Origin of the sequence: Rhodococcus sp. Q1, from assembly GCF_004153645.1 — a bacterium.
GTDB classification, from domain to species: Bacteria; Actinomycetota; Actinomycetes; order Mycobacteriales; family Mycobacteriaceae; genus Rhodococcus; species Rhodococcus gordoniae.
In genome coordinates, this window is sequence record NZ_SDMJ01000006.1 from 57,672 (window position 1) to 173,014 (window position 115,343).

The window sequence follows — 115,343 nt, forward strand, 5'->3', positions numbered from 1 at the left end:
CCGTGCTGCTCGGCGGAGCAGACGTACGCGAACTGACCACCGATTCGATCCGCGCGACGGTCGGTCTCGTCACCCAGGACGGACACCTCTTCCACGACACGGTCCGCGCCAATCTGCTGCTCGCCCGCCCGGAGGCCGGCGAGGACGAACTGTGGCACGCCCTGCGGCGTGCCCGTCTCGACAGACTGATCGAGTCGCTGCCGAACGGACTCGACACCGTGGTCGGAGAACGCGGCTACCGTCTTTCCGGAGGCGAGCGTCAGCGGCTCACCATCGCCCGGTTGCTGCTCGCCCATCCGCGCGTGGTGATCCTGGACGAGGCCACCGCCCATCTCGATTCGACCTCGGAGGCCGCTGTGCAGGAAGCGCTGACCGAGGCACTCGCAGGTCGCACATCGGTGGTCATCGCGCACCGACTGTCGACCATCCGCGCCGCCGACGAGATCCTGGTCGTCGAGGACGGACGCATCGTCGAGCGTGGGAGCCACGACGATCTGCTGTCGGCCGGTGGCCGCTACGCGGAGCTGTATCGCACGCAGTTCGCCGATTCGCGACCGACGATGTCGGCCGCGGCACCGATGCCCGACGCCTGAGCGCCGGGACGTCGACGGTGCCACCGCCGACGTCCCGGCCGAGCGGATCGGCAGGCGGTCTCAGTCGCGGTAGCCGCCGCGACCACCACGGTCGTTGCGGTCGCTGCGGTGCGTGAAGTCGCCGGAGCGGCTGCGGCCCTCGCCGTATTCACGCCGGCCCTCGCCGTACTCGCGTTTGCCCCCGCGATCGCGTTTTCCGTGATCGCGGCGGTCTCCCCCGCGCCGGTCGTCACCGCGCCGGTCGTCGCGTCCGCGATACGAGCTCGGACGTCCGGACGGCGCGCCGGAGTCGGGCTGCAGCTGGATGAGAACGCCCGAGATGCGGGTGGAGCGCAGCGCATCGAGGGTCTGCGGCGACAGATCCTTCGGCAGCTCGACGAGGCTGTGATCGGCACGGATGCTGATGTGCCCGAAATCGCCGCGGCGCAGTCCGCCCTCGTTGGCGATGGCACCGACGATCGCACCGGGCTGCACGCGGTGGCGCTTGCCCACGGCGATGCGGTAGGTGGTCATCTCCTGGCCGTCGCGACCGACCTTCGGCCCGTCGTCGAAGCGACGCGGCGGACGCTCGCGCGGTTCGCGATCGCGGCGCGGCGGAGCGACCGGCTCGGGCTCGGCCTCCATGAGGAACGACTCGCCGTCGCGCGACAGGACCGCCAGGGCGGCCGCGATGTCGGCGAGCGGCACGTCGTGCTCACGCTCGTAGTCCTCGACGAACGTGCGGAACAGCTGCAGGTGATCGGAGGCGAGCGCCTCGGTGATCGAGTCGTTGAACTTCGACACGCGCTGGGCGTTGACGTCCTCGACCGTGGGCAGTTGCATCTCGGCGAGCGGCTGACGGGTGGCCCGCTCGATCGCCTTGAGCAGGTGCCGCTCGCGCGGAGCGACGAACAGCAGCGCGTCGCCGGAACGGCCGGCGCGGCCCGTGCGGCCGATACGGTGCACGTACGACTCGGTGTCGTGCGGGATGTCGTAGTTGACGACGTGGCTGATGCGCTCGACGTCGAGACCACGGGCGGCGACGTCGGTGGCGACGAGGATGTCGAGCGTGCCGTTCTTGAGCTGGTTGATCGTGCGCTCGCGCTGGGCCTGCACGATATCGCCGTTGATCGCGGCCGCGGAGAAACCGCGTGCCCGCAACCGCTCGGCCAGATCCTCGGTGGCCTGCTTCGTGCGCACGAAGATGATCATCGCCTCGAAGGTCTCGACCTCGAGGACGCGGGTCAGCGCGTCGAGCTTGCGCTGGTGGGAGACGAGCACCCACCGCTGGGAGATGTTCGCCGACGTCGTCGTCTTCGACTTGACGGTGATCTCCTGCGGATCCTTGAGGTACTGCTTCGACAGCCGGCGGATCGCGCCCGGCATGGTCGCGGAGAACAGCGCGACCTGCTTGGTGTCGGGGGTGTCGGCGAGGATGCGCTCGACGTCCTCCTGGAAGCCCATGGTGAGCATCTCGTCGGCCTCGTCGAGGACGAGGAACTCGAGCTCGGAGATGTCGAGGGTGCCCTTGGCGAGGTGATCGATCACACGTCCGGGAGTACCGACGATGACCTGGGCGCCGCGGCGGAGGCCGGACAGCTGTACACCGTATGCCTGGCCACCGTAGATGGGCAGGACGGACAGGCCCGGGATGTGGACGGAGTACTTACCGAAAGCCTCCGCGACCTGCAGCGCGAGCTCTCGGGTGGGCGCCAGCACCAGCGCCTGGGGCCGCTTCACGGAGGTGTCGATACGCGAGAGGATCGGCACCGCGAAGGCGGCGGTCTTGCCGGTGCCGGTCTGAGCGAGACCGACGACGTCCCGTCCCTCCAGCAGCGGTGGGATGGTCGCCGCCTGGATCGGCGACGGGGACTCGTAACCCACATCTGAAAGAGCTTGCAGCACACGGGCATCGATGTCGAGATCGGCAAACGTGAGAGCTGCGGTCTCCTGGTCGGGGGCGTCTTGAATTTCACTCATTTGACCAGCAGTTTATCGGATGGACCCACCACTTCGCGCCCGGACCCTGCTACGACCTGGGCGCGAGCGCGCGAATGATGACACGCCCCACGCCGCCCCTGGTCCCCGGGGCACGTCACACTGGGCATGTCATCGGTCCCCGACCCGAAGGATTCCACAGTGACGGCATCCCCCTCCGCGCACGCGTCGACGACACCTCCGTCCGTCTCCGATTCCGGCATTCCGACGCACTGGTACAACATCGTCGGCGATCTCGAGGTGCCGCCACCGCCGCATCTGCACCCCGGGACCCGCGAACCGATCACCGCCGACGATCTCGCGCCGCTGTTCGCCTCGGGCCTGATCGAGCAGGAACTGTCGACCGAGACCGACATCGGGATCCCGGAGGCCGTGCGCGAGGTCTACGCCGGCTACCGCACCACTCCCCTGTTCCGCGCCCGCTCGTTCGAGAAGGCCCTCGGCACCCCGGCCCGCATCTACGTCAAGTACGAGGGCGTGAGCCCGGTGGGCAGCCACAAGGTGAATTCGGCGGTCGCCCAGGCGTACTACAACTCGCTCGACGGCGTCACCCGCCTGACGACGGAAACCGGTGCCGGGCAATGGGGTTCGGCCCTGTCGTTCGCATGCGCGAAGTTCGGCATCGATCTCGAGGTGTGGCAGGTCCGCGCCTCCTACGATTCGAAGCCCTACCGCCGATTCCTCATCGAGACCTACGGCGGCACAGTGCATCCCAGCCCGTCCGACCTGACGGAGGCCGGTCGCGCCGTCCTCGCCGAGCACCCGGACACCCCCGGCTCGCTCGGCATCGCGGTGTCGGAGGCCGTGGAGGTCGCGGTGAAGGATGCCGCCGCCCGCTACACACTCGGCAGCGTGCTCAACCACGTGGTGCTGCACCAGACCGTCATCGGCCTCGAGGCCGTGGAACAGCTGCGGGCCGCGGGCGAGGACCAGGCCGATGTGGTCTTCGGTTGTGCGGGCGGCGGTTCGAACCTCGCCGGCCTGTCGTTCCCGTTCCTGCGCGAGGTCATCCACGAGCGGGCGACGACGCGTGTCGTCGCCGTCGAGCCCGCGGCGTGTCCGTCGATCACCCGCGGCGAGTACCGCTACGACCACGGCGACATCGCGGGCCTGACGCCGCTGCTGAAGATGCACACCCTCGGCCAGGACTTCATCCCGGACCCGATCCACGCCGGCGGGCTGCGGTACCACGGCATGGCGCCGCTGCTCAGCCACACCGTCGAACTGGGCTACGTGCAGGGACAGTCCGTGGCGCAGACCGACGCCTTCTCGGCGGCGGTGCTCTTCGCCCGGAACGAGGGCATCGTGCCGGCGCCGGAGTCGTCGCACGCGATCGCGGCGGCCGCGGAGTACGCGCGGGGCCTCACCGAACCCGAGGTGATCGTGATCGGCCTGTCCGGCCACGGCCAGCTCGATCTGCCCGCCTACCACTCGTACCTGTCGGGCGAGCTCGACCGAGATCTCCTCGGTCCGTCCGGGCGATGAATGCTCGCCCGCTCGGACGGACCGTCCCATACTGGAGGCGTGGGGTACGCCACGCGCGAGGAGGCGGGCCGGCGACTCGCCCGGTCGGCCGGGCACCTGCGCGACGCCGACCCGGTGGTACTCGCACTACCTCGCGGCGGCATTCCCGTCGCCCGTGAACTCGCCGCAGCCCTCGATGCGCCCCTGGACGTCCTCGTGGTGCGCAAACTGGGCGTGCCCTGGCATCCCGAACTCGCGATGGGCGCGATCGCCGAAGGACCGGGTCGCGGAACCGCCGGGGAATCGACCGCGCAGGACGCCGTCTTCCGCGTCCTCAACGACGACGTGATCCGGCGCGGGCGGATCGCCCCCGAGTCCGTGGCCGCCGTCGAGCGGCGCGAGCTGACCGAACTGGCTCGACGTGCCGATGTTCTGCGTGCCGGTCGCACCCGGGTGCCGCTGGAGGGCCGCACGGCGATCGTCGTCGACGACGGCATCGCCACAGGTGCGACGGCCGCGGTGGCATGTCTCGCCGCGCGCGCCTCCGGAGCGACCCGGGTCGTCCTCGCGGTGCCGGTGGCCTCTCCCGACGCACTGCGCCGGGCGGGCCGGACGGCCGACGAGGTGATCTGCCCGTGGACGCCGGTGGACACCGACAGCGTCGGCGCCGCCTACGACGACTTCCATCAGCTCGGCGACGACGAAGCGGTCCTTCTTCTCCGAAATACTGATACTTCCGGTACCGGGAAATCCGACGAGACGATCCGATAGTGGTAATCCTCGTTACCGGCGGGTAGCATTGTTACCTGGATCACTGCTTATCGGACTGTAAAAAGGGGGCAAAGCGGTCCGAGGGTAATGCATTTCCCAACGGCGTGTGATGCAATGCACACCGACAGTACCTAACGATGGAGGGGTCACAGTGAGTGAGATTGCCGTGCCACAGTCGTTCTCGATCCCCGAGAACACGTCGATGGCCGACAGCGTCTTCCGGCACGAGAAGGAGTCGCCGGAGTTCGTGCCGTTCGAGCGACTGGTCGACGGCAAGTGGGTTCCCGTCACCGCCCGCCAGTTCGCATCCGAGGTGCGCGCCGTGGCGAAGGGCCTGATCGCGTCGGGTATCGAGCTCGGCGACCGCGTCGCGGTCCTGTCGGCGACCCGCTACGAATGGGTCCTGCTCGACTACGCCATCTGGACTGCGGGCGGTGCCACCGTGGCGATCTACGAGACGTCGTCGGCGGACCAGGCCCAGTGGATCCTCGAGGACTCCGGGACCAAGCTGCTCATCGTCGAGAACTCGGCTCACGTCGACACCGTGCGCGAGGTCGCCGAGAACGCTCCGACCGTGCGCGAGGTACTGCAGATCGAGCCCGCTCCGGGCGGCAAGGGCGCGGTCGACGAGCTCGTCGCACGCGGTGCGGCGGTCACCGACGAGCAGGTCGAGGAACGACGTAACCAGGTCACGGCCGAATCCGCTGCGACCCTCATCTACACCTCCGGTACCACGGGCCGGCCGAAGGGCGTCCAGCTCAAGCACCGCCACTTCGCCTCGGAGTCCGCGGCCTGCGGCCTGGCCCTGCCCGACTCGATGCACGAGGGCCAGCGCACCCTGCTGTTCATCCCGATGGCACACGTCTTCGCGCGCCTGATCTCGTTCGCGGCATTCGACAGCAAGGTCACCGTCGGTCATACCTCCGACCTGACGACGCTGCTCGACCAGTTCGCGGTCTTCAAGCCGAACTTCATCCTCTCGGTGCCCCGCGTGTTCGAGAAGGTCTACAACTCGGCCAAGCAGAAGGCCTACGACGGCGGCAAGGGCAAGATCTTCGAGAAGGCCTCCGACGTCGCGATCGAATACAGCAAGGCCCTCGAGAACGGCGGCCCCGGGCTGGGCCTGAAGATCAAGCACTCCGTGTTCGACAAGCTCGTCTACGGCAAGCTCAAGGCAGCGCTCGGCGGCAACGTCACCAAGGCCGTGTCGGGCGGCGCTGCGCTCGGTGCACGTCTCGGCCACTTCTTCCGCGGTGTCGGCGTCACCATCTACGAGGGTTACGGCCTGACGGAGACCACCGGCGGCATCATCATGAACACCCCGGCCGCCCAGAAGATCGGCACCGTCGGCACGCCGTTCAACGGGTGCGCGGCGAAGATCGCCGAGGACGGCGAGTTGCTGCTCAAAGGCCCCCAGGTGTTCGACGGCTACTGGCAGAACGACAAGGCCACCGAGGAGGCCATCCGCGACGGCTGGTTCCACACCGGCGACATCGGCGCGATCGACCAGGACGGCTTCATCTCGATCACCGGCCGCAAGAAGGAACTCATCGTCACCGCGGGCGGCAAGAACGTCGCTCCGGCCGTCCTCGAGGATTCGTTGCGTGCCCACCCACTGATCAGCCAGGTCATCGTGGTCGGCGACTCCAAGCCGTTCATCGGCGCGCTGATCACCCTCGATCCGGAGGCGCTGCCGGGCTGGCTCGAGCGACACGGTCTGCCGGCGGAGACCACGGTCGCCGATCTGATCAAGAACCCCGACCTGATCGCCGAGATCGACGAGGCGGTTGCCGAGACCAACAAGAAGGTCTCGAAGGCAGAGGCGATCCGCAAGTACCGCATCCTCGAGACCGATTTCAGCATCGAGAGCGGCGAGCTGACCCCGACGCTCAAGCTCAAGAGGAACATCATCCACGACAAGCACGGCGCCGAGATCGCAGCGATCTACAACTGAGGTTCCACACCGTCGACCGGGCCCCTCGTCACCGCGAGGGGCCCGGTCGTTTCTCGGGGAATCGGGGAATCCGGCCGGCCAGGTCGCCCACGAACGCGGCAACATCCGAGGTCACCCTGCGATGCACGGGTTCGTGCAACAGGTCGTGCCCGGCATCGGGATATTCGCACCACTGTGCCCGGGGCACCGACGACGCCCACTCGCGTACCGGGTCGACGGGGGCCAGCCGGTCGTCGACGCCGTGGACCAGCAGGACCGGCAGGTCGTGCGCGCGGAGCGCTTCGGCCGTCTCCGGCAGGGCCGCGGTGCGCGGCGTACCGCACAGCACGACGCCCGCGAGACGGGTACCACCGGAGGGATCGGCATCCAGCGCCGTCAGGACCGTCGCCGCCCCGAGCGAATGGCCCATCGCCACCAGCGGCAGACCGGACTCGGCGGCGAGGCCGGTGAGCACGCCGAAGTCCTCGGCGTGGAACTCGACGTTGCCCGGTGAGCCGGGTTCTCCTTCGGAGAGCCCGTGTCCGACGAGGTCGAGTCCCCACCACGCGATGCCGTGGGCGGCGAGGCCGGAGGCGAAACGGTGGTAGTGCCCGGTGTGCTGCCCGAAGCCGTGCGCGAACACGACACCGGCTCTCGCGTCGTCGACGGTCCGGCACCGCCAGTGGACCCGGCCGACCGACCCGGGGAAGAACGTCAACGGCATGAACTCATTGTGGCCGGAGACGGAAGGTCACCAGCAGCCGCCCTCACCACGGTAGGTGGGAACCTCGGTGCGTCCGTTCTCGTCGACGAGGTACACCCGGTCGAACCTCTCGCACAGTTCTCCCGCCTTCGCGTGGCGGAACCACACCCGTCCCCCGACGGGGATCGAGGCGGCAGCGCGACCGCGCACCGGGGTCTGCACCTCGCCGGCGCCTTCCGTCCCCAGCAGCTTCAGTCCCGCAGGACGGACGGGGCGCGGCACCCGCGAGGCGCCGGTGGGGCCGGACGCGATGTACCCGCCGCCGAACAACGTCGTGATCGACGGTGACGGTTTCCGCACGGCAGGTAGCGCGAAGAACATCGACGGGTTCGGAGTGAACGCCCGGTAGCCGTCGAACAGGGTGGGCACGTACAGGCCCGAACCCGCGGTGGCCTCGGTGACGACACCATCGGCGGTGGTCACCTCGAGCGAACCGGTTCCGCCACCGTTGACCAGTTCGAGGTCTCCTACGACCGCACGCACGGCCTCCACCACAGCACCGCGGCGCGAGGAGAGTTCCCGCGCCGACAGTCCCTTGACGAGCCGTACCGGCAGCGACGAGTCGGGCAGGCCCGCGATCTGGGCCTCGTAGAACATCACTCCGACGACATCGAATCCGGCGGCGTCGGCGCGACGAGCCAGGCCGGCGACTGTCTCCGGGTCGCGCAGCGGAGAACGGCGCACACCGAGATGGAGCGGACCCACCCGCAACGACGCATCGACGTCCAGGCAGACCTTCGCCCGGAAAGTGTTCTTCCCCAAGGCCGTACGGATGATGTCGAGGTGCTCGACCGAATCGACCATGAGCGTGATCGCCTGCACCGCGTCCGGCGACACCGCGAACTTCCCGAGCGCCGCCCGGTCGACCGTGGGGTAGCCCATCAGGATGTCGCGCGCTCCGTGCTCGACGAGCCACAGCGCCTCCCGGAGCGAGTACGCCATGATGCCGCGAAAACCGCCGCGGGTGGTCAGTTCCGGGCCGAGGACCTCGGCGAGGACGGCACGACAGCGCACCGACTTGCTCGCGACCCGCACGGGCACACCGTTCGCGCGGCGGATCAGGTCGTCGGCGTTGCGCCGCAGGGTGGGCAGGTCGACGGCGGCGAACGGCGGGTCGAGGTCGGCCGTGGCAGCCTGCACCCGGTCGAGGACGTCGTCGGGGGCGGAAGCAGCACGGAGCACGGGCGGTCCCTTCGGTGCGATCGGGTCGGGGGTCGGGGTCAGGAACGTTCTACGGCACGGCTCGCGATGATGTCGGCGATGATTCCCAGTTCGGCTGCCGTCGAGTCGCCGTCGCGATCCACGAGCCAGCGGAGCACGACTCCGTCGAGCAGCGCCAGTGACAGCCGCGCGACCGTCGCGGTGGGCAGCGACCATTCGACGCCGCACTGCTCGGCGCAACTGTCGAGGAACTGGTGGGCCTGCTCGTCCATCAGCCGGTACTGCTGCACGGCGATGTCCCCGCTGACGGGACTTCCGTCGGTGCGGTGCCGGAGGGAGTAGGTCGTGATCTCGTAGGTGAGGGTCTGCAATCCCGGCGTGGACTCGATCGCCGACCACATCGCCCGGAGACCGGTGTGGAGCATCGAACGCAGACAGTCGACACCGCCGGTCTGCTGCCCGCCCGCCGGTACGCCGAACGCGGCCTGCATGGCCCCGGCGAGTTCGCCGATGACGGCGTTCGCCATCGCCACGACGAGGGCTTCCTTGCTGTCGAAACAGTAATGGACGACGCCCAGTGACACTCCGGCCTTCTCGGCGACGGCACGGACCGTGACGGCTCCGACTCCCCCGCCCTCTGCCAGTTCCAGTGCCGCGGCCACGAGTTGGGTGCGGCGCTCGTCGGCAGGCAACCGATTCGACATGCCCCCGATCGTAGAGGGCGGGAACTGTTTCCGACCAGGTGTTGACTTGGACGGTTGTCCAGGTCGAAGATGGGGCATGTCCACCTGGCACAACTGGGCTCGCACCGCGAGTGCGACGCCCCGTCGTTTCGAGACCCCCGACACCGTCGACGACCTCGCGCGCATCGTCGGCCGCGCCTCCGACCAGGGCGAACACGTCAAGGCCGTGGGTGCCGGGCACTCGTTCACCGGTGCGGCCGTCACCGACGGCACGCTGATCTCACTCGACCGGATGTCGGGCCTCGTCTCGGTGGAGCGGTCGCCGGCCGGCGCACGTGCGACGGTGCGGGCGGGGACGCGACTGCGCGATCTGAGCGACCTGCTGTGGGCACAGGACCTCGCCGTCCCCAACCTCGGCGACATCGACGTCCAGTCCGTCGCCGGCGCGATCTCCACCGGCACCCACGGCACCGGTACGGCCTTCCGAGGACTCGCGGCAGCCGTGTGCCGTGCGACGATCGTGCTGGCCGACGGCCGGATCGTCGACTGCTCCCCCGAACACGAAGCCGGCCTGTTCGAGGCCGCGCGTCTCGGACTCGGCGCACTCGGCGTCCTCGCGACCGTCACGCTCGATTGCGTTCCCGCCTTCCGCCTCCGGGCAGAGGAAGCACCCTCGTCGCTCCGGGCGACGCTCGACGCCCTGGACGAACTACGTGACGGCGTAGACCATTTCGAGTTCTACTGGTTTCCGCATACGGACGGCGTGCTCGTCAAACGCAACACCCGTCTCCCCGGCGCGGAACCGGTACAGCCGGTCGGGCGGGTGCGCACCCTCCTCGACGACGAACTGCTCTCCAACGGGGCGTTCGCGCTCTTCCAGCAGATCGGAACGCGTGCTCCCGCCACCATCCCGGCCCTGAACCGGGTGGCGTCGCGGGTGCTCTCGCCGCGCACGTTCGTCGATCGCAGCTACCGGGTGTTCGCCTCCGAACGGCGGGTGCGGTTCCGGGAGATGGAGTACGCGATACCCGTCGATCTCCTCCCGGAGGTTCTGCGCGAGATCGATGCGTGGTTGCAGCGCAACGATGTTCGCATCGGATTCCCGGTGGAGGTGCGGTTCTCGCGGGCCGACGACGTGTGGTTGTCCACCGCGCACGGCCGCGACACCGCGTACGTGGCCGTGCACCAGTACCACCGGCGCGATCACGGACCCTATTTCGACGGTGTCGAGCCGATCCTGCGCGCCGCACAGGGACGTCCGCACTGGGGCAAGCTTCATTCCCTGACCGCCGGCGATCTGCGCTCACTCTACCCCCGGTTCGACGACTTCCTCGCCGTACGCGACCGCGTCGATCCGCACCGCACCTTCACCAACCCGTATCTGCACCGGGTCCTGGGCGAATGACCTCCGGCGGACTCAGAGGAAGGCGGCATCCCACGAATTGCGCTGCAGCACATCCCGTTCGGCATCGCTGAGACCGAGCTGGTCCTTCAGACCCGCGAGGTTGTCGTCGACGTAACCGCCGAAATAGGCGGGATCGTCCGAGTGCACGCTCACCGACAGACCGGCCTCGAGCATCCGGCGCAGCGGATGCTCGGCGAGGGTGTCCACCACGCGGAGGCGGACATTCGAGAAGGGGCAGACCGTGATCGGGATGCTCTCGTCGACCAGGCGCGCGACGAGTTCGGGATCCTCGAGGGAGCGGATGCCGTGGTCGATGCGTTCGGCACCGAGCAGGTCGAGTGCCTGCCGGACGTATTCCGGGGGTCCCTCCTCCCCCGCATGCGCCGTGATGTGCAGCCCTTCGGCCCGCGCCCGCGCGAAGACGTCCTCGAACAGCGAGGGTGGGTGGCCGACCTCTGCCGAGTCCAGGCCGAGCCCGATGATCGGCGCGCCGAGACGCAGCAGTTCACCGAACACCTCGTGCGCTTCGGGCACCGGACGATCGCGCACGATCGACGCGATCATCGCCGCATCGATCCCGAATTCCCGGCGAGCACCGGCGACCGCGTCGGCGAGCCCGGCCACGACCTCGGGCAGCGCGACACCGCGCGAGGTGTGGGCCTGGGGATCGAAGAAGAACTCCGCGCGGGTGACACCCGCCCGCGCCGCACGTGCGAAATAGGCGCGGGCGAGGTCGGCGAAGTCCTGCGCGGTAAGCAGGACCTCCATGTTCGCGTAGTAGAGGTCGAGGAACGACTGCAGATCGGTGAACTCGTACCGACTGCGGAGGTCGTCGAGATCCCGATACGGCAGAGCGACGCGGTTCCGCTCGGCGAGGGCGAGGATCAGCTCGGGTTCGAGCGTGCCCTCGATGTGCACGTGCAATTCGGCGAAACCGTCGGTCACCTGATTCTCACCATCTCTCGTTCCGTCGCCCTCGCGAGTCCGACCGCTCAGCGACCCTTCCACACGGGAGGCCGCTTCTCGGCGAAGGCCGTGGCACCTTCACGCGCGTCCTCCGAGGAGAACACGGGCGCCATGATCTCCATCTGCTTCGCGAACGCCTCTTCGCGCGACCAGTCGGCCGAGCGGACGATGATCTCCTTGGTCGCCGCCACGGCGAGCGGTCCGTTCGCCGTGATGCGCTCGGCCAGCTCGAGTGCGCCCTCGAGTGCCCCGCCGGGTTCGGTGAGGCGATTGACGAAACCGTAGCCGTAGCCTTCCTCGGCGGTGAACGCATCCCCGGTGAGCGCGAGCTCGAGTGCCTTCTGGTAGGGGATGCGCGACGGCAGGCGCAGCAGGCCACCACCACCGGCGACCAGGCCGCGCTTGACCTCCGGGATGCCGAACTTCGCGTCCTTCGCCGCGACGACGAGGTCGGTGGCCAGGACGAGTTCGGTTCCACCGGCGAGCGCGAACCCCTCGACCGCCGAGATCAGCGGCTTGCGCGGAGGCGCTTCCGTGAACCCGAGGCCCTTGCCCGGTACGACCACGTTCTCGCCCGCGACGAACGCCTTGAGGTCCATACCTGCACAGAAGGTGCCACCGGCACCGGTGAGTATCCCCACCGACAGGGAGTCGTCGCCGTCGAGTTCGTCGACCGCCTCGGCGAGGGCGTGACTCACCGCGGCGTTGACGGCATTGCGTGCGTCGGGCCGGTCGATGGTGATGACGAGAACACGATCGCGTCGTTCGAGCAGGACTACATCGGACATGGACATACCTCTCCACTACGGAAAATGCCGGATCATCCGGTTACAGGCTGTATACCGGACGAGAACGTGTTCCAGTAGTCACGACACCCGGACGGCGAGCTGATCGACGAAGCCCTCGTCGTCGATGCGCACCTGATCTCCCGTGCGGAACCAGCCGTCCTCCCTGAACGCGTCGGCCGTCGCGCACGGTTCGCGCCAGTACCGCCGGGCCACGCTCGGCCCGCGACAGAGCAGTTCGCCGACGCCGTTCTCGGCGTCGGGTCCGAGCAGCGCGACCTCGATCCCGCCGAACGGCACTCCGATGCTGCGAGGATGACGGGAGCGATGCTCCGAGGGCAGCAGCAGACCGATCCCGCCCGTCTCGGCGACCCCCCAACCCCGCACGCACCGCGAAGTGGGGAAGGCCGCGCGCAGATGCCGCCACGGTGCGCGGATCACCCGGGACCCCGAGACCATCACGGTGCCTCCGAACGCGAGCGTGGGCAGCAACTGGACGCTGCATCCGACCGCCGTGGACAGCGGAGCCGTCAGCACGGTCCGGACGCCGTCGCCGACGAGGTCCATCGCGTGTGCGACGGCTTCGATCGTCGACAGCACGTTGGTGTTGGTCAATTCGACGCCACGCAGGGCACCACCGGCGGCGCGCACGTAGTAGAGCACCGCGAGTTCGTCCGGCGAGGCCCCGCCGTCGAGGAAGGCGACGCCGTCGGGAAGGTCCGAATCCAGGGTCAGCACTGCACCGCTGTGGACTTCGATCTCCGCCGCCTCCTCCGCGCTGCAACTCGGGGCGGGGAGCACAGGGACGCCGCCGGCGAGGACCACTCCGAGGAAACTGACGAGCCAGCGGATGCTGTTCGCCTGGTTCACCACCACGCGGTCGGCGGGACCGACACCCTGGTCGAGGAGGCCACCGGCGACGCGGGCGGCGGCGGCCCACAGTTCGCGGTAGGTGAGCGCGCGGCCGCAGCGGTCGACCACGGCGACCCGGTTGGCGAAACGCAGCGCACTCCGGTCGAGCAACTCCGCAAGGCACGGCTCGAGGCCGTCGTACTGCAGGATGCCGCTCGCGCAGCGAATGATCCGATCGTCCCGGAGCCAACGACTGCCTGCAGGAATCTCCACTACGGCCACCGACATGCCACCTCCCACCCGGCGTGCGTGCCTGCACTATATGGCGCGGATCACAGCCGTGTGAGGAAACTGCGGGTCACGGACACCTGTCAGCCGTACTGCGGACTGTCGTCAGGCCGTTGCCGGCGCCGAACTGCCCTCCGGGGCACGCTGTTCCTTCTGACTCGCGGGGCGGTCGAAGGCCAGCACGGCCACGAGTCCGACGATCAGGACACCGGCGGGGAGCCACAGCGATTCCGCCATCGCGGCGGCGAACGGCACACGCAGCGGCTCCGGCAGGACGGACGTCTGCATCTCCGACGCACCCCCGCCCCCGCCGACGCCGTTCGCCGACAGCCGGGTCGCCATCATCGCGCCCAGAGCGGCACTGCCTATCACCGCACCCACCTGACGCGTCGTGTTGTACACACCGGAGCCCGCGCCCGCTCGACTCGGCGCGAGCCCGTTCGTCGCGGTGGCCGACAGCGGAGACCAGATCCCCGCGTTCGCGATACCGATCAGAGCGATCGGCAGCAGCAACTGCCAGATCTCCGCGTCGGGGGTCATCACCGAGGCGAGCCATCCCAGCCCGACGACGAGCAGCGAGAATCCGGTGCCTGCGATCGATCGCGGGTGGAGGCGGTCGACGAGTCTGCCCACGAGCGGCGCGAGCACGCCGCTGAACACCGCCATCGGCACCATGAGCAGCGCCGCACCGGTGGGACTCAGTCCACGCACCGACTGGGCGTAGAACATGATGGGCAGCATGACGCCGGTGATGGCGAAACCCATCGTCGCGATGCCGATGTTCGCGAGACCGAAGTTGCGGTCGTGGAACAGGGACAGCGGCACGAGCGGTTCCCCCCGGTTGCGTGACTGCTGCGCGACGAACACGGTGAGCAACGCGATGCCCGCGACGATCAGCACCCACACCCGGGCGGTCCACTCGAACGAGTTTCCCTCCTGGATGCCGAACACGAGACAGAACAGACCGGCGCCGCTGAGCAGCATCCCGAGCACGTCGAACCGGTGCGGACTCGTCGGCAGCACGGGCACGTACCGCACGGCCAGCGCGAACCCGACGATTCCCACGGGCACGTTCACGAAGAAGATCCACTCCCAGCCGAGGCCGTCGATCAGGACACCGCCGACCAAGGGGCCGACCAGCGTCGCGACACCGGCCACTGCGCCCCACAGTCCCATCGCGGTCCCGCGCCGCTCACGCGGAAAGATCCGCGTGACCACGGCCATGGTCTGCGGCGACATGAGCGCCGCGCCGAAACCCTGGAAGACCCTCGCGACGATGAGCATCTCGATCGTCGACGAGACACCGCACCACAGGGACGCGATCGTGAACAGCACCAGCCCGGCGAGATAGACCCGTCGCTGCCCCAGGCGGTCGCCGAGGCGGCCCGTCACGAGGAGCGGCACCGCGTACGCGAGCAGATACGCGCTCGTGACCCACACGACGGCGGCGATGTCGGCCCCGAAGGTCCGCATGATCGCCGGGTTGGCGACGGCGACGATGGTGCTGTCCACCAGGATCATGAAAAAACCCAGGCACAGTGCCCCCAACGCCGCCCAGCGGGCACCGTCCGACATCTCCGCCACCACCTCGGACCCGCGTCGGCGCGTGTCGACCTCGCTGTTCTCCCTCACCGGACCTCTCCCCTCGTCGGCGGTCTACGGTAGCGGGGTGGACCCGCACATCTCGAGCATCGCCGCCCTCGCGTGGTGTCGTGCGCTGGGCCTGCCCGACGGTGCCCTCGCCGAACCCGCCTGCGTCACACGGGTCGACGACTCGGTCCGCGATGTGCGGGTGCTGGCCGTGGGGCGCGCCACGGCGATCGTGGGTCCCGATACCGCGGTCTCCCGTCTCGCAGCCGAACCCGACCCCGCCGAACTCGACGCACCGAACGCCGAAGTCGTCGTCTCCGGCCACGCGGGTCGCACGGAGATCCTCGGTCTGTGTACCGACTGGATCGACGCGACACGCGTCGACAACCCGCTCGTCTCGGACGATCCCGGGGACCTCGCCGAACTGCTGCGGTGCTGCCCGCCCGACGACGTCACCGAGGCCGAACTGTCGCCGGGCGGGCCGTCGCGTGTGTTCGTGCTGCTCGACGACGACCACCGCCCCCTGGCTGCCGCCGCCTACAGCGAACTCGGCTCACTGCTGGCCGACGTGCGGGTGCTGACGACACCCGCCGCGCGTCGCCGGGGTCTCGCCTCGACCGTCGCAACGCTGGCGACCCACGATGCGCTCGACGCGGGACTCGTGCCGCTCGCCCGCATGCGCCGCGACAACCGCGGTGCCCGGACCGTCGCGGCGGTGTCGGGATACGACATCTGGGGAACCCTCGTGTCGGTTCGGGTACCACCCGGACGATGAGGACAGTGCGGAAGGATGCGCAGGTGACCGAGAACAAGTACGTCGAGCCGGGTGCGGAGTTCACCCGCGACACCAACTACATCCCCACCCGCATCACCGCCGACGGGCGCGACGGCTATCCCGTCGAGGCCGGGCGGTACCGGCTCGTCGCCGCCCGCGCCTGCCCGTGGGCCAACCGCACCCTGATCGTGCGGCGACTGCTCGGTCTCGAGGACGCCCTGTCGCTGGGATTGTGCGGCCCGACTCACGACGAGCGCAGCTGGACGTTCGATCTCGACCCGGGCGGGGTCGATCCCGTCCTCCGGATCCCGCGACTGCAGGACGCCTATTTCGCCCGCTACCCGGGATACGACCGCGGGATCACCGTCCCGGCAGTCGTCGACGTCCCCACCGGGCAGGTCGTGACGAACGACTATCCGCAGATCACCCTCGACTTCTCCACCGAGTGGACGCAATTCCACCGTGAGGGCGCCCCGGATCTGTATCCGGAGAATCTGCGGGACGAGATCGACGAAGTGGCCGAACTCGTCTACCGGGACGTCAACAACGGCGTGTACCGGTGCGGTTTCGCCGGCTCGCAGGAGTCCTACGACAGAGCCTTCGACCGCCTGTTCGCCCGACTCGACTGGCTCGAGGAACGCCTCGGAGCACGGCGTTATCTCGTGGGCGAGAGCATCACCGAGGCCGACGTGCGCCTGTTCACCACGCTCGTCCGGTTCGATCCCGTCTACTACGGGCACTTCAAGTGCAACCGGAACCGGCTGGTGGACTTCCCGGCACTGTGGGCATACGCGCGCGACCTGTTCCAGACCCCCGGTTTCGGCGACACCGTCGACTTCGTGCAGATCAAGCAGCACTACTACCTCGTGCACACCGACGTGAATCCGACCGGCATCGTGCCGAAGGGGCCGGGCCTGTCGAACTGGCTCGACCCGCACGGTCGTGAGGCTCTCGGCGGGCGGCCGTTCGGTGACGGCACGCCGCCGCCTCCGCCGCGCCCGAGCGAGGTGGTCCCCGACGGGCACGGCGCCATCGCCCGCTGATCCCTGCGACGGTTCCTACGGCCGGCGCGGCCGATAGGTGCCGAGGCTCCAGTACACCCCGTGAGGGTCGCGGCAGGTGAACCCGTGCGAGCCGTAGTCCTCGTCGCGGAGTTCGACGGTCACGGTCGCGCGAACGGCCGTGTCGTCGGCCTGCGCCGAGGCGAGCACCCTCTCGTACAGGGCGTCGACGGTGGCGTCGTCGGGAAGCACGAGATAGGCGGTACCCGTGTCGGCGTGCTGGTCGAGCGGAGACCCGCGACCGGTCGATCCGAGCATGACGCCTCCGCCGTACGGCCAGAGCAGGGCTGCGTGGTCGACGCGCTCGCCCTCCCCGTAGACCTCCGTCCCGGCGAACCCGAGGGTGTCCACGAGGAAGCGGATCGCGCCCCGGGCGTCGGTGTAGGCGAAGCACGGCCACACCGAGTCGACGGTGGGTGTGACGGTGGCCGACTGCTGCGGGGAATTCGTTGTGTTCGTCATGCCGTCCAGTGTCGGCGCCGCCACCTCAGTCGTCTTGGACGAATGGGAACACTTCATCCTCGAGCCACCGCGACGGCGGCACGCCGGCCAGGTCGCGCCAGTCGCGGGCGAGGTGTGCTTGATCGTAGAAGCCGCAGACGACGGCGATGTCCGCCAGACGCCGGGTCGGATCGGCACGCAGCATCTTCCGGGACCGGTCGAACCGCGCTACCCGGGCCACCTCTTTCGGCGACAGCCCGAACTCGGCGGTGCACCGATTCGTGAGGTGGCGTCTGCTCCATCCGAGTTCGTCCGCGACGGCACGGACCGGACGGGCAGGATCGGACACCAGCACGTGCCAGGCGTGCGCGAGGTGCCCGTCCGGACCCGTCGACCGGGCAGAGATCAGGCGCCGCGTGAGCACCCGGTCGAGGACGGCGAACCGCTCGTCCCAGGACACGCACGCGGAGATCCGGTCGAACAACTCTCGCCCGTCGGCACCGATGACGTCCTCGAGGTCGACGGCCCACGAGCCGAGTGCGGCAGCGGGCACACCCAGCAGCGCGCGGGCACCCGCCGGGGTGAGGGACAGTTGCATTCCGTGCTGGCGCCCGTCGTGGACGATGGGCACGGGGCGCGTCGACAGACCTCCGGCGAGAGCATCGAAACGCTCCGGGGACCGCCCGTCGCCCCGGGAGAGTTCGACCGGCTCGGAGATCGTGAGGATTACGGTGACCTCCGGAGAGGGCATACCCAGGTGGGTCCCCGGCGGGAAACCGTCGAGCCGATACCCCTCGTACGACCGTACGTAGGGTGTCAGCACGGGCGCCGGACGCCGCCTGGCGCCGTCCGACACCCCGACTGCGGACCCGGTCATGGCACCAGCGTAATGAGAGCAGTCCGGAAGACAAGAGCACCGGAGAACAGGGGCACGATGAGCAGCAAACCAGGCATCGCAGAGGCCTTCATCGTCAAGATGCTGGACAACGGCGCGAAGCTGCAGGGACCTGCGGTGGCGAAGTACGTCGATCTCATGCGTCGCGCACATCCCGACGAGTCCCCGGCGCAGATCATCGAGCGGCTCGAGAAGCAGTTCCTGCTCAGCGTCACGGGCAGCGGGTCGGCGGCAGGCGCGACCGCGGCCTTCCCCGGCGTCGGGACACTCGCGGCCATCGGCGCGGTGGGCGCCGAGACGGCCTTCTTCTTCGAGGCGTCCGCACTGCTCACCCTGGCCATCGCATCGGTGCACGGGATCGAACCCCACAACCACGAACAGCGCCGTGCGCTGGTGCTCGCCGTCTCCCTCGGTGATGCCGGCCGGGAGATCGTCGCGACCGCGACCGGCGCGTCGCTGCGCAACTGGCCCAAGGCACTGACCACCGGCACGGGTGGCACCCAGCTGAAGACGCTGAACAATTCGTTGGTCAAGAAGTTCATCCGCCGGTACGTCGCGAAGCGGAGTCCGTTGCTGATCGGCAAGCTCGTGCCCGCGGGTATCGGTGCCGCCATCGGTGGTGTGGGTAACCGCGCGCTGGGCAAGCGCACGATCCAGCACGCGCGCGACGCCTTCGGCCCTCCCCCGCCCGCGTGGCCCATCGCCCGTCCCGTCCTCCCCGTGAACGGAGAGGCACCGGTCCTCGACGCCGGGGTTCCGGTATCGAAGGACTGACGGTGTCCGCCGACGGGAAGGTGTACGTCCGGGAGTCCGGTGCGGGAGCGCGCACCGTCGTACTGCTGCACGGCTTCTCCGACCACGGTGGTACATGGTGCAAGGTCGCACCGGCGATCGCCGAGCGTCACCGGGTGCTCACGGTCGACCTGCCCGGTTTCGGGCGCAGCGCGCAGCACTGGGAGACACCGGTGCTCGACCACTACGTCGACATCGTGGCCGAACTCGTCGACGACGTGCCCGAGCCGGTGTCGCTGGTCGGGAACTCGCTCGGTGCGGTGACGGCGCTGGTGTTCGCCTCCGTCCACCCGTCCCGCGTCGATCGTGTGGTGCTCGCCGACATGCCGGGGCTCGCCGGGATCCCCCGGTGGTGGACACGCGGCGCACGCATGCCGGTCGAGCTGTCGCGCACGTTGCTGCGTCCGCTGCCCGTCGCGGTGATGCAGCAGGTCATGGGCACCCTGTACGGGCGTGCGGCGGTGCATCGACGGGGCACCTTCGACCGGGCCGTGCGCACGGCGTTCGCGGCGAACTACGCGACGCGCGAGCAGGTCGACACCCTGCTGACGGTCGGCCGGCACGCCATCGGCGAACTCGGCCGGCTGCCGATCCCGGAGATGGTGCACGCCCTCGATATGCCGGCCCTGTTGGTGTGGGGTGCGCGCGACCGGCTGACACCCGCTCACGCCGCGCGGCGCGTGCAGGCCGGCGGCAGGAGACGAGTCGTGATCATCCCCGATGCCGGGCACTGCCCCCAGCTCGACGCCCCGCGCGAATTCCTCGACGCCGTCCTGCCCTTCCTCGGATGACCCGTAAGCTCACGGCGACCGCGGCACGAGCCGCACCCACATCTCGACGACGCGGGGGTCCGTATCCGTGACAGCACCGTCAGCGCAACCGCCGTACGGCACACCCGATCCCCGGGTGCCCTCGGGGGCGCCCGGCGCGGGGATCGCCGTCCACGGCCTGAGCAAGGCGTTCGGCGACCACGCGGCCGTGTCGAATCTGTGGTTCACGGTTCCGCCCGGGTCGATCACAGGTTTCCTCGGTCCCAACGGATCGGGTAAGACCACCACACTCGGCATGATGCTCGGTCTCATCCGGCCGAGTGCCGGCAACGCCGTCGTCGACGGCGTGCCGTTCACGGCCCTGCAGCAGCCGGCGCAGGTCGTCGGTGCCGTGCTGGACGCGCGCAGCGCCCACCCCAAGCACCGGGCGCTGACGCACCTGCAGATCTACTGCGCCGCGATCGGTGTGCCCGACGAGCGGGCGCAGCAGAAGCTCGACCTCGTCGGCCTCGGATCGGTCGCGCGACGCCGCATCGGCGAGTTCTCCCTCGGCATGCGGCAGCGACTCGCCCTGGCGACGGCGCTGCTCGGGCAACCGCGTTATCTGGTGCTCGACGAACCGGCGAACGGACTCGACCCGGAGGGCATGGCCTGGCTGCGTGACTTCCTCCGCGCCTTCGCCGGCAACGGTGGGACCGTGCTGATCTCGAGTCACATCCTGCGGGAGGTCGAACAGATGGCCGATCGTCTCGTGGTCATCGCGAACGGGCACCTGGTCGCGGAGACCTCGATGACGGACCTGCGCGACACCTACCGCTCGCGGGTGTTCGTCGCGTCCTCCGACCCCGCCCGCCTCGCGACGGCGCTCGCCGCAGCGGGGCACACCGATGCCCAGGTGCAGCAGGACGGACGGCTCGCGGTGGTCGGTGCTGCTCCCGACCGCATCGCCGAGATCGCCGGAACCGCGGAGGTGACATTGTTCGGCACGAGTGTCGAGCACGTCGATCTCGAGCAGGTGTACCTGGCGATGACGGCGGGTCGCTACGCGGCCGCTCCGGTTGCGCAGTACCCGGGGCACGGACCCCACCGACCCCAGGCCCAGCAGTACCCGCAGGCCCAGCAGTACCCGCAGTCGCAGTGGGGACAGCCGAACCGACCGCCGACCGGACAAGGAGGCCCCACCGCATGACCGCGCTTCTCACCGCCGAGTTCCGCAAGGTCCTGAGCCTGCGCTACTGGTGGATCCTCGGCATCGCACCGCTGATGGTGGGCCTGTTCTGCGGGGCGCTGACACTGCCGGTCGCGCGGCAACTCGAATACGGCTTCGGCGACGGTGTCGCCGAAGCCGTCGCCGCCGCGGTCGGCATCTCCCTCGCCCTGTCGCTGGTCTTCCTGTTCGCCGCGATCTTCGGCGCGGTGGCGACCGGCAGCGAGTTCGCGCACCGCACGATCATGACGACCTTCCTCACCACGAGCGGCCGCGATCGGGTCGTCGGTGTGAAGCTCGCGACCGTTGCCGTGATCGGATTGCTGTACTGCATCGTCACGGAACTCGCGGCGGCCGCGACGCTCGTGCTGTTCGGAGGCGGCTTCGAGGGCGCCGACCTCGGATCGGTCGTCCAGGTGCTGGGCATCGGCCTGTTCTGCGCGCTGATGTGGTCGCTCATCGGAGCCGGGCTCGGCCTGCTCACACGGTCCACGACGGGCAGTGTGCTCGCGATCTGCGCATGGGTGCCGTTCGGTGAACTGATCGTCTCGCTCGTCCTGCACGGTCTCGGTCTCGGGGCACTCGCGTCGTACCTGCCGGCACAGGCCACCTGGTACGTGCTGTTCTCGGCGGTGTCGATGCCCGAGGACGTGACGCTGGAGATGACGTGGCCGCTGGCACCGCTGGTCCTGGTCCTCTGGACCGTGATGCTGGGCGGTCTCGGCTGGTGGCGGACCCGAACCGCCGACATCGTCTGACGCACCTCCCTGCGCAGCGACCGTCTGCGACCGGCTCCGACCCGGTCTGTCGTCGCGCGGCGCTAATGTCGGTTCGATGGCACACGACCCGATTCCGCGCACACCGGGATGGATTTCCCGGCTCGTCGCCGAATGCCTGAAACACCGCAGAACAGCCGTGGGGGCGCTGGCCGTCACCGTGGTCGCCGCCCTGATCGACATCACCTTTCCGCTGCTGACGAAAGTCGCGGTCGACAGCGCGACCGGACAGGGCGAGGTGCCCGCCGACGACCTGCGTCTGATCGGTCTCGCCGCGGGGGCGATCGCGGCCGGCGCGGTGATCCGGTTCGGCTGCCAGTACGGGCGGCGCATGCTCGCCGGACGCCTGTCGCTCGACGTGCAGCACGACCTGCGGTTGCGTCTGCTCGGCTCGCTCCAACGTCTCGACGGCCACGGTCAGGACCGCATCCGCACCGGTCAGGTGGTTTCGCGGTCCATCACCGACCTGCAGCTCGTCCAGGGTCTGCTCGCGATGGTGCCGATGTCGGCGGGAGCGCTGCTGCAGTTCGTGCTCGCGCTGGTGATCATGATGTCGCTCTCGCCCCTGCTCACGCTGGTCGCGGTGGTCACGGTCCCGATCATCGGCGGCCTCGTCCGGGTGGTGCGCCCGAAGCTGTTCGCCGCGACGTGGTCGGCGCAACAGCGCGCGGCCGATCTCGCCCAGCACGTCGAGGAGACCGTCACCGGGGTGCGGGTCGTGAAGGGATTCGGCCAGGAGTCCCGCGCCGTCGACCAGCTCGAGGAGCACGGTCGCCGGTTGTACGCGGAGCGTCTGCGCGCGGCCCGGATCAATGCGTGGTTCTCGGCACCGCTGGGTGCCATCCCGCAGTTCGGGCTCGTCGCCACGATCGCGCTCGGCGGCTGGCTCGCCCTCGACGGTGGGATCACCGTGGGTACCTTCGTGGCGTTCACCGCCTATGTGGCGACGATGACGGCGACGACCCGCACGCTGTCGCAGGTCGTGATCATGGCGCAGTTGTCCCGCGCCGCCGTGGAGCGGGTGTACGAGGTGATCGACACCGAACCCGACGTCGCCGATCCCCCGCATCCCGTCGCGCTGCCCGACGGTCCGCTCGGGGTGCACCTGAAGGATGTGACGTTCGGTTTCGACGACGACCGGGACGTGCTGCGCGGGCTCGACCTGGAGATCGCACCCGGCGAGACCGTCGCGATCGTCGGTCCGGCGGGCTCGGGCAAGACCGTTCTCTCGCTGCTGCTCCCCCGTTTCTACGCGCCACGCCACGGGTCGGTGTGCCTGACCGCCGACGGGCACGACATCGACGTCGCCACCCTCCGCGCCGACGACCTGCGCGGTGCGGTCGGTCTCGTCTTCGACGAGCCGTTCCTGTTCTCCGACTCGGTCGCGTCCAACATCGCGCTCGGCCGGCCCGACGCGTCGGACGACGAGATCCGGGCCGCTGCGGCAGCGGCGCGCGCCGACGACTTCGTCGACGCGCTGCCCGAGGGCTACGACACCGTCGTCGGCGAACGCGGCCTGACGCTCTCCGGTGGGCAGCGACAGCGCGTCGCGCTGGCACGGGCCCTGCTCGTCGATCCGCGGGTGCTGATCCTCGACGACGCCACCTCCGCGGTCGACGCCGAGACGGAGGCCGCGATCTACGGCGCGCTGCGGGCCGGCCGGCGACGCACGACGCTCGTGCTCGCCCATCGGCGATCGACGCTCGCGCTCGCAGACCGGGTCGCCGTGCTCGACGACGGGCGCATCGTCGACATCGGGACGGTCGACGAACTCGACGAACGCAGTCCCGTCTTCCGGCGTCTGCTCTCGACCGACGAGGACGTCGTGCCGGATGCGGAGCGTCCGGTGGCGGCCGGCGAGTTGTGGCCGGAGGGCCACGAGGACGAGCCGTCCGGCGCCGTCGTCGACACGGCGGCCCCCGGTGGTGGTCGTGGCGGACCGGGGGGCGGTGGTCGCGGCGGACCGATGCCGGGGGCGCTCGGCGCGGTGGCCCCGACACCGGAACTGCGCGCCGCGGTCGCGGCCCTCCCCCCCGCCACCGAGACCCCGGGGAGCGATCCGGCCCTGCAGTCCGACTCCCTGCGCCTGCCCGACCCGCAGTTCCGGTTGTGGACGACGCTGCGCCCGGTGCGTGCCCTGCTCGCGCTCGTCGTGCTGTGCCTGGCGGTGGAGTCGCTGACGAGCATCGCGTTCCCGTCGCTCGTGCGGTTCGCCGTCGACCGCGGGGTGACCCCGGGCGAGCCGTCGCGGTTGTGGCAGGCGACCGCCGCGGGTGTGGTCCTCGCGCTGCTCGGCTGGATCGCGGTCGCGATCCTCACCGTGCTCACCGCGCGCGCGGGCGAGCGGGTGCTGTTCGGGCTGCGCGTGCGCTCGTATGCACACCTGCAGCGACTCGGACTCGACTATTACGAACGCGAACTGTCGGGCCGGATCATGACCCGGATGACGACCGATGTGGACGCGTTGTCGCAGTTCATCCAGACCGGCCTGTCCACCGCGGTGGTGGCGGTGCTGACGCTCACCGGCATCTCGGTCGCGTTGATCGCGACCGATCTGTCCCTGGCCCTGGTGGTGCTGGCGGTGCTGCCCGTCCTGGTGGTCGCGACCTTGTGGTTCCGGAAGATCTCCGGGACGGCATACGCGCAGTCCCGCGAACGCATATCCGTGGTGAACGCGGATTTCCAGGAGAACGTCACGGGTCTGCGCGCCGCGCAGGCCTACCGCCGGGAGGAGACCGCCGCCCGTCGTTTCGCCGAGCGCGCGGAGGCCTATCGGCGCAGCCGCCTGCGCTCGCAACGGGCGATCTCGCTGTACTTCCCGTTCATCACCTTCCTGTCCGACCTCGCGCTCGCCGCAGTCGTCTTCGTCGGGGCGCGCGAGGTGGCGTCGGGTGCGGTCGGCCCGGGTGTGCTGATCGCGTTCGTGCTGTACCTGAACCTGCTGTTCGCACCCATCCAGCAGTTGTCGCAGGTCTTCGACGGCTACCAGCAGGCGAGGGTGGGTCTGCACCGGATCGGCGACCTCCTGCGGACCGAGAGTTCGCTCGAGTCGGCGCAGGAGGGCACGGTGGCCGTCACCGGGCACCTCCGCGGCGACGTCCACCTGAGGGAGGTCGGTTTCCGGTACCGCGAGGCCGAACGCGAAGCCCTGAGCGGGGTGGACCTGAGGATCCCGGCCGGGTCGACGGTCGCTCTGGTGGGCCGGACCGGCGCCGGGAAGTCGACGGTCGTCAAGTTGCTCGCGAGGTTCTACGACCCCACTTCGGGCTCGGTGCGGGTGGACGAGACCGATCTGCGCCGGTACCGCCTGCGCGACTATCGCGGCCGGCTCGGCGTCGTTCCGCAGGAGGCGCACCTGTTCACGGGCACGGTGGCGACCAACATCGCGTACGGCCGGCCCGACGCATCACGCGAGGAGATCGAGGCTGCCGCGCGGGCCGTCGGGGCGCTCGACATGGTCGCGGGGCTCTCCGGCGGCATGAATCATCCGGTGGGTGAGCGCGGGCAGGGTCTGTCGGCGGGCCAGCGGCAACTCATCGCGCTCGCGCGCGCAGAACTGGTGGACCCCGACCTGCTGCTGCTCGACGAGGCCACCGCGACCCTCGATCCCGCCACCGAGAAGGCGGTGCTCGAGGCGGGTGCGCGGGTGGCGCGTTCGCGAACGGCCGTAGTGGTGGCGCACCGTCTCGCGACCGCCGCTCGCGCCGATCTCGTGGTCGTCATCGACGACGGCCGTATCGTCGAGTGCGGGCCCCACGACGAACTGCGCCGAGCGGGAGGTCTGTACACCACTTTGTGGCAACTCGCTACCGGTGGTCTCGTTCCGGAGGAGCCCGAGGCCTTGCTCACATCTGCAACGGAAGGATCGAACATGAGATCGTCCTCACGTTTGTAACGGGGTGCGCGCTGCGCCGATGCACCTTTGAGGGAATAATCGGCTCTCGAGAACCGTCATCGATGGAGACCCCATCGCACCAGATTGTGAGCTAGCCCACCGACATGAGCGGTCAGTTCGGATCGTCACATGCCACGGGCTAGCCTCATATTCACAGGCGCTCCGATCGGGTACCGAAGAAAGAAACGAGGCGAACAACTGCCGTGAGCAGCAGCTCTACATCACAGTTCGGACAGAACCAGTGGTTGGTTGACGAGATGTACCAGCGCTTCCAGGACGACCCGTCGTCCGTGGACGCGAGTTGGCACGAATTTCTGACCGACTATTCGCCGGAAGCTGCGGTGGCCGGAGGTACCAACGGCTCCGACACCGCCACGACCGAGAAGCCCGCGCCGAGCACCGCATCTGCGCCGAGTTCCTCCGCTTCGGCCCCCACCGAGCCCGCACCGAAGGCCCAGGCCGCGCCGGCGAAGCCCGCACCGAAGGCCGAGACCAAGCCTGCAACCCAGCCGAAGGCCCAGGCCGCGCCGGCGAAGCCGGCCCCGAAGCCGGCAGCTGCCCCGTCGGCCCCGGCCGCCGAGGAGAAGAAGGTTCTGCGCGGCGCCGCTGCTGCCGTTGCGAAGAACATGAACGCCTCGCTGTCGATCCCGACGGCCACCAGTGTTCGCGCGGTCCCCGCGAAGTTGATGTTCGACAACCGCATCGTCATCAACAACCATCTCGCCCGCACCCGGGGCGGCAAGGTCTCGTTCACCCACATCCTCGGTTACGCGATCGTCCAGGCGGTCAAGGCGTTCCCGAACATGAACAACCACTTCGCCGAGATCGACGGCAAGCCGAACCTGGTCGTGCCGCAGCACACCAACCTCGGTCTCGCCATCGACCTGCCGGGCAAGAACGGCCAGCGTTCGCTCGTGGTGGCCGCCATCAAGAACTGCGAGACGATGAACTTCGCGCAGTTCTATTCGGCCTACGAGGACATCGTGCGCCGCGCCCGCGACGGCAAGCTCACCGGCGACGACTTCTCGGGTGTCACGATCTCGCTGACCAACCCGGGCGGCATCGGCACCGTGCACTCGGTTCCGCGTCTGATGCAGGGCCAGGGCGCGATCATCGGCGCCGGTGCGATGGAGTACCCCGCCGAGTTCCAGGGCGCGTCCGACGAGCGGATCGCCGAGATGGGGATCGGCAAGCTGCTGACGCTCACCTCCACCTACGACCACCGCGTGATCCAGGGCGCGGAGTCGGGTGAGTTCCTGAAGAAGATCCACGAGCTGCTCATCAGCGACGACTTCTACGACGGCGTCTTCCACACCCTGCACATCCCCTACGAGCCGGTCCGCTGGCGCAAGGACGTGCCGGAAGGCCTCGTCGACAAGCACACCCGTGTGCTCGAGCTCATCGCCGCCTACCGCAGCCGCGGCCACCTCATGGCCGACACCGATCCGTTGCAGTTCGTGCGCGACAAGTTCCGCTCGCATCCCGACCTCGACGTCACGACCCACGACCTGACACTGTGGGATCTCGATCGCGAGTTCAACGTCGGCGGCTTCCACGGCCGCCAGAAGATGAAGCTGCGCGACGTGCTGTCGGTGCTGCGCGACGCGTACTGCCGCCACGTCGGTGTCGAGTACACCCACATCCTCGAGCCCGAGCAGCAGCAGTGGCTGCAGGAGCGCGTCGAGGCGCACCACGTCAAGCCGACGGTCGCCCAGCAGAAGTACATCCTGAGCCGCCTCAACGCCGCCGAGGCGTTCGAGACGTTCCTGCAGACCAAGTACGTCGGTCAGAAGCGCTTCTCGCTCGAGGGAGCCGAGTCGGTCATCCCGATGATGGACGCGATCATCGACCAGGCCGCCGAGCACACGCTCGACGAGGTCGCCATCGCGATGCCGCACCGTGGCCGCCTGAACGTGCTCGCCAACATCGTCGGCAAGCCGTACTCGCAGATCTTCTCCGAGTTCGAGGGCAACCTGAACCCGGCCGCAGCTCACGGTTCCGGCGACGTGAAGTACCACCTCGGCGCCGAGGGCACCTACATCCAGATGTTCGGCGACAACGACATCAAGGTCTCGCTCACCGCGAACCCCTCGCACCTCGAGGCGGTCAACCCGGTGCTCGAGGGCCTCGTCCGCGCCAAGCAGGACATCCTCGACAAGGGCGAGGACGGCTTCACCGTCCTGCCGCTGCTGCTGCACGGCGACGCTGCGTTCGCCGGTCAGGGTGTCGTGGCGGAGACCCTCAACCTCGCACTGCTGCGCGGCTACCGCACCGGCGGCACCGTGCACATCGTCGTCAACAACCAGGTGGGCTTCACCACCGCGCCGGAGCACTCGCGTTCGTCCGAGTACTGCACCGACGTGGCGAAGATGATCGGTGCGCCGATCTTCCACGTCAACGGCGACGATCCCGAGGCCTGCGTGTGGGTCGCGAAGCTCGCCGTGGACTTCCGCGAGAAGTTCCACAAGGACGTCGTCATCGACATGATCTGCTACCGCCGTCGCGGTCACAACGAGGGCGACGACCCGTCGATGACCCAGCCCGCGATGTACGACGTGATCGACACCAAGCGCAGCGTCCGCAAGAGCTACACCGAGGCACTGATCGGCCGCGGCGACATCTCGCTCAAGGAAGCGGAAGACGCCCTGCGCGACTACCAGGGACAGCTCGAACGCGTCTTCAACGAAGTCCGCGAACTCGAGAAGTACCAGCCGGAGCCGTCGGAGTCGGTCGAGCTCGACCAGACCCCGCCCAAGCGTCTCGACACCTCCGTCGACCGTTCGGTGCTCGAGCGGATCGGCGACGCCTTCGCCGAGGCACCCGAGGGCTTCACCGTCCACCCGCGCGTCAAGCCGGTGCTCGAGAAGCGTCGCGAGATGTCGCGCAACGGCAAGATCGACTGGGCGTTCGCCGAGTTGCTCGCGTTCGGTTCGCTGGCCGAGGAAGGCGCCCTGGTGCGTCTGGCCGGTCAGGACTCGCGTCGCGGCACGTTCACGCAGCGCCACTCGGTCATCATCGACCGCAAGACCGGCGACGAGTACAGCCCGCTGGCTTCGCTGGCCACCCAGGCCGGCAACGGCGGTCGCTTCATGGTCTACGACTCGGCGCTGACCGAGTTCGCGGGTCTGGGCTTCGAGTACGGCTACTCGGTGGGCAACCCCGACGCGCTCGTGCTGTGGGAGGCGCAGTTCGGCGACTTCGTCAACGGTGCGCAGTCCATCATCGACGAGTTCATCTCGTCCGGTGAGGCCAAGTGGGGGCAGCTCTCCGACGTCGTGCTGCTGCTGCCGCACGGCCACGAGGGCCAGGGTCCCGACCACACCTCGGGTCGCATCGAGCGCTGGTTGCAGCTGTGCGCCGAGGGCTCGATGACGGTCGCGGTTCCGTCGACCCCGGCGAGCTACTTCCACCTGCTGCGTCGTCACCACCTCGACGGCATCCGGCGCCCGCTGGTGGTGTTCACGCCGAAGTCGATGCTGCGCAACAAGGCCGCGGTCAGCAACGTCGAGGACTTCACGCAGGGCAAGTTCCGTTCGCTGCTCGAAGAGGTTCCCTACGAGGAGGGCACGGCCGACCGGTCGAAGGCCACCCGCGTGCTGCTGACCTCCGGCAAGATCTACTGGGAGCTGCTGGCGAAGAAGCAGAAGGAAGGTCGTGACGACGTCGCGATCGTGCGCATCGAGCAGCTGTACCCGGTGCCGCGTCGTCGCATCGCCGAGACCCTCGAGCAGTACCCGAACGCGTCCGAGTTCTTCTGGGTGCAGGAGGAGCCGGCGAATCAGGGTGCGTGGCCGTTCCTCGGCCTCGCCCTGCCGGAACTGCTGCCCGAGAAGCTCAGCGGGATCAAGCGCGTGTCGCGTCGTGCGATGTCGGCACCGTCGTCCGGTTCGAGCAAGGTCCACGCTGTCGAGCAGCAGGAGATCCTCGAGAAGGCCTTCGGTCGCTAGAAGCCCCGTTTCGGACCCTTCGGGCCCGTGACGGTTCTCATGTGAGCCGGGTCGGTCGTCCCCTTCAGGGGCGATCGACCCGGCTCACGCCTTTTCCGGGGTGTTTCGGCCCGGACGTGACGGGCACCCTTCCGGAGACCCCCGATCGCGTCCTGCGAGGAGCTACCGATGGCGAACCGGACCGTGGCCGACTACCTGTTGCACCGCCTGCGCGAATGGGGGGTGGACCACGTCTTCGGCTATCCCGGGGACGGCATCAACGGGATTCTCGCCGCCTGGACCCGCACCGGCAACGATCCGGTCTTCGTGCAGTCGCGGCACGAGGAGATGAGTGCCTTCGAGGCGGTCGGCTACGCGAAGTTCACGGGCAGGCCCGGGGTGTGCATGGCCACCTCGGGCCCCGGCGCGATCCACCTGCTCAACGGGCTCTACGACGCGAAACTCGACCACGTGCCGGTGGTGGCGATCGTGGGCCAGACCGACCGCTCGGCGATGGGCGGGTCGTACCAGCAGGAAGTGGACCTGCACACGCTGTACAAGGATGTGGCGTCGGCCTTCGTGGAGACGGTGACGGTGCCCGAGCAGTTGCCCAACGTCCTCGACCGGGCGATGCGCACCGCCATCGCGTACCGCACGCCGACGGCGGTGATCATCCACGGCGACGTGCAGGAACTCGACTACGCCCCGCCCGGCCACGAGTTCAAGATGGTGCCGTCGAGCATCGGTTTCGACCGGCCCCGCGTCGCGCCGGACGACGACGCGATCGCACGTGCCGCCGACGTACTCAACGCGGGGAACAAGGTCGCGATGCTCGTCGGCAGCGGTGCTCGCGGCGCCCGGGCGCAACTCGAGCAGGTTGCGGATCTGCTCGGCGCGGGAGTGGCGAAGGCCCTGTTGGGCAAGGACGTGCTGCCCGACGACCTGCCGTGGGTCACCGGATCGATCGGACTGCTGGGAACCCGCCCCACCCACGAGATGATGACGGAGTGCGACACGCTGCTCATCGTCGGCTCGAGTCTCCCCTACAGCCAGTTCCTTCCGGAATACGAGCAGGCACGCAGCGTGCAGATCGACATCGACGCGCGCATGATCGGGATGCGCTATCCGAACGAGGTCAACCTCGTTGCCGATGCCGAGGCGGCGCTCGACGCGCTCATCCCCCTGCTCCGGCGTAAAGAGGACCGTTCGTGGCGCGAAGGCATCGAGCAGAACGTGCAGCGCTGGTGGCAGATCATGGGGCAGCAGGCCGAGGTGGAGACGGAGTTCGTCAACCCGCTGCGGATGTTCGCCGAGGCCTCACCGCGGCTGCCCGACAACGCGATCGTCACCGCCGATTCGGGTTCGGCCGCCAACTGGTATGCGCGCCAACTGCGGTTCCGCGGCGACATGCGCGGTTCGCTGTCGGGCACCCTCGCGACGATGGGACCGGCCGTGCCGTACGGAATCGGCGCGAAGTTCGGGCACCCCGACCGTCCGGTGATCGCCTTCGCCGGCGACGGTGCGATGCAGATGAACGGCATGGCCGAACTGATCACCATCCAGCGGTACCGGCAGCAGTGGGCGGATCCGCGGCTCGTCGTCGCGATCATCCACAACAATGATCTCAACCAGGTGACCTGGGAAATGCGTGCGATGGGCGGGGCACCGAAATTCGCGGAGTCCCAGTCGCTTCCGGACGTCGACTACGCCGCCTTCGCGCGCAGCCTCGGGCTGGGCGGCGAAACCGTGAAGTCCTCGGACGAGATGGGCCCGGCCTGGGATCGCGCCCTGGCTGCGGATCGTCCGACGGTGCTCGACGTGTACACCGATCCGGACATGCCGCCGATCCCGCCGCACGCGACGTGGGAACAGTTCACCGACGTCGCCAAGGCCGTCCTGTCCGGTGACGAGAACCGTTGGGGATTCGTGAAACAGGGCGTCAAGACGAAGCTGCAGGAGTACCTTCCCGGGCACGACCGCTGAGATCGCCCCCGGCGTGATCCTGGAGCGAATGTGCCGCCAGGGCCACGCCGGACAGCGCAGCGATGGCCAGCTCGACGAACTCGTCGCGGGTGAGTTCGGGGTCGCGCAGCCACGCGATGGTCGTGTCCTCGACGAAGGCCACCCACCCACGGACCGCGAGTCGCACGGCGGGGGCCGGTTCGATCCCGATGGCGGGCAGGTGCGCGACGGTCCGCTCGACCATCGCCGTGCGGGTGTCCTCGAACGCCGCGCGCATGTCGGGATCGCCGCTGGTGGCGCCGCGCAGGATCGACACGTACATGTCGCGGCGCCGGGTGACGTAGTCGACGTACGCGACGAGCGTGCCCCGCAGCATCTCGACGGGTTCGAGGTCCTCGTCCGGCGCGGTGTACTCGACGAGGTCCCGGCCGACACACCGCACGAGTTCGACGTGAAAGTCGTGCTTCGAGGCGAAGTAGTGGAACAGCAGGCCCTTCGAGACCCCGGCCCGGTCGGCGACCTCCTCCACGGAGATCTGCTCGAGCGGCCGCTCGGCGAGCAACTCGAGCCCCTGTCCGATCAGCTGGGCCCGGCGTTGCGCGGGACCGAGGCGGGTCCGGCGGGGTTCGGGACTGTCTTCTGCCACGCCCCCCATGCAAACACCGTTATTGAATTATGGTCAACAAGTGTTGACCAGGTCACTGGAACGCTCTAGCCTCAAGTACATGAGTCTTCCGGTTACAGATACCGTCGCCGACGCGAAGATCCGTCAGGTCGACACGCTGATCATCGGCAGCGGGTTCGCCGGGCTCGGTGCGGCCATCCGACTGTCGCAGGCAGGCAAGGACTTCCTCGTACTCGAACGCGCGTCCGAGGTGGGCGGCACCTGGCGCGACAACACCTACCCCGGCGCCGCGTGCGACGTGCCGTCGAATCTCTACTCCTACTCCTTCGCCCTCAACCCGGGCTGGACGCGCTCGTTCTCGCCGCAACCGGAGATCCAGGAGTACATCCGCTCCGTCGCCGACCGGTACGACGTCCGGCGCCGCACCGTCTTCGGATGCGACGTGCAGTCGGCCCGCTGGAACACCGCGACGCACCGCTGGGACGTGTCCACCACACGCGGGCGGTACAGCGCCAAGGTCATGATCTCCGCGGTGGGCGCACTGTGCGAGCCGTCGCTGCCCGACATCGAGGGCATCGCCGGCTTCGAAGGCGAGATCTTCCATTCGGCCCGGTGGAACCACGACGCCGATCTCGCCGGCAAGCGGGTCGCTGTCATCGGCACCGGAGCCTCCGCCATCCAGATCGTGCCGGCCATCGCGGGCACCGTCGGACACCTCGACGTCTACCAGCGCACGGCACCGTGGATCCTTCCCCGCTTCGACCGCGAGTACACCGCGCCCGAGCGATTCGCCTTCCGGTACGTCCCCGGCTTCCAGCGCCTCTCGCGTGCCCTGCAGTACACCGCCCGTGAGACCCAGGTCGTGGGCCTGGCCAAGGCACAGGCCTTCATGAAGCCGCTCGAACTCGCCGCGCGCCTCCAGGTCCGCCGGCAGATCCGCGACAAGGAACTGCGACGGAAGGTCACGCCGAACTACGGCATCGGCTGCAAGCGCATGCTGATCTCGAACAACTACTATCCCGCGCTCGACCGGCCGAACGTCGATCTCGTCACCGACGGCATCGCCCGCGTCACCCCGCGCGGCATCGTCACGAAAGACGGCACCGAACGCGAGGTCGATGCGATCGTCGTCGCGACCGGCTTCCACGTCACCGATTCCCCGACCTTCGCCGGTATCTTCGGCAAGGACGGCCGTTCACTGGCCGAGGTCTTCGACGAGACCGGCATGCAGGGGTACAAGGGCAGCTCGGTCGCCGGTTTCCCCAACCTGTTCTTCCTCGTCGGCCCGAACACCGGACTCGGCCACACCTCGATGGTGTACATGATCGAGTCGCAGCTCGGCTATGTCGTCGACGCGATCCGCACGATCGACCGCAATCGCATCGGCACGGTCGAGGTCCGCGAGGACGTGCAGGACGAGTACAACCGCGAGCTGCAGCGCGCGATGCGCTCGAGCGTGTGGAACAACGGCGGGTGTGCGAGCTGGTATCTCGACAAGCACGGCAACAACACCACGCTGTGGCCGGGATTCACCTTCGAATTCCGTCGCATCACAAGGCGATTCGACCTCGACGCGTACCGCAGCGTTGCCGGGTCGGATCTCCCCGTCGCCACCGACCGTCCCGCGCAGGAGCGCACGTCCCGAGAGGCAGCAGTTCGATGAGTGATGTCGCAGGCCGGGTCGTGGTCGTCACGGGAGCGGGTTCCGGGATCGGGCGGGCCCTCGTGCTCGCCCTCGCCGCCGAGGGCGCCCGACTGGCGATCTCGGACGTCGACACCGCCGGACTCGAGGAGACCGCCCGTCGCGCACGGGATCTCGGCGCCGAGGTGAAGGCCGACCATCTCGACGTCACCCAGCGGGAGAAGGTCCTCGAGTACGCCGAGCAGGTCGCCGCCCACTTCGGTGCGGTCCACCAGGTGTACAACAACGCGGGCATCGCCTATCACGGCGACCTCGAGCGCACCGAGTTCAAGGACATCGAGCGCGTGATGGACGTCGACTTCTGGGGAGTCGTCAACGGCACCAAGGCTTTCCTGCCGTACCTCATCGCGTCCGGTGACGGCCACCTGATCAACGTCTCGAGCCTGTTCGGCCTGCTGAGCATCCCGGGCCAGGCGGCATACAACTCGGCGAAGTTCGCGGTGCGCGGCTTCACGGAGGCGGTGCGGCAGGAGATGCTCGTCGCCCGGCATCCCGTGCAGGTCACGTGCGTGCATCCCGGTGGCATCAAGACCGCGATCGCGCGCAACGCCGCCGTCCCGGACGGCGACGACCAGGCGACCTTCGCGGAGTTCTTCGACCGCAAGCTCGCGCGCACGACCCCCGAGGACGCGGCGAAGACCATCCTCGCCGGTGTGCGGAAGAACAAGGCCCGCGTACTCGTCGGCGCCGACGCGAAGCTGCTCGACGCCTTCGTCCGTGTGGCCGGACCGGCCTATCAGCGTGTCGTCGCCACCGTGACCTCCCGGGTCGTGCCGAAGGGATAGGCTGCGGCATGCCTCCGACACCCCAGTTGTCACCGCGGGTGGCGCGTACCGCGCTGCGGCCTCTCTTCCGTGCCCTGCTGTCACCGCGCTGGTCGTTCGCCACGCAACGCCGACTGCTCGACCTCGCCGCGCCGTTGCAGTTCCTCCCGAAGGACACCGTGGTGCGCCCGATCCGTCTGGCGGGACGCCCCGCCGAGCGGATCACCGTGGGCGCCACCGAGCGAACCACCGCGATCCTGTACCTGCACGGCGGCGCGTACACCGGTGGATCGCTCGCCACACACCGCTCACTCGCGGCGCATCTCGCCGCGGCGGCGGAGTCGGCCGTGTACGTCCTCGACTACCGGCTCGCTCCCGAGCATCCCTATCCGGCGGCGCCGAACGACGCCGAAGCGGCCTATCTCGAACTCGTCGGCGAGCACGGCTTCGAGGTGTCGGGCACCGCGATCGCCGGCGACTCCGCCGGCGGTGGTCTCGCGGCGGCCACCGCGCGCCGGCTCATCGACCGGCACGCGATCACCCCGCCCGCGCTCGGGTTGCTGTCGCCGTGGACCGATCCGGCCGCCCGCGACCTGCCCGACGTGAACGACGTCGTCCTCAACAAGGGTTGGGTGTACTCCTCGGCCGAGGCGTATCTGGCCGGGGGCGATCCCACCGATCCCGGTTACGCGCCCATGCACGCCGATCCCACGGGGCTGCCGCCGACGCTCATCCAGGTGGGCACCGCGGAGATGTTCTACCCGCAGGTCCGGCGGTACGCCGAGAAACTCCGGACGGCGGGCGTCGACGTCACGTTCGTCGCGCAGCCCGAATTGTGGCACGTCGCGCCGTTGCAGGCGTCGCTCGTTCCCGAGGCCGCCGCGGCGATCAGCGACTTCGGTGTGTTCCTCCGGCAGCGGATGGGCACCCGCACGGGCTGAGCACCGGGCGTCCGCGATCAGCTGTGTTCGGCGAGCCATTCCTCGGCGACGGACCGGGGATCCTCGCCGGCGTCGAGTCGCGCGCGCAGTTCGGTGAGATCGCTCGTCGTCAGCTCTCCGGCGATGGTCCGCAACGCGTCGAGCTGCGCCTCGTCGAGGGTGCCCTTGCGGAAGACCGGGACGACGTTCTGGGCGGGCAGTACCGGTGCCGGGGCGTCGTCTGCCTTCGTGTCGTCCTGCGGGGCGCGGTCGGGTGCGTCGGGCACGGTGCTCACAGGCGAATCCGCATCGATCTCCGCGAGAGCGGGTGACGTCGTGGTGGTTCCGACGACGGTACCGGGTTCGGATGCGACGGCGACCGACTGCGCATCCTCGATCCGCCGTACCTCGCGCGGACGGCAGCCGGCGCGTTCGAGCGCGTCGAGTCCACCCGCGGAGCCGAAGTCCTCGGTCAGCGCGAACGTCAGCTCGGGGCACCGGTCGACGAGGTCGGCCACCCGGCTCACCGACCACTGCGCGAGCCGTTCGCGGTCGGCGAGCAGAACCGCGCGGTCCTGCGCCGACGCGTAATCGGAGATGGTCAGCTCGTCGGGCAGCGCCCGCGCGAGCGCCTCGAAGACGTCCTCTGCGTCGGTGGAGTCGGAACCCGGGTCGTAGGACGCGAGCAGACGTCCCGTGTAACCGGGGATCAGTGTGAGCTCGGCGGCGTCGAGTGCTGCGGGCGGATCGGCGACGCCGGAGCGCACCTGTACGTCGATCCCGCTGCCGCGCAGGGCTCCTGTGTACAGGTGCGCGAGCAGCTCCTCGTCGGGTCGCTCCCCCGCGCCGACGATCACCGTCGCCGACGGCGCCGCCCCGTCGAGGACGGGCGACGCGCATCCCTGGAGCACGGCCGCCACCGCGCATGCGGTGAGCACTGTCGCCGCGACCGGCCGGGTCGGTCTCGATTCGTTCGCCACGGCGGCCATTGTCGCCCACCGGGCTCCTGCCACCCGCGCCTGCCCACCCCCCGGCCTCCCCGGCCTCCCAACCGACAGGACGCCGAACGCCCCGGTCCGGAACCCTTGTGCGGTTCGGATCGGGGCGTTCGGTGCGATCTCGCCGGGAGCGAATCCCTAGTCGGCGACACCTTCGGCCTTCGCCGCGGCCGCGACGGCCTCGGCGACGGCGGGTGCCACACGCGGATCGAGCGGGCTCGGGACGATCTTGTCCGCGGCCAGTTCGTCACCGACGACCGAGAGGATGGCCTCGGCGGCGGCGAGTTTCATGCCCTCGGTGATGCGGCGGGCACCGGCGTCGAGCGCCCCCTTGAACACACCGGGGAAAGCCAGCACGTTGTTGATCTGGTTCGGGAAGTCGCTGCGACCCGTCGCGACGATCGCGGCGTGCTTGTGGGCGATGTCGGGGTGGATCTCCGGATCCGGGTTCGACATCGCGAAGATGATGGAGTCGTCGGCCATCGTCGCGACGATCTCCTCGGGCACGGTGCCCGACGACACGCCGAGGTAGACGTCGGCGCCGTCGAGCGCCTCGGTGATGCCGCCCTTGCGGCCCTCGGGGTTGGTGCGGGCGGCCAGGTCGGTCTTGATCTCGCCGAGATCGGTGCGGTCGGCGGAGATGATGCCCTTCGAATCGAGCACCACCACGTCACGCGCACCGGCGGCGAGCAGGATGTTGGTGCACGCCACGCCGGCAGCGCCGGCGCCGGAGATCACGATGCGCAGGTCGGCGATGTCGCGTCCCTGCACCTTCAGCGCGCCCTTGAGTGCGGCCAGGGCGACGATCGCGGTGCCGTGCTGGTCGTCGTGCATGACGGGGCAGTCGAGCGCCTCGATGACGCGCTTCTCGATCTCGAAGCAGCGCGGGGCGGAGATGTCCTCGAGGTTGACGGCACCGAAGGACGGACGCAGCCGGACGAGGGTCTCGACGATCTCGTCGGGATCGGTGGTGTCGAGCACCAGCGGAATGGAGTTCAGGCCGGCGAACTTCTTGAACAGCGCCGACTTGCCCTCCATCACGGGCAGCGAGGCGCGGGCGCCGATGTTGCCGAGACCGAGGACCGCGGTGCCGTCGGACACGACGACGACCAGGCGGTTCGTCCAGGTGTACCGGTCGACCAGGGTCTCGTCGGCAGCGATGGCGCGGCAGACCCGGGCGACACCGGGGGTGTACGCGATGGACAGATCGCGCTGGTTCTCGAGCGGCGCGGTCAACTCGACCGAGAGCTTGCCGTCGACGTGACCCGAGAAGATCTCCTCGTCCGTCAACTCGAGCTTCTGAGGGGTAGGTGCATCAGACACAATTGACACGATGACACTCCTGCGTGTGCCGAGTCGACCTCTGGACTCGGTGGCTGCGAAAACACCGCAGTCCCATGCATTTCACATCGATCCATGCATCGAGTCTGCAGCGCTTCGCCAAGGACATTGGTTGAAGCTTCCGGGCGCGATCACGACTGCCGCTGTACAAGGTTGTACGGCTTCCGGAACGTGATGGAGCCGGGGCGGGTGGCCCTGGCATCGAGCCCTGGGTGATCGAGCCCCGGGTGGGTCTGCCATCCTTCGTCCGAGTCCGGGGTATTCCGGCTTTCGGATTGCCGTAAGTTTGCCACCTTCGCAGACGAACAATCAAATCGGCATCGATTGCGAAGGTCTCACGGTTTTGTCGTCTCACCTGTGAGTTTACGTGCCGGGACCACGGCCCCGACGGCACATCGACACGAATTTCCGCAGTTACACGACGGCTACCGGCGGGTAGCGGTGATGGCACTCGGAGCCGTCATCCCCACCACTGGGTGAGCAACAGAATCGATGCAGTGAAGATCACCACAGCACTCGACAGGAGAGCCGCGCCACCGGACCGGCGATCCGCCGTCACCTGCGCGATCAGGGCCACGAGCGAGGCAACGACGTGCGCGGCCACCGCGGTGGTCCCCGGACCGGGAAAACCGCGGTCGCCGGCCAGGTACTGGGCCCCGCACACCACGGCGGTCAGGACCAGCACCGCACCACACACCACACCCGAGATCGCGCGCGCGGCGCGCACCGGCAGGCTCGACCGGCGCAGCGGTGCGGCGTCGTAGGGATAGGGGTGGTACCCGTCGTCCACGTAGTACGGCTCGTCGTACTCACTGGCGTAGTAGTTTTCGTCGTTCCACGACCCGTGCCCCTCGTCCGGGTATCGCGCACCCCGCCGCCTCATCCCGCGATCACCTCCACGCCGGTCGCGCGGTCGAGCAGCGCCTCGTAGGCCGCCGGAGCGGTGGTGAAACTGCCGAGCCTCACGTCCTTGTTGTCGCCGTGATAGTCGGACGATCCCGTGACGACCACCCCGAGCGACCGTGCGAGATCGTGCATCGTCCGCACGTCCTGCTCACTGTGGTCGGGATGATCGGCCTCGACACCGCCGAGTCCGAGTTCGGCGAGTTCCTCGATGTGATCGAGCGCGAGGAGCCGCCCGCGAGAACGCGCCCGGGCGTGCGCCACCACCGGCACACCGCCCGCGGCCGTCACCATCTTCACCGCGTCGACGAGCGGGGTGTCGGCCTTCGGTACGTAGTAGCGACCGCGCGGGGACAACAGCTCGGTGAAGGCATCGGCGACCGTGGGCACCACACCGGCGGCGACGAGCGCCCGCGCCAGATGTGGCCGGCCCGCGGCCGGACCCGCCTCGGCGAGCACCGCGTCGACGTCGATCGGCAGACCGTCGGCAGCCATCCGCACACCCATGGCCCGGATCCGCGACACCCGTTCGCCCCGGAGCCGCTCGAGTTCGGCCACGAACACCGGGTCGTGCGGGTCGAACAGATAGGCCAGCAGGTGCACGGCGACCGGGGCGCCGTCCTCTCCGCGACCCGTGCAGGACATCTCCATCCCCCGGACGAGACGCAACCCCGCCGGCAGAGCCGTCGCGGCCTCGTCCCACCCCGCGGTCGTGTCGTGATCGGTCAGGGCCACCACGTCCAGACCCGCCCGGGCCGCGGCGCGGACCAGGTCGGCAGGAGCGTCGGTACCGTCCGATGCGGTCGAATGGGTGTGGAGATCGATACGCACGCCCCCAGTCTGTCAGGTCGGCGGGCTAGCATGACGACGCGACCGGCCGCGCCGCAGCGGCATGCCGTGAGGAAGGACAACATGCCGCACCAGCCTTCTCGTGCCCCTCGTCGCGGCCCCACTCCCCCGGCACTCACCGAACGAGCGGTGATCGACTGCGCGGTCTATGTCGACGGGCACCGGCTGCCCGGCCGCTACACCCACACCGAGGCGGTCGCAGAGGTGCACCGGCGCGGCACCGGATTCGTGTGGCTCGGGCTGCACCATCCCGACGAACGGCAGATGGCGAGCGTCGCACACACCTTCGGACTCCACGAACTGATGGTCGAGGACGCCGTCCACGCCCATCAGAGACCGAAACTCGAGCGTTACGACAACGTGCTGTTCCTGGTGCTGCGCACCGTCAGCTACATCGAGCACGAGTCGGTGGCGACCACCAAGGACATCGTCGAGACCGGCGAGATCATGTTGTTCACGGGCCCCGACTTCATCGTGAGCGTGCGGCACGGCGACCATTCGGAACTGTCGCAGGTGCGCAAGCGCCTCGAGCGGGATCCCGACCGTCTGGCCCGCGGTCCGGCGGCCGTGCTCCACGCGATCGCCGACCACGTGGTCGACTCCTATCTCGCCGTCACGACGGCCGTACAGCCCGACGTCGACGACATCGAAGAGCTCGTGTTCACCCCCGACACGCGGATCGCGGTCGACCAGATCTACATGCTCAAGCGCGAGATCGTGCAGTTGCGCCGAGCCGTCGTTCCGCTCGCCGAACCGCTGCAACAGCTCATCCGGGCGCCGGGCAACCCGATCCCGAAGGACGTCCGACGATACTTTCGCGACGTCGCCGACCACCACACGACGGTGTCCGACCGCATCGCCGCCTTCGACGAAACGCTCGGCACGCTGCTCGACGCGGCGATCGCGAAGGTCACCGTGCAGCAGAACACCGACATGCGCAAGATCTCCGCGTGGGTCGCGATCGCCGCCGTTCCGACGATGATCGCCGGGATCTACGGCATGAACTTCGATCGCATGCCGGAACTGCACTGGGAGTACGGCTACTACGTCGTGCTCGCCGCGATCGTCACGATCACCGTGGGACTGTTCGTCACCTTCAGGCGCAACAACTGGTTGTGACGACCGAACTCGACAGCTCTGCGACGCCCACCACACGGCCGGCGCGATCGCCGCGGCGCCACGTGCTCGTCGTCGCCCTCGTGCTGATCCTGTTGCAGACGATCCTCCGGACCGTGGTGGCCGCGACCGGCGAGTTCTACTGGGACGACCTGATCCTCGTCGGCCGGGCAGGGTCGTATCCGCTGCTGTCCGACGCATTCCTGCGGTACGACCACGACGGTCACCTGATGCCCGCCGCCTTCCTCGTAGCGGGGATCGCCACGGCCGTCGCGCCGTTGGCATGGTGGCCGGCGGCGGCCTCGCTCGTGATCGGGCAGTTGCTCGCATCGCTGGCGGTGCTACGGGTGCTCTGGTTGCTGCTCGGTCCGCGACGCGCCCTGTGGGGACCGCTGCTGTTCTACCTCCTCACCCCGCTGACCTTGCCGGCCTTCGCCTGGTGGGCCGCCGCGCTCAACGCGCTGCCACTGCAGGCAGCGCTGGCCTGGGTCGCGGGAGATGCGCTGCAGTACAGCAGGACCGGGCGACGACGCCATCTCGTGAGCGCACTCGTCGTCACCGTGGTTGCCCTGCTGTTCTTCGAGAAGTCCGTCCTCGTTCCGTTCGCCGCCTTCGCGACGGTCGCGCTCGCGTCCCACGTCGACGGACTCGCGCGACCGGTCCGCCGCACCTGGGCGCGGGCGCGCCCGCTGTGGCTCGCGTCGGCGGCCGTGCTGGTCGGCTGGGCGCTCTGTTACACGGCGGTGGTCGAATCCCGGTTCGGAGTTCCGCCGTGGTCGATGGTGGCCGGGTTGACCCATCACGGGCTGTCCTACGGGCTGCTGCCGTCGCTGCTGGGTGGTCCGTGGGGGTGGGAGCGGTGGAACCCGAGCCCGCCGTGGGCCGATCCCCCGGTCGTGCTCGTCGTCGTCGGGTGGTTCGCCGTCGCACTCGCGGCGGGGTGGAGTGTGCGCCGGCGCCGGCGGACGGGCCCGGTGTGGATCGCGGTGATCGCCTACGTGCTGGCGTCGCTCGCGGCGATGATCAGTACCCGCTTCGGCCCGGAGACCACCTACGAACTCGCGCGCACACTGCGCTACTTCGCCGACTCGGCCGTGGTCGTCGCGATCGCCGCGGCGCTGATCCTGCGCGCCCCGCGGCGGGGCACGACGAGCCACCCTCGCGCCGTTCGTGCGACCGCCTGGACCTGTGCGGCCGTGTTCACCGCCGGCTCGCTGTGGTCGACCGTCACGTTCGCGCGCAGCTGGTCGGACAACCCGACCGGCGACTATCTCGGGGCGGCGAAGGCTGCGCTGACCGCCCGGCCCGACGACACCGTGCTCGACCATCCGGTGTCGGTGTGGATCCTGCTGCCGGTCACCTATCCGCACAACCTGGTGGGATCCGTCTTCTCCGCGCTGCCGGACCGGTCCGACGTCCGCGATTACACGACCGACCTGTGGGTCCTCGACGATCGCGGACACCGCGCACCCGCCGAGCTGCTGCCGCTGCGGTCCGTCCCGCCCGGTCCCGAGCCGGACTGCGGCCGCCTCGTCACCGCCGACGCCGTCACGGCCCTTCCGCTCGACTCCCCCGCGGGCGACTGGGAATGGACGGTGCAGGTGAACTACCGGGCGTCCGCCGACGGCACGATCGATCTCGGTTTCCCCGGCCACGACTCCGTCACGGTTCCCGTCACCGAAGGGCTCGGCACGGTGTACGTCCGCGTCTCCGGAGACGGGTCGGCGTTGCAGGCGCGCTCGTCCACACCCGGCACCACCGTGTGTCTCGGTGGCGGATCGCTCGGGGTCGTCGTCCCGCAGGGCTGACAGCCGAGCGGCTCAGGCCGTGTCCAGGATCCGCACGTCGTGCGTGTCGGCCCCCGGAGCCGCGAAGTTCAGCAGGCGCATGCCTTCGGCCTCGAGCGCCGACCGGCCGGACGCGGTGATCGTCCGCCACGGCGTCATCTCCACGGTGGCGGTGGTCCGGCCGTTCATCACGCGGGCACTGCCCGCGACCGTGCCACCGACGAGAAGCAACGGCGCGATGATCCCGTTCCGCGTCATGATCCGCGTGCGGTCCTCATCCGAGACGAATCGGGTGCGATCAAAATGCGAGAGCAGCACGTTGTCGAACGGCGCGAGGATGCGCACCGGGGCAGGGGTCGACGGGTCGGGTCGCGGCGCGTCGGGAAGGTCGAACAGTTCCGCCCCGCGCTCGTCCCGGAACACCACGAGCTGTGGGCGGAGCCGATCGACGATCTCGCCGAGCCGGGTCAGGCCGCACCAGGCCTGTGCGTCCTGGACACTCGCGGGACCGAAGGCGGCCAGATACCGCAGGATCAGCCGATCGGGACCGGGAAGCACGGGCGGCGGGCCCACGTACTCGTCGAGGTGCGCCAGGCGCGGCTGTCCGGATCGCCCCCACAGCCCGCGCGGCGGCACCTGCACGAGCGGGAGCAGGCACCGCACCGCATGGGACAACGCGGCCGGATCCTGATCCGGGAACCGTTCGGCGAGCAGCGGGCGCAGTTCGGCCTGACTCCTCGGAGTGCCCGCCAGCAGCTCCCGGGCAACCGACACGAGCGCGGTCCTGTCGAGACCGTCGAGCCCGGCCCGGTGAGCCCTGTTCGCGTCGACACCCCGGTCGAGCACCGGTTGCACCCACGGGCGCAGCGCGTGCGCGTCGGCGCCGGAGACCGCGAACACCGTGCCGCGCATCAACGCGATCCGGACCACCGCACGCGACTCCAGCAGGTCCGACAACGCCTCGGGCCGGAAATTCCGTATGCGGGTCCACAGGGCGAAGTACGGTGCGAGCGGTGCCTGGGCCTGCAGTCCCAGCAGGTGCTCGATCATCGTCAGGGCATCCGTGCTGCTCCGTCGCAGCAGGTGCTGGCGGGCCAGCGTGGCGCGTCCGAGCGCGCGGTCGGTGAGAACCGGGGCGGTCACAGACGTGCTTGCGCCCGGCGCGGGTCGCTCAGGTCGATGCCCGCTTCCTCCCACGCCTCGCGCAGCGCCTCGGTTCCCTTCAGCCGCTTCCATGCCGCTTCGGTACCGGTGATCGGGCGGGCCTCGAAGAAGTGGACCGGGTCGGAGGGCTCGGGCAGTTCCAGCGACGGCACGTCGGCCGTCTCGAGCAACACCGCGGTGAACGGAGCGCCCGGCCACAGCGGCTCACCGAGATCGAGCAGCGCGTCGTCGGTGAGGACCACGCCCTCCACGGCGGGCAGCGCAGCGAGCACCGCGAGCGTGCGATGGGCCCCGGCGGTGATGCCCTCGTTGTCGCGCAGGCTCAGCAGCAGTTCGGCGCGTGGTCCGCGCGTCGGGTCGGCCACCATGTCGGTCGGATCGCCCATCGGATGCCGCGAGCACCCCAGAGTGGCGTACCGCAGGAGCTCTGCGCCACGGAAGCGGAGGACCTCGATCGGTTCGAGACCGAGGAAGGTCACCGACGCCGATTCCGGCTCCGGATCCCCCGGCACGGTCAGATGCTCGGCGAGGTGGCTGCGAACTGCGGGGAGTACTGCGTCGGTCACTCCTGCAATGTAACCCCCGCCCCGCACATGCGGTTCCCACCCGCACCTCCGCACTGCCCGGTACCGTCGAAGCGTGGCTCGCGACACCGGTTTTCCGGTCTCCGACGCCGGTGACGATTTCGCCCGGCAACGCCGGCGCGCCGAGTACGCCCGGCTGATCGCATGGCTGCGCCGCGAACCGGCCGACATCAACACCGTGCTGCCCTTCGACGACGTCGTCGCCGCACTCGGACGCCTCGGCGAACGACGACTCGGGCTGCAGATCATCGAGGTCGCCTCGATCGTGGGCAGCGTCGACCGCGCAGACGATTTCGACCGCCGTTTCCGCCCCACCTCGGCACGCCTGCGCGCCCGGTGGGAACGCATCGCGGCCGCGCGGCGGCGCGGCGAGGCCATGCCCCCGATCTCCGTGTACCGGGTGGGACCGATGCATTTCGTGCAGGACGGGCACCACCGTGTGTCCATCGCCTACGCGCAGGGCGACCGCACCATCGACGCCTACGTCACCGAGATCACCACGAAGGTGCCCGCGGAGGGCATCACCGCCCGTCCCGATCTCGTGCGCAAGGACCACTTCAGGATGTTTCTCGGCCGCGTTCCCCTGCACGGCGCGGCCCAGGACACGATCCGCGTGTCCGACCCGTGGGGATACGCCGAACTGGCCGAGGCCGTCGAGGCGTGGGGTTTCCGCTTGATGCAGGATCTCGGCGAGTACCTCACCCGCGAGGAGGTCGCGCGGCGCTGGTACGAGGAGGAATTCGTCCCCGTCGTCGCGATGGCCCGGGAAGCGGGGATGTTGCGCTCACGCACCGACGCCGAGGTGTACCTGTGGATCGCGAGCGAACGCTACCGCCTGGTGCGGCGGCACGTGTGGAGCGAGGAGATCGTCGACGAACTCCGGACCCGCGCGCCCCGCTGACCGACGAGTTCGGTGGATCCGACCCCGTATCGCGGGGGCGGAGCCACCGAAGTCCGTCTTGTCAGAGGGTGACGTTCGCTCCGGTGTCCTGATCGAACAGCGCGATCTTCGCCGGGTCGAACCACAACTGCACGGTCCTGCCCTTCGCGGCCTGCGACTCCACGGACAACCGCGCGACCAGCGATTCCGCCGACATGTCGGCGCCCGCGTCGGCGGCGAGTTCGTCGAGATCCTTCGACTGCACGCCCGGCCCCTCGGCCGTGAAGTACGCGAACTTGTCGGATCCCATGGACTCGAGCACGTCGACCTCCGCGGAGAAGGTCACGCCCGCTTCCCGCTGGGTCGGGTCGAGCAGGTCGGCGTCCTCGAAGTGCTCCGGACGGATACCGACGACCACCTCGCGCGACGGATTGTTGCGGCGCACGACCTCCCACCGCTCGTCGGGAAGCCGGAACTCCCCGAACGAGGTACGGACCGAACCGTTCTCGATCTGTCCCGGAACGAAGTTCATCGACGGCGACCCGATGAAGCCGGCGACGAACAGGTTCTTCGGGTGGTCGTACAGGTCCTGAGGGGCGCCCACCTGCTGCACGAACCCGCCGCGCATCACCACGACGCGGTCGCCGAGCGTCATCGCCTCGGTCTGGTCGTGGGTGACGTACACCGTCGTGGTGCCGAGACGTTTCTGCAGGCGCGCGATCTCGGTGCGCATCTGCACGCGCAGTTTGGCGTCGAGGTTCGACAGCGGTTCGTCCATGAGGAAGGCCTTGGGGCTGCGCACGATCGCACGTCCCATGGCCACGCGTTGCCGCTGACCGCCCGACAGGTTGGCGGGCTTCCGGTCGAGATGCTGTGTGAGGTCGAGGATCCGGGCCGCTTCGTCGACTTTTCGGGTGATCTCGTCCTTGGGCACCTTCGCGAGGGTGAGCGGGAAGGCGATGTTGTCGCGTACCGACATGTGCGGATACAGCGCGTAGGACTGGAAGACCATCGCGATGTCGCGGTCCTTCGGTGCCCGCTCGTTCACCCGCTCCCCCGCAATGCGCAGTTCGCCGTCGGAGATGTCCTCGAGACCGGCGATCATGTTGAGCGTGGTGGACTTTCCGCAGCCCGACGGGCCGACGAGAATGATGAACTCGCCGTCGGCGATCTCGAGATCCACGTCGCTGACGGCTTTCGCGCCGTCCGGATATTCCTTCGTCACCTTGTCGAGCACGATCTCGGCCACGGTAGTCACCCCTTCACTGCGCCGGAGGTCAGTCCGGCCACGATTCGACGTTGGAAGATCAGGACGAACACGATGATCGGAATCGTGATGACCACGGCCGCCGCCGCGATCGATCCGGTCGGTTCCTCGAACTGCGAAGCGCCCGTGAAGTTCGCGATCGCGGCCGGCGCGGTGATGGACCGCTCGGTGGAGGTCAGCGAGATCGCGAACAGCAGGTCGTTCCAGCAGAAGATGAACACCAGGATCGCCGCCGTGATGATGCCCGGAGCCGCGAGCGGAGCCACCACCTTGCGGAACGCCTGGCCCGGTGTCGCGCCGTCCATCTTCGCGGCCTTCTCGAGCTCCCACGGGATCTCCTTGAAGAAGGCCGACAGGGTGTAGATCGCGAGCGGCAGCGAGAAGGTGATGTACGGCAGGATCAGCGCCGCCCACGTGTCGAACAGTCCGAGTCCGCGCATGATCTCGAACAGCGGGCTGACCAGGGAGATCTGGGGGAACATCGCGATGAGCAGTGCCACACCCACCAGGAGCTTCTTACCGGGGAAATCGAGCCGGGCGATCGCGTAGGCCGCCATCGTCCCGAGGAGCACGGCGATGACGGTGGCGATCAGGCCGATGCCGATGGAGTTGACCAGGGCGCTGGTGAACGCGTCGGTGCGGAAGATCCCGCGGTAGTTGTCGAGTGTCCACTGCTGCGGGATGAAGCTGCCGTCCTGGATGGTGCCGGGCGGTTTGAACGACAGGCTCGCGATCCACAGCACCGGAACGAGTGCGTAGAGCAGGACGACGAGGTTCACCGCCGACCACGACAGGGTCCGTTTCCTGGTCTCGGCCATCATCGGCCCCCTTCGTCCGAGCCGGGTGCGGACGCACCGAACAAGGTGATGAACACGAACGCGATGATCGCGACGCACAGGAAGATCAGGACGCTGATCGCCGATCCGATCCCGAGGTTGAAGGCCCGGAACAGGTTGTCGTAGCCGAGGATCGACACCGACCCGGTGCCGTTGGAACCGCGGGTGAGGACGTAGATGTTGTCGAAGATGCGGAAGGCGTCGAGTGTGCGGAAGAGCAAGGCCACCAGGATCGCCGGTTTCATCAAGGGCACGATGATGCGCACCAGGCGCGTCCACGCGCCGGCGCCGTCGACCTGCGCGGCCTTGAGCAGATCGTCGGGGACGAGCGCGAGACCGGCGAGGAGCAGCAACGCCATGAACGGCGTGGTCTTCCACACCTCGGCGAGCACGATGATCGCCAGGGACGGGATCTGGTCGGTGAGTGGGGCACTGCCGTCGGGGAGCAGATTCGCGAGATAGCCCGTGCCCGGGGTCCACGCGTAGTACCAGCTGTACGCGGCGGCGACAGTGACGATGCCGTACGGGATCAGCACCACCGTGCGCACGACGCCCTTCCCGACGATGGTGCGGTGCATGACCAGTGCGATCGCCAGGCCGAGCACGAACTCGATCGCGACGGAGACGAGGGTGACGAGCGAGGTGACGATGAAGGCCTGCCACCAGAATCCGTCGCTCAGCACCGCGACGTAGTTGGACAGTCCGACGAAGCGGCGTTCGTCGGGGAAACGCAGATCGTAGCGTTGCAGGCTGAGCCAGACGGCGTAGCCCACCGGGTAGGCCGTCACGGCGAGCATCACGATCGCTGCGGGTGCGACGAGCATGAGGCCGAGGCGGCGTTCGGCTTTCTTCCCCTCGGACAGCGCCACTTTCGTCCTGGGCGACGATTCCTCGGGGGTCTCGTCGGTCGGCTTCGATTCGACGGCGGTCACGGGATCAGTCCTTCCGAGTTGACCGCCTTGCGCACCTGCTCGGCGAGTTCCTCGACGGTGCGGGGCGGATCGATCTGGTCGACCGGGTTGAGGGTGGCGGTCACCAGTGTCGAAATGCTCTGGTAGGCAGGTGAAGCGGGACGCACCGCGGCGTTCTCGAGACCGGCGCGGACCTCGCGCCAGGCCGGATAGGCCTCCTGGAAGGCCGGATCGTCGTAGAGCGCCGCGAGTGTCGGCGGGACACCGCCGCCGATGGCGTTGTTGCGCTGGTTCTCCTCGTTGCGCAGGCACTGCATCGCTTCGAACGCGAGATCCGGGTGGGTGCTCGTACGGGCGACGCCAATGTTGAAACCGCCGATGGTGACCTGGGCGGGCTCACCGGGGGTCACCGAAGGATACGGTGCGGGAAGGAAATTCTGTTCCCCGTCGACGGTCAGGACCGTGTTCCCGGTGTCCTGCGAGGTGACGTTGCCGTTGTCGTCGACGAACGGGAGAGCATCCTTGTTCTCGATGATGCCCGGGAGCACGAACGGCCAGTTCACCTGGAACGCCGTGCGCCCGCTCTCCATGCCGAGGCGGACGGCCGCCTCGTCGGCCTGGTTCAGGGAAGGATCGGCGCCGGGCGCCGTCGCGACGCGCTTCATGATGTCGAGCGCGGTCACCGCCGCGTCGTTGTCGGTGAGCGTGACGGTGACCCCGTCCTCACCGACCACCGAGCCTCCGGCACTCGAGAGCAGGGTGTTGAACCACACCATGAGTCCCTCGTACTGCCGGCCCTGCACACCGATCCACGACGGGCGGCCCTCCTCGGCGAGTCCGCTCGCGATGCCGATCATCTCGTCCCACGTCTCCGGAGGTTTCCCGTCCGGCATGAGATCCTTTCGGTACCAGAGCAACTGGGTGTTGGTGTTGAGCGGGGCGGCGTACAGCCGGTCCTTCCAGGTCGCCGATTCGAGCGGGCCCTCGAGGGTGCCCTCGGAGACCGCGGCGGCCACGTCGTCGGGCAGCGGCAGCGCCCATCCGGCCTCGGCGAACTCGGCCGTCCACACGACGTCGAGGGTCATCAGGTCCAGACCCGGATCGTTGCCGGTCAGCCGCCTCGCCAACTGCAGTCGCTGGTCGTCGGCGTTCTTCGGAAGTGTCCTCTGCTCCACCCGATACCGGCCCCCGGCCGCGGCCGTACACGCCTCCGCGGCCTGCGCGTACTGCTCGGCACCGTCGGCGGCCGTGTAGAAGGACAGGACCACGCCCTCCTCGTCGCTGCCGCACGCGGCCAGACCCGATGCCAGGAGCACCGCGGCCGCAGAAGCCGTGACCGCCCGGCTCACCCGCCGTCTCGTGCGCGTTCGTCTCATGCGCGACTCCGCTCCATCGGGGACCCTCGTGATCCGACGATAACGCCCGTACCGGCCAGCCGTAGCAAAACGAGCGGGGCGTACTGCCGGAGCGATTTCGACGCGCCGGAGCGATCAGAAGGACGTGCCCGCGAAGGGCGCGTTCGGCCAGGAGAACAGCAGGTCGGCGGTGTCGACGGCCTCGGGCCGCCGCACCCGGACACGCCCTGCGGCGGCCATCCGACTCCAGCCGGGCCGGCCGAGGAGGAGCGCACCGAGGTCGGCGATGTCCACCGCGAGATCGGCCGGTCCGGTGGTACGCACCGCGCCGTCGGCGGAGATCTCGACGACGCCGGCATTGTCGGTGAGCACGGGATCGGACACCTCGACGGTCACCGACCCCGAGCCCCGGTAGCTCCGCGCCGACAGCGCCCGATCGAGGTCGAGGATGCGCAACCACGTCTCGTCCGAGACCGAACGGAACTGCACCGCACGCGCGTCGCCGAGGACGAGCGGCATCGGATCGTCCTGCGGAAGAGCCGTGAACCGCAGCGTGTCGACCAGATCGAGGCCGAGCAGGAAACGGAGCAGACCGGCATACGCCTCGGGTGACGGGGCGAAGAAGTCGTCGACCACGACGGTGCGGTTGCGGCTGGTGAACCACGCCTGCGTGTCGACGGGGTGGTACCGGACGAAGCCGTCCTCCTGCCCCGGCTCACCATGTACCGCCACGTACATCGGATCGGTGAGCGAGTCGGCGCGCCACCGGCGCGAGTTCCACCAGTACTCCGACCGGTCGATCGCGCCCGGACGCGAGGGCAGGTGACGGGAATGTATCTGCGCCAAGACATCCCATGCATCCGGATAGGCGAGCAGGCGCACCGGCCCGGAGTCGGGCACGCCGGGACGCAGCGTGGCGCGATGCACGTCGACGTCGACGGACACCGAGGTCGACGCGACCCCGTAGCCGAACCGGCCGTAGATGGTCGCTTCCGAGGCACGCAGCGTCGCGAGGACCTCACCGCGGTCCCGCGCGTCGCTCAGCTGCCGGTGCACGAGTCCGGAGATCACGCCGCGACGCGTGTGCGTGGGCAGCACACCGATGTGAGTGACCGCCGCGTGCGGAACCCGGGCGCCACCGGGCAGGGTCAACTTCCCACTCGTGGCGTCGACGGTGCCGACGAGCATGCCGTCGAGGAAGGCACCCCAGGTGCGACCGGCCTCGAGATAGTCGTTCACCGTCCCGTCGGGAACCTCCGGCCACGACGGCAGTCCCACCATCGCTGTCCGGAACAGCGCCGACGCCTCCCGCAGTTCGGCTTCCGACTCCAGAACTCTGATCTCCGGTTCCGTTCGTTCACCCATGGAACGACACTATCGACAGCGAACCCGGGACGCGGGCGAAAGGCCGTGACGTTCGGTACACCGGCGCGGGCGGGTAGGTTTCCACCGTGCGACGCGAGTGGGATCCAGCAGACACCGGGGTGCTGCAGCTGCCCTCCGGCCGACTCGTGCGCGGACGCGGGATACGTCGTCCGGAGCTCGACGAGCCGTTTCCCGACTTCGGGGTGTATCTCCTCGCGCGTCCACCGGCGCCGTTCGACTGGGAGTCGCGGTGGATCCACTGGCCCGACTTCCGCACGCCGCGCGACCCGGAGGACGCCCACGCCGTCCTGTACGAGGCGTGGATCCGGGCGGGACGGCAACGGGTGGAGATCGCGTGCGGGCGTGGGCGCGGCCGGACCGGCACCGCACTGGCATGCCTCGCCGTGTTCGACGGCCTCTCCCCCGACGAAGCCGTCGACTTCGTGCGCCGCCACTACCATCCGCGCGCGGTCGAGACGCCCTGGCAGCGCCGGTTCGTCGCGCGGACGAAGACCTGACCGCTCAGTTCTTCGTCCGCGCCAGATGCGCTTCCGCGGCCGAGACGGCGCGTTCGGCGGCCACCACCCGCTTCTTCGCCTCGGCCGCGGCACGACGCGCGAAGGTGCGCTGCTGCTCGGCGTGTTCGAGCTTCGCCCGCAGATCGGCGACCTCGTCTTCGTGGCGGGCCAGTTCCCGCTCCGCTGTCGCCGCCCCTTCGCGCGCCTCCTCGGCTGCGCTGCGCGCCGAGTCGAGCGCGGCGGCGGCCTCGTCGATCTGTGCCTCCCGAGCGGCCCGCTCGGCATCCTCGTGCTTTCCCGCCTTCTCGCGCGACGACGCCGTCCGGTCTTCCTCGTCCTTCCGGTCGGACCCGCCGCGGACGACCGTGAGCGGCATCGCGGACAGGTCGCCGAAACCGTCCGACTCGACGATCGCGTCGAGCCGGCCCTGGCGGACCTGATCGCCGATATCGGGATCCGAGAGCGCCGCGTTGAGGGTGCGTCCAACCTCCCGCAGGGCGCTCTCCGAGGCGCTGCGGCCACGATCGGCGGCGAGCCGTCCGGCATCGCGTTCGAGCGCGGCGACCACCCGGCGCCGCTGCTCGGAGAGTGTCCGCATCTCGCTGCCGGACAGTCGGCGCTGCGCGGTGCGCAGAGCCGCTCCGATGTCGAGCAGCGCGGCGAGTTCGTCGGCCCGTTCGCGCGCGAGCAGGTTGACCATCCAGGCCGCGACCGTCGGTTTGCGCAGCCGGCCGATGGCCACCGTCAGTTCGCGGTCGCCCGCTTCACGTGCCTGCGCCGCGAATTCGGAGCGGGCCGCCACGAAGTCGCCTGGGTCGAGGCCGTAGAGGGCGTCGGCCACCGAATCGAGATCGGGCATGGAATCGACAGTAGTGGCGCGGGGCAGGCCGCGACGAGTCTCGTCCTCGGCGGACTCGTGACCACCGGACGATCAGATCGCGAGCTTGGCGAGGATGTCGCGCGCCTTCTCGGCGGTGGGCGGCTGGCACAGCACGTCGTAACGGCCGGCGACGAGCTGCATGGTGGACGAGAAGTCGCGCTGGCCGCGGGTCGCGGCGTACGGGATGGTCGCCGAGATGAGCCCGAAGACGATGCCGCCGACCAGGCCGACGAGCAGCGGGCCGAGGAAGTCGGTGGAGAAGATGCCGAGCAGCAGACCGAAGAAGACGCCGAGCCACGCGCCCGAGACGATGCCGCCGCCGATCACCTTCGGCCACGTGAGCCGCCCGGTGACCCGCTCGACCTGCATGAGATCGACACCGACGATCGTGACGTCCTCGACCGAGAAGTTCTGGTCGGCGAGATGGTCGACCGCGCGCTGCGCCTCGACGTAGGTCGGGTACGAACCGACGGGCCAGCCCGTGGGAGGGGTCGGCAGACCGGGTACCTGGCGACCGGGTCCGAGGGGATTCGTCATGTCGTTCGGCTCCTTCGCGATACGCGCCGACCGTCGCGGCGCGGCGCCGGTCCCCATTCTGCCTCGACGAGGACCGGCTCGCCGCACTGGTTCGCCCGATATGTTCTTTTTACCGGTCGTCCCGATCAGGAGGCCGGCGGCTCGAACTTCTGCGTGCGCTGCAACCCGGCGGCGCGGCCCTTCGCGGAGATCACGAGAGCCATCTTCCGGCTCGCCTCGTCGATCATCTCGTCGCCGAGCATCGCGGCACCGCGGGCGCCGCCCTCGGCGGAGGTGTGCCATTCGTAGGCGTCGAGGATCATCTCGGCCTTGTCGTAGTCCTCCTGGCGGGGACTGAAGACCTCGTTGGCCGCATCGATCTGGCTCGGATGCAGCACCCACTTGCCGTCGAAGCCCAGCGCGGCGGTGCGCTGCGCCGACCGGCGGAAGGCGTCGACGTCGCGGATCTGGAGGTAGGGACCGTCGATGGCCTGCAGCCCGTGGGCACGCGCCGCCATGAGGATCGTCATGAGGATGTGGTGATAGGCGTCGCCGACGTCGTAACCCTCGGGCTGCTCACCGACGACGAGAGTGCGCATGTTGATGCTCGCCATGAAGTCGGCCGGGCCGAACACGAGCGTCTGCACACGAGGGCTCGCCGTCGCGATCTCGTCGATGTTCGTCAGCCCGAGGGCGTTTTCGATCTGCGGTTCGATGCCGATCCGCCCCACCTCGAGACCGTGGGCCTTCTCGACCTGCGTGAGCAGCAGGTCGAGCGCCTTCACGTGACTCGCGTCGGGCACCTTCGGCAGCAGGATCGCGTCGAGGTTCGCCCCGGCACCACCGACGACCGTCGCGACGTCGAGATAGGTCGCGTCCGTGGTCCAGTCGTTGACCCGCACGACCTTGATCTGGTCGCCCCAGCCGTCCTCGTTCAGCGCTTCGACGATCGTCGTGCGCGCCTGCTCCTTCGCCAGCGGTGAGACGGCGTCCTCGAGATCGAGGAAGATCTCGTCGGCGGGAAGGCCCTTGGCCTTGTCGATCATCTTCCGGCTGCTGCCCGGAACCGCGAGCACCGACCTCCGGGGCCTGAACGAAAACGACATGACCTGACCAGACCTCCGAGTTCCGGGAACAGCGTGGGCACGCTCTAGCCTGACAATCATGGCAGCAGTGAGCAAGGTCTTCGTCGCACGGCTGGCCGGACTGGTCGTACTCGGCCCCGACGGCGAGTCCATCGGCCGCGTCCGCGATGTCGTGCTGACCATCCGCGTCGGACGTCAGCCCCCGCGTGCGCTGGGGCTCGTCGTCGAACTGCCCACCCGCAAACGGATCTTCGTACCGATGTTGCGCGTGACCGCGATCGAGCCGGGGGCGGTCACCCTCGTCACCGGCAACGTGAGTCTGCGCCGGTTCACCCAGCGCCCCTCGGAGGTGCTCGCCCTCGGACAGGTCCTCGATTCCCGTGTGCGGGTCGACGACCCGGAATTGCCGGACCTGATGGGTGTCGACGCCGTCGTGGTGGATCTGGGACTCGAGCTCATGCGCACCCGCGACTGGGTCGTCGCCCGGGTCGCGGTGCGTCGGCATCGCGGCCGGCTCGCGCGCCGCTCCCCCATCCACATCGTGGAATGGCCGCATGTGCACGGACTCACCCAGCAGGCGTTGTCGATGCCCGGACAGGGTGTCGCGCAGTTGCTCCTGCAGTTCGAGGACATGCGCCCGGCGGACGTCGCGAATGCCTTGCGCGACCTGCCGATCAAGAGACGCACCGAGGTGGCCGCAGCGCTCGACGACGAGCGCCTCGCCGACATCGTGCAGGAGCTGCCCGCCGACGACCAGACCGACCTGCTCACCCAGCTCGGCCTCGACCGGGCGGTCGCGGTGCTCGAGGCGATGGATCCCGACGACGTCGCCGACCTCCTCGGTGAGCTGCCCGCCACGGACGCCGAGTCGTTCCTGCAGCGCATGGACCCCGAGGATTCCGAGTCGGTGCGCCGCCTGCTCGAGCACTCGCCCGACACCGCCGGTGGTCTGATGACGCCCGAGCCGGTGGTCCTGACCCCGGCGACCACGGTGGCGGAAGCCCTGGCGCGCGCTCGCAATCCGGACCTGAGTCCGGCCCTGGCGTCGATGGTCTTCGTGGTGCGCCCACCCACGGCGACTCCCACCGGGAAATACCTCGGCTGCGTCCATCTGCAACGATTGCTGCGGGAACCGCCTGCGAGCCTCGTGGGAGGGGTCGTCGACGACGACCTGCCGCGCCTGGCCCCCGACGACGCTCTGACCACCGTCACCCGGTATTTCGCGACCTACAACCTGGTGTGCGGTCCGGTGGTGGACGACGAGGGGCATCTGCTCGGCGCGGTGAGCGTCGACGACGTGCTCGACCATCTGCTGCCCGAGGACTGGCGCGAGGAGGACATCGAGGATGAGTGACCGCAGCACGCAGGGCCGCTCGCGCCTCGAGACCCCCCAGTCGTCGAGGTTCCGGTTCAACTTCGACGCCGAGGCGGTCGGCCGGGTCAGCGAGTCGATCGCGCGGTTCCTCGGAACCGGCCGTTATCTCGCCATCCAGACGATCGTCGTCATCGTGTGGATCGCCCTGAACATCACCGCGGTCGGACTCCAGTGGGATCCCTATCCCTTCATTCTTCTCAACCTGGCCTTCTCGACGCAGGCCGCGTACGCGGCCCCGTTGATCCTGCTGGCGCAGAACCGGCAGGAGAACCGCGACCGCGTGTCGCTGGAGGAGGACCGTGCCCGCGCCGAGCAGACCAAGGCCGACACCGAGTTCCTGGCACGGGAGCTCGCGGCCCTGCGACTCGCGGTGGGCGAGGTCGCGACCCGCGACTACCTGCGTCGCGAGCTCGACGATCTTCGCGCCCTGCTGGTCGACGACGAGAACGAGGACGACACCGGCGGCCCGCGTATGCGCGCGCCCCGGCGCTGAAGCGCGCGTCGCGCCGGTTGTCCGGCACGACCGGTTGCACACAACCCGACATCCTTCTGTAACCTTCGTCACAACACTCGGAGGGACGACCGGAGGAGGGTGATCGCGTGCGGTGGAAGTTCGCGCTGGCGATGCCGGTGATCGTCGCTGCCGGACTGGCGGCGACGGCGTCGTCGGCGACTGTGGTCGCGGAGACGACGTCCGCCGAGGCGGAGCCCAGCGCGGCTCCCGCGGTCGGCCTGGTCCCGGGCGAAGCGCGCGAGGCGCAGCCGCTGCGCAGCCCGAGCGACCCGCTCGCCCAGCTTCCCCCCGAGGCCGTGACACCGACTGCAGGAGGGGCGGTTCTCGGCGAGGGGCCGCTCGCGATCCCCGAACTCGTCTTCTACGCCTATCGTGCGGCCGAGATGCAGCTGGCCATCGATTCCCCCGAGTGCGGCCTGCCGTGGAACCTGCTCGCCGCCGTCGGACGCCTGAACTCCGGGCACGCGGACGGAGGTCGCATCGACATCCTGGGCACCGTGACCACGCCGGTCGTCACCCCCGAGGGCCTGCTCGGACCGATGCGTCTCGCTCCGTCGGTGTGGGAGCAGTACTCCGCCGACGGCAACGCGGACGGCACCGCCGATCCGCAGAACGTCTTCGACGCGACCCTGGCCGCGGGTGCCCGGATGTGCGCGGCGGGCGGAAACCTGCGTGAGCCCGACGGCGAAGCGCGTGCGGTGGCGTCGTTCGATCCGTCTCCCGACTTCCTCGCGAACGTCCGGACCTGGTCGGGTGCGTACGCGAAGGCCGCCGAGGTGGCACCTGCCGACCTCGCGCCGATTCCGGCGCGTCCGGTTCCGAATGCAGCGGATGTAGCGGCACCAGCACCCGCACCTGCTCCGGCCGCACCGCCCCTGCCGTCCGATCCTCCGGCCGAGGAGGCGCCCGCCGGGCAGACCGCCCCGGCCCCGCCTCCGATGCCCGGGTTACCCGAGCTCCCCTGCCTGGTCCCCGCCTTCTGCGAGTAACTGCCTTCTCCGAGTAACTGCCTTCTGCGGGTGACTCCCGGGCACACCCCGTGATGACGACACGCGCGACGCGCGTGTCGTCATCATTTTCTCTCCCGACGCGCGGTGCGTTCGACCAGCACGGATCGGCTACGTCCCCACGCGTGCACTCCCGTTACATCACGGTTGCGTAACAGAAGAGCATCGAATGCTGTAGCCTCGGCCCGGCACGTAACGGAGGTGTCTCGTTCCGAGGCACCCGAGGGAGGGTTATCCATTGGGCCGCCACGTCAAACCGTCGGATTCGAAGCTTCGGCGAAATTCCGTGATCGCGATGACCGGACTCGTTCCGGTCGGCCTGGTCGCCGCGGCGGCGACCACGGCGGGTGCGTCGCCGCGAGCATTGATGGGAGTGGCGCAGCACGAGACCGAGCCCACCGCATCGTCCGCCGGCACCGCCGACCTCGCGAGCGCGGTTCCGGAAGCGGTGGCAGCGGTACAGACCATCATGCTCGAGCCCGAACCGGCACCCGTGCGCACCTTCAAGGCGGCTCCCGAACCGGAACCCGAGCCCGAGGTCCTCCGCGAGGGCCCCCTCGGCATCCCCGGCATCAACTACGCCGCCTACCGCAACGCCGAGCGCATCCTCTCCGAGGAGAATCCCACGTGCGGCATGCACTGGACGCTTCTCGCCGGCATCGGCCGCGTCGAGTCCGGCCACGCGAACGGCGGCAAGGCCGACGCCAAGGGCAACCTGTTCGAACCCGTGATCGGACTGCCGCTCGACGGCAGCCTGCCCGGCCAGGCCACGATCCCCGACACCGACGGCGGGGCACTCGACGGCGACACGGTCTACGACCGTGCGGTCGGGCCGATGCAGTTCATCCCCACCACGTGGAACCAGTACGCGGGCGACGGCAACGGCGACGGTGTCGCCGATCCCCAGAACCTCTACGACTCGACGCTCACCACCGCGAAGTACCTGTGCGACGGTGGCCTCGACATGCGCAACCTCGCGCACTCGACGAAGGCGATCCACCGCTACAACAATTCGATGGCGTACGTGGCGAACGTGCTCGCCTGGTCGACCGCCTACTCCACCGGCATCGACCCGAGCCCGGCGGATCTCCCCCGCATCCACTGACGACCGCACCCGTGTCCGGACGCGACCTCTCTGCCGCCTACCATGGGCGTCATGGCAGTCAGTGAGTCCGACGTCCGCAGTGCGCTCGCACGGGTCCAGGACCCGGAGATCCGCAAGCCCATCACCGATCTCGGGATGGTCAAGAGCATCGAGATCGGCGCCGACAGCAGCGTCGATGTCGCCATCTACCTGACCACCTCCGGGTGCCCGATGCGCACCGAGATCTCCGAGCGCGTCACCAAGGCCGTCGCCGACGTCGCCGGAGTGGGCGAGGTGCGCGTGACCCTCGACGTCATGAGCGACGAGCAGCGCACCGAACTCCGCAAGTCGCTGCGCGGCGACTCCACCGAGCCCGTCATCCCGTTCGCCCAGCCCGGGTCGCTGACCCGCGTCTACGCTGTCGCCTCCGGCAAGGGCGGAGTCGGCAAGTCGTCGGTCACGGTCAACCTCGCGGCGGCGATGGCCGCGCGCGGTCTGTCGGTCGGTGTCCTCGATGCCGACATCTACGGTCATTCGATCCCCCGGATGCTCGGCACGTCGGCCAAGCCGACGCAGGTCGAGCGGATGATCATCCCGCCGGTCGCGCACGACGTGAAGATGATCTCCATCGCCCAGTTCACCGAGGGCAACACCCCCGTGGTGTGGCGTGGCCCGATGCTGCATCGCGCGCTGCAGCAGTTCCTCGCCGACGTCTTCTGGGGCGACCTCGACGTCCTGCTGCTCGACCTGCCGCCCGGCACGGGCGACGTCGCGATCTCCGTGGCGCAGTTGATCCCCAACGCCGAGATCCTCGTCGTGACCACGCCGCAGCAGGCCGCCGCCGAGGTCGCCGAGCGTGCGGGTTCGATCGCGTTGCAGACCCGCCAGCGCATCGCCGGCGTGGTGGAGAACATGTCGTGGCTCGAACTGCCCGACGGCACCCGCATGGATGTCTTCGGCAGCGGTGGCGGTCAGGCCGTCGCCGAGCGACTCACCCGGGCCGTGGGTGCGACGGTGCCGCTGCTCGGCCAGGTCCCGCTCGATCCGGCCGTGCGCGAAGCAGGCGACTCCGGCACTCCGATCGTCCTCGCGGCGCCCGACTCGGCACCCGCGGTGGCATTGAAAGAGGTCTCCGACAAGCTCGCGGTGCGCAAGCGCGGCCTGGCCGGCATGTCGCTGGGAATCGACACCACGCGCCACATCTAGGACGAGAACCGATCGAGCCCCTGCCGTTGTCACGGCAGGGGCTCGATATAGGTAGAGCGCCGATCCGGTCTCGGCCGGCGGCGATCAGGTGGCGTCGGGGTCGATGGGTGGCTTCTCGTCGCGTGCGAGCGGCTTCGACAGATTCGGCCGGGCCGCACCGTTGGTCGGGGTTCCCGGTGACGTCGCGGACGGCGTGTCGACATTGCCGGTGAGGATCGCGTCGTCGCCGTCGAGCAGATGCTTCGTGATCACGGCCCGGGGAGTCATGCCGCGCAGCTGGTTCAGTTCCGACAGCGGTTGCCGCAGGTCGTCGAACTCCGGCCCGAGCTCCTGCTGGAGCTGGTCGCGCGCACCCGAAGCGTAATCACGCACCTGGCGCAGCGACCTGGCCACCCACGAGACGGCACCGGGCAGCCGCTCCGGGCCGAGCACCACGAGGGCCGCCACGATGAGTACCAGGAACTCGCCCCAACCGATGTTGCCGAACACGCATCCAGGGTACGTGGTCGCGTCCGAATCGCATCACCTACGAGGAAGGTCACATCACGCGACGGGACCGCTCAGTCCGAGACGGGGGTGACCTCGACGTCCACGAGGCGGCCGTTGCGCACGAGCTGGACGGTGACCGGCTCGTCGATCTCCTGCTGCTGGACCGCCACGACGAGCTCATCGGCGCTGGTGACCTCGCGGTCACCCACCTTGACGATCACATCGCCCTCGACGATCCCGGCGCGCTGGGCCGGGCTGCCCTGCCGCACGTTGGCGACCTCCGCACCGCTCGCGACGTCGTTGACGACGGAGCGCGCGTTCACGCCGATGTCCGGATGCCGCATCTCCCCGTTGCGGATCAGCTCCTGCGCCACCTCGGTGACGTCGTCGATGGGGATCGCGAAGCCCAGCCCCACCGAGCCACCGGTCTCCGACTTGATCGCGGAGTTGATCCCGATCACGCGACCCTCCATGTCGATGAGGGGGCCACCGGAATTGCCGGGGTTGATCGAGGCGTCGGTCTGCACGGCGTCGATCACCGCATCGGTGTCGGTGCCCTGCCCGCTGAGCCGCATGGGCCGGTGCAGCGCGCTGACGATGCCGCGGGTGACGGTCTTGCTCAGGCCGAGCGGTGACCCGACCGCGACGACGTCCTCGCCCACCTGGACGTCGTCGGAGCGGCCCAGTTCGGCGACGACCAGGTTGTCGACGTTCTCGACGGCGAGCACCGCGAGGTCGGTCTTGATGTCGCGTCCGACGATCGAGGCGGGAATCTTGGTGCCGTCGTCGAAGGTGACCTGCACCTTCGCGTCGGGATTGCCGGCGGCCATCGAGATCACGTGGTTGTTGGTGACGATATAGCCGGCACCGTCGATCACCACGCCCGATCCGGTGCCGGCGTCGCCGCCGACGGTGGTCTGGATGGAGACGACCGCGGGCAGCACGGTGTCGGCGACCCGCGCGACCGCGCCGGTCGGCCGTTCCTCGTCGGAGCCCGACTGGCTCAGTGTCACTCCACGACTGGTCAGCGAACCGTTGTCGGCGGTCGCCAGCGCGACGACGAGCCCGCCGACCATGCCGATGACGACGGCCACCGCGGCCAGTGTCGCGAGAGCGCGGGGGTGGACACGACGGTCGAACAACACCTCGCGCAGGGTGAGTCCGGGTGCCGGAGGAAGCTCCCGCGCCTCGGTCTCACCGGCCATGGGCGGACCCAGCCGCACCGCCGAGTCGGGGTCGCGCCAGGGATCGGTCTCTGCCTCGTTCTCGGCCTCGCCCGCCGGTTCCGAGGGGGGACGCTGAAGTGTCTCGTCGGCATCGGACGGCCGTCCGTAGGCCTCGGCGAAGATCGCGTCGGGCGGAGGCGCCTGACGGACACGCGGGTCGGCGACGCGGGGATGAGCCGAGGAGTCGAACGATCCGTCGGCGCCGGCCGGGCGTCCGAAGACACGTGCCGAAGCGGGATCGACGGCCGGGCGGTAGACGGGCCGGGGGTCGAGGCGAGGCGCGTCGGCAGGACGGGGGATCGCGCCGTCCGGCAGGTCGGGCCCGGCCGACGAGGCGTTGCCGGACGAGCCTCTCCCCGACGAGGCATGGGGCAGCTCGTCGCCACGACGAGGGCCGTCGCCGGCCGGTCGTTCGGTGTGCTGCGCAGATTCGGCCGTCACGCGTGCCCGTCTCCCCCGTATAGGTCCGTCACGCAGCCCAGTATCACCGATGGCATCGGATCACCTGTTACCGACCGTCCGGTCACCGGCGCCGGAGAATCGACCACCGGCGCGCGGCGAACCGGTCGTCCGCCTGCGGATGCGGGGACGGATCGCACAGGTGTGAAGGAATGCTGCTCAGCGTTCCCAGCAGCGAACTCGGCATACGGGGTACGTGATCGGCGGCGGACCGGAGTGCGTGGCGGGCCTGCTGCTGGGCTTCGACCTCGGCGGCGCACTCGGGACACATCGACAGGTGCTGGGCGGCCCGCATGTAGGCCGCCATGCGCAGTTCGCCGTCGACGAATGCGGCAACTGCCTCGCTGGCGAGATGTTCCGTGGAGCCGAACCTGCGAGGTGGTTGCACCATCGTCATCACTACCTCCCGGCGGCTACCCCGCATCGACGCGACCGTTTTCGGCCTTTCCGTGCTCGCGCAGGTACTCGCGGAGTGCCTGGCGGCCTCGGTGGATACGACTTCGTACCGTACCGAGTTTCACCCCCAGTGTGGCACCGATCTCCTCGTAGGACAGACCTTCGATGTCACAGAGCACCACCGCGGCACGGTACTCGGGTCCGAGCGAGTCCAGTGCGGACTGCAGATCGGCGCCGAGACGCGCGTCGTGATAGATCTCCTCGGGGTTCGGCCCTGCGGCCGGTACCCGATCGTAGTCGTCCGGGAGCGCTTCCATCCGGATGCGGTTCCGGCGGCGCACCATGTCCAGGAAGAGATTCGTGGTGATGCGGTGCAACCAGCCCTCGAACGTGCCGGGCTGGTAGTTCTGCAACGATCGGAAGACGCGGATGAAGGTCTCCTGCGTGAGATCCTCGGCGTCCTGGGCATTACCGGAAAGACGGTAGGCGAGGCGGTAGACACGGTCGCCGTGCTCACGAACGAGCTCGTCCCACGACGGCATGGCCGTGCGATCCCCGGTGGCATCGAACGCCGCGGTGCCGCTCAGGTCCGCCTCGAAGGCAGCGTCGAGCGCCGAGGCGTCGTACTCGGGAACGGTGTGGGATCGGGTCATGTGGATCGCTGGATCCTCCTCGTCGGGACCGCGGACGGACACGGGCTTCGGGGCCTGCAACACTCGATCTGCGCGGGATATTCCTCGTGGGAACGTCCCCCGCGGCGGTGTGTCCTCGAAGTCGTGAACCGGAGCGATCGTCTGGTTCGTCGATCGTCAGTCTTCCTCGCGGCGATGTGGTCGCCGTATGAGTAGCCTGAAACGTCCCTGAGAAAACCGCCCCGGGCGTGATCCCCCTCGGAATCACACAACTCACGGCACCATTCCGTGCGCGCCTGCCTGCGCGAGCGAATCGCCGAGGATAGCCTCGGTGAGGTGCAGACCAACGCCGATCGCATTCTGACCCACGCCGAGAACATCGTCGTCGAGGACGAGGAACTCGCCGCGGCGCGTGACCGTGCCGAAGATCTGGGTGCCGACCCGGTCTCCCCCTCCGTCGGAGCCGCCCTTGCGATGTTCGCCCGCATGCTCGACGCCAGGACTGTGGTGGAGATCGGCACCGGTGCGGGTGTGAGCGGGCTGTGGTTGCTGCACGGTCTCCGCGAGGACGGCGTGCTCACCACGATCGACAGCGAACCGGAACATCAACGCGCGGCGAAGATCGCCTTCCGTGAAGCCGGCATCGTGGCGTCGCGCACCCGGCTCATCAACGGCCGGGCGCTGGACGTGCTGCCGCGACTCGCCGACTCCGGCTACGACATGGTCTTCGTCGACGCGACCCCCGCCGACCATCCGCACTTCGTGCGCGAAGGGGTGCGCCTGCTCCGGCCGGGCGGGGTGATCGTGCTGCACAACGCCCTGCTCGACGGGCGGGTCGCCGACCCGGCCGCGCGCGACGCGACGGTGCTCGCGGTGCGGGAGGCCACCCGTGCGGTGTCCGACGACGAGCGTCTCGCACCGGTGGTCCTGCCGCTCGGCGACGGGCTCCTCTGCGCGGTGCGACTCAGCTGATCTGCGCGGTGCGCCTCAGCTGATCTGCGCGGGTGCGCCCGGGCCGAGAACGTCCCCGGCGAGCGGGCGCTCAGATCCAGATGCCCTTGCCGATGGCGACGACACCACCGTTGCTGACCGCGAACCGCTGCCGGTCGCGCTCGAGGTCCACGCCGATGATCTCACCGTCGCCGACGACGACGTTCTTGTCGAGGATCGCTCGGCGTACCACCGCGCCCTTGCCGATGCGCACACCGGGCATGAGCACGCTGCCCTCGACGGTCGCTCCGTCGTCGACCATGACGTTCGAGCTGAGCACCGAGTTGCGGACCGTGGCGGCCGACAGGATGCTGCCGGCACCGACGATCGATTCCTGCGCCAGACCGCCCTGCACGAACTTCGCGGGCGGAAGGTTCTCGGCCGCCCCACGGATCGGCCACCTCCGGTTGTAGAGGTTGAAGATCGGGTGGACCGACACGAGGTCCATGTGGGCGTCGTAGAAGGCGTCGAGCGTGCCGACGTCGCGCCAGTAGGCACGGTCGCGTTCGGTCGCGCCGGGGACCACGTTGTCGTTGAAATCGTAGACGTGGGCCTCACCCTGCTCGACGAGCGCGGGAATGATGTCGCCGCCCATGTCGTGGTCGGAGTCGGGATTCTCCGAGTCGGCGCGCAGCGCCTCGACGAGGACCTTCGTGGTGAAGACGTAGTTGCCCATCGACGCGAACGTGACGTTGGGGTCGTCGGGCGTCCCGGGCGGGTGCGCGGGCTTCTCGAGGAACTGGGTGATCCTGCCGCTCTCGTCGCTGTCGATGCATCCGAACGCGAACGCCTCGCTGCGCGGCACGCGGATACCGGCGACGGTGACGCCGGCTCCCGACTCGATGTGCTGACGCACCATCTGCTCGGGATCCATCCGGTAGACGTGGTCGGCACCGAAGACCACGATGTACTCGGGATCCTCGTCGTAGACCAGGTTGAGCGACTGCAGGATCGCGTCGGCGCTGCCGGTGTACCAGCGTGGACCGAGACGCTGCTGGGCCGGCACCGGGGTGATGTACTCACCCGTGAAGCCCGACAGGCGCCAGGTCTGCGAGATGTGCCGGTCCAGGGAGTGCGACTTGTACTGCGTGAGAACGCAGATGCGCAGATAGCCGGCGTTCACGAGATTGCTGAGCACGAAGTCGATGAGGCGGTACGCGCCCCCGAACGGCACTGCTGGCTTGGCTCTGTCCGCGGTCAGCGGATACAGACGTTTGCCCTCGCCGCCGGCGAGAACGATTCCAAGCACATGGGGCTGGCTCCTCACACGCTTCAACCTATCCCCCGACCCAGGCCGCCGCCAGCGAAGCGGGATCTCGGCGTCGGATCACACAGTCCGGGCCGGGTGGCCGGAACCCGCGCGGCCCGCTAGTTTGAGGCGGTGAGGGTGGCAATGATGACGCGGGAATATCCGCCTGAGGTGTACGGCGGGGCCGGGGTCCACGTCACCGAACTCGTCGACCGACTGCGCCGACTGGTCGAGGTCGACGTGCACTGCACGGGCGCACCGCGCGACACCGCGTTCGTGCATTCCCCCGACCCGGCGCTCCGCGACGCCAATCCCGCTCTGACGACCCTGTCCGCCGGGTTGCGCATGGCGCATGCTGCCTCCGGCGTCGACGTGGTGCACTCCCACACCTGGTACACGGGCCTGGCCGGACATCTCGCCGCCGAACTCCACGACGTTCCGCACATCCTCACCGCGCACTCCCTCGAGCCGCGACGGCCGTGGAAGGCCGAGCAGCTCGGAGGCGGCTACCGCATTTCCTCCTGGTCCGAACGCAACGCCGTCCGGTACGCCGACGCCGTCATCGCCGTCAGCGACGGGATGCGCCTCGACGTGCTCGACGCGTACCCCTTCGTCGACCCCGCACGGGTCCACGTGGTGCGTAACGGGATCGACACCACCGTCTGGCATCCGGGTCCGGCCGCCCCCGGTCACGAATCCGCGGTCGCCCGGCTCGGTCTCGACCCGGACCGCCCGATCGCCGTGTTCGTCGGCCGCATCACCCGGCAGAAGGGCGTCGGGCACCTGATCGCCGCGGCACACCACCTCGATCCGGACATCCAGCTCGTCCTGTGCGCCGGCGCCCCCGACACCCCCGAGATCGCTGCGGAGACCGAACGCGCGGTGGCGGCCCTGCAGGACGCCCGCAACGGGGTGCACTGGGTACGCGAGATGCTGCCCACCGAGTCGGTCCGCGAACTGCTCTCGGCGGCGACCGTTTTCGTCTGCCCCTCGGTGTACGAACCGCTGGGAATCGTCAACCTCGAGGCCATGGCCTGCGAGACCGCCGTGGTCGCCTCCGATGTGGGCGGTATCCCGGAGGTCGTGCAGGACGGAGTCACCGGACGCCTGGTGCACTACGACGCCTTCGACACCGAGACCTACGAGCGCGCCCTCGCCGCGGCCGTCGACGAGGTGGCGAGCGACCGCCATCGCGCCGCGGAATGGGGTCGGGCCGGTCGCAACCGCGCCGTCAGCGAATTCTCGTGGGCGCAGATCGCCCGCCAGACCGTTGCCGTCTACCAGCAGGTGCTCACGGCGCGCTGAGTTCGCCGGCCGTGTCGATCCGTCGCCACGCGGTGACGGTGACCGACACCGTCACCGCGAACGGGTCGGGCAGCGAGGCCAGCAGCTGCTCGCGCCGCTCGGACGTGACGTGGTGCGCCGACGGGCCCATCCCCGCGACGAGACCGAGCACGTCGCGCGGGAGGGCGGCCGTGAAGCGCACGTCCGTTCGTCCCACCCGCTCGAAGTGTCCCGACAGCGCGGAGGACAGCCGTTCGGTCTTCTTGTCGTCCACGCTCACCATGCCGGGCAGCGCGACCAGCTCACGCAGATGCTCCGAGGTGGGCGTGGCGACGACGAGCGTCCCTCCGGGCTCGAGCACGCGGTGGCTCTCGGCCGCGTTGCGGGGCGCGAAGATCGACAGCACGTGTGTGAGCGAGGCCGACCGTACGGGCAGCCGCTGCCACGCGTCGGCCAGGATCGCACCGGTCCGCGGATGACTGCGGGCGATGCGTCGCACCGCGGGCTTGGAGACGTCGAGTCCGATGCCGCGCGCCGCCGGTATCGCGTCGAGCACGCTCGCGAGGTACCGACCTGTTCCGGCACCCACCTCGAGGATTGCCGCAACCGTGTCGTCCGTCGATTCGACGCACACGTCGGCCACCGCATCACGGATCGGGTCGTAGTGCCCGGCCCCGAGGAAATCGGCGCGGGCGGCGATCATCTCGGCGGTGTCGCCGGTGAAGGGTGTCGAACCCCCGGCGAGCAGCGACACGTAACCCTGGCGCGCGACGTCGAAGCTGTGCCCGCGATCGCACACCACGACGTTGTCGTCGAGGTCGAGCGCGGACTCGCAGTGTGGGCACGCGAGAAGGTCGATCACATCGGCGAGCATCGCGCCTCCGATCGTCTTCTCAGGACGACACCGGGCCCCGCGCGCCGAGGAGCGCGGGGCCCGGAGTGCCCTGAGAGGGGCCGATCAGCTGGTGACACTCTTGAGTTCGTCGCCGAGTGCCGCAGCCTCTTCCGGCGTGAGCTCGACGACCAGACGTCCGCCGCCCTCGAGTGGAACCCTCATGACGATTCCTCGTCCCTCTTTGGTTGCTTCGAGGGGACCGTCCCCGGTCCGGGGCTTCATGGCCGCCATCCTCTGCTCCCTCCAAATCTGCACCCGACCGCCGGGCGCGTGGGTTACCGTGTGGTTGCATCGCCGATCGCGGCGACGCGCACCCTCTCATTCTTCCCTATCCGGAATACGTGCGCGTAGCTGACTCCTGGGTAAGAGACCCTTCCGGGTTCTGCGGACCGAGTGACACCCAGCACGATTCCAGGTGATCGTCGACCATCCCGGTGGCCTGCATCAGCGCATATGCAGTGGTAGGGCCCACAAATCGAAAGCCGCGACGCTTCAGCTCACGGGCCATCGCCGTGGACTCCGCTGTCACCGCCGGAACCGACTCGATCGTGCGCAACCGTCGCGCGCGTCGCGGCGGTGCGAACGACCACAACAGGTCGTCGAGGGCGGTGGGTAATTCGAGCACGGCCCGCGCGTTGGCGATCACCGCCTCGATCTTGCGGCGGTTGCGCACGATGCCCGCGTCGGCGAGCAGTCGTTCGACGTCGGCCTCCGTGAAACAGGCGACCGCATCGACATCGAACCCCCGGAACGCCGCGCGGAAGGCCTCGCGCTTGCGCAGGATCGTCAGCCACGACAGGCCCGACTGGAACGCCTCGAGCGAGAGCCGCTCGAACATCTCGTCGCGCCCGTGCAGCGGCCGGCCCCACTCGCAATCGTGGTAGTCGCGGTAGAGCGACGAACCGGGACCGTCGACGGCCCACGGGCACCGCACGCGGTCGCCGGTGTCGATCACGGCCCCCTGCTCGTCGGGCCTCACCGTGACTCCCCCGTCGACTCCGACGACGCGCGTTCGGTGACGCTCTCCCCATCGACGTCTCCGGCCCCGGCCCCGGCAACATCCTCTGTCTCGACATCCTCTGCCTCGACGTCCTCCTCGGCGCCGTCGACCGACGACTCTCCCGCCGCACGCGCCTCCGCATCGGCGAGCCGGACCCGCAGATCGTCGACCTCGCGGGCGAGACGATCGAGCGCCCAGTCGACCTCGCTCATCTTGTAACCCCGCACGGTCTGCTGGAACCGCAGGTCGCGGATGTCGGTGCCGGTGACGTCGGTGGCGGGCAGCACCGTGACGGTGGTGCCCGGAGGCAGCGGTGCCAGCGTCTCGCCCCGGCCGAAGACGGCGCTCGCGACGAAGAACAGCACCGCGGCGACGCCCGCCATCACGAGCACGTACAGCAGAACCGTGAGCATGCTCCGATCTTGGCACGAGCGGCCGACACCGGCCGGGGTACCGGCCGTCGGTTCAGCCGGTGACCGTCACCATCGGGGGCCGGTCGGTGAGATCGACGATGGTCTCGAACGGCACGAACGCGTCGCCCTCCACCAGGAACTGGGTGAGCGGCGCACCCGAGTCGGCGATTCCGCACCGCGCGAGCATCGTGCCCACGATCTGCCGGCTCATCGCCCCGAGCTCGGACAGCGGGCGGTTGCGGTGCTTGCGGACTCCGAGATTGACCTGTGCGATCGCGTGGAGACCGAACCGGTCGTAGGTGTCGAGCAGCAACCCGATCTCCACTCCGTAACCGGGTGCGAACGGGACCGACTCGAGCAGTTCCCGCGTGCCGGCGTACTCACCGCCGAGCGGTTGCAGCACACAGGTCAGCTCCGGCCGCAGCGCCGCGAGCAACGGCCGTGCGACGAGTTCGGTGACCCGGCCACCGCCGTGTGCGTCCTCGCCTCCCCCTGTGCGCAACGGCCGCCGGTAGTAACCCTTGACGAGGTGGACGCCGTCGCCGAGCAACAGCGGCCCGAGCAGTTTCGGCACGAAAGCCGGGTCGGGATCGATCAGATCGGAGTCGACGAAGGCAATGATGTCGCCGGAGGTCGCGGCAAGCGACCGCCACAGCACCTCGCCCTTGCCCGGGACGGGCTCGATGCCCGGTACCGCCTCCTCCCGGGACAGGACGCGGGCGCCCGCCGCCCGTGCCCGCGACGCGGTCTCGTCGGTGGAACCCGAATCGAGAACCACCAGTTCGTCCACGAGACCACCGAGCAGCGGGTGGATCGTGTCGATCACTCCCGCGACGGTGTCCTCCTCGTCGAGGGCGGGCAGCACCACGGTCACCGTGCGGCCCGCCTTGGCCTCGATCAGTTCATCGATCGCCCAGGTGGGCCGGTCCCAGCTGTTGGCCTCGCCCCACGTGCGTGCAGGTGCACTCATGCCAGCCCCCTCACCGTGCGCACCGGCGGACGCGTGCCCGCGATCGCCGCGACCATGTCGACCACCCGACGTGTGGCTGCCACCTCGTGTACCCGGAACATCCGTGCGCCGGCCGCTGCGGCCAAAGCTGTCGCTGCCAATGTGCCCTCCAACCGGTCTGCGAGTTCGACTCCCAGAGTCTCCCCCACGAAGTCCTTGTTGCTCAGCGCCATAAGCACAGGCCACCCGGTTTTTACAAGAACGTCCACGTGCCGCAACAGAGCGAGTCCGTGATGGGTGTTCTTTCCGAAATCGTGGGTCGGATCGATGAGGATCGAGTCGCTCGCCACGCCGGCGCGGGCGGCGGCATCCGCGGCCGCGGCGACCTCCGCCGCCACCTCGTCCACGACGTCGGCGTACCTCACGCGGTGCGGCCGGGTGCGCGGCACGGCACCACCGGTATGGGAGCAGACGATGCCGGCCCCGAGTTCGGCGGCGACCGCGACGAGCTCCGGATCGGCGCCCGCCCACGTGTCGTTGATCAGATCGGCACCCTCACCCAGGGCGCGACGCGCGACCTCGCTGCGCCAGGTGTCGACGCTGATGAGCACATCCGGGTACCGCTCACGGATCGCGGCGACGAACGGCACGACGCGCCGGATCTCCTCGTCGCTGTCGACGACCTCGCCCGGCCCGGCCTTCACCCCACCGATGTCCACGAGATCGGCACCCTCGGTTACCGCGCGGTCGACGGCTGCGAGCGCCGCGTCGTCCTCGAAGGTCGCTCCCCGGTCGTAGAACGAGTCGGGCGTGCGGTTGACGATCGCCATGACGAGCGCACGGTCGGTGGCGACCGGGCGCCCGCACAGGGTGGACGGTGCCGGACCGGGGCGGGTCACGGGGGTCTGCTCGTCGACATCGGTCGCGGGGCCGCTCATGATCCCATCCTGACATGCTCAGCGACCGGGCAATTCACCCTTCGCGACGCCGTCGACGAAGCCGTCGAAGATCGGCCGGTACCCCTCGCTGCGACTCGCGAGCACGTACACGGCGTCCTCGCCGGTCTCGGTGTGGCCCTGTTTGCGCAGATCGACCTTCCGGCTCTTGAAGGTCGTCGTGTACTCGAGCTCGTCGACGACGCGGACGAAGAGCGGAACCGCGTAGTCCGGCAGCGCGTCGTGCAGTGACTTCGCAAGTGCCGCCCCATCGAGCTCGACACCCTCCTTCAAGGTGATCGCGGCCATCCCGGCGCGACCGTCGGCTCCCTCGACCTCCACGCCGTAGACGACGGCCTCGGCGACCGTCTCGTGCGACGACACCGCGGCCTCGACCTGCGTCGTCGCGACGTTCTCGCCCTTCCAGCGGAAGGTGTCGCCGAGCCGGTCCACGAAGGCGACGTGCATCCAGCCCTGGTTGCGGACGAGGTCGCCAGTGTCGAACCACACGTCACCGTCGGAGAACGCGTCGCGCAGCAGCTTCTTCTCGGTGGCTTCCGGATCGGTGTATCCGTCGAAGGGTGCGCGGGAGGTGACCTTCGCGAGCAGCAGCCCGACCTCGCCCTTGCCGACCTTCGTCAACCGGCCGTCGTCACCGCGCCGCGCCTGCCCGGAGTCCGGGTCGAACTCGACGACGGCGTACGGCAGCGGGCAGATTCCGGCGGTGCGCTTCTGGTCGAGCGCATTGATGAAGGCGATGTTGCACTCGCTGGCCCCGTAGAACTCCGCGATGCGGTCGATGCCGAAGCGTTCGGTGAACTCGTCCCACAGTTCGGCGCGCAGACCGTTGCCGACGGCCAGACGGATCCCGTGGTCCGCGTCGTCCTCCCGCTGCGGCTGGTTGAGCAGGTAGCGGCAGATCTCGCCGATGTAGATGAAGGCGGTGGCGCCGTTGCGCTCCGCGTCGTCCCAGAAGTTGGAGGCCGAGAACTTCCGGCCGAGCGCGAAACCGGCGCCGGCGGCGAGCACCGAGGACAACGCGACGGTGAGCGCGTTGTTGTGGTAGAGCGGCAGGCACGAGTACAGGACGTCGGTGCTGCGCAGGCGCACCCCGAGGCTGCCGAGTCCCGACATCGACTTCAACCACCGGAAGTGCGTCATGCGGCTGGCCTTCGGCAGGCCTGTCGTGCCGGAGGTGAAGATGTAGTAAGCGGTCTCGGAAGCCCGGAGACTCTCGGTGACGGCAGGATTCGACGCGTCGGCGTCGCGGGCGGCGGTGTCCAGTTCACCGAAGCGCAGCGCGGTGCGGGCCTGCGGTTCGTCCCCGAGGGAGTCGACGGCCTCCTCGCACTCCTCCCCGATCACCAGGACGGCGCTGTCGAGCAGCGACAGGCTGTGCTCGAGCACCTCGCCGCGCTGGTTGATGTTGAGCATCCCGGCGGCGGCGCCGAGTTTGACCGCGGCCAGCGCGACCAGCAGTGTCTCGGGCCGGTTTCCCATGAGGATGCCGACGACGTCGCCCTTGCCGACACCACGATCGGCGAGCACCGAGGCATACCGATTGACCCGCGCGTTGGCCTCGCCGTAGCCGATCGAACCGCCCTCGAACCGCAGGAAGGGCCGCTCGGGGTGGCGCTCGGCGAGTTTCTGGAAGACCGAGCCGATCGTCTCGCGGGCGCTCGGCTTCCGGGTCATCCCGGCCGCTCCGCGCAGCACGATGGGGAGATCGGTAGCCATCCGGGGCAGTTTCGAGACGAGTCCGGGCAGGGATACGACGGGGGCGTTGTCTCGATCGGATCGAGTGGTCACGACAGGTTTCCTCACGGCGGCGTCGGGGGCGGGTGGGTTCGCTCGGGCGACACCCACGGCGTCCCCCGAACTTACCGAAGAGTAGATAGGCGCGCGGCGAAGTGGAACAACTCAGACCGCTGCGTACGGCGCTGCGCATCGGTCGAGCGCATCGGCGAGGTCGGTGGCGACCCCGAGACCGTCGAGTGCGCGTCGCGCGACGAAGCCGGTGTCGACCATCGAACCGAGCCAGGTGAGCAGACCGTCGAAGTGCCCCACCGGATCGAACAGCACGACCGGCTTGTCGTGCATACCGAGATACCCCGCCGTCCACGTCTCGAACAGTTCCTCGAGGGTTCCGATGCCGCCGGGCAGGGTCAGGAAGGCATCGGCGCGGTCCTCCATGATGCGTTTACGCTCGCGCATCGTCTCGGTGACGATCAGCTCGTCGGCCTCGACGTCCGCGACCTCGCGGTGCACGAGCGCCTTGGGGATGACGCCGATCGTGCGCCCCCCGGCCGCGCGGGCCGCCTCGGCGACCGCGCCCATCATCGACACGTTGCCGCCGCCGGAGACCAGCTGCCAGCCCCGTCGGCCGATCTCGGTCCCCACCGCGGCCGCGAGTTCGAGGAACTGCGGGTCGACAGGCCCCGACGCGCAGTACACGCAGACCGACAACGGCTCGGTCACCATCCACTCTCCTGTCCGTGCAGTTCGCCCTCGTCCTCGCCGCGATGCGCTTCGCGGATGATGCTCACGGTCTCCTCGACGCTGTCGGTGACGAACAGCAGATCCAGATCACCCGCTGCGATCTTGCCGTCGCGGACCAGGGTCTCGCGCAGCCAGTCCACCAGGCCGCTCCAGTACTCCGAGCCGACCAGCACGATCGGGAACCGGGTGATCTTGTGGGTCTGCACGAGGGTGAGCGCCTCGAACAGTTCGTCGAGAGTGCCGAAGCCCCCGGGCAGACACACGAACGCCTGCGAGTACTTCACGAACATCGTCTTACGTGCGAAGAAGTACCGGAAGTTGAGCCCGAGATCGACCCATTCGTTGAGGCTCTGCTCGAACGGCAGCTCGATACCGAGCCCGATCGAGAATCCCCGGGCTTCGCTCGCGCCCCGGTTGGCCGCCTCCATCGCACCCGGTCCGCCACCGGTGACGACGGCGTACCCGGCGTCGACGAGCGCGGCTCCCAGCTTGCGGCCCATCTCGTATTCCGGATGGTCGGCAGGGGTACGCGCGGAACCGAAGACGGCCACGGCACGGGGCACCTCGGCGAGGGCGCCGAAACCCTCGACGAACTCGCTCTGGATCCGCAGGACACGCCACGGATCGGTGTGCACCCAGTCGGACGGACCCCGGCGATCGAGCAACCGCTGATCCATCGTGGTCGCCTCGCGGGCCCGCTCGCCGCGCAACTGCACCGGCCCCCGCTGCACGATCTCGCGACGGGAACCGCCTTCGAAAGAGTTGTCGCCGGACATGACGGTCACGCTATCGCGTGAGATAGGAGCGCAGAACGGAGGTCACCTCGGTGATCCGTCCGATCTCGACGTGCTCGTCGCGCTTGTGTGCCAGGTTGGGATCGCCCGGGCCGTAGTTGACGGCCGGAATGCCCAGCGCCGCGAACCGCGAGACGTCGGTCCAGCCGTACTTGGCCCGGAACTTCCCACCCGCCGCCTCGACGAGCGCGGCCGCCGCCGGATTCGACAGTCCGGGCAACGCGCCCGGCGACATGTCGGTGAGTTCCATCGAGATCGCGAGGCCGTCGAACACCTCGCGGACGTGCGCGAGAGCGTCGTCGGGGCTGCGATCCGGGGCGAACCGGAAGTTCACGTCGAGCGCGGCCGCGTCGGGCACCACGTTCCCCGCGACACCGCCCTCGATGCGCACGGCCGACAGTCCTTCCCGGTACACGCAGCCGTCGATGTCGACCGACCGCGCCTCGTACCGGGACAGACGGTCGAGCACGGGAGCGAGCTTGTGGATCGCGTTGTCACCGAGCCAGGAGCGCGCCGAATGCGCCCGCACGCCGTCGGTGGTGATCCGCACCCGCAGCGTGCCCTGGCAACCGGCCTCGATCTCACCGGAAGTGGGCTCGCCCAGGATCGCGACGTCCGCATCGAGCCAGTCGCGCAGTTCGGTCTCGATCCGCCCGAGCCCGTTGAACGACGCCGCGATCTCCTCGCAGTCGTACATCACGATCGTCAGGTCGTGGGCGGGATCGGTGACGGTCGCGGCGAGGTGCAGGAAGACGGCGTCGCCGGCCTTCATGTCGGAGGTGCCGCATCCCCACAGCAGGTCGCCGTCGCGTCGCGACGGCACGTTGTCGGCGATCGGGACGGTGTCGAGGTGCCCGGCGAGCATCACGCGGCTGCCGAGTCCCCGGTTCGTCCGCGCCAGGACACAGTTGCCGTTGCGCACGATCTCGAAGCCGTCGGTCTGCTCCCGCAGGGCCGCCTCCACGGCGTCGGCGATGAGCGTCTCGTCCCGGGACACACTCGGGATGTCGACGAGCGCGGCGGTCAGTTCGACGGGGTCGGCGTGCAGGTCCAACTGCGGTACGGGCATACCTGCACGATACGAAACGCGTATGCCCCTCAGACCCCGCACACGATTTTCTCAGGGGGGACACAGGCCCAGGACCGGCTCGCGTACGCTTCTCACCCGTGAGTGCACACGGAGCATCAGCAGTAGGCATCGCGAACATCACGGAGGACGGGACCGTCCTCGACACGTGGTACCCGGCACCCGCCCTCGGCGAGCCGAGCGAAACCGGAACGACACGCCTCGAGGGCACAGACATCCCGTCCGACCTGGCCCTCCTCGCCGGTCACGACGAGGCGCGCGAGGTCCAGCAGGTCGTGGTGCGCACCGACATCGCCGACCTGTCGAAGCCTCCCGTCGACACCCACGACGCCTACCTGCGCCTGCACCTGCTGTCGCACCGCCTCGTCCGCCCGCACGGTCTCGCTCTCGACGGCATCTTCGGTCTGCTCGCGAATGTCGTGTGGACCAACTACGGCCCGTGCGCGCTCGACAACTTCGAGACCGTGCGTTCGCGCCTCCGCATCCGCGGACCGGTCACCGTCTTCGGCGTGGACAAGTTCCCCCGCCTGGTCGACTACGTCGTTCCCTCCGGCGTCCGCATCGCCGACGCCGACCGGGTCCGCCTCGGCGCGCACCTCGCCTCCGGCACCACCGTCATGCACGAGGGCTTCGTCAACTTCAACGCCGGCACGCTCGGCAGCTCCATGGTCGAGGGCCGTATCTCCGCGGGGGTCGTCGTCGACGACGGCTCCGACATCGGTGGTGGCGCCTCGATCATGGGCACCCTGTCCGGTGGCGGCAAGGAGGTCATCTCCGTCGGCAAGCGCTGCCTGCTCGGCGCGAACGCGGGTGTGGGCATATCGCTCGGCGACGACTGCATCGTCGAGGCCGGCCTGTACGTCACCGCCGGCACCAAGGTCACCGGCCCGGACGGCACGGTGGTCAAGGCCGCGACCCTGAGCGGCGCGTCCAACCTGCTGCTGCGGCGCAACTCGGTGAGCGGCGCGGTCGAGGTCGTGCCGAACAAGGGCAGCGGCGTCGAACTGAATGCGGCTCTGCACGCCAACGACTAGCTCTGCGCGCCAACGACCAGCTCTCTGCACGCGACAACAGATTCGGAACCGAGAAACCGTGAGTGAAACCCAGCGGCCCGCTTCCGAGGTCGAACATCTCGGGAGCGGCCTGAAGGTCCGTCATCTGACCATGATGGGACTCGGGTCCGCCATCGGTGCGGGCCTGTTCCTCGGTTCCGGTGTGGGTATCGCTGCCGCCGGTCCGGCGATCATCGTGTCGTACCTGCTCGCCGGCGTGATGATCATCTTCGTGATGCGCATGCTCGGCGAGATGGGTGCCGCACTGCCGGTGAGCGGATCGTTCTCGCACTACGCGCGGATCGGCATCGGCCGGTGGGCCGGATTCAGCATGGGCTGGCTCTACTGGTTCATGCTGATCATGGTGCTGGGTGTCGAGATCACCGGCGCCTCGGCGATCGTCCAATCATGGCTACCGGGCGTACCCCAATGGGTGGTCGCGCTGGGGTTCGTCACCTTCTTCGCGGTCGTGAACCTGGCGCAGGTCGCCAACTTCGGTGAGTTCGAGTTCTGGTTCGCGGCGCTGAAGGTCGCGGTCATCGTCGGCTTCCTGATCATCGGCATCCTGCTCGTCTTCGGCCTGCTCCCGGGAACCGAACCCGTGGGCACCACCCACCTGCTCGGCGACGGCGACGGCTTCGCACCCAACGGCATCGCCGGTGTCGCCGCCGGCCTGCTCGCGGTGGCCTTCGCCTTCGGCGGCATCGAGATCGTCACGATCGCCGCGGCCGAATCGAAGGACCCCGAACGGTCCATCGCCACCGCCGTGCGCAGCGTGGTCTGGCGGATCTCGGTCTTCTACCTCGGCTCGATCTCGATCATGGTGCTCGTGCTGCCGTGGACCGCGGCGAGCGGCGAGACGTCCCCGTTCGTGTCGGTGCTCGACATCGCCGGTATCCCCTACGTGTCCGGGCTCATGGAACTCGTCGTGGTGATCGCGTTGCTGTCGGCGTTCAACGCCAACGTCTACGGCACCTCGCGGATGGCGTACTCGCTGGCGCGCGGAGGCGACGGCCCGGCATGGCTGAGCAAGCTCACCCACCACGGGGTGCCCCGCAACGCCGTGCTGGTCTCGGTCTTCTTCGGATTCGTCAGCGTGTGGCTCAACTGGCTGCTGCCCGACACGATCCTCGGGATCCTCCTCAACGCGGTCGGATCGGCGCTGATCGCAATCTGGCTGTTCATCGTCGTCTCGCATCTGCGCTTGCGTCGCAGGTTCGAACAGGAGGGCACCCTGCGCCTGCGTATGTGGCTGTTCCCCTATCTCAGCTGGTTCACCCTGGCGATGCTCATCGGTTTCATCGCGCTGATGTTGTCCGATAGTGCAGCGAGGGTTCAGCTCGCCTCGACCTTCGTGCTGTTCCTGATCATCACTGTGCTCGGACTGATCTGGCACCGCACCCACGACCGGGCGGCCCTCAGCCACCCGTCCGATCGGCCAGCGCCGCGACCACGAGATCGGTGATGTCGAGCGGGTCGCTCGTCCGGTAACTCGTTCCTCCGGTCGCCTCCGCGATCTGTTCGAGCGCCACGGAATCGACGTCCTCGCCGAGTCCGATCGTCACGACCCGGACCGGCGGCTCGTTCTCACCGGCGAGGGTGGCGAGCAGTTCGCCCTTCGAGATCCGCGACCCCTCGTCGGCCCCGTCGGTCACCACGACGACACTGTTGGCTGCTCGCAGGTCGTAACTGTCCTGCACGTACCGGAAGGCCGCGAGGATCGTGTCGTAGAGCGCTGTGCTCTCGTCGGCCGTTCCGGCCATCTGTGCCACGAGTGCGGTGAGTCGATCGCGGTGTGTCCGGCCCTCGACGACCGAATCGAAGCGTCGTATCGGTGCCGCCTCGACGTATTCGGCGCCACCTGCTCCCCCGCCGAACAACCACAGGCCGGCCGAGACACTCCCCGGGAGGACGTCGTTGGCAGCCAGCGCGGCGCGCCGTACCAGTTCGATCCGGCTCTCGTCGCCGAGATTCCGGTTCATCGATGCGGACACGTCCACCGCGAAGACGGTGCGTACGGGAAGCGCCTGCAGGGCCCACACGTTCATCGCCTCTTCCGCGACGCTCTCGTCCTGGAGCTCCAGCACGGGAACGGGTCCCACACCACGGTCGCCGGGGAGCACCCGACCGTTCCCGTCCCGGAACCCGTACCGAGCCAACCTGTCGAGCCCTTCGGGTGTGTGCAACGCGTCGATCAGCAGGGTCGCGGCGTAGGCCACCCTGTCGTATCGCTCACCGCGCGCCGTCACGACCAATGGATAGTCGACGAGTGGGGTGCCCGTTCCGGGTACCGCGGTACCGAGATCCCGCTCGTGGACACGGCGATAGGTGTCCACCTGCTGTTCGGTGCTCACGACCTTCCCACCGTCCGAGACGACGTTTTCGAGCAGTTCCGAACCGGCGGGCGCCTCCTCGTCGCGGGCCAGCTCACGTTCGGCCAGCGGTGCCATGACCGGACGGACCGTTCCGATCGCGACGGGATCACCGGCGGCTTCGGCCAGCACGGCGCGGATGGCCCCCGCGGCGGGACCGGACCGCAGCGGATTGCCGAAGACGAGATCGGGTGAGGACAGAGCGCTCTGCCAGTCGGGCACCGGTTCGACGCCGCCCGGTTCACCTGCGAGCACGAGCGGCGTCGTGGCGAGGGGTGTCGACACCGTGCGCACCGGCCCCGAGGCGTTCGTTCCCGCCCACGACGCCCACCAGCCACCCGCCGGAATCCACAGGTCCGGGGCATCGTCCGCCGCGATCCGCGCCGATACCTCGCCCGGCTCCTGTTCCACGACCTCGAACTCGGCACACGCCGGGGGCGCGATCTCCCCGATCACCGGGGCGAGATCGGAGGACACCGCCACCGTGTACCGCTCGACCACGTCGCAGTCGCGTCCTTCCTCCACGACGAGGAAGGCGATCGAGCCTGCTGCGAGGACGAGGATCGCGGGGACGACGAGCCGGCGCATCCGGCGCCTGCCCGGCCGTGCACCTTCGCGCTTCCCGCCACGACGGACCGGCGGATCCGGATCGGACGGTTCGGACTCCCTCGCCATGCGCCGGCCCCCTCGCGCTCACTCCGGGTGACGCCCCCTCGGTCGCCCGAGACCGATGATATCGACCGAGACGCCGCGGGAAGCCGAATCCGGCGCGATGTCAGCCCTGTTCGGAGCTCTCCTGTTCGAGTCGCCGAGCGGTCAGTGCCGCCTGCAGTTGCCGCAGCCCCGAGGGCCGGGTGGGATCGAAACCGGTGAGCTGCGCGACCCGCTTGAGCCGGTAGTCGACCGTGTTCGCATGGACGTGCAGGGTCTTGGCCGTGAGCTGCCGGCTGAGGTCGTGTGCGATGTGTGTTTCCAGCGTCTCGACGAGTTCGGGTGATTCGTCGAGCGGATCGAGCACGCGCGCGAGATGCCGGCGCGCCGGTCCGGGGCGGGTGAGCTGGTATTCGAGGGCGAGATCCTGCATGCCGTAGGCACCGACGGGGCGCCCGAGCCGTCGCGCGAGATCGAGCAGTTCGTGGGCCTGCTTCGCCGCGATGGGTACTTCCCGGACGGGCGCGTGGACGAGAGCGATCGTGACGGACACACCCGCGACGGTCTCGATGCGTTGCCGGAACTCCTCGATCGCCTCGGTCGAGGGCGACTCGGGCAACAGGACGGTGCCGCCCTCGGGGCCGAGCATCGCGAGGTGGCGGCCCTCGCAGATCGCTTCGAGTTCGGTCTCGACCCGGCGCAGGGTCCGACGCGCGACGACCTCGGGCCGCACATGCGGATTGCGCTCGTCGGGATGACGGGTGAGCGAGACCGCCAGCACGGTGTAGGTGTCGGCGAGCACGAGACCCGAGCGTTGCGCGACCGTCGCGGCGTCCTGCCCGCTGAGCAGGGCAGTGACCAGCTCTTGCGCGGCGACGTCGCGTTCGCGCCGGATCGCGTCGAGTTCGGCGACGAAACCGGTGGTGGCGGCGACGGTGACCTTCTCGAGCAGGGCCATCCACAGGCGGGACGCATCGGCAACGGAGGAGACATCGCCCTCCCGAGCCCGATCGGTGACCAGTTCCCAGCCGAGCCTGATGCCTTCGTGATAGATCCGGAGCATGTATTCGAGCCGGAATCCTGCGCGGGCCCATTGGGCGGCGCTGCTGCGCAGGTCGGCGAGTTCGGCGTCGGACGGCAGTTCTCCCGAATCGAGGAGATGGATCGCGATGCGCAGGCAGCGCACGGTGACCTCGGTGACGTCGCCGCGCAGCGATTCCCCCGGCCGGAGCGAACACGGAGCCACGTTGTCGGCGAAATGCGCCACGAGTTTGCGAGCCACCGCCGGCAGATCGCGCAGCGGAACGGACGCGGGTTTGCCGTCCACCAGGAACAGCGGGGCGTGATCACCGTCCCCCCGACGATCGCGCCCGGGCACCCGGACCTGATCCGTTACAGACATCCCTCGAACCCCCATCGAAGTGAGTAGATCTACATACGGTGCAGTAGAGAATCCGCCTCGGAGTGTGACACATGCAACCCCTGTGGCCGATTTTCCACGCCATCCCGGTTACAGGAACCTACCTGCCGACGATCACCCGCCGGATTTCTCAGCCCAGTTTCTTCTTCTGCACCTTGCCCATCGCATTGCGCGGAAGGTCGCTCACCAGGCGCACCTCCCGGGGCCGCTTGTGGACGGACAGTTGTTGCGCGACAAGGTTTATCAGCTCTTCCTCGTCGGCCTCCGGACCGCCGGCCGCGGGCACCACGAACGCGACGATCCGCTGACCGAGATCCTCGTCGGGCAGCCCCACCACGGCCGCCTCCCGCACGGCAGGGTGCCCGAGCAGGACCGTCTCGATCTCTCCCGCGCCCACCCGGAACCCGCCCGTCTTGATCAGATCGGTCGACTCCCGGCCCACGATGCGGTGGAATCCGTCCTCGTCGACGACCGCCACATCACCGGTGACGAACCATCCGTCCTCGGTCCACGCCGCCGCGGTGGCCTCGGGTCGGTTCAGGTAACCGTCGAACAGCATCGGCCCGCGTACCTGCAGGACACCGATGCTCTCCCCGTCGTGGGGCACGTCGCGGCCCTGCTCGTCGCGCAACCGTGTCTCCACACCGGCCACGGGCGTACCGACCCAGCCGGGGCGGCGCTCGCCGTCGACCCGCGTGCTGAGGGTCAGCATCGTCTCGCTCATACCGTACCGCTCGATCGGGACGAGGCCCGTGAGCTCACGCAGTCGTTCGAAGACCGGCACCGGCAGCGGTGCGCTGCCCGAGACGAGCAGTCGCGCACCGCTCAGCGCGCGGGCGGATTCCTCGTCCTCGACGACGCGCGTCCACACTGTCGGCACCCCGAAGTACAGGGAACCCCGCGCTTCCGCGTAGGCCTTCGGCGTCGGCCGGCCGGTATGGATCAGTCGGCTGCCGACGCGCAGCGCACCCACCACTCCGAGCACGAGTCCGTGCACGTGGAACAGCGGAAGTCCGTGCACGAGCGTGTCGCGCTCGGTCCAGGCCCACGCCTCGGCGAGCGCGTCGATGCCGGCGGCGATCGCACGCCGGCTCAGGAGCACGCCCTTCGGGGCACCGGTGGTACCGGAGGTGTAGAGCACGAAGGCGATTCGCGACGGGTTCGGCTCCGGCAGATGATGCCAGTCGCGGGCGTGCAACCGGACCGGCAGTACCGGCAGTTCCGGGACGTCGGGATGCTGCACCTCGGGGGCCGGACCGAGCCAGGCCTGTGCGCCCGAATCGGTCAGGATGTGTGCGAGTTCGGCCGGCCCCGAATCCGGAGGCACCGGCACCACGGTCGTCCCGGCGAGCAGAGCGCCCGTCACGGCGACGACGGTGGCCGCGCCGGGAGTGGCGAGCACGGCCACCCGATCGGCCCGTGCCACCCGCGCGGCGACCGCGGTCGCCGCGCCGAGCAGATCGCTGCGGGAGAAGGTGTGACCGTCGATACGAACGGCGTCCGGGAGATCGTCGCCGCGCGCGACGGCCAGCGGGTTCAGCGAACGAAGCAGTGCAGACACAGCAGCCACGATCCCATATCGCGCCGCACTCCCATCGGGGCGGTCAGGTGCGGACGTCGCCGCGCGTCGCCGACACCGATGCCCGCGTGAGGCGCGGCGGGGGAAGCACAGTGGCCAGGACCGCGCCCAGCAGCATCCCGATCAGGATCGCCACGCCGTGCGCGTCGCCCGCGACCACGAGCACCACGCCGAGAACGAAGGTCGCCGCGGAGGCGACGAGCAGCGGGCGCGTCGCCCCGACGACCGGCCAGAGTCCCGCGAGGGTCGCGGCCGACGCGAGCGTCGCGCCGGTCGTTCCCGCGCCGTCGGACGGGAAGACGAAGGTGGTGAACAATCCCCACAGCAGCTGACCGACCACGAACAACCCGATCGCCCGGTACCACCCCCACACCCGCACGATCGCGACGGAGACCACCGCGAGCAGCACGAGGTTCACCACGGTGAGGAGCACTCCGCCGTCCTCGACCAGACCGGCGGCGAGGACGCGCCACCACTCCCCCGCATCGCGGGTGCGGACGGGTTGCCGCCTGAAGAGGTCGAGCAGTTCCGGGAAGATCAGCCGGGCCAGCGACATCACCGCGACCACCGACCACAGGATCGTGGCCGCGACCGGCGGAGGCCACCAGAACGATCGGGCCCTCGCGTGCGCGGCACTCCCGGACCAGGAACGCGACGCACTCACCGCGGTGATCGCCACGACGGCGACGTAGAGCACCCACAGCAGCGGATCCTCACCGGACGAACTCACGGGGCCAATCTACCGGCGACCTGCCCGCCGGGCGTCGGGTCGAGAGGGGTGACCGCGCTCGATCAGCGCAACCGGGCAGCGGCCGCGGCGATGTCGTCGTCGGTGGCGGTCAGCGCGATCCGGACGTGCAGGACACCGCCGGGACCGTAGAACTCGCCGGGCGCCACGAGGATTCCTCGTTCGGCGAACCAGTCGACGGTCGCGCGGCATTCCTCACCGCGCGTCGCCCACAGGTACAGGCCCGCCTCCGAGTGGTCGACGGTGAAGCCGGCGCCGCGCACGGCCTCGAGGAGCACCTCGCGACGCGTGCGGTACTTTTCGCGCTGCGCGTTCTCGTGCTCGTCGTCGTTCAGTGCCGCGGTCATCGCGGCCTGGATCGGCAGCGGCAGCATCATGCCGGCGTGCTTGCGGACCTCGAGCAGGTCGGCGACGAGGTCGGCGTCGCCGGTGACGAAACCGGCCCGGTAACTCGCGAGATTCGAGGTCTTCGACAGCGAGTGCACCGCGAGGAGGTTGGTGTGGTCGCCCCCGCACACGCTCGGGTGCAGGATCGACAGGGCCTCACCCTCCCAGGTGAGACCGAGATAGCACTCGTCGGAGACGACGATCGCGTCGCGGCTACGCGCCCAGTCGACGACCTTGCGCAGGTGGTCGGGACCGAGCACCTTGCCGGTGGGGTTCGACGGCGAGTTCACGAAGACCAGCGACGCCACTTCGGGTCCGAGGCGGGTCAGTCCGTCGGCGCGGATGATGCGGGTGCCGGCGAGCAGGCCGCCCACCTCGTAGGTCGGGTACGCCAGTTCGGGGATGACGACGAGATCGTCGGCGCCGAGACCGAACAGCGACGGCAGCCAGGCGATCATCTCCTTGGTACCGATCGCCGGCAGGATCGCGGCGTCGTCCAGACCGGTGATGCCGTAGCGGCGCTCGAGCGCACCCACGGCCGCCCGCCGCAGTTCGGCGGTGCCGTGCGTGGTCGGGTAGCCGGGCTCCTCGGCGACGGAGACGAGCGCCTCCCGGATCACGGGAGCGACCGGGTCGACCGGTGTGCCCACCGACAGGTTGACGATGCCCTCGGGATGCGCCGCGGCCTTCGCCTTCGCGTCGGTCAGGGAATCCCAGGGGAAGTCCGGCAGGTTCTTCGCCACCGAACGGCGGACACGCGTGCTCACGACAGTTCCACCGGTCCGTTCGTCACTCTTCGCCCATGGGAGGGAGGTTCTTGACGAACGGCGGGTCGTAGTCGACCTTGCCGAGCTTCGCGGCGCCACCGGGCGAGCCGAGATCGTCGAAGAAGTCGACGTTGGCCTTGACGTAATCGGACCACTCGTCCGGAACGTCGTCCTCGTAGAAGATCGCTTCGACGGGGCACACGGGCTCGCACGCACCGCAGTCGACGCACTCGTCGGGGTGGATGTACAGCATGCGACCGCCCTCGTAGATGCAGTCGACGGGGCATTCCTCGATGCATGCCTTGTCCAACACGTCCACGCACGGTTCCGCAATCGTGTACGTCACTGCTGTTCTCCCTGCCTCTCTGTCAGCCCGCCGACCTGCGCGGCCTCGCCGAAGGAGCGTTCTCGACGCCCACGGTCCTCCAGTATCCCCCGACCCTCCGCAACGCTTCGGAGTAAGGGTCCCCTACCACGCCCGGAGTCGTGACCCGAGGTCAGCGCGAGGTCGACGGGATCTCCGCGGGCGTGTACGCCGTGGTCCGCTGACGGGCGGGCCGGCCGATACCCTCGGCGATCGCGACGAGTTCGGCGACGGTCTTCTCCGAACCGTGCTGCGATCCGGCCATGCGCGAGATGGTCTCCTCCATCAGGGTGCCACCGAGGTCGTTGGCCCCGCCTTCGAGCATGGCCCGCGTGCCCGCGACACCCAGCTTGACCCAGCTGGTCTGGATGTTGTCGATCCGGCCGTGCAGCATGACCCGGGCGAGCGCGTGCGCGGCACGGTTGTCGCGCATGGTCGGGCCGGGGCGCGACGCGCCGGCCAGATACAGCGGCGACGACTGGTGGACGAAGGGCAGCAACACGAACTCGGTGAACCCACCTGTGCGGTCCTGGATCCCGCGGATCACGTTCAGATGACCCACCCAGTGGTGCGGCTGGTCGACGTGCCCGTACATCATCGTCGAACTCGAGCGCAGACCCACTTCGTGTGCGGTGGTCACCACCTCGATCCACTCGGCCGTCGGGAGTTTGCCCTTGGTGAGCACCCACCGAACCTCGTCGTCGAGGATCTCGGCGGCGGTGCCCGGGATGGTGTCGAGTCCGGCCGCACGCAGTTCGGTGAGCCACTCGCGGATCGAGGTGCCGCTGCGCGCGACACCGTTGACGATCTCCATCGGCGAGAACGCGTGGACGTGCATCGACGGCACCCGCGCCTTGACTGCGCGGACCAGATCGGCGTAACCGGTCACCGGAAGTTCCGGATCGATACCGCCCTGCATGCACACCTCGGTGGCACCGGCGACGTGGGCCTCCCACGCCCGGTCGGCGACTTCGCTCGCCGAGAGGGTGAACGCGTCGGCGTCGCCCTTGCGCTGCGCGAACGCACAGAACCGGCAGCCGGTGTAGCAGATGTTGGTGAAGTTGATGTTCCGGTTGACGACGTAGGTGACGTCGTCGCCGACGGTATCGCGCCGCAACTGGTCGGCGAGTGCCACGAGCGCTTCGAGACCGGCCCCGTCGGCGTCGGCGAGGGCCGTGTACTCCGCGTCGGAGCAGCCGCCCGGATCGCGCTCCGCCGAGCGCAGCGCCGAGAGCACGTCGCTGTCGAGCCGCACCGGCGCGGAGGCACCGAGCTCGAGCACCTGTTCACGGACGGTCTCCCAGTCGCCGAAGGCACTCCCCAGATCCGACCGGTGCTCGGTGTTGCGTCCGGTCACGTCGATCTCGGAGTTGAGGTCGACCCGCCCCGACGACTCCCAGTCGACGTCGGGTTCCTGCCAGGGCAGTCCGGACGGGATCACCTCGCGCGCCAGGCCCGTGGCCGGGTCGGCGAGGGCGTGTACGTGGGCGGTGATGCGTGGATCGATCCACGGCTGGCCGGCCAGCACGTACTGCGGCTGGGCGGCGATCCGTTCGGTGAGTTCGAAGCCGGCCTCGGCGCTCAGGCGCGCGAGGGTGTCGAGACCGGGCCAGGGCCGCTCGGGGTTGACGTGGTCGGGGGTCAACGGCGAGACACCGCCCCAGTCGTCGACGCCCGCCCCGAGCAGCGCGCGGCACTCGTCCGGCGACACGAGGTTCGGCGGTGCCTGGATACGCATGCCCGGCCCGAGGACGAGCCGCGCGACGGCGATCGCGGCGAGGAACTCGTCGAGCTCCGCGTCGTCGTGCTCGCGCATCGCGGTGTCGTCCTTGGCACGAAAGTTCTGGACGATCACTTCCTGGATATGACCGAAAGCTTTGTGCGACTTGCGGATCGCGTGGATCGATTCGGCGCGCTCGGTGAAGTCCTCACCGATCCCGACGAGGATCCCCGTGGTGAACGGCACCGCGAGACGTCCCGCATCGGTGAGCACGCGCAGCCGCACCGCCGGCTCCTTGTCGGGGCTGCCGTAGTGGCACTGCCCCTTCTCGGCGAACAACCGTTCGGAGGTGGTCTCGAGCATCATGCCCATCGAGGGGGCGACCGGCTTCAACCGGGAGATCTCGGCCCAGCTCATCACCCCGGGGTTGAGGTGCGGCAGCAGGCCGGTCTCCTCGAGGACGCGGATCGCCATCGCCCGCACGTAGTCGAGGGTGGAGTCGTATCCACGCTCGTCGAGCCACTGCTTCGCTTCGGGCCACCGGTCCTCGGGCCGGTCGCCGAGCGTGAACAAGGCCTCCTTGCACCCCAGTTCGGCTCCTTGACGGGCGATCTCGAGGATCTCGTCGGGTTCGAGGTACATGCCGCGCCCCTCGGCGCGGAGCTTGCCGGGGACCGTGACGAAGGTGCAGTAATGGCATCGATCCCGGCACAACCGGGTGATGGGCACGAACACCTTCCGCGAATAGGTGACCGAGCCGGGACGTCCCTGGGCGAGCAGCCCGGCGTCGCGCACCCGCGCCGCCGACGCGCAGAGATCCTCGAGATCGGCGCCCCGCGCCTGCAGCAGGACCGCCGCTTCGTCGACGTTCAGAGCGACCCCGTCGCGTGCCCGGCGCAGCGCACGACGCATTCCCGACGGTGTCACCGTGGAGCGGGACGCGGCACCGGGGCGCACGGTGGGGGTCGGGAGCATCGCGGACTGCGGGATGTCGTCTGCGGAATCGGTCATGCGCCCGATCATGCGCCTGCGTGCACCCCCATGCCACCTCGGGGTCTATTCGTGCGGGTAGTCGTCGTCCGCGGGGACCTCGCGGTTCTGCTCGTAGGTGTCGGCGGGGTCGGCCTCCAGCGGCACGTCCGAGGGCAGATCGTCGGCAGGATCGTCGTAGACGGGAGTGGCCTGCTCGAGCCGGTCGGCCTCGGAATCGTTGTCGGACTGGATCTCGATGCCGAGCGCATTCGACTCTGTCATGGCGATCTCCTCTTCTGAACGGGCGATCCGCACTCGTCGGATCGGGGCGAGTCCGGCCGGGTTCTACGGATCCCAGCCTAGCGTGGAACCGGACACCGGTCCCGGCGGAGCAGGAGGCATGGGTGGAGGACGACGAGGTGGCGGTCGACGGGGCGCGGCCGGAGGCGAGTGTGGTCATGCGGGAACCCTCGTGGCGGCCGAGCCCGAAGGCGCGTGTGCTCTGGGCCGTGAGCGCGGCACTGATGTGGATTCCGCTCGTCGTCGCGCAGGTCGTGTGGGTGATCGTCGCACCCGGAGGCGCCGGATGGCACATCGCCGCGGCAGCAGCGACGATCGTCCTCGGCGGACTGCACGTCGCGGTGGTGCCGGCGTGGCGTTTCCGTGTCCATCGCTGGGAGATGGACGACACGGCGGTCTACACGCGGTCGGGCTGGTGGACGCAGGAACACCGCATCGCGCCGATCTCCCGGATCCAGACCGTCGACACCGAACGGGGCCCGCTCGACCGCTGGCTCGATCTGACCACCGTCACCGTCACCACCGCGTCCGCGGCGGGTGCGGTGGAGATCGTCGGACTCGACAGCCGCGTCGCCGACGAGACCGTCGCCCACCTGACCGCGCTCGCGACCCGCTACCGGACGGACGCGACATGAACGACACCGCCGTGCCCGCGGCCGAGACGGACGAGCAGGTGCCGTGGTCGCGCCTGGACCGCAGGATGTTGCTGATCCATCCGATCGAGGAGATCCTGCGCCTGCTGCCCGTGCTCGCCGGATCGTTCGTCATCGGCACCACCAGCGGAAATCCCGGGTGGGGACTCGCAGCGACAGGGGTGCTGGTGCTGGTCGGGCTGTCGCGCTGGTTCACCACCACCTACCGTGTCGGGCCCGTGCACGTCGAACTCCGCCGCGGACTGCTGCAGCGACGCGAGTTGTCGATCCCCCGCAGCCGCATCCGCTCGGTGGACGTCGAACAACGCCTCCTGCACCGCGTTCTCGGCCTGGCCGTCGTGAAGATCGGTACCGGACAGGGCGGAGGAGCCGACCGCAACCGGTTCGAACTCGACGGCCTCCCGATCGCCGCCGTCCCCGAGCTGCGTGCCGTACTCCTGACCGGCGGGGAGCGGGGCGCCGAACCGTCCGAGCCGGCACCGACGTCCGCGGCCCCCACCGAGCGGCAGCTGGCGCGCTTCGATCCGGGTTGGGTGCGCTACGCCCCCTTCTCCACGACGGGATTGCTGGCCGTCGCGGCGATTACCGGTGCCGCCTTCCAGTTCGGGCTCGGCCGGTGGATCGCCGAGTCGCAGGTCGTCCGCCGCGCGGTCGAGGCCGCGGAGGATCTGGGACTGCTGGTCGCACTGGTGATCCTCGTCCTGGTGGTCGTGCTCGTCGCCAGTCCGGCGGCGTGTGTGCGCTACCTGATGGTCTACGGCGACCTGCGGGTGACCGACGACGACCGGGTCCTGCGCATCGCGCACGGCCTGCTCACGACCCGTCACACCACTCTCGACCGGGCGCGGCTGCGCGGTGTCGCACTGCACGAACCATTGGCACTGCGACTGGTCGGTGCCGCGCGGCTCGACGCCGTCATGACGGGCAGGACGGCGCAGCAGGGTGGTTCGTCGCTGGTCCTGCCGCCGGCGCCCGACGGGGAGGTCCGACGGGTCGCGGCCGAGGTGCTCACCGAGCGGTTACCACTCGATGCGCCGCTGCGCAGCCACGGTCCCCGTGCCCGTCGTCGCCGCTACACGCGGACGTTGTGGCCGGTGGGTGTCGTGGTGGTCGCGGGGCTCGTCGCCCTCACCGTCACCGGGCGGCACGTGCCCCTGCCGGTGATCGTCACGGTGATCGTGCTGCTGGTCGCGGGGGCGTGCGCGCTGGCGCAGGACCGGTACCGGGGTCTCGGTCATACCGTCGTCGACGGACATCTCGTGGCCCGCAGCGGCTCGATCGACCGGCAACGCATCTGCCTCGATGCGAAGGGTGTGATCGGATGGACGGTGAGGCAGACATTCTTCCAGCGACGGGCCGGCCTCGCGACCGTCGTCGCGGCGACCCCGGCGGGCGCGGGCCGTTACGAGGTGATCGACATCCCGATGGACGAGGCGTGGGCTCTGGTTCAGGAGGTCACACCGGGTATGGGAGAAGCATGGATGAAGACATGATCCCTCCCTCGGGACGGGGACCCCTGCACGGCGCCCCTCCTGCGACGCTGGCCGAACTCGACGATGTGCTCGTCGACTGCCGCGCGTGTCCGCGGCTGGTCGCATGGCGCGAGCAGGTCGCGCGGGAGAAACGAGCAGCCTTCCGCGACGAGGAGTACTGGGGCCGGCCCGTCCCGGGTTTCGGTCCTGCCGATGCGTCCCTGCTGATCGTCGGGCTTGCGCCCGCCGCGCACGGCGGGAACCGCACGGGACGGATGTTCACCGGCGACCGGTCGGGCGACGTGCTGTACGCGGCCCTGTACGACGCGGGTCTGGCGTCGCAGCCGACCGCGACGCACATCGGCGACGGCCTCGAACTGTTCGGCACGCGCATCACGTCCCCGGTGCACTGCGCACCGCCGGCGAATCGCCCCACCGTCGTCGAACGCGACACCTGCCGGCACTGGCTGGAACAGGAGCTCGACCTGCTCTCCCCCACGCTGCGCGCGGTCGTCGTCCTCGGCGGTTTCGGATGGCAGGCGCTACTGCCCGTCCTGTCGGCCGCGGGGTGGACGATTCCCGTTCCCCGCCCGAAGTTCGGGCACGGCGCGCACGCGCTGCTGTCTCCGACCGAGGCGCGCGAGCACCCGTTGCATCTGTTCGGCTGCTATCACGTCAGCCAGCAGAACACCTTCACCGGCCGGCTGACGCAGGAGATGGTGACCGACGTGCTCAGGGACGCGGCTCGGGCTGCGTCGCTCCTACCGCGCGAGCCGCTCCCACCGCCCGAGTGATCTCCTTGATACGCGCCGAGAACAGGTAGCCGCCGGCCGGGACGAGCGCCGCCACCGGCAGCAGCAGGGTCCGCCAATCGCCGAGCGCGAGTTGATCGCCGCCCGGCCCTCCCGCCAGACAGACGAGGAAGACGACGGCCCACGCGACCAGCGGCAGGGTCGCGCTGCGCAGGGAGCCGGTCTCGGCGCGGACGGCCACCACCAGGAGCAGGTTCGCGAGTCCGGCCAGCAGGATGGTGATCGGGAAGGGCATCCCGGCGATGTACAGGCCCAGGTAGAAGACCGACAACAGGGCGCACAGCGCACCGTCGAGCACGAGCAACGCGACGAGGCCCCGGCGTGGCCGGACGTCCGCCGGTGACTCGAGGGGGGCAGCGGTTGCTGGATCGACCGTCATGCTTCGATGGTGCGCTACCGGACGGGCGCCGACGCAACCGGGGTCTGCGGAACCGTCCGCCGCTCACCCACGGGACGTCAGGGAACCGGCGGGTATCCGAGCATGGTGAGCAGGGCGCTCTGCTGGTCGGCGAAGGCGTACAACGCGTGCCAGTAGTCGGCTCGGATCTCGTCGGCGTAGGGCCTCAGCGAGTCCACGAACGCGACGATCTGGTTCTGGACGGACCAGTTGTACATCGACAACCCCCTGCACGGTGTGTGTCTGCGCGACGCGAGGACGAGTGACCCGCGCCACTGCCGATCCCACTGACGACTCGGATCACACTAGCCGATGCCGGAGAAGAGATCGTCTTCTCGTCCCGTCGGGTCGGTGAGACCGAGCCGACCGCGAACGAGCACGAAGTGCTCGTGGTCGAGGACGGGCTGGGCGACGAGGTTGGAGAGCACGAACTGCTCACCGTCCGGCGCGACCAGCACCTGGGTCGCGTGCGCCGCCATCGCGGTTCGCTTCGCGTCGAGAACCGACCGGACGTCGACGACGGTGGTGACCTCCTCGTCGGGCACGCTCGGCAGTTCGCCCGGCTCGGGTCTGCGCCACCCTTCGGGCAGCGATCCCATGGCCGCGACGCCACGTTCGAGTGCGGACCGTTCGGTGACGGTCCAGTACACCTTCGCGGGAGTCCAGGCCGCGCCGGCGGACGGGTAGTCCTCGGTTCCCGCCGCCTCGACGGCCGCGGTCACCCGCTCGTGCACCGCGATGTGGTCGGGATGCCCGTAGCCACCGAACGGGTCGTAGGTGACGACCACGTGCGGACGCATCTTGCGGATCACGGCGACGAGCGCCTCGACCGCCTCGTCGCGGTCGGCGTTGACCCAGGCGCGAGGATTGTCGGCGGAGGGGGTGCCCGCCATCCCGGAGTCGCGCCAGTGCCCGGCACCGCCGAGAAAACGCGGTCGGTCGACGCCGAGCGCGTCGAGCGCCCGGGTGAGTTCGAGGATGCGATAGCCGCCGAGCTGATCGGCACGATCCGCGGTGAGCTGGGCCCACTCGTCGCCGATCACTTCACCTTCCTCACCGAGCGTGCAGGTCACGACGGTGACCTCGGCGCCTTCGGCGACGTACCGGGCGATGGTGCCGCCGGTGGTGAGCGTTTCGTCGTCGGGATGGGCGTGGACGAGCAGAAGCCGGCGATCCGCAGCATTGGGGACGGCCCCCGGAGTGTCGATCACGGTGTGGTCCTTCCCCACAGATGGGCGTCGCCGAGAATACCGGTGGCGACAGCGGCTGTCAGCGAGACGTTCTCGACACCCGGACCGGCTGCGACGACGGTCCTGTCCTGCAGGATCGGCAGGTTCACCGCGAGATCCCACAGCCTCGGCTGTGCGGCGGCGACGACGTCCGCCGGATCGGCGGCGCCGTTCAGAGCCGCCAGCAGGTCCGGTTCGAGCCCGGGGTCGCAGGCACCCGAGAGGTTGCTCGGCGCCTCGAGCTGCGCTGCGACGGCGTCCTCGCGTTCCTCCACGTCGTCCTCGTCGAGTGTGGTGGTCGCGGGGTCCGGCGGTGTTCCGTCCGACGGCCGTGTCGTCTCCTGGGCGGCGGGTACGGGCGTGGGCGGGAGGTCCTCCCCCGCCGCGGTGGGCGCCGCGGCCACCGGTACGCATCCGAACCGGGACAGCGCGGCCGTGGCGGGATCGCCTCCGGCACGCATCCAGCCGACGATCGCGTGCACGCCGCCCTCGACGAGGGCCTCGCCGTACAGCTCGTCCGGGGACAGTTCGTCGACCGACGCGTCGATCCCGGCACCGCGCCACAGGTCGACGGCGGTGCGTGCGACGGCCCGCGCGGTCTCGTCTCCCTCCGGCACGCCCAGCACCAGCGTCAACGGTTCTCCGTCCCGGGCCAGGGTGCCCTCGGGCAACGTCGCAGCGCCCGCACTCCCCGGCTCGGGAGTCCCGCTCGCCGGTGATGCGGACGTCCTGGTCTCGGGCGCGGCCGGGTCTGCGGGTGCCGGCGGATCGGCGGGTGGGATCGGCAGATATCCGGCCTCGGCGAGACGGCCGAGGGCCTCCTCCCGGGACGGTCGCGGCGGCATCGTGTCGGCGTATCCCGGATCGGACGGCGCGAGCACCTGGGCACGGGCGCGCACGATCTCGGTGCTGTCACCGGTGGCGACGAGCCCGAGCAGGTCCGGATCGAGCAGGCCGAGCACGCCTCGCCGGACCCGCGGATCGGCGAGTTCGGCGGTGCGGGTGTTGAGGATCAGGTCGAGTGTGCGCGGCTGCAGCTGGACGCCGGTGCGCACGCCCGGCACGGCGGCGAGCTGCGCTTCCAGGGCGACTCCGCCCGCACTCTGGACCACCTGCGCGTCGTCGCTGCGCACGGATTCGGTCACCTGGGCATCGGTGCCGGCGCGGCGCATCAGCAGCTCGTCCGGTCCGGCCGGGGTGCCCCAGAACCGGTCGTTGCGTTCGAGCAGGACCTCGGCGCGCCCGCGATCGACGTTGTCGACGTGGAACCGCCCACCGGACACGGGGATGGTCTCGGACAGCCCCGTGGAGAAACCACCCGGCGTGTCCTTCACCAGGTGTGCGGGCAGCAGATCGGTGAACAGTTCGCGCCAGGCGGGATACGGCTCGCGCAGCGTGACGGTGACCGTCTTGCCTCCACCCGACGACCGGATGTCGTCGATGAGCCGGTAACCGGCGGGATCGACCACGCCGGGCTGGGTGACCATCTGCCGCCACAGATACCGGAAGTCCTCGGCGGCGATCGGTGCACCGTCCGACCACTGGGCCTCGTCGCGCAGGCGGTAGGTGATCGTGAACGGGGCCTCGTCGGTGACCTCGGCGGACAGGAGCAGCGAGTCGTCGGGAACCAGCAGCGTGACCGCGGGGTTCTGCGAGTCGGGAACGGCCCGGAAGGCGCTGGGGAGCACGAGTTCGGCGACCGCGTTGGCGACCGGCGACTGATCGGCGAGCAGATGCGGATTGAAGCCCGAGCCGACCTCGTCGATCGCGACCACCACCGTGCTGCGCTGCGGCGGGGGAGCGGGAGTCGTGGTCGGCTCCGCCTGTTCGATCGGCGGGGGCGGGTCGGCGGTGCAGGCGGTCAGGACCAGCACAGCCACGGCCGTGCCGGCCGTCGCCCCGATCAGTCGGCGACGAGCGCGCGTACGCGACACTCGGGCTCCTTCCGTGAGGCAGGTGGTACATGGGTGGCCCCGGCCAGCATGCGCTCGCCGGGGCCACCCACACCTGGACTACTTGTTACGGGCCTTCTCCCGCGACCGCGCACGCGCACGGTCGGTCTGCGACAGGTGCAGCTTCCGCACGCGCACGTCCTCCGGGGTGACCTCGACGCACTCGTCTGCGGCACAGAACTCGAGCGCGGCCTCGAGGGTCAGCTCGATCGGCTTGGCGAGGGTCTCCATCACATCGGCCGTCGAAGAGCGCATGTTGGTGAGCTTCTTCTCGCGGGTGACGTTGATGTCGAGGTCCTCGGCGCGCGGGTTGATGCCCACGACGTGACCCTCGTAGGTGTCGCTGCCCGGTTCGACGAAGAAGGTGCCGCGATCGGCGAGCTGGATCATCGCGAACGGGGTGACCGTACCGGCACGGTCGGAGACGAGCGAACCGGTGTGGCGCGCCCGGATCTCGCCGGCCCACGGCGCGTAGCCGTGGAAGATCGCGTTGGAGATGCCGGTGCCGCGGGTCTCGGTGAGGAAGTCGGTGCGGAAACCGATCAGGCCGCGCGACGGGATGATGAACTCCATGCGGACCCAGCCGGTGCCCTGGTTGGTCATCTGGACCATCTTGCCCTTGCGGTTGGCGAGGAGCTGGGTGATCGCGCCGAGGTGCTCCTCGGGGCTGTCGATGGTCAGCTCTTCGTAGGGCTCGTGCAGCTTGCCGTCGATGGTCCGGGTGACCACCTGCGGCTTGCCGACGGTCAGCTCGAAGCCTTCGCGGCGCATCTGCTCGACGAGGATGGCCAGGGCGAGTTCGCCACGGCCCTGCACCTCCCATGCGTCCGGACGTCCGATATCGAGCACGCGCAGCGACACGTTGCCGACGAGTTCGGAATCGAGTCGCGTCTTGACCATGCGCGCGGTGAGCTTGTGGCCCTTGACCCGGCCGACGAGCGGCGAGGTGTTGGTGCCGATGACCATCGAGATGGCCGGCTCGTCGACGGTGATGCGCGGCAGTGCCACCGGGGTCTCCGGATCGGCGAGCGTGTCGCCGATCATGATCTCCGGGATGCCGGCCACGGCGACGATGTCGCCGGCGACCGCGACCTCGCCCGGCTGGCGCTCGACACCGACGGTCTTGAGCAGCTCGGTGATCTTGACGTTCTTGACGCCGTCGGCGTGCATCCACGCGACGGTCTGGCCCTTGCGCAGCTCGCCGTGGTGGATGCGCAGCAGCGCGAGACGACCGAGGAACTCGGAGGCGTCGAGGTTGGTGACGTGGGCCTGCAGCGGGGCCACCGGATCACCCTTGGGTGCGGGGATGCACTCCATGAGGACCTCGAAGAGCTCGTCGAGGTTCTCGGCGTCGGGGACCTGGCCGTTCTCGGGCTGCTTCTTCGATGCCTTGCCTTCACGGCCGGAGGCGTAGAGGACGGGCAGGCCGAGGGCGAGCTCGGCGGCTTCGGCGGCTTCGTCGTCGAGGTCGGACGCGAGGTCGAGCAGCAGGGTCTGGCTCTCCTCGACGACCTCGGCGATGCGGGCGTCGGGCCGGTCGGTCTTGTTGACCACGAGGATCACCGGCAGCGACGCGGCGAGAGCCTTGCGCAGCACGAAACGGGTCTGCGGCAGCGGCCCCTCGGAGGAGTCCACGAGCAGGACGACACCGTCGACCATGGACAGGCCGCGCTCGACCTCACCACCGAAGTCGGCGTGGCCGGGAGTGTCGATGACGTTGATGACCGTGACGGTGCCGTCGGGGTTGTGCCGGTGCACAGCGGTGTTCTTCGCGAGAATGGTGATGCCCTTCTCGCGCTCGAGGTCGCCCGAGTCCATGACCCGGTCGACGAGTTCCGCACGTTCGGCGAACGCGCCCGACTGGCGCAACATGGCGTCGACGAGAGTGGTCTTTCCATGGTCGACGTGCGCCACGATGGCGACGTTCCGAAAATCAGCGGTGCTCACGCGATAGCTCTCCTGGCTGTAGTCCGGCCACACGGCACTGGACCCGGTCGGCACCTCGCCCGTACGGCGTTCGTCTCGATGGCCGCGACGCGAGATTGCGAGCTACCTGCTCCGCCCGAAACTCGGCGTGCAAGTACTGCGGCCGTCAATACACTTTACAGGCCGCTCGTAGGTCGCTGCGTCTACCTCAGCCGATATCCGCAGGTCGGCAATGATCGGGGTGACGTTCGACACTTCCGCGGGAGACGCGAGGACCGAATCCGGCACCTCATCCACCCCTTGGCCCATGAGTAAGGGGATGCTAACCTTCGCCCGCCGGTGGATTCGCCGCGCGCTGGTCCGTGGAAGGCAGGCGGGACGTATGGGGAAGGTGAAGGCGAGCAAGGTCGCAGGCCTGAAGCCGAAGAAGAAGTGCTGCCGCAAGAAGACGCGGTGCCTCGAATGCCCCGTCGTCGTCATGCGCATGAGGAAGGTCGAGAACGACGGCCTGAGCAAGAAGGAACTGCGCAAATATCTCGACCGGGCCCGTGCCGCCTGACTCAGCGCCGCAGATGCTCCCGCAGGTCCGGGATCCACGCGCGGTCGGCCGGGACGAGATCGATCCGCCCGAGTTCGTCCGCGTCGACCCACCGCAACGCCGCGTGGTCGAGCGGCTCGGGATCACCGGAGACGAGTTCGACACGGTAGGCACACAACTCCCGGCCCCCCGCCAACGGCACCGCCACGCCCAGACGTTCCGCGCCGCGCACCTCGACACCGAGTTCTTCCCTCAGCTCCCGCACGAGCGCCGCTTCCGCACTCTCCCCCGGTTCGGCCTTGCCGCCGGGCAACTCCCACAGTCCCGCGAGGTCGGCGGGCCGGAGACGCTGGGCGAGCAGCACGCGTCCGTCCCGGATGACGGCGCCGGCCACTACGTGCCCGTCGGGCGCCGGTGTGCTCGCAGACGATGTGCTTGCAGACATGACCCGCATCGTCCCAGAATGAGTCATGTCCCAGCTGCTGACGGACGGAGAGATCGACGCCGCGCTGGCCGAGCTGCCGCACTGGCACCGCGCGGGACGGTCGCTCGTCCGCACCATCGAGGCACCGACCTTTCCCGACGCGATCGCGCTCGTCGACCGGGTGGCCGTCGTCGCCGAGGAGGCGAACCATCATCCGGACATCGACATCAGGTGGCGGAAGGTGACCTTCGCGTTGAGCACGCACTCCGCCGGTGGCATCACGGAGTCGGATCCGGCTCTTGCGCGCCGGATCGACGAGGAGGCCCGACACTCGGGTCCGTAGTCGCCTGCTCGTCCCGTCCCGTGCGCCCAGCGAGGATCATGACGACGTAGACGGCAAGGACACCCACCACGTTGACCGCGCCCAGCCAGGCGAGCGGAGCGGGGCGTTCGACGTCCCAGATCGAGTCCTGCGCCGTGCTGAGCACCCACGGGACGCCGATCAGCGTGACCGCCGCCCAGCACACGGCGACGACGCGGGCGCCGAGCGTGCGTGCCGCAGGTCCGTAGACCAGCCACAGCAGCAGCGGAACCACCCATACCCAGTGGTGGACCCACGAGATGGGTGAGACGAGCAGACCGAACAGCTGCACGACCAGCAGCGTGCCGAGGCGATCGTGGGTTCCGTCGGGCAACGGCCGCAGCGACCGCCACGCCGCGAACGCGAGGACGGCGCAGACGACGACGGCGAGCAGCCACGCCGGGCCGAGACCCACGTCCTCACCGGCGACGCGGCTCAGGGCTCCGCGCAGCGACTGGTTCCACACCGAGACGACCGGCCCGATCCGGTCCGCGTCGCCCAGGAGGGAGCCGAAGTAGGTGGCGGCCTGGGAGCCGAGCACGAGCAGGCTCACCAGGACCGTCCCCGCAAAGACGACGGCGGAGAACACCGCCTCACGCCGGCGCCGTTGCGCGAGGAAGTACAACCCGGTGATCGCGGGCGTGAGCTTGATGCCGGCGAGCACACCGACGAGACCCCCCGACAGCCACCACCGCGAACTGCGCACCGCGAGCATCACGCCGAGGACGAGGAAGACGTTGATCTGCCCGTAGTCGAGTGTGGTGCGAACCGGTTCGGTCCAGATCCCCGCGGCCGTCCACACCATCGCGGTACCGGTCCACGACCGGTTCCGCGCCGGCGCGGCAGCGCCGTCCTCGTCGACATCACCGTCGCTCACGACGAGTTCGAGAGCGATCCGCACGACGGCGAAGAGCGCAGCGACCGTCAGCAGCTGCCATGCCACGCCCAGGACACCGAACGGGATCAGGTGCAGGGGCAGGAAGACGAGCGCGGCGAAGGGCGGATAGGTGAACGGCAGCGGGAAGTCGGGGGTGTCCTCCGAATAGGTGAATCCGTAGAGGTTCCCCTGCAGCAAGGCGGCCGATCCGTCGACGTAGACGTGCAGGTCGACGAGGTTCATCCCGTTGGGCGTGATGAATGCCCAGGCCAGACGGACGACGACCGACAGCGCCAGTAACGCCGCGCACCACCGCATCCGGTGCGAAGCAAACCCTCGTGGCACTGCGGTGCGGCCTCTCCCGTCGAACGTCCGTCCGGTGAACCGGACCCGGCGAAGGAGATTACCGTTCCGATCGGCATGCGAACGAACCGGACTTCACTCCCGTAACGATTTCATCTACAGTCACAATCTTCTCAGGCCGGGCGGGTTATGTTCGACAGGATCCGAGGAACGGAACAGCCCGTGGTTACAATCCCGAACCAGCGATGGGCGCGCCGTTCCGAAACGGAAGGCTTGTCCCGTGTGCGGGGGGTCCATAGAGTGTCTCCTCGAGCCGTCAGCATCCGACCGTTCGTACCGAACGTCCGGATGCTTCAACGACAAGGATGGGGAACAGTGCTTCGTACTCGAGGAATGCGACGGGCGCTCACGCTGTGCGCGCTCGCTGCCACCGCGGGATTGGCCGTGCCTACGCAGGCCGTCGCGCAACCGGCTCCACCCGCATTGCCGGATCTGGCAAGGCTCGTCGAGCTGCCCCGGTTCGAGATTCCCGCCGATCTGTCCGTCGAGTCGTTGACCGACCTTCTGGCCGGAGTCCGGGCGAATCCCGAAGAGGTCGAGGCACTGGCATCCCTCGCACCCGCGATCATCGGCGCCGCCGCGGGCCCCGCGGATGTCGCCGACGCTGCCGACGGCAAGAACGATCTGCTGGCACAGGCCAAGGAACTGCTCGAGAACTCCCAGCTCCCCGAGTCGGTGAAGAGCACGCTCCAGCGCGTCATCAAGTTCCTCGACGGTAGCGGCGGCGGCGGACCCGACCTTCCCGAGCCCGGTGCCGTGGTGATCTCGCAGTTCCTGTACCCGACCATCGGCAAGGGCTGCATCGGCGACGGCCGGGACTCCGTGGGCACCGCCCTCGCGGTTGCAGGTCCGTCCCAGCTGCCCCCGCCCGGCCCGGCCGCAGGCCAGACCGGTTTCGTCTTCACGGCTCTGGGCACCGCTCCCGCGGCCGACGTGCAGGAGCAGCCGCTCACGCTGAGCTGGGTCAATGTCTCCAACGGCCGCACGGGAACGCAGCCGCTCACCAACGACGCGCGGATCAACCCCGACGGCCCGACCACGCTGAGCACGATCGCCGACACCGGTTCGGGTCAGGTCCTCGCCGTGATCTCCGGTGGAATCACCACGCAGGCCGAAGGCGCCGACCCGCGTTCGTGCACCTTCCTGCCCACCGTGGGTCTCGTCGCGGTTCCCTGATCGAACGAAGAACACTTCGACGCATCGAAGGCCGCCGGAAACACTTTCCGGCGGTCTTCGTCGTTTCTCCTCGACCTCCGTCCCTTCCCTCGCGGCCGCCGTGCGTGATAGACCGGAGCATGGCCTTCACCGCGTCGCGTAGCCCGTCGAAGTCCGTGAATTCCCACCGCTCGGTTCTCTCCGACCGTTCGATCCTCTCGATCGCGTCCGAACGGTCGATCCTGTCGATCGGTTCCTCGTATTCGATCCTGTCGATCGGTAGTTGCGGGTCGGTCCTGTCCGTCGGTTCCGTGGGATCGTTCGGTTCGATGTTGTCCTCGCTGTCGTTCGCGAGCCCCGGTTCGGCGCTGTCGGGCCTGTCGCGCTGGTCGCTGCTGTCGTGGCGCGGCGACCATTCCGCACCCGACGACCATCCGCCGTTCTTCGTCACCGTCGTCGAATCCGAGCCCGACCGGCACTGTCAGGCCTGACGGCAGGGGGTCTGCACCGGACCGCACTGCGGGAAGATGCTAGGGATCGTCGGTTCCGCCGTGTTAGACACGATGTGATCATCATTCGTATCGCGCACGAATTGTCGCCGGCCGCGTCACCCGGCCCCGGACCGAGGAGCCGCATGGCCGTAGAGACACCGATCCCCACCAGGGAGGTTCCCGCTCCGCGGGGCATCGTGCCGGTCCTCGCGACCGTCGGTATCAGCGTCGCGCTCATGCAGACCCTGATCGTCCCGATCCTCCCCCGGCTTCCGGTGCTCGTCGCCGCGACTCCTCAGAACACATCCTGGGCCGTGACGGCGACTCTGCTCGCCGGCGCGGTGGTCACCCCGATCAGCGGTCGCCTCGGCGACATGTTCGGCAAGCGCCGAATGCTCCTCGCCTCGCTGGCGACGATGGTCCTCGGTTCGGCCGTGTGCGCACTGTCGTCCACGCTGATCCCGCTCGTCGTGGGCCGTACCCTCCAGGGCGCCGCGGTGGGCGCCATCCCGCTCGGTATCGCGATCCTCCGCGACGAACTGCCCCCGCGCCGCCTGCCCGGCGCGATGGCGACGATCAGCGCGACGATGGGTGTCGGCGGCGCGATCGGGTTGCCTCTCGCCGCCTTCGTCGCCCAGGCGACGGACTGGCACATGCTGTTCGTCGCGTCCCTGGTGCTCGGACTCGTCGGCATCGCCGCGATCCTGCTCGTCGTACCCGAGTCGTCGCGCCGCAATCCGGGACGCTTCGACATCGCCGGGGCGCTGGCACTCTCCGTCGCTCTCGTGCTGTTGCTGCTGCCCGTCACCAAGGGCAACGACTGGGGGTGGACCTCCCCTGCCACCGTCGGGATGCTCGCCGGGGCGCTCGTGGTGTTCCTCGGCTGGGGCCTGTACGAACTGCGGGTGCCGCGACCGCTCGTGGACCTGCGGCTGTCCGCACGCCGGCCGATCCTGATGACGAACCTCGCGTCGGTGGCACTCGGGTTCTCGATGTACTCGAACATCCTGGCGTTCCCACAACTCCTGATGGCACCCGTGGAGACCGGCTACGGCTTCGGGCAGACGATGGTCACCGCCGGGATCGCGCTCGCCCCCGCCGGGATCGTCATGATGGCGCTGTCTCCCGTCTCCGCCCGCATCACGACGCGGTTCGGGGCCCGCGTCACCCTCGGCTGCGGCGCGGTGTTCGTAGGCCTGGGCTACCTCATGGCGTATGTGCTGTACCGGGAGGTCTGGCACATCGTAGGCGCGTCGATGCTCATCGGCGCCGGTGTGGGCCTCGCCTACGCCGCGATGCCGGCGCTCATCATGGGTGCCGTTCCGCTGCGCGAGTCCGCCGCGGCCAACAGTCTCAATACCCTGATGCGCTCGATCGGCACGACGAGCGCCGCGGCCGTGATCGGCGTGATCCTCGCGGCGATGACCCAGCAGATCGGAGACGCCGTCGTCCCCGCCCTCGACGCTTTCCGCGCCACCTTCCTCGTCGCGGTGGCAGCGGCCGTGCTGGCACTCGTGTTCACGGCGCTGATTCCGTCGGCGGGCCGGACGCTGCGAGCCGCCGACGAGATCTGACTCCGGGCGTCAGCTGCCCAGGAGCCCCGGGTCGGTGCTCGGTGCGCTTCCTGCGAGCGACCACTGGCCGTAGTCGGGCGTGAGCACGTGGTTGATGTCGACGCCGATACCGTCGATCCGGACCTCGCCAGGGATCTGGTGCAGGTTCGCCCTCGGATGGATGTAGCCCTCGGGCGTGCCCCAGTCGTGCTGCCAGTAGAAGGATCCGAGGGATACCGCCGACGCCCGGTCGATGGTCGGCGAATTGGCGTACACACCGAGATTCCCGGCTCCCACGACCTCCTGCCAGCCCAGCAGGTACGGCACGATGCGGGTCGTGAACTGCTCCAAGTTCGGGTTGTCGTCGATCGAGGCGTAGATCGGGCGGCCCGCCGGTCCCCCGGCCGCATAGTGCAGTTCGAGACCGCGCCGGGCGTGCTTCAGACCCGCCTCGTAGCCGCCGAGCCAGTCGGCGGTCCCGGCCTTGCCGAACTGGTAGCACGAGACCACTTCGAGTCCGCTGCCGATCAGCGCGTCCGCCTCCGATCCGGTGAGCGGCTTGGCCCGCATCCACGCGGCGTCGGGCCGCGCATCGGACACGTATCGGATGGCGCCGATGTGGCCGGCGGCCCGGATCGAGGAAGGCGACGGCACGGCGGCCGAATAGTCGACGATGGTTCCGAGCACCTGGCGTCCCTGGGCGAGTCCCGGTGCGCCGAGCGCAGAGATCAACGCGACGCCCGATCCGAGCGTCGCGTACCGCAACATGTCCCGCCGCGAAAGGGTCATCGAAACCTGTCCTTCGTATCGCCGTGTGTACGTCCGCCGTATTGCATCACAATCACGGGCGTCCCACCGGCCACACCGGGGAATTCGACCGGTCGCCGCTCCGGCGCCGGTCCCGGGGAAGCGGGCGTGCTCAGCGACCGGACAGTTCGGCGAAGAAGGCCGGCACCAGGGCGACGTCCTCCACCGTCCGCACGGTGGAACGGACACCGAGGCCGTGTTCCTCGAGCAGATCGCACAAGCCGTCGCCGTCGACGAGATCGATGGGCGGAGCACCGTGCCGGTGCGCTTCGGCGCGCGCGTCCTCGGTGAACGATCCGGTGGAGACGAGCAGGCCCTTCTCTCCGCGCCCGACCATCGCGGCACGGAACTCGCGGACCACGTCGGCACCCGCCTTCTCCGGTGCGCGCAGGAAACGGAAGAAGACGGAGAAGCTCAGCAGCGAGATGCGCAGGACACCCGTGCCCTCGACGTGGCCGGCGCTCTCCGGGGCGGGGGATCCACCCGGTGCCGGAATCGTCAGCGTCGTGAATCCCGCCGCGCGCAGAACCGCGGTGGCGAGTCGTTCGAAACCGTCCTCCGAGAGGTCGGCGACGGCAGCGAGGACCGGTTCACGCCACAGTTCGGGATCCTCGGGGGCAGCCGCGAGCGGCACGACCTGCGCGCCCTGCGAGACGTTGCGTACCAGCCGCTTGCGCCGCTTCTCGGCGGTGTACGCGACCTGCATGGGCTTGATCTCCGACTCGCGCACGGCGCGACCGCGCTCGGTCACGCTCCACACGCCGCGGCGCGTGTTCGACAGCAGGCCCATGCCCTTGAGGTAGGTCCGGGCCCAGGCCAGCCGGTATTCGATCTCGGTCCCGGGGCCGTCGCCGTGGAGCACCGCCTGCGCGGCCTCGGACAGTCCCGTCCGGGTGATCACGGCGGAATCGATCTCCTCGATGACACCGGACCCGCCGAGCTCGATCACCGCCTGCACGGTCGGCCAGAGAAGATCCGTGTACGGCGGCACCGTGGCCTCGCCACCCCCGGTGTTCCGGACGGAGTGTCCGATCGCGTTCCGGCGCTGCACACCTTCCCCTAACGTCGCGGCCGTGCGGCCGCACTATCGGTCCTGCACGTAGGCAACAACCTTATCCGATGCACGGCCCCCACCCGCGGGTGAAGGACCTGGCGAGTCGAATCACGAACCGAACCCCCACCCACGGTCCTAGGATTTCCCCACGGAACCTTTCGCCTCCACCGAAGCGAGCCGCCATGCATCGTCCGGCGCCTGTCGACCTGGCACACCATCCGCATCTCAGTGGTCTGTTCGCACCTCAACGCGAGGAAGTGGACGTCCGCGATCTGGAGGTTCGCGGGGAACTCCCCGCCGACCTGCACGGAAGCTATCTCCGCAACGGTCCCAATCCGCGCTTCGACCCGATCGGTCACTACGTCCACCCGATCGACGGCGACGGCATGGTCCACCGCGTGCAGATCTCCGACGGCACCGCCCGCTACACGAACCGGTTCGTGCGAACCCCGCAGGTCGTCGCGGAGGAGAAGGCGGGCCGTGCCCTGTGGGCCGGTATCACCGATCCCTATTTTCCTCCGGAGGAGGAAGTCGGCCCGGATCTGGCGAACACCATGCGTGAACTGCCCGACATCAACATCGTCCGGCACGGCGGACGGCTCATGGCGATGGCCGAGGCCGCGCCCCCCTACGCCCTGGGATCCGAACTCGAGACGCTCGGACGCGAGACCTTCGACGGAACCCTGCCGGTCGGGCTGACGGCGCACCCCAAGATCGATCCGCGCACCGGGGAGATGATCGCATTCTGCTACATGCTCGACCCGCCGTATCTGACCTGGTCGGCCGTCGCACCGGATGGGACGGTGACGCGGGCGGCGACCCCGGTCGACGGTGCCGACCGGCCGTTGATGATCCACGACATGGCGCTCACGCCGACCTATATCGTCCTGATCCTGGCTCCGCTCGTGTTCGATCTCTCGCAGATCTTCTCCGGCGGGTCGCCGCTCGACTGGAAGCCCGACCTGGGGGTGCGGGTCGCGCTCGTGCCCCGCGACGGCAGCACGGTGCGCTGGTTCTCGACCGACACCTTCTGGATGTGGCACACCGCCAACGCGTTCGACCTGCCCGACGGGGATGTCGCGCTCGACTACGTGGAGTGGAGTTATCCGGGCGCGCTGACCGAGAAGTCGGGCCCGAACCGCTCCGTGCTGCGTCGCGCCGTGATCGGCCGCAACGGCGTGACCCGCACGACCCTGTACGAACGCGACATCGAGTTCCCCCGCATCGACGACCGGTCGACCACCCTCGAACACTCCGTCGTCGCGACCATCGGACGCAGCGGATCACAGAAACTCCCTGCAGGAGCAGCAGATTCACTCTTCTGGTTCGACGTCGCGTCCGGCACGGAATCGGTCTGGGCGCACGAGACGCTCTCCCCCGGCGAACCCGCCTGTCTGAGCGGCGGATCGGGCGGCTACTGGGGCGCGATCGCGACCGACCGGGCGGATATGACGAGCTGGTTCCTCGTCTTCCCCGAGACCGACCCGGCGGCGGGTCCGATCGCGCGGGTGCGTCTGCCGATCCGCGTTCCGGCCGGCCTGCACGGGGCCTGGCTCCCGTCGGACGGAGTGTGACTCCGGCTAGTTTGGGAGGATGGGTTTCACACGAGCCGAACTCGAGTCCTTCCGCGACGCGGTGATCCCCGATCTCGTCGCACCCGGCTGCCGCCTGCTGTTCGTCGGGATCAATCCGGGTCTGTGGACCGCGGCGACGGGAGCCCACTTCGCGCGGCCGGGAAATCGCTTCTATCCCGCCCTGTTCCGCGCCGGCATCGTCGACCGGCTCATCGACGCGTCGTCCGGCATGAGCGACGCCGACCGCGACCACCTGCTCGAGCGGGGTGTGGGCATCACGAATCTGGCGCCGCGCGCGACGGCCCGCGCCGACGAACTCACCGACGAGGAACTCCGCGAGGGCGGACGTCATCTGGCGAAGGTGGTAGCGGAGTTCCGGCCCCGCGCCGTGGCGGTTGCGGGCATCACCGCCTACCGCGCGGCCTTCGGGCGGCGCAAGGCGAAGGCCGGGCGGCAGGACGACACGATCGGCGACGTCCCGCTGTGGGTGGTGCCCAATCCGAGTGGACTCAACGCCCACGACACCGTCGACTCGTTGGCGCGGGCCTACGCCGAACCCGCACGGGCCGCCGGCATCGTGCCCTGAACTCCCGCCGCCCGTACCGGTCACCGCTCGGCGCCGAGCACCTTGTCGAGGAAGTGTGTCGCGCGGTAGCCGGGTGGGGTGCCCTGCACCAGGATCGCCGATCCATCGGAGTTCTCGGTGCGGAGGGGAAGGATCTCCTGGTACTCCGCCGAGTGGTACCAGCCGCGCGCTCGTTCCATATCGGGGAACTCGATCACGACGAGATTGCCGGGGAACGGCCCCTCCATCACCTCGGGATCGGTGCCGTGCACGAGGAAGCGACCGCCGTACGGAACGAGCGTATCGTCGATCCTCTCGAGGTACCGGACGATGTCGTCGCCGAAGTCGACCTTGCGGAGATGAGCCACTGCGTATGCGTTCATGGGGACCACCGTGCTCCCCTCGGTGCACGGAGTCGATTACCCGAAAAGTAATGGTGACCGCTCCCCCTGCCGTCTACGTTCGGGGCATGACCACGGTCGACGCTCCCCATGCCGGCGCGCTGCTGCGGACGTGGCGGGAACGACGCGGGCTGAGCCAGCTCGCCCTGGCGCACACCGCCGGCATCTCGCCGCGACATCTCAGTTTCGTCGAGACCGGCAGGTCGCGTCCGTCGCGCAGGACGGTGCTCACGTTGTGCGAGCATCTGGAGGTTCCGTTGCGCGAACGCAATTCGATCCTCCTGGCGGCGGGTCTGGCACCGGCCTATCCCGAGCATCACCTCGGCGATGTACCGATGTCCGCGGTCTCCGATGCGATCACCCGGATTCTCACCCTGCACAACCCGTTTCCTGCGCTCGTCGTCGACCGGCACTGGACGATGGTCGACGCGAACGACGCGGTCGTCGCACTCGTCGAGGGGTGCGCTCCGGAACTGCTCGAGCCACCGGTGAACGTCCTGCGACTGACCCTGCATCCGCGCGGCCTCGCCCCGCGCATCGCCGATGCGGGGCAGTGGCGCGCCCACCTCCTCGCCCGCCTGCAGCACCAGATCGGGGCGACCGGCGATCCGGAGCTGAAGCGGCTGCACGGCGAACTCGTCGGTTATCCCTGCGACGACCCGGCCCCCGAGGACGTCCCGCACTCTCTCGTCGTGCCGTTCCGTCTGCGCACCGAGCGCGGCGAGTTGTCGTTCCTGAGTACGACGACCCTGTTCGGCACTCCCCTCGACGTGACGGTATCCGAGCTCGCGATCGAGGCGTTCTACCCGGCCGACGCCGCGACGTCGCAGGCACTCGTGCGGGGTTCGCATCTCGATCCCGCCTCGTATGTGGAGGTTCCGCGCTAACGTGGGAGGTGCGCTGCTGCCGAGCGGATCATGCGGAGGACACCGACATGAGTACTGCGAAATGGTGGGTTCTCGACGAGCGGGGTTCCGGCTTCGCCCTCGAACATCGCCCTTCCGGCGACGTCGTACTGGTGAACACCGCGACCTCGGAGGAACACGTCCTGCACGGCTACGTGTGGAAGCACTGTCCGCACTTCGGCCTGCAGATCCAGAGCGAGGGACCGCCGCCGTACGGGCCGTGGGTGGAGAATCCCGAGGATTGAATTCCTGTCACGGGATCACCCGTAACGGTGTGTGCTCGCCGGTGGCGGTGTCGATCAGCACCGCCCGGTCCAGCGTCGCCTCCATCGGGAGCACGTCGTATACGACGGCACCGAGACGGTCGAGTTCCTCGCGTCTGGTTCGAGGACTCAGCGAACAGTGCGGGGTCCAGCGTCCGGGTATGTAGTAGCGGTGCAGGTCCGCTCCCGTCGCCGTCACGACCTGCACGACGCGGGCCTGCCGCTGCACGAGTTCGGCCGAGGGGGCCGGCACGAGCGACGCGCGGCCGCGCCGGAACAATCCGAGCGCATCGATGTAGACCCGGACCGGTTCCCCGTCGGGCACGTCCCCGAGAGCCGCGACGACGTCGAGCAGGTCGTAGCTTCGCAGCACCGCATAGGAGAGATGCGGGACGTGTCTGCGGTGTGTGTGGGTGAGCAGGGTGGGGATACCGTCGTCCTCGAGCCGGCCCCACAATCGCCGTATCGCGCGATCGGTCTCGGTGTCGAACAGGAGGCAGACCGCCAGCGCCATCAGTTGAGGGTCGCGTGCCAGACGAGTGCGGCGGCGAGCGCGCCCGCCCCGTTGAGCGACCAGTGCAGGGCGATGGGCGCGAGGATGCTGCCGCTGCGCCGGCGCAGCCACGTGAAGACGAAGCCCGCCGCGGCAGTCGCGATCACCGCGCCGACGATGCCGGCGACCTGCGCGAGCAGGCCGGCGCCGAGGAACGCGCTGAGGCCCGCGTTGCCCGCGGTGAGCCCGAACGACGACGCGACGTGCCACAGGCCGAACAACAGGGATCCCGCGGCGAAGACCCCACGCGCGCCCCACACCCGCTCGAGGGTTCCGTGGAGCACTCCGCGGAAGGCGAGTTCCTCGGGGATGACGGTCTGGAGCGGGATGATGATCATCGAGGCGACCAGGGCGCCGGAGATCGTGGCGTAGCGCTCGGAGAGGAAGAACTGCCTGGTGAAGGGCAGAGCGATACCGATGGCGACTACCGTCAGGACGAGAACCACGGCCGCGACGGAGTACAGCGTCCCCCGCTTCCAGTGCCGGGGCGACAGGCCGAGTTCGGACCAGCGCATGCCGCGTCGACGCATCATCGCGACCAGCACGCAGGCTGCGATCGGCACGGTCGCGATCGACGCCCACGTCGTCGTGAAGTGGGCGATGAGATTGGTGGTGACGAGCACCGTGATCACCACGGCGAGATCGATCCACGCGTGGAAACGGGGCAGCCATGCCAGCGACGGCAGGCGTCCGGCCTCGGGCGAGGGCAACCGTTCGATTTCTACGGTCACGTGCAATCCCTCCGGCAATTCTCGAACATCCGGTCAAGTGTACGGTTCGGGGCCGGCCGGGCGCCGTGACGCAGACCACTCCGGCCTCGATTCCTTTCAGGATTCCCACTCTCGACGTCATGGACACACCCCCGAACACCGCGAGATCCGGGTCACATTCGGAGTGCAGGCCGAGTCCGTCACATGCCCCGTTGTCAACCCCTTGCGTCCGCGCCGCTAACGTGTATGGCGATCACCAGCCCTCTTCCAGGAGAAACAATGGCCGACTTCCTCTACGAGGACCTGCTGCCGATCGGGGAAGACCCCACCGAGTATCGGCTCCTGACCACCGAGGGGGTGTCCACCGTCGAAGGACCCGACGGCCGCACCTTCCTGAAGGTCGAGCCCGAGGCCATGCGCCTGCTCACCGAGACCGCGCTGCACGACATCTCCCACTATCTGCGCACGGATCATCTGAAGCAGCTGGCGAGCATCCTCGAGGATCCCGAGGCGTCGAACAACGACAAGTTCGTCGCACTCGATCTCCTGAAGAACGCGAACATCGCGGCCGGTGGAGTACTGCCGATGTGCCAGGACACCGGCACCGCCATCGTCATGGGCAAGCGTGGCCAGCACGTGCTCACCCCGGGCGACGACGAGGAGTCCATCGCGCGCGGCGTGTACGACGCGTACACGAAGCTGAACCTGCGGTACTCGCAGAACGCTCCGCTGACGATGTGGGACGAGAAGAACACGGGCAACAACCTGCCGGCGCAGATCGAGCTGTACGCGGACACCGCGAAGGGCCACGAGAACGCCTACAAGTTCCTGTTCATGGCCAAGGGCGGCGGATCGGCCAACAAGTCGTATCTGTACCAGGAGACGAAGGCCATCCTGAACCCGGACTCGATGATGCAGTTCCTCGAGGCCAAGATCCGCTCGCTCGGCACCGCGGCGTGCCCGCCCTACCACCTCGCGATCGTCGTCGGCGGCACGTCGGCCGAGTTCGCGCTGAAGACGGCCAAGTACGCCTCGGCGCACTACCTCGACGAGCTGCCCACCGAGGGCGCCATCACCGGCCGCGGTTTCCGCGATCTCGAACTCGAGAAGAAGGTCTTCGAGCTCACCCAGAAGATCGGTATCGGCGCGCAGTTCGGCGGCAAGTACTTCTGCCACGACGTCCGCGTCGTCCGCCTGCCGCGCCACGGCGCGTCGCTGCCCGTCGCGATCGCCGTCTCGTGCTCGGCCGACCGTCAGGCCAAGGCCAAGATCACTCCCGAGGGCGTTTTCCTCGAGCAGCTCGAATTCAACCCGGGCCAGTTCCTGCCCGAGGTCACCGACACCCAGCTCGACTCCGAGACGTCGGGCGTCTCGGGCACCGGCAAGGGCGCCGCGGTCAAGATCGACCTGACCCGGCCGATGCCGGAGATCCTTGCCGAGCTGTCCAAGCACCCGGTCAAGACGCGCCTGTCGCTCACCGGCCCGTTGGTCGTGGCGCGCGACATCGCGCACGCGAAGATCAAGGAGCGCCTCGACGCCGGTGAGGAGATGCCGCAGTACCTGAAGGATCACCCGGTCTACTACGCCGGCCCCGCGAAGACCCCCGAGGGTCTGGCGTCGGGTTCGTTCGGCCCGACGACGGCCGGTCGCATGGACTCCTACGTCGACCAGTTCCAGGCAGCCGGTGGCTCGATGGTGATGCTCGCAAAGGGCAACCGCTCCAAGCAGGTCACCGACGCGTGCCATACGTACGGCGGCTTCTACCTCGGTTCGATCGGCGGTCCGGCTGCGCGCCTGGCGCTCGACTGCATCAAGAACGTCGAGGTCGTCGAGTACGAGGAACTCGGCATGGAAGCGGTGTGGAAGATCGAGGTCGAGGACTTCCCCGCGTTCATCGTCGTCGACGACAAGGGCAACGACTTCTTCGCGCACACCGGAGAGGTCACGCTCACGGTCGGCAAGCGCCCCGGTCTGTAGAGACAACTACGGAGAACGGCCCGGCAGGATTCCTGCCGGGCCGTTCGCGTTCGGGTGGATGTGCTCACCGTGCGGACAGAAACACGCTGCCGGAGCATGTGCTCATGTCCGCAGGGCGAGCAAATTCGGACTCAGGCAGCGCAGGTATGCGTCCGCGCGAGCACGGCGGGCGACTGCACCACCACCTGCTGCAGGAAGTCGAGGACGATACCCGCTGCCGACTCGGCACCGGGCGCGAGCACCGCGCACAACGCGCGGTACTGGTCGTCGCTCATCACGGGCGCGATACGGAAATGCGTGGTCATCGCGAGCGTGAAGTCGACCCCGAAGTCGCGGGCGCGGACGTGCAGCTGCGGGCCGTGCTCCCCCGCGATCAGGCAGATCTCGAAGACGGCGCGGCCGGCGGTGTGCTCGAACGACGCGGCCGGGACGCGGTTGCGGACCATCTGGCGATAGAGAGGCCGCAGTCCGCCGAGCACGACCGGCGGAAGCGTCACTGCCCGAGGACGGTCGGCGGTGAACATGTGATCACTCCTTCAACCACGCGACCTCACCGGGTCGCACACTTTTTCTGGATTAAATCCAATAACTGGAACTATTCCAGAAAAACGATCGGGGTGCAACCGTCCTCGTGGCCGCTCATCCGACCCGCCCGTCGCGGGCCGTGAGGCCGTCCCACCGGATCAGTCGCCCGCGGACCGGACGGCACCGACCACCGCTGCGACGAGGAGGGCCAGCACCAGAACCAGAAGCAGAACCGGGCCGAGGAGCAGGACCGACGCGATCAGGACGGCCAGGCCGATCTTGGCCTTGGTGCTCAATCCGGAGATCAACCCGCCCAGGGCGGCGAGGGCAGGGTTGCGACCCTCCAACGCGGCCCGGATGCCTGCGAGGACCGCGTGCAGTCCCACGCCGCCGCTGGTGACCTCACCGAGGAGCGAGTCCACCCATTCGCGGATGCGGCGGGTCAGTTTCTTTCCGGGTCTCCGCAGCGCGCCCAGTGCGGTGCGGGCACACGCCCGCACCGCATCCCGCAGCATGTCGACGAGCGATGACGATGTCGGTTGTGTCTGCTCGGCCCGCGCCCGCTCGGGTCGCGCCCGCTCCCGCGCGGCGCGGGTCGGTCTTTCGGTCTCCTTCACGGGCCGACGTGGCCGGTGCGTCTCCCTCGGCGAAGTCGACTTCGAACGAGGGCGGGGCGCCGCCTCGGTCCGGGGCGATGTCCGGGCCGTCGACCGGGTGGTGGATCGCGTCGTGGTGCGCCTCGGGCCGGGTTCGGAATCGCGAGACCGACGCCGCGTCGCGGATTCCGCGTCACGAGACCGACGCCGCGTCGCGGATTCCGCGTCGCGAGACCGACGCCGCGTCGCGGCATCGGAGTCACGGGGTCGACGGCTGCGCGTCCGCGCGGGCTCGGTCGTGGTCTCCGTCTTCTCGCGCGTCGCGGCCGGACGCCGCGCCGGACGAGAGGTTCGGCGAGGTTCGTTCTGCCGAGCACTCATACCGCTCGCCTTCTCTCCTGGACGGGCACGGTGCCTTTCAGTGAACGCCGGATCCCGGGTCCGGTCAATGTGGAACGGCCCCGTCGACCGGAGTACGGAACAGGTGGACCTTCTTCAAGATCGGCAACTGCCCTTGGAAGAATGGGCAGTGCCCTCACAGCACACGGGGAGGTGTGCGCATCATCGTTCGCGACGGGGAGTACGCGCGCGACGTAATCCGAAGGAGCACCGACCAAGGTGACCGAGCTCTTCAGTTTCGAAACACTCACGCCCACGGCATTTCTCGACCGTTCCGCCCGAGTCTTCCGTGACGACCTCGCGGTGGTGGACGGAGACATCCGCCGCACCTACGCCGAACTGCGCGATCGGTGCCTGCGGCAGTCGGGCATGTTGCACGCTGTCGGCGTCGAACCCGGCGACCGTGTCGCGGTGCTCGCGCCGAACACCTCGCTGATGCTCGAGGCGCACTACGGCGTGCTCTACGCAGGCGCCGTGCTCGTCTCGCTCAACACTCGCCTCACCGCGCCGGAACTCCGGTTCGTCCTCGAGCACTCGGGCAGCCGGGTCCTGCTCGTCGAGCAGTCGCTGGCCGACCTGGCCCGCGAGGCGACGGCCGGCCTGCCGTCCATTACCGTCGTCGGCGACGACTACGAGGACAGGCTCGCGGAGGCCCGCCACCGGTACGTGCCGCTCGCCGACGAGCGCAGCATGATCGCTCTGAACTACACGTCCGGCACCACCGGTGATCCGAAGGGCGTGATGTACCACGCGCGCGGCGCCTACCTGCAGGCCCTGGCAATGGTCGCGCACTTCGGGCTGGACAGCGGATCCGCCTATCTGTGGACGCTGCCGATGTTCCACTGCAACGGCTGGACGTTCACCTGGGCGGTCACCGCGGCCGGTGGCACGCACGTGTGCCTGCCCAAGGTCGATCCCGAACGGATCTGGGATCTCGTGCGCACCGAGAACGTCACGCACCTGTGCGGCGCGCCGACCGTGCTCGCGTCGCTGGTGGACGCCCCCACTGCCGGCGGCATCGACCATCGTGTGGTCGCCGCCATCGGTGGCGCACCGCCGGCGCCCGCCCTCATCGAGCGGTGCACCGCCCTCGGACTCGACATCACCCACCTGTACGGGCTCACCGAGACATACGGTCCGGCGGCGATCTGCGAGTGGCGTTCGGAGTGGGATGTCCTCCCCGAGGACGAGAAGGCACGGCTGCGCTCCCGGCAGGGTGTCGGCAATATCGTGGCCGGTGAAGTCCGCATCGTCGACGCGATGGGATCCGACGTTCCGGCCGACGGTGAGACGTCCGGCGAAATCGCACTGCGCGGCAACAACGTGATGCTCGGCTACTACAACAACCCGGACGCGACCGCCCGCGCGGTGCCGGACGGCTGGTTCCGTACCGGCGACATCGGCGTCGTGCATCCGGACGGCTACATCGAGATCCGCGACCGCGCCAAGGACGTCATCATCTCCGGCGGCGAGAACATCTCGTCCGTCGAGGTCGAGGCGGCTCTCATCAGCCACCCGGCCGTTCTCGAGGCGGCCGTGGTCGCAGCACCGAGCGAGAAGTGGGGCGAACGTCCCGTCGCCTACGTGACGTTGCGCAGCGGCGCGAACGCCGACGAGGCGGAACTGCGGGCACACGTGCGTTCGCAGCTCGCCGGCTTCAAGGTGCCCGACAGCATCGTCTTCGGTGCCCTGCCGAAGACCGCGTCCGGAAAGATCCGCAAAGTCGAACTACGCGAGCGTTTCTGAGCTCCGGCCGGGACGGTTCCCGACGTCACTTCTCGTCGAGGACCGTCCCGGCCCGCTCGGGCAGGGTGAACGCGGCGAGTGCGGCGACGACGAACGACGCCGCGAACGCGCCGAAGACGAGACCGTTGCCACCGGTGTCCAGCAGCACCGGCACCAGCAGCGGCGCGATGATCGACGCGAGCCGGCCGAAGGCCGCGGCCGAACCGGTACCGGCGCCGCGGACCGGTGTGGGATACAGCTCGGGGCCGATCGCGTACAACGCACCCCATGCTCCGAGATTGAAGAACGACAGCGCCATACCGGCCGCGACGATCGTTCCCGGTGTCTCGGCGAGGCCGAACAACCCTGCCGAGACGGCCGAACCGGCGAGGAAGACACCCAGCGTCGTGCGTCGCCCCCACACCTCGATCAGCCACGCCGCGACGCCGTAGCCCGGCAGCTGGGCAAGGGTGATGATCAGCGTGTATCCGAACGAGGTGACCAGGTCGAAGCCCTGCGCGACGAGCAGGCTCGGCAGCCAGATGAAGACGCCGTAGTACGAGAAGTTGATGCCGAACCACACGATCCACAGCGCGGCGGTGCGGCGGCGCAGGTTCGGCGCCCACACCGACCCTCGGGCGACCGGCTCTGCCACGGCCACGGGTTCGCGGCCCTCGTCGGGGACAGAGGCGACGCCGGCCGATCGCTCGTAGTCGCGCACGATCGACTCTGCTTCCGCGTACCGTCCGCGACTTTCGAGGTAGCGCACCGATTCGGGTAGACCGAACCGCACGACGAGGGCGTAGGCGGCGGGGACGAGACCGGCGGCGAGTGCCCACCGCCAGCCGTTGTCGCTCGTGGGGACGACGAAGTATCCGATCAGGGCGGCCAGGAGCCAGCCGACCGCCCAGAACGCCTCGAGGGCCACGACCACACGCCCCCGTATCCTGCGTGGCGCGAACTCACTGACCAGCGTCGACGCGACCGGCAGTTCGGCACCGAGACCGAGTCCGACGACGAACCGGAGAACGATGAGCATCGCCACCGAAGTCGACAGCGCCGCAGCGCCGGTCGCCAACCCGTAGACGAGCAACGTCGCGGCGAACACCTGCCGGCGTCCGATACGGTCGGCGAGCAGACCACCGAGCGATGCACCGATCGCCATACCGACGAAGCCGATCGATCCGATCCACGACAACTGAGTGGACGACAGATCCCACTGCACGGCCAGCGCCGCCATGACGAACGAGATCAACCCCACGTCCATGGCGTCGAGGGCCCAGCCCACGCCGGAGCCGGTCAGCAGGCGGCGGTGTCTGCCGGTGAACGGCAGGTCGTCGAGCCGCTGGGTGCGAGTGGTCATGCACCGAAACGTACCGCAGCCTCCGGACCCGATCAGCCGCGCGCGGCGGCCTCCAGAGCCGAGACGTCGAGCCGGCGCATCGTCATCATCGCGGTGGTCACCCGCTGTACGACGGCCGGATCGGGGTCGGCGAGCAGTTCGTTCAGCCGCTTCGGTACCACCTGCCACGACAGGCCGTACTTGTCCTTCAACCATCCGCACGCGGATTCCTCGCCGCCATCGGCGGTCAGCGCGTCCCAGTAGTGGTCGGCCTCCTCCTGGTCGGCGCAGTCGATCTGGAACGACACCGCCTCGGAGAACCGGAACTGCGGGCCTCCGTTGAGTCCGTAGAAGACCTGACCGTCGAGGAAGAACTCGACCGTCATCGGAGTCCCCGCCGGAACCGGGACGCCACCTCCCGTGGACTCCTCGGTGTACCGGGTGATCTCCCCGATCTCGGAGTGGGGGAAGATACCGACGTAGAAGTTCGCGGCTTCCTCGGCGTTCATGTCGAACCACAGCCACGGAATGATCCTGGGCATCGTGACTCCTCGTGCTGTCGAATGGGTTCCACGGTCACGAAGGCAGACCCTGTCCGGGTCGGATTCTCATCGCGGAGCGTGAGTGGGTATACGACGTGCGTGGCGAAGAAGACGCGCGATCGCAAGGAACGACCGAGACAGCGGCACCGGCCGCCGGGCACCGCACCCGCACCGCCGGGGCGGTACGTCGAGGATCCGACGCTGCCGGCGGCCTGGCTCGTCGACATCGACGGAACGCTCGCACACATGGGCGACCGGAGTCCCTTCCACTGGCACCGGGTGGGTGAGGA

At 69.1% G+C, this 115,343-nt stretch carries 109 protein-coding genes (2 of these 109 cut by a window edge); 45 read left to right on the forward strand and 64 right to left on the reverse strand.

The features are described from left to right. A protein-coding gene (locus tag EQ874_RS17915; protein WP_129977628.1) for an ABC transporter ATP-binding protein crosses the window boundary here: on the forward strand, positions 1-593 show its 3' end. Its footprint begins 1,309 nt before the window's first position; only the last 593 of its 1,902 coding nucleotides appear in the window; its start codon lies off the left edge, out of view; the stop codon is at positions 591-593. Positions 594-653: 60 nt separating this feature from the next. Here the strand turns inward: EQ874_RS17915 and EQ874_RS17920 are convergent, their stop codons facing one another. Then, positions 654-2,552 carry a DEAD/DEAH box helicase gene (locus tag EQ874_RS17920; RefSeq protein WP_064064389.1) on the reverse strand — a complete coding sequence of 633 codons (1,899 nt, stop codon included), beginning with the start codon at positions 2,550-2,552 and terminating at the stop codon, positions 654-656. 159 nt (positions 2,553-2,711) lie between these two features. Here EQ874_RS17920 and EQ874_RS17925 point away from each other — a divergent pair, with 159 nt between their 5' ends. The 3 genes from EQ874_RS17925 to EQ874_RS17935 all read left to right on the forward strand — a co-directional run bounded on the left by EQ874_RS17925 (position 2,712) and on the right by EQ874_RS17935 (position 6,759). After that, positions 2,712-4,055, forward strand: a complete 1,344-nt coding sequence (locus EQ874_RS17925; RefSeq protein WP_129977629.1) for a TrpB-like pyridoxal phosphate-dependent enzyme — start codon at positions 2,712-2,714, stop codon at positions 4,053-4,055. A 39-nt stretch (positions 4,056-4,094) separates the two neighbouring features. Beyond that, a complete protein-coding gene (locus EQ874_RS17930) occupies positions 4,095-4,805 on the forward strand; it encodes a phosphoribosyltransferase family protein (protein ID WP_129977630.1) in 711 nt (236 codons plus the stop codon). A 151-nt stretch (positions 4,806-4,956) separates the two neighbouring features. Continuing rightward, entirely contained in the window at positions 4,957-6,759 is a 1,803-nt protein-coding gene (locus EQ874_RS17935) for a long-chain fatty acid--CoA ligase (protein ID WP_064064392.1), read from the forward strand. 28 nt (positions 6,760-6,787) lie between these two features. Here EQ874_RS17935 and EQ874_RS17940 read toward each other — a convergent pair whose 3' ends face one another. The 3 genes from EQ874_RS17940 to EQ874_RS17950 are packed head-to-tail and all read right to left on the reverse strand — an operon-like array spanning position 6,788 to position 9,366. Then, positions 6,788-7,462 carry an alpha/beta fold hydrolase gene (locus EQ874_RS17940; RefSeq protein WP_129977631.1) on the reverse strand — a complete coding sequence of 225 codons (675 nt, stop codon included), beginning with the start codon at positions 7,460-7,462 and terminating at the stop codon, positions 6,788-6,790. 27 nt (positions 7,463-7,489) lie between these two features. After that, the gene (locus tag EQ874_RS17945; protein ID WP_129977632.1) at positions 7,490-8,683 is read right to left on the reverse strand and encodes an alanine racemase; all 1,194 of its coding nucleotides are present in this window, start codon (positions 8,681-8,683) and stop codon (positions 7,490-7,492) included. Positions 8,684-8,721: 38 nt separating this feature from the next. After that, positions 8,722-9,366: a TetR/AcrR family transcriptional regulator gene (locus tag EQ874_RS17950; RefSeq protein WP_165369274.1), complete on the reverse strand. Its 645-nt coding sequence runs from the start codon at positions 9,364-9,366 to the stop codon at positions 8,722-8,724. A 76-nt stretch (positions 9,367-9,442) separates the two neighbouring features. On the opposite strand from EQ874_RS17950, the gene EQ874_RS17955 reads away from it, so the two are divergent. After that, positions 9,443-10,750, forward strand: a complete 1,308-nt coding sequence (locus EQ874_RS17955) for a D-arabinono-1,4-lactone oxidase (protein WP_129977633.1) — start codon at positions 9,443-9,445, stop codon at positions 10,748-10,750. Positions 10,751-10,762: 12 nt separating this feature from the next. Here EQ874_RS17955 and EQ874_RS17960 read toward each other — a convergent pair whose 3' ends face one another. From EQ874_RS17960 to EQ874_RS17975, 4 genes are all read right to left on the reverse strand, one after another. Then, the gene (locus EQ874_RS17960; RefSeq protein WP_064064396.1) at positions 10,763-11,695 is read right to left on the reverse strand and encodes an adenosine deaminase; all 933 of its coding nucleotides are present in this window, start codon (positions 11,693-11,695) and stop codon (positions 10,763-10,765) included. Between the two features lie 47 nt (positions 11,696-11,742). Next, positions 11,743-12,504, reverse strand: coding sequence for a crotonase/enoyl-CoA hydratase family protein (locus EQ874_RS17965; RefSeq protein ID WP_064064440.1), 762 nt, complete (start codon positions 12,502-12,504; stop codon positions 11,743-11,745). A 78-nt stretch (positions 12,505-12,582) separates the two neighbouring features. Beyond that, entirely contained in the window at positions 12,583-13,626 is a 1,044-nt protein-coding gene (locus EQ874_RS17970; protein WP_129977705.1) for an AMP-binding protein, read from the reverse strand. Positions 13,627-13,746: 120 nt separating this feature from the next. After that, the gene (locus tag EQ874_RS17975) at positions 13,747-15,216 is read right to left on the reverse strand and encodes a DHA2 family efflux MFS transporter permease subunit (RefSeq protein WP_165369277.1); all 1,470 of its coding nucleotides are present in this window, start codon (positions 15,214-15,216) and stop codon (positions 13,747-13,749) included. Between the two features lie 94 nt (positions 15,217-15,310). On the opposite strand from EQ874_RS17975, the gene EQ874_RS17980 reads away from it, so the two are divergent. Beyond that, the gene (locus EQ874_RS17980; protein WP_129977635.1) at positions 15,311-16,006 is read left to right on the forward strand and encodes a GNAT family N-acetyltransferase; all 696 of its coding nucleotides are present in this window, start codon (positions 15,311-15,313) and stop codon (positions 16,004-16,006) included. Further along, positions 16,003-17,049, forward strand: a complete 1,047-nt coding sequence (locus tag EQ874_RS17985) for a glutathione S-transferase C-terminal domain-containing protein (protein WP_129977636.1) — start codon at positions 16,003-16,005, stop codon at positions 17,047-17,049. The genes EQ874_RS17980 and EQ874_RS17985 overlap by 4 nt, the downstream gene beginning before the upstream one ends. A gap of 15 nt (positions 17,050-17,064) precedes the next feature. Here the strand turns inward: EQ874_RS17985 and EQ874_RS17990 are convergent, their stop codons facing one another. Next, a complete protein-coding gene (locus tag EQ874_RS17990; RefSeq protein ID WP_129977637.1) occupies positions 17,065-17,529 on the reverse strand; it encodes a VOC family protein in 465 nt (154 codons plus the stop codon). 25 nt (positions 17,530-17,554) lie between these two features. Further along, on the reverse strand, positions 17,555-18,385 hold the full coding sequence (locus EQ874_RS17995; RefSeq protein WP_207213576.1) for a helix-turn-helix domain-containing protein: 831 nt from the start codon (positions 18,383-18,385) through the stop codon (positions 17,555-17,557). A 57-nt stretch (positions 18,386-18,442) separates the two neighbouring features. On the opposite strand from EQ874_RS17995, the gene EQ874_RS18000 reads away from it, so the two are divergent. The 7 genes from EQ874_RS18000 to EQ874_RS18030 all read left to right on the forward strand — a co-directional run bounded on the left by EQ874_RS18000 (position 18,443) and on the right by EQ874_RS18030 (position 31,752). Continuing rightward, a complete protein-coding gene (locus EQ874_RS18000; protein ID WP_064064399.1) occupies positions 18,443-19,177 on the forward strand; it encodes a hypothetical protein in 735 nt (244 codons plus the stop codon). Between the two features lie 2 nt (positions 19,178-19,179). Next, complete coding sequence (locus tag EQ874_RS18005) at positions 19,180-19,986, forward strand: alpha/beta hydrolase (RefSeq protein ID WP_129977638.1); 807 nt, start codon at positions 19,180-19,182, stop codon at positions 19,984-19,986. Positions 19,987-20,101: 115 nt separating this feature from the next. Continuing rightward, on the forward strand, positions 20,102-21,154 hold the full coding sequence (locus tag EQ874_RS18010) for an ATP-binding cassette domain-containing protein (RefSeq protein WP_207213581.1): 1,053 nt from the start codon (positions 20,102-20,104) through the stop codon (positions 21,152-21,154). Continuing rightward, positions 21,151-21,930 carry an ABC transporter permease gene (locus EQ874_RS18015; RefSeq protein WP_129977640.1) on the forward strand — a complete coding sequence of 260 codons (780 nt, stop codon included), beginning with the start codon at positions 21,151-21,153 and terminating at the stop codon, positions 21,928-21,930. The genes EQ874_RS18010 and EQ874_RS18015 overlap by 4 nt, the downstream gene beginning before the upstream one ends. A gap of 76 nt (positions 21,931-22,006) precedes the next feature. After that, positions 22,007-25,843: an ABC transporter ATP-binding protein gene (locus EQ874_RS18020; protein WP_115311557.1), complete on the forward strand. Its 3,837-nt coding sequence runs from the start codon at positions 22,007-22,009 to the stop codon at positions 25,841-25,843. Between the two features lie 203 nt (positions 25,844-26,046). Continuing rightward, on the forward strand, positions 26,047-29,790 hold the full coding sequence (locus tag EQ874_RS18025; protein WP_084421811.1) for a multifunctional oxoglutarate decarboxylase/oxoglutarate dehydrogenase thiamine pyrophosphate-binding subunit/dihydrolipoyllysine-residue succinyltransferase subunit: 3,744 nt from the start codon (positions 26,047-26,049) through the stop codon (positions 29,788-29,790). Positions 29,791-29,958: 168 nt separating this feature from the next. Further along, entirely contained in the window at positions 29,959-31,752 is a 1,794-nt protein-coding gene (locus EQ874_RS18030) for a thiamine pyrophosphate-requiring protein (protein WP_129977641.1), read from the forward strand. Here the strand turns inward: EQ874_RS18030 and EQ874_RS18035 are convergent. After that, positions 31,709-32,386, reverse strand: a complete 678-nt coding sequence (locus EQ874_RS18035; RefSeq protein ID WP_064064406.1) for a TetR/AcrR family transcriptional regulator — start codon at positions 32,384-32,386, stop codon at positions 31,709-31,711. The genes EQ874_RS18030 and EQ874_RS18035 overlap by 44 nt on opposite strands. A gap of 70 nt (positions 32,387-32,456) precedes the next feature. On the opposite strand from EQ874_RS18035, the gene EQ874_RS18040 reads away from it, so the two are divergent. The 3 genes from EQ874_RS18040 to EQ874_RS18050 are packed head-to-tail and all read left to right on the forward strand — an operon-like array spanning position 32,457 to position 35,763. Further along, complete coding sequence (locus EQ874_RS18040) at positions 32,457-34,019, forward strand: NAD(P)/FAD-dependent oxidoreductase (RefSeq protein ID WP_129977642.1); 1,563 nt, start codon at positions 32,457-32,459, stop codon at positions 34,017-34,019. Continuing rightward, complete coding sequence (locus EQ874_RS18045) at positions 34,016-34,843, forward strand: SDR family NAD(P)-dependent oxidoreductase (protein ID WP_064064408.1); 828 nt, start codon at positions 34,016-34,018, stop codon at positions 34,841-34,843. The genes EQ874_RS18040 and EQ874_RS18045 overlap by 4 nt, the downstream gene beginning before the upstream one ends. 8 nt (positions 34,844-34,851) lie before the next feature. Beyond that, on the forward strand, positions 34,852-35,763 hold the full coding sequence (locus EQ874_RS18050) for an alpha/beta hydrolase fold domain-containing protein (RefSeq protein ID WP_064064409.1): 912 nt from the start codon (positions 34,852-34,854) through the stop codon (positions 35,761-35,763). 17 nt (positions 35,764-35,780) lie between these two features. On the opposite strand, the gene EQ874_RS18055 is transcribed toward EQ874_RS18050, so the two are convergent. The 4 genes from EQ874_RS18055 to EQ874_RS18070 all read right to left on the reverse strand — a co-directional run bounded on the left by EQ874_RS18055 (position 35,781) and on the right by EQ874_RS18070 (position 39,815). Beyond that, on the reverse strand, positions 35,781-36,731 hold the full coding sequence (locus EQ874_RS18055; RefSeq protein ID WP_129977643.1) for a glycine betaine ABC transporter substrate-binding protein: 951 nt from the start codon (positions 36,729-36,731) through the stop codon (positions 35,781-35,783). A 147-nt stretch (positions 36,732-36,878) separates the two neighbouring features. After that, positions 36,879-38,072 carry an NADP-dependent malic enzyme gene (locus EQ874_RS18060; protein WP_026003143.1) on the reverse strand — a complete coding sequence of 398 codons (1,194 nt, stop codon included), beginning with the start codon at positions 38,070-38,072 and terminating at the stop codon, positions 36,879-36,881. Positions 38,073-38,541: 469 nt separating this feature from the next. After that, complete coding sequence (locus EQ874_RS18065) at positions 38,542-38,964, reverse strand: hypothetical protein (RefSeq protein WP_129977644.1); 423 nt, start codon at positions 38,962-38,964, stop codon at positions 38,542-38,544. After that, entirely contained in the window at positions 38,961-39,815 is an 855-nt protein-coding gene (locus EQ874_RS18070) for a PHP domain-containing protein (protein WP_064064412.1), read from the reverse strand. Before EQ874_RS18070 ends, EQ874_RS18065 begins: the two co-directional genes overlap by 4 nt. Positions 39,816-39,896: 81 nt before the next feature. On the opposite strand from EQ874_RS18070, the gene EQ874_RS18075 reads away from it, so the two are divergent. Next, the gene (locus EQ874_RS18075) at positions 39,897-40,952 is read left to right on the forward strand and encodes a magnesium and cobalt transport protein CorA (protein WP_064064444.1); all 1,056 of its coding nucleotides are present in this window, start codon (positions 39,897-39,899) and stop codon (positions 40,950-40,952) included. Next, positions 40,949-42,757: a hypothetical protein gene (locus tag EQ874_RS18080; RefSeq protein ID WP_129977645.1), complete on the forward strand. Its 1,809-nt coding sequence runs from the start codon at positions 40,949-40,951 to the stop codon at positions 42,755-42,757. The genes EQ874_RS18075 and EQ874_RS18080 overlap by 4 nt, the downstream gene beginning before the upstream one ends. A gap of 12 nt (positions 42,758-42,769) precedes the next feature. On the opposite strand, the gene EQ874_RS18085 is transcribed toward EQ874_RS18080, so the two are convergent. After that, entirely contained in the window at positions 42,770-43,879 is a 1,110-nt protein-coding gene (locus EQ874_RS18085) for a winged helix DNA-binding domain-containing protein (RefSeq protein ID WP_129977646.1), read from the reverse strand. Next, entirely contained in the window at positions 43,876-44,466 is a 591-nt protein-coding gene (locus EQ874_RS18090) for a suppressor of fused domain protein (protein WP_016933703.1), read from the reverse strand. The genes EQ874_RS18085 and EQ874_RS18090 overlap by 4 nt, the downstream gene beginning before the upstream one ends. Before the next feature lie 73 nt (positions 44,467-44,539). Here EQ874_RS18090 and EQ874_RS18095 point away from each other — a divergent pair, with 73 nt between their 5' ends. Beyond that, entirely contained in the window at positions 44,540-45,385 is an 846-nt protein-coding gene (locus EQ874_RS18095; protein ID WP_016933704.1) for a hypothetical protein, read from the forward strand. Between the two features lie 61 nt (positions 45,386-45,446). Here the strand turns inward: EQ874_RS18095 and ugpC are convergent, their stop codons facing one another. The 5 genes from ugpC to EQ874_RS18120 form a co-directional block, all read right to left on the reverse strand. Further along, positions 45,447-46,613 (reverse strand): sn-glycerol-3-phosphate ABC transporter ATP-binding protein UgpC, encoded by a 1,167-nt coding sequence (gene ugpC, locus EQ874_RS18100; protein WP_129977647.1) that lies wholly within the window; start codon positions 46,611-46,613, stop codon positions 45,447-45,449. Between the two features lie 5 nt (positions 46,614-46,618). After that, entirely contained in the window at positions 46,619-47,449 is an 831-nt protein-coding gene (locus EQ874_RS18105; protein WP_129977648.1) for a carbohydrate ABC transporter permease, read from the reverse strand. Continuing rightward, the gene (locus tag EQ874_RS18110) at positions 47,449-48,336 is read right to left on the reverse strand and encodes a sugar ABC transporter permease (RefSeq protein WP_172506148.1); all 888 of its coding nucleotides are present in this window, start codon (positions 48,334-48,336) and stop codon (positions 47,449-47,451) included. Before EQ874_RS18110 ends, EQ874_RS18105 begins: the two co-directional genes overlap by 1 nt. 59 nt (positions 48,337-48,395) lie before the next feature. Further along, positions 48,396-49,754, reverse strand: coding sequence for an ABC transporter substrate-binding protein (locus EQ874_RS18115; protein ID WP_207213577.1), 1,359 nt, complete (start codon positions 49,752-49,754; stop codon positions 48,396-48,398). Between the two features lie 114 nt (positions 49,755-49,868). Then, positions 49,869-51,098: a GNAT family N-acetyltransferase gene (locus EQ874_RS18120; RefSeq protein ID WP_129977649.1), complete on the reverse strand. Its 1,230-nt coding sequence runs from the start codon at positions 51,096-51,098 to the stop codon at positions 49,869-49,871. 86 nt (positions 51,099-51,184) lie between these two features. Between EQ874_RS18120 and EQ874_RS18125 the strand changes: the two genes are divergently transcribed. Then, on the forward strand, positions 51,185-51,616 hold the full coding sequence (locus tag EQ874_RS18125) for a protein-tyrosine phosphatase family protein (protein WP_129977650.1): 432 nt from the start codon (positions 51,185-51,187) through the stop codon (positions 51,614-51,616). Positions 51,617-51,620: 4 nt separating this feature from the next. Here EQ874_RS18125 and EQ874_RS18130 read toward each other — a convergent pair whose 3' ends face one another. The 3 genes from EQ874_RS18130 to EQ874_RS18140 all read right to left on the reverse strand — a co-directional run bounded on the left by EQ874_RS18130 (position 51,621) and on the right by EQ874_RS18140 (position 54,118). Continuing rightward, positions 51,621-52,475, reverse strand: a complete 855-nt coding sequence (locus tag EQ874_RS18130; protein ID WP_129977651.1) for a hypothetical protein — start codon at positions 52,473-52,475, stop codon at positions 51,621-51,623. Between the two features lie 72 nt (positions 52,476-52,547). Next, positions 52,548-53,033 carry a general stress protein gene (locus EQ874_RS18135; RefSeq protein WP_129977652.1) on the reverse strand — a complete coding sequence of 162 codons (486 nt, stop codon included), beginning with the start codon at positions 53,031-53,033 and terminating at the stop codon, positions 52,548-52,550. 125 nt (positions 53,034-53,158) lie between these two features. Continuing rightward, positions 53,159-54,118 carry a CoA ester lyase gene (locus EQ874_RS18140; protein WP_026003197.1) on the reverse strand — a complete coding sequence of 320 codons (960 nt, stop codon included), beginning with the start codon at positions 54,116-54,118 and terminating at the stop codon, positions 53,159-53,161. Between the two features lie 58 nt (positions 54,119-54,176). Between EQ874_RS18140 and EQ874_RS18145 the strand changes: the two genes are divergently transcribed. The 5 genes from EQ874_RS18145 (at position 54,177) to EQ874_RS18165 (ending at position 59,283) form a co-directional block, all read left to right on the forward strand. Continuing rightward, entirely contained in the window at positions 54,177-55,451 is a 1,275-nt protein-coding gene (locus EQ874_RS18145; RefSeq protein WP_129977653.1) for a CBS domain-containing protein, read from the forward strand. Then, entirely contained in the window at positions 55,444-55,965 is a 522-nt protein-coding gene (locus EQ874_RS18150) for a DUF1003 domain-containing protein (protein WP_016933728.1), read from the forward strand. Before EQ874_RS18145 ends, EQ874_RS18150 begins: the two co-directional genes overlap by 8 nt. Positions 55,966-56,072: 107 nt before the next feature. Next, entirely contained in the window at positions 56,073-56,975 is a 903-nt protein-coding gene (locus tag EQ874_RS18155; protein ID WP_129977654.1) for a hypothetical protein, read from the forward strand. Between the two features lie 256 nt (positions 56,976-57,231). Next, positions 57,232-58,098 carry a lytic murein transglycosylase gene (locus EQ874_RS18160; RefSeq protein WP_207213578.1) on the forward strand — a complete coding sequence of 289 codons (867 nt, stop codon included), beginning with the start codon at positions 57,232-57,234 and terminating at the stop codon, positions 58,096-58,098. 51 nt (positions 58,099-58,149) lie between these two features. Continuing rightward, on the forward strand, positions 58,150-59,283 hold the full coding sequence (locus EQ874_RS18165) for an Mrp/NBP35 family ATP-binding protein (RefSeq protein WP_129977655.1): 1,134 nt from the start codon (positions 58,150-58,152) through the stop codon (positions 59,281-59,283). Between the two features lie 84 nt (positions 59,284-59,367). On the opposite strand, the gene tatB is transcribed toward EQ874_RS18165, so the two are convergent. The 4 genes from tatB to sigE form a co-directional block, all read right to left on the reverse strand. After that, the gene (gene tatB, locus EQ874_RS18170) at positions 59,368-59,772 is read right to left on the reverse strand and encodes a Sec-independent protein translocase protein TatB (protein ID WP_129977656.1); all 405 of its coding nucleotides are present in this window, start codon (positions 59,770-59,772) and stop codon (positions 59,368-59,370) included. A gap of 71 nt (positions 59,773-59,843) precedes the next feature. Beyond that, a complete protein-coding gene (locus EQ874_RS18175; protein WP_207213582.1) occupies positions 59,844-61,298 on the reverse strand; it encodes a trypsin-like peptidase domain-containing protein in 1,455 nt (484 codons plus the stop codon). 223 nt (positions 61,299-61,521) lie between these two features. Further along, positions 61,522-61,854, reverse strand: coding sequence for a DNA-directed RNA polymerase sigma-70 factor (locus EQ874_RS18180; RefSeq protein ID WP_016932070.1), 333 nt, complete (start codon positions 61,852-61,854; stop codon positions 61,522-61,524). 16 nt (positions 61,855-61,870) lie between these two features. Next, positions 61,871-62,506 carry an RNA polymerase sigma factor SigE gene (sigE, locus tag EQ874_RS18185; protein WP_026002829.1) on the reverse strand — a complete coding sequence of 212 codons (636 nt, stop codon included), beginning with the start codon at positions 62,504-62,506 and terminating at the stop codon, positions 61,871-61,873. Positions 62,507-62,821: 315 nt separating this feature from the next. On the opposite strand from sigE, the gene EQ874_RS18190 reads away from it, so the two are divergent. Continuing rightward, positions 62,822-63,457: an O-methyltransferase gene (locus tag EQ874_RS18190; RefSeq protein WP_026002828.1), complete on the forward strand. Its 636-nt coding sequence runs from the start codon at positions 62,822-62,824 to the stop codon at positions 63,455-63,457. Between the two features lie 70 nt (positions 63,458-63,527). Here the strand turns inward: EQ874_RS18190 and glgC are convergent, their stop codons facing one another. Continuing rightward, positions 63,528-64,742, reverse strand: a complete 1,215-nt coding sequence (gene glgC, locus EQ874_RS18195; protein WP_037190186.1) for a glucose-1-phosphate adenylyltransferase — start codon at positions 64,740-64,742, stop codon at positions 63,528-63,530. Positions 64,743-64,856: 114 nt separating this feature from the next. Here glgC and glgA point away from each other — a divergent pair, with 114 nt between their 5' ends. Next, on the forward strand, positions 64,857-66,029 hold the full coding sequence (glgA, locus tag EQ874_RS18200) for a glycogen synthase (RefSeq protein WP_064064426.1): 1,173 nt from the start codon (positions 64,857-64,859) through the stop codon (positions 66,027-66,029). Here glgA and EQ874_RS18205 read toward each other — a convergent pair. The 10 genes from EQ874_RS18205 to dapE all read right to left on the reverse strand — a co-directional run bounded on the left by EQ874_RS18205 (position 66,016) and on the right by dapE (position 74,562). Beyond that, positions 66,016-66,882: a putative RNA methyltransferase gene (locus EQ874_RS18205; RefSeq protein WP_129977658.1), complete on the reverse strand. Its 867-nt coding sequence runs from the start codon at positions 66,880-66,882 to the stop codon at positions 66,016-66,018. The genes glgA and EQ874_RS18205 overlap by 14 nt on opposite strands. An 84-nt stretch (positions 66,883-66,966) precedes the next feature. Next, the gene (locus tag EQ874_RS18210) at positions 66,967-67,134 is read right to left on the reverse strand and encodes a DUF3117 domain-containing protein (protein ID WP_006554284.1); all 168 of its coding nucleotides are present in this window, start codon (positions 67,132-67,134) and stop codon (positions 66,967-66,969) included. 97 nt (positions 67,135-67,231) lie between these two features. Next, the gene (locus EQ874_RS18215; RefSeq protein ID WP_129977707.1) at positions 67,232-67,855 is read right to left on the reverse strand and encodes a DNA-3-methyladenine glycosylase I; all 624 of its coding nucleotides are present in this window, start codon (positions 67,853-67,855) and stop codon (positions 67,232-67,234) included. A gap of 23 nt (positions 67,856-67,878) precedes the next feature. Next, on the reverse strand, positions 67,879-68,316 hold the full coding sequence (locus EQ874_RS18220; protein WP_129977659.1) for a DivIVA domain-containing protein: 438 nt from the start codon (positions 68,314-68,316) through the stop codon (positions 67,879-67,881). Positions 68,317-68,368: 52 nt separating this feature from the next. Further along, positions 68,369-69,286, reverse strand: coding sequence for a glucosyl-3-phosphoglycerate synthase (locus EQ874_RS18225; protein ID WP_064064429.1), 918 nt, complete (start codon positions 69,284-69,286; stop codon positions 68,369-68,371). Next, positions 69,283-70,203 carry a dihydropteroate synthase gene (gene folP, locus EQ874_RS18230; RefSeq protein WP_064064430.1) on the reverse strand — a complete coding sequence of 307 codons (921 nt, stop codon included), beginning with the start codon at positions 70,201-70,203 and terminating at the stop codon, positions 69,283-69,285. The genes EQ874_RS18225 and folP overlap by 4 nt, the downstream gene beginning before the upstream one ends. Positions 70,204-70,221: 18 nt before the next feature. After that, positions 70,222-72,009, reverse strand: coding sequence for a long-chain-acyl-CoA synthetase (locus EQ874_RS18235; protein WP_277986191.1), 1,788 nt, complete (start codon positions 72,007-72,009; stop codon positions 70,222-70,224). 111 nt (positions 72,010-72,120) lie between these two features. After that, on the reverse strand, positions 72,121-72,681 hold the full coding sequence (locus EQ874_RS18240) for a TIGR00730 family Rossman fold protein (protein ID WP_129977660.1): 561 nt from the start codon (positions 72,679-72,681) through the stop codon (positions 72,121-72,123). Next, positions 72,675-73,475: a TIGR00730 family Rossman fold protein gene (locus tag EQ874_RS18245; protein ID WP_026002823.1), complete on the reverse strand. Its 801-nt coding sequence runs from the start codon at positions 73,473-73,475 to the stop codon at positions 72,675-72,677. Before EQ874_RS18245 ends, EQ874_RS18240 begins: the two co-directional genes overlap by 7 nt. Positions 73,476-73,485: 10 nt before the next feature. Beyond that, on the reverse strand, positions 73,486-74,562 hold the full coding sequence (gene dapE / locus EQ874_RS18250) for a succinyl-diaminopimelate desuccinylase (protein ID WP_064064433.1): 1,077 nt from the start codon (positions 74,560-74,562) through the stop codon (positions 73,486-73,488). Between the two features lie 98 nt (positions 74,563-74,660). On the opposite strand from dapE, the gene dapD reads away from it, so the two are divergent. Both dapD and EQ874_RS18260 read left to right on the forward strand, forming a co-directional pair. Continuing rightward, a complete protein-coding gene (dapD, locus tag EQ874_RS18255) occupies positions 74,661-75,614 on the forward strand; it encodes a 2,3,4,5-tetrahydropyridine-2,6-dicarboxylate N-succinyltransferase (RefSeq protein WP_016932057.1) in 954 nt (317 codons plus the stop codon). Positions 75,615-75,747: 133 nt separating this feature from the next. Continuing rightward, on the forward strand, positions 75,748-77,097 hold the full coding sequence (locus EQ874_RS18260) for an amino acid permease (RefSeq protein ID WP_242496806.1): 1,350 nt from the start codon (positions 75,748-75,750) through the stop codon (positions 77,095-77,097). Here the strand turns inward: EQ874_RS18260 and EQ874_RS18265 are convergent. From EQ874_RS18265 to EQ874_RS18300, 8 genes are all read right to left on the reverse strand, one after another. Further along, the gene (locus EQ874_RS18265) at positions 77,051-78,679 is read right to left on the reverse strand and encodes a substrate-binding and VWA domain-containing protein (protein WP_129977662.1); all 1,629 of its coding nucleotides are present in this window, start codon (positions 78,677-78,679) and stop codon (positions 77,051-77,053) included. The genes EQ874_RS18260 and EQ874_RS18265 overlap by 47 nt on opposite strands. A gap of 100 nt (positions 78,680-78,779) precedes the next feature. Beyond that, positions 78,780-80,033 carry a helix-turn-helix domain-containing protein gene (locus EQ874_RS18270; RefSeq protein ID WP_064064436.1) on the reverse strand — a complete coding sequence of 418 codons (1,254 nt, stop codon included), beginning with the start codon at positions 80,031-80,033 and terminating at the stop codon, positions 78,780-78,782. Positions 80,034-80,205: 172 nt separating this feature from the next. Then, a complete protein-coding gene (locus EQ874_RS18275) occupies positions 80,206-81,636 on the reverse strand; it encodes an acyl-CoA synthetase (RefSeq protein ID WP_129977663.1) in 1,431 nt (476 codons plus the stop codon). Positions 81,637-81,679: 43 nt separating this feature from the next. Then, positions 81,680-82,384 carry a rhomboid family intramembrane serine protease gene (locus EQ874_RS18280; protein WP_129977664.1) on the reverse strand — a complete coding sequence of 235 codons (705 nt, stop codon included), beginning with the start codon at positions 82,382-82,384 and terminating at the stop codon, positions 81,680-81,682. Between the two features lie 62 nt (positions 82,385-82,446). Then, positions 82,447-83,556, reverse strand: coding sequence for a succinyldiaminopimelate transaminase (gene dapC, locus EQ874_RS18285; protein WP_242496799.1), 1,110 nt, complete (start codon positions 83,554-83,556; stop codon positions 82,447-82,449). A gap of 22 nt (positions 83,557-83,578) precedes the next feature. Then, positions 83,579-83,902 (reverse strand): ferredoxin, encoded by a 324-nt coding sequence (gene fdxA, locus EQ874_RS18290; RefSeq protein WP_064062289.1) that lies wholly within the window; start codon positions 83,900-83,902, stop codon positions 83,579-83,581. A 151-nt stretch (positions 83,903-84,053) separates the two neighbouring features. Then, the gene (locus EQ874_RS18295) at positions 84,054-86,651 is read right to left on the reverse strand and encodes a bifunctional FO biosynthesis protein CofGH (RefSeq protein ID WP_129977665.1); all 2,598 of its coding nucleotides are present in this window, start codon (positions 86,649-86,651) and stop codon (positions 84,054-84,056) included. Positions 86,652-86,696: 45 nt separating this feature from the next. Next, a complete protein-coding gene (locus tag EQ874_RS18300) occupies positions 86,697-86,894 on the reverse strand; it encodes a hypothetical protein (protein WP_026003084.1) in 198 nt (65 codons plus the stop codon). A gap of 176 nt (positions 86,895-87,070) precedes the next feature. Between EQ874_RS18300 and EQ874_RS18305 the strand changes: the two genes are divergently transcribed. Genes EQ874_RS18305 through EQ874_RS18315 form a run of 3 tightly spaced genes read left to right on the forward strand, consistent with a single transcriptional unit; the run spans position 87,071 to position 89,831 of the window. Continuing rightward, positions 87,071-87,547 carry a PH domain-containing protein gene (locus EQ874_RS18305; protein WP_242496807.1) on the forward strand — a complete coding sequence of 159 codons (477 nt, stop codon included), beginning with the start codon at positions 87,071-87,073 and terminating at the stop codon, positions 87,545-87,547. Further along, the gene (locus EQ874_RS18310; RefSeq protein WP_129977667.1) at positions 87,544-89,058 is read left to right on the forward strand and encodes a PH domain-containing protein; all 1,515 of its coding nucleotides are present in this window, start codon (positions 87,544-87,546) and stop codon (positions 89,056-89,058) included. The genes EQ874_RS18305 and EQ874_RS18310 overlap by 4 nt, the downstream gene beginning before the upstream one ends. Then, the gene (locus tag EQ874_RS18315) at positions 89,055-89,831 is read left to right on the forward strand and encodes a uracil-DNA glycosylase (RefSeq protein ID WP_064062286.1); all 777 of its coding nucleotides are present in this window, start codon (positions 89,055-89,057) and stop codon (positions 89,829-89,831) included. Before EQ874_RS18310 ends, EQ874_RS18315 begins: the two co-directional genes overlap by 4 nt. Here the strand turns inward: EQ874_RS18315 and EQ874_RS18320 are convergent. From EQ874_RS18320 to typA, 5 genes are all read right to left on the reverse strand, one after another. Further along, positions 89,770-90,228 (reverse strand): hypothetical protein, encoded by a 459-nt coding sequence (locus EQ874_RS18320; protein WP_064062285.1) that lies wholly within the window; start codon positions 90,226-90,228, stop codon positions 89,770-89,772. The two genes, EQ874_RS18315 and EQ874_RS18320, sit on opposite strands and share 62 nt — an antisense overlap. A gap of 77 nt (positions 90,229-90,305) precedes the next feature. Then, positions 90,306-90,464 (reverse strand): hypothetical protein, encoded by a 159-nt coding sequence (locus tag EQ874_RS22935; protein WP_016933234.1) that lies wholly within the window; start codon positions 90,462-90,464, stop codon positions 90,306-90,308. 87 nt (positions 90,465-90,551) lie between these two features. Then, positions 90,552-91,475, reverse strand: a complete 924-nt coding sequence (mshB, locus tag EQ874_RS18325) for an N-acetyl-1-D-myo-inositol-2-amino-2-deoxy-alpha-D-glucopyranoside deacetylase (protein ID WP_129977668.1) — start codon at positions 91,473-91,475, stop codon at positions 90,552-90,554. Next, entirely contained in the window at positions 91,454-93,409 is a 1,956-nt protein-coding gene (locus EQ874_RS18330; protein WP_165369276.1) for an ABC transporter family substrate-binding protein, read from the reverse strand. Before EQ874_RS18330 ends, mshB begins: the two co-directional genes overlap by 22 nt. A 78-nt stretch (positions 93,410-93,487) precedes the next feature. Continuing rightward, a complete protein-coding gene (typA, locus tag EQ874_RS18335) occupies positions 93,488-95,374 on the reverse strand; it encodes a translational GTPase TypA (RefSeq protein ID WP_129977669.1) in 1,887 nt (628 codons plus the stop codon). Between the two features lie 361 nt (positions 95,375-95,735). On the opposite strand from typA, the gene EQ874_RS22940 reads away from it, so the two are divergent. Next, the gene (locus EQ874_RS22940; RefSeq protein ID WP_016934740.1) at positions 95,736-95,912 is read left to right on the forward strand and encodes a hypothetical protein; all 177 of its coding nucleotides are present in this window, start codon (positions 95,736-95,738) and stop codon (positions 95,910-95,912) included. Between the two features lies 1 nt (position 95,913). Here the strand turns inward: EQ874_RS22940 and EQ874_RS18340 are convergent, their stop codons facing one another. Further along, complete coding sequence (locus tag EQ874_RS18340; protein WP_051017585.1) at positions 95,914-96,336, reverse strand: (deoxy)nucleoside triphosphate pyrophosphohydrolase; 423 nt, start codon at positions 96,334-96,336, stop codon at positions 95,914-95,916. Between the two features lie 25 nt (positions 96,337-96,361). Between EQ874_RS18340 and EQ874_RS18345 the strand changes: the two genes are divergently transcribed. Continuing rightward, positions 96,362-96,658: a 4a-hydroxytetrahydrobiopterin dehydratase gene (locus tag EQ874_RS18345; protein ID WP_016934742.1), complete on the forward strand. Its 297-nt coding sequence runs from the start codon at positions 96,362-96,364 to the stop codon at positions 96,656-96,658. On the opposite strand, the gene EQ874_RS18350 is transcribed toward EQ874_RS18345, so the two are convergent. Beyond that, entirely contained in the window at positions 96,594-97,871 is a 1,278-nt protein-coding gene (locus EQ874_RS18350; protein ID WP_064062282.1) for a mannosyltransferase, read from the reverse strand. The two genes, EQ874_RS18345 and EQ874_RS18350, sit on opposite strands and share 65 nt — an antisense overlap. A 378-nt stretch (positions 97,872-98,249) precedes the next feature. Between EQ874_RS18350 and EQ874_RS18355 the strand changes: the two genes are divergently transcribed. From EQ874_RS18355 to EQ874_RS18365, 3 genes are all read left to right on the forward strand, one after another. Further along, positions 98,250-99,092 carry a hypothetical protein gene (locus EQ874_RS18355; protein ID WP_016932572.1) on the forward strand — a complete coding sequence of 281 codons (843 nt, stop codon included), beginning with the start codon at positions 98,250-98,252 and terminating at the stop codon, positions 99,090-99,092. Between the two features lie 119 nt (positions 99,093-99,211). Next, entirely contained in the window at positions 99,212-99,562 is a 351-nt protein-coding gene (locus EQ874_RS18360; protein ID WP_129977670.1) for a hypothetical protein, read from the forward strand. Between the two features lie 143 nt (positions 99,563-99,705). Beyond that, positions 99,706-101,136 carry an MFS transporter gene (locus EQ874_RS18365; RefSeq protein ID WP_129977671.1) on the forward strand — a complete coding sequence of 477 codons (1,431 nt, stop codon included), beginning with the start codon at positions 99,706-99,708 and terminating at the stop codon, positions 101,134-101,136. Between the two features lie 9 nt (positions 101,137-101,145). Here EQ874_RS18365 and EQ874_RS18370 read toward each other — a convergent pair whose 3' ends face one another. Next, the gene (locus EQ874_RS18370) at positions 101,146-101,904 is read right to left on the reverse strand and encodes a DUF1906 domain-containing protein (protein WP_207213579.1); all 759 of its coding nucleotides are present in this window, start codon (positions 101,902-101,904) and stop codon (positions 101,146-101,148) included. A gap of 130 nt (positions 101,905-102,034) precedes the next feature. Then, on the reverse strand, positions 102,035-102,973 hold the full coding sequence (locus tag EQ874_RS18375; protein ID WP_064062279.1) for a winged helix-turn-helix domain-containing protein: 939 nt from the start codon (positions 102,971-102,973) through the stop codon (positions 102,035-102,037). Between the two features lie 185 nt (positions 102,974-103,158). Between EQ874_RS18375 and EQ874_RS18380 the strand changes: the two genes are divergently transcribed. Both EQ874_RS18380 and mug read left to right on the forward strand, forming a co-directional pair. Further along, the gene (locus tag EQ874_RS18380; RefSeq protein WP_129977672.1) at positions 103,159-104,550 is read left to right on the forward strand and encodes a carotenoid oxygenase family protein; all 1,392 of its coding nucleotides are present in this window, start codon (positions 103,159-103,161) and stop codon (positions 104,548-104,550) included. A 19-nt stretch (positions 104,551-104,569) separates the two neighbouring features. After that, complete coding sequence (gene mug, locus EQ874_RS18385; RefSeq protein ID WP_064062277.1) at positions 104,570-105,136, forward strand: G/U mismatch-specific DNA glycosylase; 567 nt, start codon at positions 104,570-104,572, stop codon at positions 105,134-105,136. A 20-nt stretch (positions 105,137-105,156) separates the two neighbouring features. Here the strand turns inward: mug and EQ874_RS18390 are convergent, their stop codons facing one another. Next, on the reverse strand, positions 105,157-105,498 hold the full coding sequence (locus tag EQ874_RS18390) for a DUF1330 domain-containing protein (protein WP_064062276.1): 342 nt from the start codon (positions 105,496-105,498) through the stop codon (positions 105,157-105,159). Positions 105,499-105,584: 86 nt separating this feature from the next. Here EQ874_RS18390 and EQ874_RS18395 point away from each other — a divergent pair, with 86 nt between their 5' ends. Together EQ874_RS18395 and EQ874_RS18400 are read left to right on the forward strand one after the other, a co-directional pair. Then, positions 105,585-106,403, forward strand: coding sequence for a helix-turn-helix transcriptional regulator (locus tag EQ874_RS18395; protein WP_064062296.1), 819 nt, complete (start codon positions 105,585-105,587; stop codon positions 106,401-106,403). Between the two features lie 47 nt (positions 106,404-106,450). Continuing rightward, positions 106,451-106,666 (forward strand): maltose regulon activator MalT, encoded by a 216-nt coding sequence (locus EQ874_RS18400; protein ID WP_129977673.1) that lies wholly within the window; start codon positions 106,451-106,453, stop codon positions 106,664-106,666. 7 nt (positions 106,667-106,673) lie between these two features. On the opposite strand, the gene EQ874_RS18405 is transcribed toward EQ874_RS18400, so the two are convergent. Both EQ874_RS18405 and EQ874_RS18410 read right to left on the reverse strand, forming a co-directional pair. Further along, entirely contained in the window at positions 106,674-107,198 is a 525-nt protein-coding gene (locus tag EQ874_RS18405) for a 2'-5' RNA ligase family protein (protein WP_129977674.1), read from the reverse strand. After that, on the reverse strand, positions 107,198-107,947 hold the full coding sequence (locus tag EQ874_RS18410) for a CPBP family intramembrane glutamic endopeptidase (protein WP_232284686.1): 750 nt from the start codon (positions 107,945-107,947) through the stop codon (positions 107,198-107,200). Before EQ874_RS18410 ends, EQ874_RS18405 begins: the two co-directional genes overlap by 1 nt. A gap of 279 nt (positions 107,948-108,226) precedes the next feature. Here EQ874_RS18410 and EQ874_RS18415 point away from each other — a divergent pair, with 279 nt between their 5' ends. Further along, positions 108,227-109,924, forward strand: coding sequence for a fumarate hydratase (locus EQ874_RS18415; protein ID WP_129977675.1), 1,698 nt, complete (start codon positions 108,227-108,229; stop codon positions 109,922-109,924). A 131-nt stretch (positions 109,925-110,055) separates the two neighbouring features. Here EQ874_RS18415 and EQ874_RS18420 read toward each other — a convergent pair whose 3' ends face one another. Together EQ874_RS18420 and EQ874_RS18425 are read right to left on the reverse strand one after the other, a co-directional pair. Next, complete coding sequence (locus EQ874_RS18420) at positions 110,056-110,448, reverse strand: hypothetical protein (RefSeq protein ID WP_129977676.1); 393 nt, start codon at positions 110,446-110,448, stop codon at positions 110,056-110,058. A gap of 159 nt (positions 110,449-110,607) precedes the next feature. After that, entirely contained in the window at positions 110,608-111,066 is a 459-nt protein-coding gene (locus tag EQ874_RS18425; protein WP_242496801.1) for a hypothetical protein, read from the reverse strand. Positions 111,067-111,663: 597 nt separating this feature from the next. On the opposite strand from EQ874_RS18425, the gene EQ874_RS18435 reads away from it, so the two are divergent. Then, positions 111,664-113,190, forward strand: coding sequence for an AMP-binding protein (locus tag EQ874_RS18435; RefSeq protein WP_129977678.1), 1,527 nt, complete (start codon positions 111,664-111,666; stop codon positions 113,188-113,190). A 25-nt stretch (positions 113,191-113,215) separates the two neighbouring features. Here the strand turns inward: EQ874_RS18435 and EQ874_RS18440 are convergent, their stop codons facing one another. Both EQ874_RS18440 and EQ874_RS18445 read right to left on the reverse strand, forming a co-directional pair. Then, a complete protein-coding gene (locus tag EQ874_RS18440; RefSeq protein ID WP_129977679.1) occupies positions 113,216-114,532 on the reverse strand; it encodes an MFS transporter in 1,317 nt (438 codons plus the stop codon). A 32-nt stretch (positions 114,533-114,564) separates the two neighbouring features. Further along, positions 114,565-115,053 carry a VOC family protein gene (locus EQ874_RS18445; RefSeq protein ID WP_129977680.1) on the reverse strand — a complete coding sequence of 163 codons (489 nt, stop codon included), beginning with the start codon at positions 115,051-115,053 and terminating at the stop codon, positions 114,565-114,567. Positions 115,054-115,152: 99 nt separating this feature from the next. On the opposite strand from EQ874_RS18445, the gene EQ874_RS18450 reads away from it, so the two are divergent. Further along, positions 115,153-115,343, forward strand: partial view of a polynucleotide kinase gene (locus tag EQ874_RS18450; protein ID WP_129977681.1) — the start only. Its footprint extends 328 nt past the window's final position; 191 of the gene's 519 nt are visible here — the first part of the coding sequence; its start codon is at positions 115,153-115,155; its stop codon lies beyond the right edge, outside the window.

Bases quoted from the DNA above. Each gene is read 5' to 3' on its own strand.
- EQ874_RS17990 (WP_129977637.1), bottom strand. From the start codon at position 17,529: ATGACGAACACAACGAATTCCCCGCAGCAGTCGGCCACCGTCACACCC.
- EQ874_RS18040 (WP_129977642.1), top strand. From the start codon at position 32,457: ATGAGTCTTCCGGTTACAGATACCGTCGCCGACGCGAAGATCCGTCAG.
- EQ874_RS18055 (WP_129977643.1), bottom strand. From the start codon at position 36,731: ATGGCCGCCGTGGCGAACGAATCGAGACCGACCCGGCCGGTCGCGGCG.
- EQ874_RS18355 (WP_016932572.1), top strand. From the start codon at position 98,250: ATGCGACGGGCGCTCACGCTGTGCGCGCTCGCTGCCACCGCGGGATTG.
- EQ874_RS18225 (WP_064064429.1), bottom strand. From the start codon at position 69,286: ATGAGTGCACCTGCACGCACGTGGGGCGAGGCCAACAGCTGGGACCGG.
- EQ874_RS18310 (WP_129977667.1), top strand. From the start codon at position 87,544: ATGAACGACACCGCCGTGCCCGCGGCCGAGACGGACGAGCAGGTGCCG.
- EQ874_RS18395 (WP_064062296.1), top strand. From the start codon at position 105,585: ATGACCACGGTCGACGCTCCCCATGCCGGCGCGCTGCTGCGGACGTGG.
- EQ874_RS18320 (WP_064062285.1), bottom strand. From the start codon at position 90,228: ATGACGGTCGATCCAGCAACCGCTGCCCCCCTCGAGTCACCGGCGGAC.
- EQ874_RS18220 (WP_129977659.1), bottom strand. From the start codon at position 68,316: ATGCTCACGGTTCTGCTGTACGTGCTCGTGATGGCGGGCGTCGCCGCG.
- EQ874_RS18445 (WP_129977680.1), bottom strand. From the start codon at position 115,053: ATGCCCAGGATCATTCCGTGGCTGTGGTTCGACATGAACGCCGAGGAA.
- EQ874_RS18115 (WP_207213577.1), bottom strand. From the start codon at position 49,754: ATGAGACGAACGCGCACGAGACGGCGGGTGAGCCGGGCGGTCACGGCT.
- EQ874_RS22940 (WP_016934740.1), top strand. From the start codon at position 95,736: ATGGGGAAGGTGAAGGCGAGCAAGGTCGCAGGCCTGAAGCCGAAGAAG.
- EQ874_RS18365 (WP_129977671.1), top strand. From the start codon at position 99,706: ATGGCCGTAGAGACACCGATCCCCACCAGGGAGGTTCCCGCTCCGCGG.
- EQ874_RS18405 (WP_129977674.1), bottom strand. From the start codon at position 107,198: ATGGCGCTGGCGGTCTGCCTCCTGTTCGACACCGAGACCGATCGCGCG.
- EQ874_RS18065 (WP_129977644.1), bottom strand. From the start codon at position 38,964: ATGAGGCGGCGGGGTGCGCGATACCCGGACGAGGGGCACGGGTCGTGG.
- EQ874_RS18030 (WP_129977641.1), top strand. From the start codon at position 29,959: ATGGCGAACCGGACCGTGGCCGACTACCTGTTGCACCGCCTGCGCGAA.
- EQ874_RS18340 (WP_051017585.1), bottom strand. From the start codon at position 96,336: ATGTCTGCAAGCACATCGTCTGCGAGCACACCGGCGCCCGACGGGCAC.
- EQ874_RS18240 (WP_129977660.1), bottom strand. From the start codon at position 72,681: ATGGTGACCGAGCCGTTGTCGGTCTGCGTGTACTGCGCGTCGGGGCCT.
- EQ874_RS18345 (WP_016934742.1), top strand. From the start codon at position 96,362: ATGTCCCAGCTGCTGACGGACGGAGAGATCGACGCCGCGCTGGCCGAG.
- EQ874_RS18075 (WP_064064444.1), top strand. From the start codon at position 39,897: ATGCCGCACCAGCCTTCTCGTGCCCCTCGTCGCGGCCCCACTCCCCCG.
- EQ874_RS18150 (WP_016933728.1), top strand. From the start codon at position 55,444: ATGAGTGACCGCAGCACGCAGGGCCGCTCGCGCCTCGAGACCCCCCAG.
- EQ874_RS18440 (WP_129977679.1), bottom strand. From the start codon at position 114,532: ATGACCACTCGCACCCAGCGGCTCGACGACCTGCCGTTCACCGGCAGA.
- EQ874_RS18300 (WP_026003084.1), bottom strand. From the start codon at position 86,894: ATGACAGAGTCGAATGCGCTCGGCATCGAGATCCAGTCCGACAACGAT.
- sigE (WP_026002829.1), bottom strand. From the start codon at position 62,506: ATGACCCGATCCCACACCGTTCCCGAGTACGACGCCTCGGCGCTCGAC.
- EQ874_RS18165 (WP_129977655.1), top strand. From the start codon at position 58,150: ATGGCAGTCAGTGAGTCCGACGTCCGCAGTGCGCTCGCACGGGTCCAG.
- EQ874_RS17995 (WP_207213576.1), bottom strand. From the start codon at position 18,385: ATGACCGGGTCCGCAGTCGGGGTGTCGGACGGCGCCAGGCGGCGTCCG.
- EQ874_RS18105 (WP_129977648.1), bottom strand. From the start codon at position 47,449: ATGGCCGAGACCAGGAAACGGACCCTGTCGTGGTCGGCGGTGAACCTC.
- EQ874_RS18140 (WP_026003197.1), bottom strand. From the start codon at position 54,118: ATGTCGTTTTCGTTCAGGCCCCGGAGGTCGGTGCTCGCGGTTCCGGGC.
- EQ874_RS18245 (WP_026002823.1), bottom strand. From the start codon at position 73,475: ATGTCCGGCGACAACTCTTTCGAAGGCGGTTCCCGTCGCGAGATCGTG.
- EQ874_RS17965 (WP_064064440.1), bottom strand. From the start codon at position 12,504: ATGTCCGATGTAGTCCTGCTCGAACGACGCGATCGTGTTCTCGTCATC.
- EQ874_RS17975 (WP_165369277.1), bottom strand. From the start codon at position 15,216: ATGTCGGACGGTGCCCGCTGGGCGGCGTTGGGGGCACTGTGCCTGGGT.
- EQ874_RS18050 (WP_064064409.1), top strand. From the start codon at position 34,852: ATGCCTCCGACACCCCAGTTGTCACCGCGGGTGGCGCGTACCGCGCTG.
- EQ874_RS18020 (WP_115311557.1), top strand. From the start codon at position 22,007: ATGGCACACGACCCGATTCCGCGCACACCGGGATGGATTTCCCGGCTC.
- EQ874_RS18305 (WP_242496807.1), top strand. From the start codon at position 87,071: ATGCGGGAACCCTCGTGGCGGCCGAGCCCGAAGGCGCGTGTGCTCTGG.
- EQ874_RS18350 (WP_064062282.1), bottom strand. From the start codon at position 97,871: ATGCGGTGGTGCGCGGCGTTACTGGCGCTGTCGGTCGTCGTCCGTCTG.
- EQ874_RS18380 (WP_129977672.1), top strand. From the start codon at position 103,159: ATGCATCGTCCGGCGCCTGTCGACCTGGCACACCATCCGCATCTCAGT.
- EQ874_RS18415 (WP_129977675.1), top strand. From the start codon at position 108,227: ATGGCCGACTTCCTCTACGAGGACCTGCTGCCGATCGGGGAAGACCCC.
- EQ874_RS18295 (WP_129977665.1), bottom strand. From the start codon at position 86,651: ATGACCGATTCCGCAGACGACATCCCGCAGTCCGCGATGCTCCCGACC.
- EQ874_RS17920 (WP_064064389.1), bottom strand. From the start codon at position 2,552: ATGAGTGAAATTCAAGACGCCCCCGACCAGGAGACCGCAGCTCTCACG.
- EQ874_RS18015 (WP_129977640.1), top strand. From the start codon at position 21,151: ATGACCGCGCTTCTCACCGCCGAGTTCCGCAAGGTCCTGAGCCTGCGC.
- EQ874_RS18210 (WP_006554284.1), bottom strand. From the start codon at position 67,134: ATGGCGGCCATGAAGCCCCGGACCGGGGACGGTCCCCTCGAAGCAACC.
- EQ874_RS18130 (WP_129977651.1), bottom strand. From the start codon at position 52,475: ATGCCCGATCTCGATTCGGTGGCCGACGCCCTCTACGGCCTCGACCCA.
- EQ874_RS18370 (WP_207213579.1), bottom strand. From the start codon at position 101,904: ATGACCCTTTCGCGGCGGGACATGTTGCGGTACGCGACGCTCGGATCG.
- EQ874_RS18420 (WP_129977676.1), bottom strand. From the start codon at position 110,448: ATGTTCACCGCCGACCGTCCTCGGGCAGTGACGCTTCCGCCGGTCGTG.
- EQ874_RS22935 (WP_016933234.1), bottom strand. From the start codon at position 90,464: ATGTACAACTGGTCCGTCCAGAACCAGATCGTCGCGTTCGTGGACTCG.
- EQ874_RS18000 (WP_064064399.1), top strand. From the start codon at position 18,443: ATGAGCAGCAAACCAGGCATCGCAGAGGCCTTCATCGTCAAGATGCTG.
- mug (WP_064062277.1), top strand. From the start codon at position 104,570: ATGGGTTTCACACGAGCCGAACTCGAGTCCTTCCGCGACGCGGTGATC.
- EQ874_RS17950 (WP_165369274.1), bottom strand. From the start codon at position 9,366: ATGTCGAATCGGTTGCCTGCCGACGAGCGCCGCACCCAACTCGTGGCC.
- dapE (WP_064064433.1), bottom strand. From the start codon at position 74,562: ATGCCCGTACCGCAGTTGGACCTGCACGCCGACCCCGTCGAACTGACC.
- EQ874_RS18260 (WP_242496806.1), top strand. From the start codon at position 75,748: ATGGGACTCGGGTCCGCCATCGGTGCGGGCCTGTTCCTCGGTTCCGGT.
- EQ874_RS18205 (WP_129977658.1), bottom strand. From the start codon at position 66,882: ATGCTCGCCGATGTGATCGACCTTCTCGCGTGCCCACACTGCGAGTCC.
- EQ874_RS17955 (WP_129977633.1), top strand. From the start codon at position 9,443: ATGTCCACCTGGCACAACTGGGCTCGCACCGCGAGTGCGACGCCCCGT.
- folP (WP_064064430.1), bottom strand. From the start codon at position 70,203: ATGAGCGGCCCCGCGACCGATGTCGACGAGCAGACCCCCGTGACCCGC.
- EQ874_RS18360 (WP_129977670.1), top strand. From the start codon at position 99,212: ATGGCCTTCACCGCGTCGCGTAGCCCGTCGAAGTCCGTGAATTCCCAC.
- EQ874_RS17985 (WP_129977636.1), top strand. From the start codon at position 16,003: ATGAGGACAGTGCGGAAGGATGCGCAGGTGACCGAGAACAAGTACGTC.
- EQ874_RS18120 (WP_129977649.1), bottom strand. From the start codon at position 51,098: ATGGGTGAACGAACGGAACCGGAGATCAGAGTTCTGGAGTCGGAAGCC.
- EQ874_RS18390 (WP_064062276.1), bottom strand. From the start codon at position 105,498: ATGAACGCATACGCAGTGGCTCATCTCCGCAAGGTCGACTTCGGCGAC.
- EQ874_RS18145 (WP_129977653.1), top strand. From the start codon at position 54,177: ATGGCAGCAGTGAGCAAGGTCTTCGTCGCACGGCTGGCCGGACTGGTC.
- EQ874_RS18265 (WP_129977662.1), bottom strand. From the start codon at position 78,679: ATGGCGAGGGAGTCCGAACCGTCCGATCCGGATCCGCCGGTCCGTCGT.
- EQ874_RS18400 (WP_129977673.1), top strand. From the start codon at position 106,451: ATGAGTACTGCGAAATGGTGGGTTCTCGACGAGCGGGGTTCCGGCTTC.
- EQ874_RS18315 (WP_064062286.1), top strand. From the start codon at position 89,055: ATGATCCCTCCCTCGGGACGGGGACCCCTGCACGGCGCCCCTCCTGCG.
- EQ874_RS18045 (WP_064064408.1), top strand. From the start codon at position 34,016: ATGAGTGATGTCGCAGGCCGGGTCGTGGTCGTCACGGGAGCGGGTTCC.
- EQ874_RS18035 (WP_064064406.1), bottom strand. From the start codon at position 32,386: ATGGGGGGCGTGGCAGAAGACAGTCCCGAACCCCGCCGGACCCGCCTC.
- EQ874_RS17940 (WP_129977631.1), bottom strand. From the start codon at position 7,462: ATGCCGTTGACGTTCTTCCCCGGGTCGGTCGGCCGGGTCCACTGGCGG.
- EQ874_RS18135 (WP_129977652.1), bottom strand. From the start codon at position 53,033: ATGACGAATCCCCTCGGACCCGGTCGCCAGGTACCCGGTCTGCCGACC.
- EQ874_RS18180 (WP_016932070.1), bottom strand. From the start codon at position 61,854: ATGACGATGGTGCAACCACCTCGCAGGTTCGGCTCCACGGAACATCTC.